This window comes from Pseudomonas sp. GW821-FHT01C01, assembly GCF_059422645.1.
This window is the reverse complement of the sequence record NZ_JBWKXF010000016.1, coordinates 1-100,868: the sequence shown is the minus strand read 5'-3', so window position 1 is coordinate 100,868 and position 100,868 is coordinate 1. Positions and strand designations below refer to the sequence as shown.

Genomic DNA, 100,868 nt, shown 5'->3' with positions numbered 1-100,868 from the left:
TGCCTGACGTACCGCAATGACCGATTTTACGACTGCTTCGCAGCCGAACGCAGCCTCGCGGGCTCGGCAGCTGCTACAAAGGGTGTCGCGGCTGAAATTGCTTAACTGACTGGCATTAGGCGGCGCGGTTCTCCAGGCAGCGCGCGCCATCATTCACGTCCTTCGCGGGCAAGCCCGCTCCTGCAGAGATGGCGCATAATAGCGTGCCATGGCGTTGTGTCAGGGGAATCGTCGGGAGATGCAGTATTTGTTGATCAGGTGGCGGAGCATTTTCTTTGTACTGTTCGGCATGTTGGCGGCCTGCGGCAACAGCGACACTCTCGAAACCTTCGGCGGCCCGACCATGGGCAGCACTTATTCGATCAAGTATGTGCGCCATTCCGGCCTTCCGGCGCCGGACGAAGTTCGTGTCCAGGTTGAGCAGATCCTCGCTGACGTCGATCGGCAAATGTCGACTTACCGCAGCGACTCGGACATCGAGCGTTTCAATGCATTGCCGGCCAACCGCTGTCAGGCAATGCCGGCGTCGATCCTCGAATTGGTCCGCGTGGGCGAACAGCTGTCAGTGCAAAGTGAGGGCTCCTACGATTTGACGGTGGAGCCGTTACTGAACCTCTGGGGATTTGGTCCGCAGGCCCGTGAGGAAAAAGTCCCGGTTGCCGAAGCGCTCGCCGAAGTCCGCCAGCGCGTCGGTCACCAGCACTTGCGCATTGATGGCGACCGGTTGTGCAAGGATGCCGCCGTCGAGGTCGACTTCAACAGCATCGCCGCCGGCTATGCTGTGGACACGATTGCCGCAAGACTCGAGGCGATGGGCGTTCGCGACTTTCTCGCCGAAGCCACGGGCGAGATCAAGGCGTCCGGCAAGAAGGCCGACGGTTCGCCATGGCGCATCGCACTGGAAGAGCCGCGGGATGATCAACAGGTGGCCGAGCGCGTCATTGTTGTCGACGGCTATGGCCTGTCCACCTCCGGCGACTACCGGAATTATTTCGAGCAGGGCGGACAACGTTTTTCCCACACCTTTGATGCGCGCACCGGTGCGCCGGTCTCACATGCCTTGGCGTCCGTCACGGTGATTCATCCTTCGGCGTTGATGGCCGATGGCTTATCGACGCTGCTGCTGATTCTCGGGCCGGAACGCGGTTGGGACTACGCAGAAAAACACGATATCGGTGCATTTTTTGTGATTCGCGCCGATACAGGTTTCGTCACACGCAGCAGTCACGCTTTTGAGCGCCTCAGTGGCCAAAAAACCGAGTGATTGCGGCAATTTGAGCATTGAAAACTGGCGTTGTAGCGCAGGCAAAAGTAGCCTACGACGCGACCAAGGGTTAATGTGCCCGGCGTTGACGCTTCTATAGACTGTGTCCGGGTTCTGCACTGGCCCCAAATTGTTCCTTCATGCCACATATTGGCGTGATTTAGCCGCAGGTGCCGAGGGTGCCGCGGCCTGTTCTGAGGAGTACGCATGGCTGTCTACAACTACGACGTGGTGGTGTTGGGTTCCGGCCCGGCGGGGGAAGGCGCGGCAATGAACGCCGCCAAGGCAGGGCGCAAGGTGGCGATGGTCGATAGTCGTCGCCAGGTCGGCGGCAACTGCACTCACTTGGGCACCATCCCGTCCAAGGCACTGCGTCACTCGGTGCGGCAGATCATGCAGTTCAACACCAACCCGATGTTCCGGGCCATCGGTGAGCCGCGCTGGTTCTCGTTCCCTGACGTGTTGAAAAGCGCCGAAAAAGTCATTTCCAAGCAAGTTGCTTCGCGTACCGGCTACTACGCCCGTAACCGCGTCGATGTGTTCTTCGGCACCGGCAGCTTCGCCGACGAGCAAACCATCGAAGTGGTCTGCGCCAACGGCGTGGTCGAAAAACTGGTGGCCAAGCACATCATCATTGCCACCGGATCGCGTCCTTATCGCCCGGCGGACATCGATTTCCACCACCCGCGTATCTACGATAGCGACACCATCCTCAGCCTCGGCCACACCCCGCGCAAACTCATCGTTTATGGCGCCGGCGTGATCGGTTGCGAATACGCCTCGATCTTCAGTGGTCTGGGTGTATTGGTTGAGCTGGTGGACAACCGTGGCCAACTGCTGAGCTTCCTCGACTCGGAAATTTCCCAGGCGTTGAGCTATCACTTCAGCAACAACAACATCACGGTTCGCCACAATGAAGACTTTGACCGCGTCGAAGGCGTGGACAATGGCGTGATCCTGCACCTCAAGTCCGGCAAGAAGATCAAGGCCGACGCCTTGCTCTGGTGCAACGGCCGTACCGGCAACACCGATCAGCTGGGCCTGGAAAACATCGGCGTGAAAGTCAACAGCCGTGGCCAGATCGAAGTCGACGAGGCGTACCGCACTTGCGTGCCGAATATCTATGGCGCCGGTGATGTGATCGGCTGGCCGAGCCTGGCCAGTGCCGCCCACGACCAGGGCCGTTCGGCCGCTGGCAGCATCGTGGATAACGGTAGCTGGCGTTTCGTGAATGACGTGCCGACCGGCATCTACACCATTCCGGAGATCAGCTCGATCGGCAAGAACGAGCAGGAACTGACCCAGGCCAAGGTGCCGTATGAAGTGGGCAAGGCGTTCTTCAAGAGCATGGCGCGGGCGCAGATCGCCGGTGAGCCGCAAGGCATGCTGAAGATCCTGTTCCACCGTGAAACCCTGGAAGTGCTGGGTGTTCACTGCTTCGGTTATCAGGCGTCGGAGATCGTGCACATCGGTCAGGCGATCATGAACCAGCCGGGCGAGCTGAACACGCTGAAGTACTTCGTTAACACCACGTTCAACTACCCGACCATGGCCGAAGCCTATCGGGTAGCGGCGTACGACGGCCTCAACCGGCTTTTTTGAGCGGCTCCGGCCGGTGGCCTGAGCCGGCCGGGGAGACCGATTTCAGCAATTCTCGAGCGTGGCGGTGGCCAAACCGGGAAAGTCTGTAATCAGGCTGTCAACGCCGAAGTCGGCGAGCCTGCGCATCAGCGCAGGCTCGTTGACGGTCCACACTGACACATGCAGCCCCTGACGCTGTGCCCTTTGCAGGCGTTCCGGCGTGCACAGGGTCCAGTTCAACGCCAGAATCTCACAGCCATAGCTGGCCGCGACCTTAAGCGGATCGAGCCAGGCATACTCGGCCACCAGTCCGCGGGACACATCCGGCACCAGTTCCAGCGCGGCCTTGAGCACTTCACGCGAGCTCGAGGTGATCGTCACCTTGTCCATCAGGCCATGACGCTGGACCATTTCGCGAATCGCCAGCACGGTGGTCGCAGCACGCATCCGTGATGCGCTTTTGACTTCCAGCTGCCAGTGATCGAAGTCGCACTTCTCGAACAGTTCTTCCAGCGTCGGAATCGGGCACGGCTTGATCCAGCCCGGGCCGCCCTTGCGTGCGTCATACGTCACAAGCTCAGCCGCCGTGTGTTCGACGACCTTGCCGCGACGGTCGGTGGTGCGTTTGAGGGTCGGGTCGTGGATGACCATCAGCTCGCCGTCCATGGACAGGTGCAAATCCAGTTCGCAGCGACGCACGCCGTGCTTGAGACATTCCTGGAAGCTGGTCAGGGTGTTTTCCGGTGCTTCGCCCTTGGCGCCGCGATGGCCGTAGATGAGGGTCACGGTTCTTCCTTAAATTAATTGCCTGATTCGAGTTGTTCGCGGGCCTGGCGTCGTTCCTGGGCCTGCTTTTGCAAGATGTGGCGGGCCAACAGTTGGCGCTGGGCGTCGGTCAGGTGTTCGAACTCGGTGCCGACGTCATACCCATCGCCCTTGCGGTCGCAATGGGTGACGCGAGCGCGCAACAGCAGGCCCAGGGCTTGCGGCATCAACACCAGCTTGACCGACAGGCGTGTGCCTGCGGCGACGGGCGACGGGTGCTGAAAGTCGATACCGCCTTCGGAGATGATCACCGGCTGCGGTGCGCCGATCTGCCCGAGCACGGTGATAGCGATCACCTGGCTCAGCAAATCGATGCGTTTGTTCTGGGATTTGAGGAACGCCGCGATGGTACGGTCGCGTTCGCTGATCTGGCGCAACAGGTGTTGCGACTCGAATTCGCTCAGGTGCAGTTCGCTGAGCAAGTTGAAGAGTGGGGAAGCATCCTGCAACACTTCCTGGCCTGCGGCTTCGGAAGCGGACAGGGGCCGAATTTCCAGTGCGATCGTGTCCTCGATACGGTAGTATTCGCGGCGATCTTCTTCATCTAATGTCGACATGGCGAACCCATGGTAGCGGCGGTGGTCTGAGTGTAAAGCTGGTTATCGACCCCCGCCACAAGGACGTTCCTTTTCCCTCCGAACAAGCCCCGACATGTTCAGACCTCTCTTCGTATTTATCGGCACGCGTTACACCCGTGCAAAGCGTCGCAATCATTTTGTGTCATTCATTTCCCTGACTTCGATGATCGGGCTCGCCCTTGGCGTGGTCGTGATGATCGTGGTGCTGTCGGTCATGAATGGCTTCGATCATGAGATGCGCACCCGCGTGCTGGGCATGGTGCCTCACGCGACCATTGAGTCCGGCGAGCCGATCAGCGATTGGCAAAGCCTGGCCAGCAAGGTCAAGCAGAACCCGCAAGTGACGGCCGTTGCGCCGTTTACGCAAATGCAGGGTTTGCTGACCAACAACGGCAAGGTCTCGAAAGTCCTGCTCAATGCCATCGACCCGGAGCAAGAGCGCCAGGTGTCGATCATTGATCACTTCATGACGCAGGGCAAACTCGACGATCTGGTCCCGGGTGAGTTCGGCATCGTCATCGGTGACAAGGCCGCGGCCAAGCTCGGTGCCGCGATTGGCGACAAGCTGACCTTCGTCGCCCCGGAAGTCACCGTGACCCCGGCCGGGATGTTCCCGCGCATGAAGCGCTTTACCGTGGTCGGGATTTTCCACGTCGGTGCCGGCGAGCTCGATGGCTACCTCGGCGTCACCAACCTTCAGGATCTGGCCCGGTTACATCGCTGGAAACCGGATCAGGTCCAGGGCTTGCGCCTCAAATTCGATGACTTGTTCCAGGCGCCGCGCATGGCGTGGAGCATCGCCCGCGACCTGGGCGAAGACCGCTACTACGCCCGCGACTGGACCCGCACCCATGGCAACCTGTACCAGGCGATCCGCATGGAAAAAGCCATGATCGGCCTGTTGCTGCTGCTGATCGTTGCCGTCGCGGCATTCAACATCATTTCCACACTGGTGATGGTGGTGAACGACAAGAAGGGCGACATCGCGATCCTGCGCACACTGGGCGCCACGCCGGGCACGATCATGCGCACGTTCATGGTGCAGGGTACGGTGATTGGTGTGGTCGGCACGGCCATTGGCGCCGTGGTCGGCATCTTCGCCGCATTGAACGTCAGTGCCGCGATCTCGGCCCTCGAAGGCCTGATCGGCCACAAATTCCTCAACGCCGACGTGTACTTCATCGATTACCTGCCGTCGCAAGTGCAGAGCCAGGACGTCGTCATGGTCTGCGCCGCCGCGTTGGTCCTGAGTTTCCTCGCCACCCTGTATCCAGCCTGGCGTGCCGCGCGCACCCAGCCGGCGGAGGCGCTACGTTATGAGTGAGTCGGGCATGAGTGATAAAGCAATCTTGAGCTGCCGCAACCTGGGCAAATCCTACGAGGAAGGTCCGGAGTCGGTAGAGGTCCTGGCCGGGCTGCAACTGGAAATGCATCCGGGCGAGCGTGTGGCGATCGTCGGCAAGTCGGGCTCGGGTAAAAGTACCTTGCTCAATCTGCTGGGCGGCCTCGATACACCAAGCAAGGGCAGTGTCTGGCTCGACGGCGAAGAGCTGTCGGCACTGAGCGAGAAGAAACGCGGCCTGCTGCGTAATCGCGCCCTCGGTTTCGTTTACCAGTTCCACCACCTGCTGCCGGAATTCACCGCCCTGGAAAACGTCTGCATGCCGCTGCTGATCGGCAAGACTGCGATCCCCGAGGCGCGCCAGCGTGCCACGGCGTTGCTGGAGCGGGTAGGACTGGGCCATCGCCTGGAACACAAACCGGCCGAATTGTCCGGTGGTGAGCGTCAGCGCGTGGCCATCGCCCGCGCCCTGGTGAACAAACCGGGCCTGGTGATGCTCGATGAGCCGACCGGCAACCTCGACTCTCACACTGCCCAGGGCATTCAGGACTTGATGCTGGAACTCAGCACCTCGATGCGCACGGCGTTCCTGGTGGTGACCCACGACATGAACCTGGCCCGCCAGATGGATCGCGTCCTGCACTTGCAGGAAGGTTGCCTGACTCCCATCTAACGGATTGAAACCCGACGTCTGAAAAGACGCCGGGTCTTTTATTTTTATACGGTGCCCCAGCGAATGTTCAGACCGTTATCGATCTTTATCGGCACGCGCTATACCCGCGCCAAGCGCCGCAATCGCTTTGTTTCCTTCATTTCGATGACCTCGATGATCGGCCTCGCCCTCGGCGTGCTGGCGATGATCGTGGTGCTGTCGGTGATGAACGGGTTTCAGCGCGAAATGAGCTCGCGCATCCTCGGCATGGTCCCGCACGCGACCATCGTCGGCGTCAACCCGATTGACGATTGGCAGCCCGTCGCAGCGGCCGCCATGAAAAACCCGGAAGTGACGGCGGCGGTGCCGTTCACCGAGATGGAAGGCATGCTGTCCTACAAGGGCACGATGCAGCCAATCCAGGTCAGCGGTGTCGATCCGGCGCTGGAAGGCCAGGTGTCGATCGTTGCCAAGCACATCGTTCAGGGGAGCCTCGAAGCCCTGAAGCCGGGCGAATTCGGCGTGGTGATCGGCGAGATCACCGCGCGTCGCTTCCGCTTGAACGTCGGCGACAAGATCACCCTGATCGTGCCGGAAGTCAGCAACGCGCCGGGCGGCATTACCCCGCGCATGCAACGGCTGAATGTGGTTGGCGTGTTCAAGGTCGGTGCGGAGCTGGACGGCACCATGGCGCTGATCCACATGGCCGATGCCGCGCAAATGCAGCACTGGGAACCGAATCAGGTGCAGAGCGTGCGCCTGGCGGTGAAGGACCTGTATGCCGCGCCGCAAGTGTCGAGCGACATCGCCACGGGGCTGGGCGCCGCCTACAAGGCTGACGACTGGACCCACACTCAGGGCAGCCTGTTCAGTGCGATGAAGATGGAAAAAACCATGATCGGCCTGCTGTTGCTGATGATCGTCGCGGTGGCGGCGTTCAACATCATCGCGACCCTGATCATGGTGGTGAACGACAAGGGTGCGGACATCGCGATCCTGCGTACCATCGGCGCCACGCCACGGCAGATCATGGCGATCTTCATCGTGCAGGGCACGGTGATCGGGATTGTCGGCACCTTGATTGGCGGTGTGTTGGGCGTGATCGCCGCGCTGAACGTCAGCGAGATGGTGGGCTGGATCGAGCGGGTCAGCGGGCAGCACATTTTCAGTTCCGACGTGTATTTCGTCAGCAACCTGCCGTCGGAGCTGCAAGGCGGGGATGTGGCGTTGATCTGCACGGCAGGCTTTGTCCTGAGCTTCCTGGCCACCGTTTACCCGGCATGGCGGGCGGCGAAGATCGAGCCCGCGCACGCACTGCGCTATTCGTAAGCCGTTACACCGCTTTCGCGAGCAAGCCCGCTCCCACATTTGGAATGCATTTCCCCTGTGGGAGCGGGCTTGCCCGCGAAGGGGCCGGTACTACTGGCCTCAATCTCGCCTAGGCAACTCAATCACAAACCGCGTCAATCCGTTCTCCGATTCGCAACGAATCTGCCCGCCATGGGCGCGGATGATCGACTGGGTGATCGCCAATCCCAATCCCGCATGTTCACTGCTGCCTTCGCGGCGAGCCGGGTCGGCCCGGTAAAAACGGTCAAACAAACGCGGCAGCAGTTGCGGATCAATGCCGTCTCCCGAGTTCTCCACTTGCAGGCTCAGGCCATTGGGTTGCTCATCAATCGTGACCTGCACCTTGCCCTCGGCCGGGGTGAAACGCAGCGCGTTGTCCAGCAGGTTGGATAGCGCCCGCCGCAACATGCTGCGGTCACCTTCCAGGCGGCCAGACCCTTCGCGGGTGAGCGTGACCCTGGCGTCTTCGGCCAGCGGCGCAAAAAACTCCAGTAACAGATCCGCTTCCCGTCCCAGTTCCAATGGTTCGCGTTTGGGGATCAACAATCCATGATCAGCCTTGGCCAAATAGAGCATGTCGTTGACCAGTTGTGCCATCCATTGCAGTTCTTCAAGGTTGCTGTGCAGGGCTTCACGGTAGTCCTCAATGGGGCGAGGGCGTGTGAGGGTGACCTGGGTGTGGGTCAGCAGATTCGACAATGGCGTGCGCAGTTCATGGGCGATGTCGGCGGAGAACGCGGACAGGCGCTGAAACGAGTCGTCGAGGCGTCCGAGCATGGCGTTGAAGTTGTGGGCCATTTCCGCCAGCTCCGGCGGCATGTTTTCTTCAGGCAACCGCGCGTTCAGCGATTGCGCGGAAACACCGCTGGCCACCGCACTGATCCGCCGCAACGGGCGCAAGCCGCTGCGTGCCGCCCAGGCGCCCAGTAGTGCGGTGGCCAGGGCTGACAGGCCGACGGTCAACCAGATCAAATGCTGCATGCGTTGCAGAAAGTGCTGGTGGTGGGTGATGTCCAGCAGCAAGGTCAATTGCGGTGAATCGGCTTTGTCCGCGAAAAGCGGCGTATTCAGCACGCGGTAATCCGTGCCTTCATGGCTCACCGTCGACAATCCGGGCTGACGCGGCAATGCCTGCGGAATGGTTGTCGAGCTGTCATACCAGCGCTGGCCGTCGCTGGTGGTGATGCGCAGGGACAGATCAGCCTGCCGGCTCAATTCCTCGGCCAGTTTCACTTCGCTGTCACTCGACTGAAAATCGTGCAGGGCCCGGCGCAAGCCAATCAGCTTGCCATCCAGCAGTTGCTGGTCGAGCTCAATGAAGTGCGCTTCGCTGGCGCGGCTGAACAGCACGCCGGCAAACAACGACACCACGGCGGTGCAGGCGGCAAACAGCAATGCCAGGCGGCTGCTCAAGGACAGCTGGCGCATCAGGCGGGACGCTCTTCAAGGACGTAACCCATGCCGCGCACGGTGTGGATCAGTTTGTTGGGGAATTCATCGTCGATCTTCAGGCGCAGACGACGGATCGCTACCTCGATGACATTAGTGTCGCTGTCGAAATTCATGTCCCAGACCTGGGACGCAATCAGCGACTTGGGCAGGACTTCGCCCTGACGGCGCAGGAGCATTTCCAGCAGGGCGAATTCCTTGGCGGTCAGGTCGATGCGCTGCCCGCCGCGTTCGACCCGGCGACGGATCAGGTCCAGGCGCAAATCGGCCAGTTGCAAACTGGTTTCCTGAGGCGTGGCACTGCCGCGACGCAACAGGCTGCGGACCCGGGCCAGCAGTTCGGAGAAAGCAAACGGTTTGACCAGATAGTCGTCGGCGCCAAGTTCGAGGCCGTGAACCCTGTCCTCCACGGCGTCACGCGCGGTCAGAAAAAGTACCGGTGTGTCCAGGCCAGCGCTGCGCACCGCTTGAAGAATTTGCCAGCCATCACGACCGGGCAGCATCACATCGAGAATCAGCAGGGCATATTCGCCGCTGAGGGCCAATTGCTGGCCGGCGCTACCGTCCGCCACCAGCTCCGCGTTGAACCCGGCCTCGGCCAGGCCTTGGCGCAGGTAGTGGCCGGTTTTCGGTTGGTCTTCGACGATCAGCAGTTTCATGGGCGACTCATGGCAAATGGAACGAACGCTTTATACCGTGGGGAGCATTCGCACAGGGCAACCTGACAAAGTTGTAATCTGGCTGTCAGGTTACGGGCAGTGGCAGCAGTTTAGAGTTTTCCGCACGTTGAGCCTTATCTTGTTGGAGTATGACGATGTTTTTACGCAAATCCGTGGCGCAAATCGTTTGTTTGCTGGCGCTGAGTTCACCGGTGTGGGCGGACGCCGGGCATACCTACGATTTCGGTCAACCGGCCCCGGCGGCCAAGGCGACCCGCAGCGTCGAGGTGGTCATGGGTGACATGTCCTTCACGCCGAAGGCCATCGACATCAAGGCCGGGGAAACCGTGCGCTTCGTGCTGGTCAATAAAGGCCAGTTGTTGCATGAATTCAATCTGGGTGATGCGGCGATGCACGCCAGACACCAGCAGGAAATGTTGCAGATGCAACAGAGCGGCATGCTGACGCCAACCGGCATGAAGACAATGGATCACGGCAACATGGCTGGCATGGATCACAGCAAAATGGACCAGGGCATGAAGCATGACGACCCGAACAGTGTGCTGGTGGAGCCGGGCAAGACTGCCGAGCTGACCTGGACCTTCAGCAAGGCCACTAATCTTGAGTTTGCCTGCAATATCCCCGGTCATTACCAGGCTGGCATGGTCGGCAAACTGACTGTCAGTCAGTAAGCACTCAAAGGCGGGAGCAAAGGCTGATAGAATCCGCTGATTCTTCAGTCAGGTTTCCGCCATGCATCCCGCAGCCGAACATTCGCCGCTGGGCAAGTCCAGCGAATACATCGCCACCTACACGCCGTCCTTGCTGTTCCCGATCCCGCGCACCGCTAAGTGGGCGGAACTGGGCCTGACGGCCGAAACCCTGCCGTATAAAGGCGTGGACTTCTGGAACTGCTTCGAACTGTCCTGGCTGCTTCCGTCGGGCAAGCCCGTGGTCGCGATCGGCGAATTCAGCATTCCGGCGGATTCGCCGAACATCATCGAATCGAAGTCGTTCAAGCTGTACCTCAACTCCCTGAACCAGACGCCGTTTGCCGATACCGCGAGCCTTGAGGCGACGCTGGCCAAGGACTTGTCGGCTGCTGCCGGCAAGCCGGTGGGCGTGCGCATCCGCAGTCTCAAGGATGTCGAGAGCGAAGGCGTCGTGGCGTTGCCGGGCGTGTGCATCGATGAGCTGGATATCCGCGTCAGCAACTACGAACATCCGCGTCCGGAACTGCTGCGTTGCGATGATTCGCGGATAGTGGAGGAGAGCGTGCACAGCCATTTGCTCAAGTCCAACTGCCCGGTCACCAGTCAGCCGGACTGGGGCAGCGTGGCGGTGGAGTACCGTGGTGCGGCGCTGGATCATGCGAGTCTGCTCGAGTACATCGTCAGCTTCCGTCAGCACTCGGATTTCCATGAGCAGTGTGTAGAGCGAATCTTCCTCGACCTGCAGCGGTTGTTGAAGCCGGAGAAACTGACGGTGTATGCGCGTTATGTGCGCCGTGGCGGGCTGGATATCAACCCGTATCGCAGCACTGAAAACGTACAACTGCCGAACTATCGCCTGGTCCGTCAGTAACATCAAACTGTAGGAGCTGGCTTGCCAGCGAAAGCGGCGGTTCAGTCGATCTATCAAGCGACTGGTAGATTGTCTTCGCTGGCAAGCCAGCTCCTACAGGGTTCAAGCGTTATTCCGGTCAAAAAAAGCCCTGCTATTGCTAGCAGGGCTTTTTTGCAACAGTTCAGATCCCCATGTTGGCCAAGGCCTGCCCGATGTTGCGCAGGGTGCCGGCAAGGGTAGGGTGTTCGAGCTCGAAGCGTTCCACGGCCAGGTTGACGCCATCGGCGAGGCTGGAATCCTGGGTTTTGGTTTCGAGCTCAAGCTTCAACTCGATCTGTTGCATCAGTTCGTGCAGCTCGGCGCGTTCGGCTTCGGACAGTGGAGGATTCTGTTCCAATTGCTCGCGCAGGGCATTGAGCTGTTCTTGCAGTTCGCGGGCAGGCATGGCGTTCTTCCTTCTATCGATAGGCACTGGCATAGACCACGGCAGCACGCCAAAGGTCGATGGCTGACCTTTAGATTAATCCACTCGCGCATAACGTGCATGATCTCTGTCAGGGCTTTTCGCCCTTGAGTCGACGCAGGCTGATATCGGCCAGACAGGTGTCGAGTTCACCGAGGTGGTCGATCACCGAATGCACGCCCAGGCCAAACAGTTGCATCGTGGCCTTGGCGCGTTTGATGTCGCGTTCCTGCTGGGTCAATGCTTGCCATTCCTGGGGCGTCAACCCGCACAGCGAGCCGCAGGACGCCAGGCCGATGGTCCACAACCCGGCATTGAGTCCCGATTGCAGCAAGCGGGGTTCGCCGCTCACCAGCACACAGCCGTCGAGTCGGTCGACGTTCAGGGTCATCAAGGCTTGCCAGCAGGCATTCGGGGCGGGCCATGGATTGTTTGTTGCTGGATGTTGCGTGGGTTTGATCCATTCCGGCAGCGCAGCGGCCAGGGATTGGCTGAGGGCTGGGGGAAGTTCATCGAGCCAGGCGCAAGGAATTTGCTGGCGCTGCAAGCTGCGCAGGCTATCCAGTGCGCCGGGTGTAGCCTCGGCGTGTTCGCTCGAGTGGCTACCGTGCCGGTGCGTGTGTGCGCCGAAATCCACCAGGCAGCCACTGAGCCCGAACAATACGGCGGTCAGGCTGGGTGCGGTTTGGGGCAAGGTTTCGACGAGTGGCATGTGGACGTCCCTGAAATAGCCTGAAGGCTAGCGGGCGACGGTGACAGTTGAGTGACATGGATGTGAATCGCTGACAATTGGCTCGATTCCTTCGGTTTGGATTTCGTGCAAAGTGCCTTAAATGGTGTTTACGTCTTATACTTGCCAACTTATTGCCTGGGCCAAGTGCCTGAGCCAGTACAAACCAAGGAGTTTTTTTCTATGCGCTGGAGCAATCATCTAGCCAGGATTTGTGTATGCGCCAGTGTGATGCTGGTTCCGTTCGTTGCTCAGGCAGCGACGGAAGAGGATCCTTGGGAAAGCGTCAACCGCCCGATCTACAAGTTCAACGATGTAATCGACACCTACGCGCTGAAACCTTTGGCCCAGGGCTATCAGTACGTGACGCCGCAGTTTGTCGAAGACGGCGTACACAATTTCTTCCGGAACATCGGTGATGTGCGCAACCTGGCCAACGATATCCTGCAGGCCAAACCTCGCGCCGCAGGCGTTGATACTGCGCGAATCATTTTCAACACCACCTTCGGTTTGCTGGGCGTGATTGATGTCGGCACCAAAATGGGCCTGCAACGCAATGACGAAGACTTCGGTCAGACACTGGGTTACTGGGGTGTCGGCAGCGGCCCATACGTGATGCTGCCGTTCCTGGGTCCAAGCACTTTGCGTGATGCACCGTCCAAGTACGTCGACAGCTACACTGGCGCTTATCGTTACGTAAACGACATTCCTGTGCGTAATTCGTTCTTCGCTCTGGACATCATCGATACCCGTGCCAACCTGCTGTCGAGCGAGAAACTGATCACCGGCGACAAGTACACCTTCATCCGCAATGCGTACTTGCAGAACCGTGAATTCAAAGTGAAAGACGGTCAGGTCGAAGACGATTTTTAACGTCGACCGGTAAATTGAGAAGGCGGCCAGCAAGGCCGCCTTTTTTATTTGCGAAGATCCGCATGCGGATGAAATCGCGCTTTTCACGGTAGTCCCGACCGGATTGACTCATGGGTTCGATCCTTCCATTGGGTTACGGATTTGCCTGTTCTTATAACTCTCGGTGATTTGACAAATAAAGACGTCAAGCGACCATCGGCGTGAGCTTGAAACGCCCGGCGGATGGGAGTACCGTCTGCGCCTTAGAAGGGCACCTCTGGTGTACATGTGTGTAGGGCAAATGCCCGAAAGCGGTGCGACAGAGAGGCTAGAAAGCGAATCCAGTAGTCAGCGCCGGGCCAAAACCCCCGCCTGCTACGCCAACCTAATTCTGGCGCCGTTTGCCCACATGCCAAAAACCAGTGCCACGCTGCTGATAATCGATGATGACGAAGTAGTGCGCGCGAGCCTCGCCGCCTATTTGGAAGACAGTGGTTTCAGCGTCTTGCAGGCCAGCAATGGTCAGCAGGGTCTTCAGGTATTCGAGCAAGACAAGCCCGACTTGGTCATCTGCGATCTGCGCATGCCGCAGATGGGCGGACTCGAACTCATCCGCCAGGTGACCGAGCTGTCGCCGCAAACGCCGGTGATTGTGGTTTCGGGTGCGGGCGTGATGAACGACGCGGTCGAAGCCCTGCGCCTGGGCGCTGCGGACTACCTGATCAAGCCTCTCGAAGATCTGGCCGTGCTCGAGCACTCTGTGCGCCGGGCCCTGGATCGCGCGCGCCTGCTGCTGGAGAACCAGCGCTACCGCGAGAAGCTGGAAAAGGCCAACCGCGAGCTTGCCGCCAGCCTGAACCTGCTCCAGGAGGACCAGAACGCCGGTCGCCAGGTGCAGATGAACATGCTGCCGGTCAGCCCCTGGACCATCGACGAGTTCAAATTTGCTCACCAGATCATCCCGTCGCTGTACCTGTCGGGTGATTTCGTCGACTACTTCCGGGTCGACGAGCGCCGGGTAGCGTTCTACCTGGCGGACGTTTCCGGTCATGGCGCCTCTTCAGCCTTCGTTACCGTGCTGTTGAAGTTCATGACCACGCGCTTGCTGTTCGAGTCCAAGCGCAGCGGCACCTTGCCGGAATTCAAGCCTTCAGAGGTCCTTGGTCATATCAACCGGGGCCTGATCAGTTGTAAGCTGGGTAAACACGTCACAATGGTCGGTGGAGTCATCGACGAGGAGACCGGTTTGTTGACCTATAGCATCGGCGGTCATTTGCCGTTGCCTGTGTTGTACACGCCAGACAGTGTTCGTTATCTGGATGGGCGTGGTCTGCCAGTGGGCCTCTTCAACGAAGCCACCTACGAAGATCACGTACTGGAACTGCCGCGGACGTTCAGCCTGACGCTGATGTCCGATGGCATTCTGGACCTTTTGCCAGAACCCACACTCAAAGAGAAAGAAGCAGCATTGCCTCAACGGGTCAAGGCTGCGGGCGGCACCCTGGATGGGTTGCGGCAGGTTTTTGGATTGGCCACGCTAGGGGAGATGCCGGATGATATCGCCCTGTTGGTGTTGAGCAGGAATCTTTAATGAGTACCGGTAGAATCCAGTTCGCCGAGCAGGACGGCACCTTCGTCCTGAAGTTCGTCGGGGAAGTTCGCCTGACCCTGTGTTCGGCGTTGGATGCGACTATTGAGCGGATCTTCAGCGCGTTGAATTTCAACACGATCGTGATCGATCTGACCGAAACCCGCAGCATCGACAGCACCACACTCGGCCTGCTGGCCAAGCTGTCGATCCTGTCGCGGCAGAAAGTCGGCCTGCTGCCGACCGTCGTCACCACCCACGAAGACATCACGCGTCTGCTGCAGTCCATGGGCTTCGAGCAGGTGTTCAATATCGTTGACCAGCCAGTGCCGTGCCCGGAATGCCTGGACGACCTGCCAGACCAGGATCAGTCCGAAGAAGTGGTGCGGATCAAAGTGCTTGAAGCGCACAAAATCCTCATGGGCCTGAACGACACCAATCGCGAAGCCTTTCATGACCTGGTGAATGCGCTCGAGCGCCACTGATTGAGATAAACCTGTGGCGAGGGAGCTTGCTCCCGCTGGGCTGCGAAGCGGCCCCAAGGCTATTCACCTCATCCAAGCTTTTCGGCTGCTGCGCATCCGGACGGGAGCAAGCTCCCTCGCCACAATTGATCATTAGCCACCAATGAATTGGCAAAAAAAGGGCGAACCTGTGAGGGTTCGCCCTTTTTGCGTTACAACCAACTCAGATCACAGCTTGGCTTGCAACAACGCCTCAAGCTTCTCCTGATCCCGTGCGAACTGACGAATGCCTTCAGCCAGCTTCTCGGTCGCCATTGCATCTTCGTTGGACTGCCAACGGAATTGCGACTCGTTGAGGCTCAGGCGCGCTTCACCGGCATGGCCCGGCACCAGTTTGCGCTCCAGCTTGCCAGTATCCGCGGCCAGCTTATCGATCAGATCCGGGCTGATGGTCAGGCGGTCACAGCCGGCCAGTTGCTCGATCTGGCCCAGATTGCGGAAGCTCGCCCCCATGACCACGGTCTTGTAGTCATTGGCCTTGTAGTAGTTGTAGATGCGCGTCACCGACTGCACGCCCGGATCATCCGCGCCGGTGTAGTCGTTGCCGTTGGCTTTCTTGTACCAGTCGTAGATACGGCCCACGAACGGCGAAATCAGGAACACCCCGGCGTCGGCACACGCGGCCGCCTGAGCGAAGGAGAACAGCAGGGTCAGGTTGGTCTGGATGCCTTCCTTTTCCAGGATCTCGGCAGCACGGATGCCTTCCCAGGTGGACGCGATCTTGATCAGCACGCGGTCGCGGCCGATACCGGCCTTGTCGTACAGCTCGATCAGACGATGCGCACGCTTCAACATGGCGTCAGTGTCGAACGACAGGCGTGCATCTACTTCGGTGGAAATACGGCCCGGGATCACTTTCAGGATTTCTTGCCCCACGGCCACGCCAAAACGGTCGCTGGCCAGGCCCACATCGCCCTTGCAGTCGTTGACGCTGGCGTTCAGCAACTCGGCATAAGCCGGAATGGCCGCGGCCTTGAGCAGCAGGGAAGGGTTGGTGGTAGCGTCCACGGGTTTAACGCGAGCGATAGCTTCGAAGTCGCCGGTGTCGGCAACCACGGTCGTCATTTGTTTGAGTTGTTCCAGCTTGGAAGTCATGGGCGTGCTCTGTCCTATGGATCTGTTGACATTACCCGAGCGCTGACAGCCACTCAAGGGCGTGTGCGTGTATCAATGCCCCCTGTGGCAACAACCCGAAAACGGGTGTTTGAAAGGTGGGGCGCGGTATCGATAAATAGGATGCCAAACGAGCTCACAGGTTCAATGCAATAGACGGTTAGCGCCTTGCAACCAAATCATTCAATGCCTGACTTCTCTGTTAATACTCGCGGCACCTTAGCTTAATACCGATATTGTTGAAGTCTATAGGGCTTGATAATTGTTATAAAAAGTCAATCAGCGCTTTGCGAGTCTGTGCATTAACAGATGTTATCTAACGAAGGTGTGATCGTTAGAATACGTCCAATACATATAAAGAATAAGGAGTAATGTAATAACCGCGAAAATGTGCTTGATGGGAATAACTTCACAAAGTGAAGAGGTATATGTTTTTGGATGCGTTTGATGATTTGATGCTTGGCTACGCACTAAAAAAGTTGACCGGCGTGTTTGAAGAAGTCATGGCGGTTTCGAACAACGCCTCTTCGGATGTGGCAACGGGCGTGCTGGATATCAGAAAAACCAAAACAGCAAAAAAAATCCCCATGTGGCTGGGACGCCTGAGAGTCAACACCCCTTATCAAGTCACGCATGTATTGATCGATCAGATGCACGCCGCTCGAAAGCTCAACCAGGACCAGCGCTTCGCGGCACAAGTAGCCTTGCTGGATGCATTGGTGGAGGACGGGTTGGCGATGCACGTTGCGAGTTACACAGTCGCTGTCGTAGAGAGTCGTCTGAAGTGTTTTTACTGAGCATGCGTTGAACACCGGGGTACAAGAAAACCGCAGGAAGGACTCCTGGCCCTTCATCGCAATGGCAGGACTCTTTTGAGGAAGTAGATTGGAGTCAAAACTGTACATCGCTGAGTACGCGGGCATCACCGTCATGCTTCCAGCGGCCATAGTCGTCGCTGGTTGGTTATGGTGCATGGCATCAAGAAAACTCGCCCTCTTATGGCTAGGCGTACTGTCCGTAGCCTATTTCGTCGTGGGTATTAGTAAAGTGCTTTTCAAGGGCTGGGGAATCGGCCTGGAAAGCCTGGATATCGCGGTCATCAGCGGCCACGCGATGAATGCCTGCCTGGTATCGACCGTTGTCCTGAGTTTGCTATTGCGCCAACTGGATCATCGCCTTCGATGGCTGGCACTGGGTGCGGGGCTGCTGTCGACCTGGTGGTTCAGCGTCCAGTATGTCGGGCAGACGATTCATCCTCTGCCGGAAGCCATTGCCGGGGCGATTGTGGGGACTGCGGCTGCATGTGTGTTTCTTTTCAGGCTAGAGAAAAAGCAAATCCGCAAAATTCCGCTGCCGGCCCTGGCGCTGGGGCTTGCAGTTATCACGTTGAGTACGGGGATTCCGAAGTACACCGCTGAGGGGGTCTTGAACTCGCTAGCAGTGACTCTGTCGGGGGCGGAAAAGGCGTTTATGCAGCCTCACTGGCGCACTTCTGGTGCGTCGTCACAGTTATAGTCCCGGTTTGATGGCGGGTTTTGGCCAGAAAACGAAGCTAGAACTCACTACTGTTTTTCTCGTCAATCCGAGCCAACAGTTCTGCAGTTTTCAACTGCATCAGGGCTACATCGCCACGACTCTCAACGGTTAGCAGGATTTCCGATTCAGTCTCCGAAAGGCGGATTTTGAAACGCCATTCAGCGAACGTCATGCTTAGGCCGTCGCTCTCGTCTGCGTCCAGCGCTTTACTGGCATACAACGACCGAAGATGCGCCAGTACAGCAGTCGGATTACGGACTGCACATCCAATTTCCCCGGAGGAGGGGAAGAGCCCAATGCGTTCCACCAGCAACCTGGGTTGAGTGGCGTTAGAGGAGGGTGCTCTTTCGTATGTCCGCAACCAGGCCATCAATCCACTGTTGCCCTCGGTGAGCTTCTGCCCCAAAACCATATTGCCAGGTGCAAAAGAGTCCAGCGATGTATAGGCAGAGTCGATCGGTGATCTGGAAGCGTTCATAGTGGTCTACCTTGCAAAAGGTTTATGGCCGCTCAAAATACGCGGCACCCAAGAGCTAAAAATTACCGTTTACAGGCCTTTCTTATACAAATTCTCATAACAGAAATTGGTCGCGTCGATATAACCTTCGGCGCCGCCGCAGTCAAAGCGGTGACCTTCGAACTTGTAAGCCAATACACATCCACTTTGTGCCTGCTTCATCAATGCATCTGTGATCTGGATTTCACCGCCCTTGCCAGGCTCGGTATCGGCAATCAAATCAAAGATATCGGCCGTCAGAATGTAGCGACCAATAATGGCCAGATTGGACGGAGCATCTTCCGGTTTAGGCTTTTCAACCATACTGTTGACCCGATAAATGCCTTCACGAATCTGCTCGCCCGCGATGACGCCGTACTTGTGCGTCTGGTCGTTGGGTACTTCCTGAATAGCCACGATCGAGCAGCGGAACTGCTTATAGAGCGCGATCATCTGCGACAGCACGCCGTCGCCCCCCAGGTTCAAACACAGGTCGTCAGCCAACACCACCGCAAACGGCTCGTCACCAATCAACGGCCGGCCAGAAAGAATGGCGTGCCCAAGCCCCTTCATCTCCACCTGACGGGTGTAAGAGAAGGTGCAAGTCTCCATCAGCTCACGAGTGCCCGAGAGGAACTTCTCCTTCTCGCTGCCGCGAATCTGATGTTCCAGCTCATAGCTGATATCGAAGTGATCTTCCAAAGCCCGCTTGCCACGACCGGTAACGATCGCCATGTGCTGAAGGCCAGCGTCCCGGGCTTCCTCTACGCCGTACTGGATCAGAGGCTTATTCACAACGGGCAGCATTTCTTTGGGCATGGCCTTTGTAGCAGGCAGAAAGCGAGTGCCATAGCCAGCTGCGGGGAATAGGCATTTACGGATCATATAGGCGTCCTGTTATATATATGATAGAAATGTTAATAACAAAAAAGCGAACTTGAACTGTTGTTAGAGTTGTCTTGCTGGTAGTCGTACTCCGTTAAATAACAACGGAATCATTCAGTGATTTTCTCAAAGTTCTTATAGAACGCATCTTTGTCGCGGCTATTAGTCATGGTGTACAGCGAATATTGGCGGTTAAGACGCGCACCACCATCCCGGGTCAGCGGAGCCCAGACCAGGTTGGCACGACGCATTGTGGAAACGCTCATCAACTCGTCGAAAGGGACCGAGATATAGATACCTTTGTCGAAGCTACCCTCGCCGAACTCCTCTGTCGAAGCCGTGGTGCGGGTGACCCAACCACCGAACTTCACGCCGTTACTGAACTCATGCGACAGATCGAACGTGGCACCCCAATCGCGCGCCAGGTAGCGTCCGACACTGACCGCCGCCTGCAAATCGAACGGCAGTTCGGTATAGGTGGTGATGTGACCGGTCACGGTCTTGTAATCGCGCAGACCAAAACCCTGGTCAAAGTCACGCTGGCGTACATAGTTCAAGTCTGCACCCACGGCCCAGCGCTCGCCCATGGGGCGGTACAGCAATTCACCGCCGACCCCGGCAAACATTGACTCCAGGTAACCGCCGTACACCATGCCAAACAAGTCTTGATCCAGTTGCTTGGCATGGTTGAGCTGAAATGTCGGCATTGTTACATCAGAGGTGATGACGTACTTGCGCAAATCGGTCCGCACTCGGGGCAGGTTGCTCGGCGCGTCGTACTTGAACTTATCAAAGTTGTTCAGCAGATTGGTGCTGATGACCCCGCTCGTCCACGTGCTGCGGGTAAAGCGGTATTCTGCGTCCACATCAGCAGTCAACTGGTACAACAAACCGTCAGGACCACCAATGTTTTGCTTGTAACCCAAGCCAATACCATAGGTGAAACGCTCGAGGGCCTGGGTGTACAGCGTGTTTTCAATGTGCGGCGTGGCCCGATTCAATTCGGTGGTGCGGTGCAGGTCTGTAAGGTCTTGTTGGTTGTTCACCACGGCTCGGAAGGTTTCGCGCGGCACACTGGTTTCTTCCACCGGCATGTCGTAACGCTTGTTCACCATCGTGAACCAGTCGATGTCGTCATTCGCGCTGTTGTCCAGAATCCGGCTGGCCCGGCCCACGCCTTTGGCGGAGTAGAAATAGCGCGACTGCTCGCCATACACAATCAGCTCGGAATCGCGCTGAGCAATACGTTCGACCTTATAACCTGCGTTGTTTTCCAGTCGTTTGGAAACCCCAGCCCAGTCGACCTGATCGAGCGGCGTGGTGGGTGCGTGTGCCGGCAGCGCTTCGACAGCGGGGTCGTAGCGCTTGGTCGGCGCCTTGCGGCTGGCGAAATTGGTATGAAAGGTGATGCCGAACAACGCGGTGTTGCCGCGCTCCCAACCGGCGGTCAAATCGACTGAGTCAGTTAGCTTGAAGACCGCCCCGATGTTTATGGGCGAGTCCTGCTTCAGGCTATTGTCCAGCGGCTCGTGCTTGTAGTCGTTACCGTCGAACTCGAGTTTCAAGCTCAAGGGCGACCAGGGCGTCTGATAGGCTACGCCGCCAAACAACGCGGGCGAGCCTCGAAAATATGAGTTGGTATTGACGTCACCCGCGGTCGAGTTTACCGGGCGTGTATCAAAGCGCTCATCGAGGTACCCCAGCGGGTTCTCGAAATCCCCGCGGTTACCGATGTAGCCCCAAGCAATGCCCAGGCTGAAATCCAGATCGTAGTAACGTTTGTTTGCCACAAAGTATTCGCTGGAAAACAGGCCGGTGCCCCCGACATCCCGAAAGCCGAGTGCGACCTCGGGCAACCAGTGGCTTTCTTGCCAGAGGCGGGCTTTGACATCGACCGCCTTGTCTTTATAGCTCTGGTCGCCGCTTAATGACTCGGGCCCGTATTTACGGTTGCTGATAGCGGTATAACGAAAACTGCCTTCCAGCCAATCAAGGGGCTGTATTGAAATGCTATAGCGAGAATAAGGGTCGGTCCGGTTGGCGTTCAGGCTGAATTCGCCGGCGGGTGCCATCCGTGCGGTGGGGGTTTGCAACAAACCCACGCCACCGAAATCATTCTGGGTAAAACGCGGCTCAGCATGAGCCAGGCTGTAGGGCAACAACACTACGGCGGCGAAACGTAACTTCAAGGGGCCACCTCGGGCAGCGGTTGGGTGGCGAGAAACTGGGCAAGCTGCTCGTTCAAGTCGGGGGTGGGCAAATCCGGATCATCGTTGCGCACGGGCACCAGAATTGTGCTGCCTGCGGCGGCAAACACCCCGTCTTCGCGGTTCCAGGCGGCGTTGCCGACTCGCTTGACCTGGCCATCGGGCTGAATCAACCACAAGTAATCGGCATCTGCGCCGGTCACCGGCAGACAACTTTTGAGATATTCATGGGCTTGTTGCGAGGCGCGATAAGGCAGCGTGCAGGACTTTTCCACTGCACCCAGGACGGTGACCGTAGTCGGGCGTCGGGGGTAGATCAGCCGGTCGCCGTCATTGAGCGAATAATTGAGGGCGAACGCGACCTCCAATGCCACGGGGTCGAGCACCGCGACTTTTCGGCCGGTAACGGGTAGTCGGCTGACCTCTTCAAGCAGGCGCGCAGCCAGAGTTGCAAGGCTGCTGTTCTCTTCCAGCAAGGCGCCCCGTTGAAGCAATTTCAGATCGAACAGTACGCCGGCTTTAAGGCGGGTTTGCTGCTCCATCAATGGCTGGTGCAGCCAGGCGGCGGCCAGCCAGTAACTTTCGGCGTTCGGGCGTCCCTGGCTGACGGCGTCGAGCAAGCGTGTGCCTGGCACGAACGCGAAAGATCCGGCGTTTAGTACGTCACCCGTGACCGTGACGGCGGCCTGAGTCATCGCAGAACTTGCCAGCAACAGGCAAGCCGACAGCGTTTTCGAATATCTCACCGAGCCGTCTCCCGGTCAGGGCGCAATTGCACAATCTTCAAGAAAAGTTCCGGCGTGAGATGTTGTTCGCTTTGCAGGATCAAACCATCGTCAGGCCTGACCCAAAAACGGTTGGTGGCCTTGAATCCCAACTCGGGTATGTCGATGCGTTCGTCTATGCGCTGCAACGCATAGTCCTTGTCCAGGATGGTGACGGTTTCGATGGCCTCTCGACTGAAACGACTGTTAACCGCCAGTCCGACCCGCGGACCCTGATAGGTATCTATCCAGCGGGTACTGTTGTAACCATCGGGCAATCGCTGCAAGCCAAGCTTGAACGGCGACTCACCGTCGAAGCGCGTGCCATCGAGATTGATGCCCAGGCCGACAGTGCGCACAACCAGACCATCGCGCATCAACAACACTTGCTTGCCGGAGGCGACCCAGAACTCCAGGTCGTCCTGCTGACGAAGCTTGGCCAACACACCTTCGCTGGCGTCCGTAGTGACCTTGATCTGCGCATAGGGCACGGCCTCCACTTGCGCCGCAGTCACTTCCAGCGGCTGGACGCCCAGTGTGGAGGCTTTAAAGGTATCCAGGGACGCCTGCATCAAGGGATTACAGCCACACAGCAGTAATCCCACCGCCAGGTATGAGCTGTTACGCAAAGTTTTCAAAGCGGCTCAAACCTTATCGACTGCTGGCTTCACTGAGATTGTTTTGAGCCGCTGCTCCGGTACCCAAGATAAGAGCCGAGGGCAGCAACTGGCTGATCAAGCGGTTCCAGCGGGTCACGCCTGCAGGGCCGACGTAGACAATGTCCTGGGGTTGCAGATCGAAGCGGCTGGCGAGAGCAAACGCGGTAGGCGATTCGGCGTCCAGCTGAAAGACTTTTGCCGGCTCGGTTTCAAGGTTTTCGGCACCTCGGATGACATACAGCGCATTGCCATTGGAGGTGGTCTGGTTCAGTCCACCGACCGTTCCGACCGCATCCGCCAGATTCATCCGATTGATTTTGTACGTGAGCGCCCGAGGCTGGTTGACCTCGCCCATGACGTAGATCTTTTTCCGGTCGTTGTAGGGCAGGTACAACTGATCGCCGTCTTTCAAATAGACGTTATGCAGTACCGAGCCTTTGCTGTTAAGCGAGTCCAGGTCGAGCGGATACTCACGTCCGTCCCGGGTCAGTGTCAGGCCGGCAAGGTCAGCATTCAATGGATCGACAGTAGCAGTGCCCATGGCTTCGACGACACTGAGCGGCGAAGTGGTAATGGGTTGTTGGCCGGCTTTTAAAATAGCACCGGAAATAACGACTTTTTGACTGGCAAACCGCAACACACTCAAGTCAACCTGGGGGCTGTCGACGAATTGAGTCAGGCGCTCGGCAATAAAACCGCGTAGCTCCTCGATGGTTTTGCCTTCGGCATGAATGTTGCCGATATAGGGGTAAAACATGGTGCCGTCCGGGCGTACCAGGCGACCGTTCGCATCAATTTGCTGTTGCGCACCCGATGGTGCAGTCAACTCAGGGTGGTCCCACACGGTGATGTACAACACATCATTGGCGCCAATCCGGTAAGCCCCCGGCTTGAACGCCAACAACTCGGCGGGCACCGAGGCTTGCACTTTTGTCGCCGCGTTCTGGGCAATCAGTTTGGGCGTTATCGGAATCAACTCGATCCGACTGCTTTCCGGTGAGCCATCACGGCCGGCCTGGCTGGTATCCAGGTGTTGACCGGGTGAGAACATACAGCCTTGCAGGGTAATACCTGCAAGCACAGCGAGCGACAAACTACGAATCATGATTGAGGACACTTGTGGAGGGAACACATCAGAACGGAACCACCCGGATTGCTCCGGGTGGTAGAAGGCTATCGACCTCGCGGTGCGCTTAGCGTGTACCGGTGGTGCCAGTGGTGCCGGTAGTGCCGCCGTCATTGTTGCTTCCGCCACCACTGGATGACAGCGCAGCGGCTCCGGCTATAACCGCTGCGCCGATGCCGAGAGCAGTCCCTGTGGTCAGGCTGCCCACGAGAGGGGTGTTCAGACTCAAAGGTGCGTTTGCTGCGGGTTTTGCAGGTGTGCCTGGAGCAGAAGACGCTGCGGGAGGATCAGCGGCCAAGGCAGAGATGCTGAAAGCAAGCATTAGTGCGGAAGCAAATAATTTGGTCATAGGAAATTCCTTTTGATAGATCGTCTGTATTGGCGGCACACTTGGGCGCGTAAGTGCATGGTTACGAACTTCGTGCATTCGGTATGCTTTAAGCATCGTGATGGCGTCGAGCGCGACGTACTTGACACTCCAGCCATCTCATTGCCTGCATTCAGCGTTGCACTATCACAGGTAGAGTACTGCGCAGGGCGCCTGATGTTTTCGACGTTTTTTAACGCTACCGGTTTCTAACGTCCTCACTGCCAGCTGTGATTATTGAGGGTGTAGTGAAGGTCTGATGACTCGCCTAAGCTTTATTAGGGTTTAGAGTGGCAATTGTAAAAGGCAAGGATTGGGTGCGAATGTTAGAAAGCGTCAGAATGGCTAGCATTAATTATATTTTGTCGGCTGCGGGTTGTAGTGCTGTCTTTAGTGTTTGTGTTACTAATGTTCACGGTGTTGTCGGGCCCTTACTCTAGGTCTTTAGAATGCAGTGTAGTAGATAAGAGGGATATGGCTACTTCACTACGAATACAAATCTGAACCCGTATGACAGTTGTGCGGAATGATCATAGCCTGGTAGCGCGCATGAAAAAATTTACTCGTGGTGCATCCGCCAGAGAATCAATGCTGATAAAGTTTTTTATCGTCCTATGTGTTCGATCACTCGGGGCGCTTTCGATCTTTGGGCTTAATTTTCTTGTCGTCAGGCAACTGGTTCCTGGAGAGGCAGGTGTATTTTTATGGATGTATTCCGCGCTAATGATTGGTGTGCAGTTTGCAATTATGGGGTTTCATGATGTTTCACTAAAATACATTGCGCAGAAAAGAGGCGTTGATGACTGGGCGAGTATTAACTGCATTTCTAGAAAAATTCTTCGCTGGGTATTTTTGCTGAGTGGCATCACCTCTTTGTTGTTCTATGGTGCTGCGGATCCCATGGCACAGTGGTTTTTTCCAGGGCAAGTGGGCGCAAAATCGGTGTTTCAAGCGATGTCGCCAAGCGTGCTGTTTCTTGGCTTGGCAACGGTACTTTCTTATCAACTGCAGGCCATACATCACCCCCTGAAGTCAGTATTTGTTCTGTCTATTGGCGCTCAGCTGTTTTTCTGTATTTTGTTTCTATCGATGGGTGTTACGTCTCCAGTAGAAGCGGGTTGGGTTTATACAGGAAGTTGTCTTTTGAACCTGAGCGTTGCTGTGCTTTGGTGGTTTAGGCAGGCGCCTCGAGCGGAGTACGCGAATTTTGAAAGCCGACAGTTGTGGCAAATGGCGATGCCGATGTGGGGGATTGCAATCATGTCAGTCACTGTTAATTGGGGAGGGCAATTTCTATCAGCGCTCTGGATCCCCGCGGACCAGGTTGCCAGTTACGCTGTGGCCTTGAGAATTGCCGCGCTGATCAATTTTCTGCTGATTGCCATGAATTTCATTGTGGCTCCCAAAATCGCTCAACTGCATGCCAATCAGCAGCAAGCGGAACTGCAACATTTGGTCACTCAGACCATGAGAACGCTTTATATTATGGCCACGCCTATCGTAATTGGCGTCGTTGTATTTGCAGGTGAGTTGATGTCCGTGTTCGGTAGCCAGTTTTCGTCGGGTAAGCAGATTCTGGTGATCTTGGCATTGGGACAGTTGATTAATGTGGCGACCGGCCCCGTCGGGTACTTGCTCACTATGACAGGACATGAAACAGCAATGCGAAATATGTATGTGTTGTCTGGGGTGGCTTGTATTTCTTTGGTCTGTGTGTTGACCCCGTTGTACGGCGTTGTCGGTGCTGCATGGGCAACAGCCATCAGTATGGGGCTGCAAAATATTGGTGCAGCTTTACTGACCGCATCAAAGCTTAAAATATCCGTCTCTCCCTTTGGGAAACACAATGCAATCGTGACATGACTTAAGCATTGTGTCACAACGGTTTGTTTCTAAGCAGCTATATAGGGAGGCTTCAGGATGGGTAAGGTAAGTAGAATTCTGTGGTTTGTTTCGACGCCTGAAGATCTCAGGTTTTTGAAGGTATTTGCAGCACATGCTAATGTGGCTATTGATATCTTTCATATTAATTTTATCACCCGGACTTTGGCGGCCGGTATGCCAGGGGAGCAATTGTTGCCACGCTTTACTCATCAGATCTCTCGATTGGGGTTGGAAAGTTGCTTCAATGTTATTTCCAAGCGCTTGAGTCTCGAAGCCGCGCAGAAAGCCTACTCGGCGACCTACGAAACAGTCGAGCGGTATGTTAAACGATCTTCTGAGTCGTTGCTCTTTGTCATCCCCAGTGGTCGCTTGGTGCATCATCTCGCGGTTGCCGATCTAAATGAAAAATATTCGGCTAAGAGTTTGTATATAAACTACTCAAACTTTCCCGGTTACACGTTTTTTGACAGAAAGGGCACAGACTGCCTTTCTGCTGTTTATGAAGACCCTCTGTTGTTAGAGAAGGTCGAAGGCTTCGTCGAATCGCCAGAAATTGTTAAGTCGACGTTTGCGCATTTCAGGAGGCTTAAAGCAGAGCAGGTAAAAATTCCTCAAAGTAAATCTGGAAAGATCACTACCTTCGTCAAAGAGTTGGCGTTCTTGGGTGATACCCTGGCCCAGTACATAATGAATGTGTACGGTGATCGGCGGGTTAAGTTCAGGGCTGTACGAAAATCAAAAAAAATCGAAGCTGTTTGTCCAATAGAGCAAGTAGGTTCATTCCCCGACAAGTTTGTGTTTTTTCCGTTACAAGTTTCCACCGATCAACAAGTGCTAGTAAATTATCACGGCCATTCCATATTCAAGGCATTGGATGAAGCCATTGCCTATGCTCAGGCGAAGTCTATTCCCTTAGTGACCAGGGAGCACCCGGCGGAATCGAGGGGTGAAGAGGTGCGCGCGTACATTGAACGCCGCCGGGCAGAGGGCAGTGATATCCAGATCAGCAATCGTCCGGTTTACGAGTTGATTCGTCTCGCTGAGGAAGTAGTTACGATCAATTCAACAGTTGGGCTAGAAGCGATTCTAAATGAGAAATCAGTGCATTTTTTAGGGGAATCTCTATATGCGAAATTGACTCATGCGCAACTGGCATCGTACTTAAATAACTACCTGATCAAAGTCGACTATCACTCTGGCGGTGGGATGACTCCCTATCTGGCTGCTCAGATTTTGGCCAGGGCTGAGCATGAAAATTCTCAATCATGAAAATGCCTAGCATCAAGTTTATTTCAAAATTCAACAAGTATGGTGGCCTTGGAGTTCTTGCGTTGCTGGTGTTGAGTATTCCTCAGATCCGCAGTGCATTGTTTGGTGAAAAAGCGAAAATCCTCGATATTTTTTCTGGAGAGGTGACCGACACCGGCGTAGTCATGAATACATTGGGTCAGTTGACATTACTGATTCCCTATTATAGTCAGAAATATATTTTCTCATATTTTGATGTGGGTGAGATAAACATACTGACCATGGTGTTGATGATTCCGTTGGTTTATCAGTATTTTTCAAATGCGCGGGGGGCCAGAAGTTTTTGTATTTTAGGCTTCTTTTTTTTACCGGCACCATTGTTGTTCTTGTCTACGTTCAACAAGGAAATCTTCCTTGTCTTATGTCTGTATTTTGTATATGTGAAATCGTTTCCTGTTACTTTTAAAAAGCAAGCTGTGTTCTTTTTTTATGCGGTGAGCATGAGGCCTTATCTTGCTTGGATTCCTTTTGTGATGGGCGTTAACAAGGTTCGACAGCTATATTTACGGGTATTGACGATATTAGGTTTGGCAATGATGACGTCAACCGGACGCGATATCCTGTACACGCTGTTTAATCGACGCTTGGCAGAGAAAGGTTATGACGCTAACTCAGAAATAAAACAGTCTACCTATGTGGCAAGCTTGCCGGATATTGCGAGTGTTATTGTAGAGGTAGTGCCTCAGATATTTTTTCCTGTATTTGTTTCGCCTTCAATTAAAAGTCTTTTCTTTCAATGCTATATCTGGGGTGTTTTGCTGGTGGCATTGAAGTCGCGTAATCGTTATGGAGGCGTGCTGCTGGTTGCAATGTTTTTGTACACCATGCTGGATCCTGACTTGGGTGCATTTCTTAGACATATTTCCACATTTTTTATCCTGGTACCTCTGGCCTTGAAGTACGACCGTCAAGCGCGTCAGGTTTATCGGACCCCGTTGGTGTTACGTCCTATTTCCCTGCGAGCGGGTTGAATCATGGCATTGAATAATCAAGTCCGTACTGAAGTTGCCGGAACTGCTGCGAGATTAGATCAGATACAAGCATTGCGTGGTATAGCTGCCATTCTTGTAGTGGCATCACATATTCACTTTTTTGGCAGAGGCGCGTTTGGTGTAGATATCTTTTTTTGCATCAGCGGCTTTATTATGATGCACGTCACTCGTAAGGATGCACGGTCATTTTTAGCGAAGCGGGTGATTCGTGTAGTTCCTCTGTACTGGCTGTTGACTCTGGTTTTATTTTGTATTGTTTCGGTAAAGCCACAGTTATTTAATAGTGCTGAGGCGAGTTATGAGTTTCTGGTCAAGTCGTTGTTGTTCATCCCGTTTGACCGTAACGGCTATGTTGAGCCACTACTGGGTCCTGGATGGACTTTAAATTATGAAATGTTCTTTTATGTGCTGTTCTATATCAGCTTCAGGATTTCTCACGAAAAAAGAATGTTGATTTGCACGCTGCTTATCACGTGGTTGGTAGTGATGGGGGTTGTTTATCAGCCCACTGAGACGCTATTGAAATTTTACACAAGTCCTATGTTGTTTGAATTCTGCTTTGGTATGCTGGCCTATCATATTTACAGCCGCTTGGAACACGTTTCCTGGTCAGGTGTCGAGCGAAGCTTGGCAGGCATTGCAATCGTTATGCTGGGGGGGTGGCTGTTTTATTCTAGCATTGAGGGGCGTCAGTACTACCGTTATTTGATATGGGGTGTGCCTTCGTTGTTAGTCTTTGTACTCACTGTCCTAGCGCTGCGAGATGTTCCTATCTGGCACGGGGTGAAGAAATTGGGTGACATTAGTTATTCCCTCTATTTGACTCATATTTTTATTGTGTTGGGGTTTGATCGTCTGGTGGTCAGTTTTAACGAATTTAATGTGTTGGCGCTGGGAGTGGCGGGCGTCGCGCTGTTAACTTGCCTGGTCGTGGCTTTCTTTACCTGGCGTCTGTTTGAAGTAAAACTTGGGCACTTGCTGAGTGCTCGATTTCTGCCGAGTTACTCAAATCATAAGGTTGCCGCCTGAAGTATTTTGCGATGCGCTAATTACGTTTCGCAATAGGCAGGATCAGCTAAGGATTGAGCTCTATCGTGTTGGTAGAGATTCAGTTCACGGGTCCTTGTTGCCAATGAAAATATATTTTTATTAAAGCATGGGTACGGGTCATGATTAAGGTTTTGCATATAACAGAGTCGTTTGGCGGCGGCGTTACATCGGCGATTAACTCTTATGTCAAACACTCTCAGCAGTTCGAGCACTTTCTTTTCGCCTGTACGCGTCCCGGGGATGCGACGGGCGAGGAGAACCAAGGATATTTCAAACAGATTAAATTGGTGCCGCGCACATTTTTCATCCCGTTGCAGTTGAAGCGTTATATTGACGAAATCAAGCCAGACGCTATCCATCTGCACAGCACCTACGCCGGTGCATTATGCCGGATGATGCCGTTTATCGATGCGCGAAAGGTCATTTATACCCCGCATGGTTTCGCATTCTTGCGTGATGATCATCCTATCGCGTTGAAGTTATATTACTTTCTTGAAAGCCTGTTGGCGCGGCGTACCGCAGTAATCGCCGGGTGCGGGCGCGATGAGCAACGCATCGCAGGGAAACTTATTAAACAATCGAAAACCGTAGAGTTAATCAATGTCTGCGACGATCTGCCGGAAGTGGCGGTTAATCGTAGCGAAGATACTCGACTGGTTGTTGGCATGGTGGGCCGTATCACCGCGCAAAAAGGCTTCGCCTATTTTCAAGAATTGGCGGCGCTGTGTGGCAACACTGTTAAATTCAAGTGGATTGGTGGGGGGGATCCCTTGGCGGTTGCGAGTTTAGAAGCTTTAGATGTAGAGGTTACGGGGTGGCTGACTCGCCCGGAAGTTATCTCGCACATGAAAGGCCTTGATCTCTATTTTCATTCGGCGGCGTGGGATGGATTTCCGATTTCGGTATTGGAGGCGAGTAAGCTGGATTTGCCGATATTGCTTCGTGAAATTGGCCCATTTTTCTCGGAAGGCCTCCACACAATTGCTTCTGTTGAAGAGGCCAGGGATGAGATTCTTGCGTTCTCCGACCGAGCGCATCCGGTACATAAACGTGCAAACGAAAATACAGTGAAGGTGCAGAAGTATCACTCGACACACAGGTTGCAGTCGGTACTTTCTCAACTGTACTCATCTTTCAGAAAGCACAATACCGCTGCCTGATAAATTTTTCCCAAAAAGGGCCTGTCCGTGCCCATCGTTTAACTGTAACAAGGAGTGTGCAAGTGCAGCAGAAAGTACTTGGTTATATAGGTAATGACTTGCCGTTTACCCTGTTCGGCGGGATCAATGTCCTAGAAGACCTGGACTCGACTTTGACGGCGTGCGAGCGTTATGTCGAGGTGACCCAGGCACTCGAAATCCCGTTTGTATTCAAAGCCTCTTTTGACAAGGCCAATCGCTCTTCGATGCACTCTTACCGGGGCGTCGGCCTGGAAGAGGGATTGCGTATTCTTGAAGCGGTGAAGAAGACATTTGGCGTACAGCTGATTACTGATGTACACGAAATTGATCAGGTTTCCGCCGTCGCCGAAGTCGTTGATATTTTGCAAATCCCAGCTTTTCTCGCTAGGCAAACAGATTTGGTGGTTGCTATTGCGCGCAGTGGGAGAGCGGTAAATATAAAGAAGCCACAGTTCATGAGTCCCTCCCAAGTTGGCAATATCGTCAACAAATGCCAGGAAGCCGGCAACAATCAAGTGATCTTGTGTGAGCGCGGCAGTTCATTTGGCTATGACAATCTGGTGGTCGATATGCTCGGTTTCAGCCAAATGAAGGATGTCAGTGGCGGGAGCCCTGTTATCTTCGATGTGACGCACAGCTTGCAATGCCGGGATCCATTGGGCAAGGCTTCTGGCGGCCGGCGCCGACAGGTGCTTGAGCTCGCTCGCGCCGGCATGGCTGTCGGTTTGGCTGGGCTCTTTTTGGAGGCTCATCCCGATCCTGATAACGCACGTTGCGATGGCCCAAGTGCGTTACCGCTGGACCTTCTTGAGCCATTCCTGACTCAGATCAAAATCATCGACGATGTGGTCAAGAACCTGCCGACACTGGAGGTTCGTTAATGTCCCAAGCCTATCGAGGCCCCGTGCGCCTCGTCATGTTCGACGTGGACGGTGTGCTCACCGATGGCTCGCTGCACATGGGTGCCGACGGAGAGGTTTATAAAACGTTCAGCGCAAGAGACGGCGTAGCGTTTGCCCTATTGCGTGCCCATGGCATGTTCAGTGCAATCATCTCTGGAAAGTCCAGCAAAGCGCTCGATTACCGTGGACAAGAGTTACGTATCGATCGTGTCGTCACGGGTTGCTGTGACAAATTGAAGGCTTACAACGAACTTAAGCGTGAACTGGACCTTGAAGATGAACAGGTTGTATTTGTTGGCGACGACGTGATTGATCTTCCGGTCATGCGTCTTGTCGGCAGCAGTTACGCGCCCAATGATGCCCACCCGTTAGCGTCACAAAGTGCAACTTATGTCACGCGGGCGTTCGGTGGAAGGGGAGTTGCTCGGGAAGTAGTTGAGCATGTCCTGTTGTTGGGTGGCATTGGCCTGGAGCAGGCACATCACCCGTTGCTGGCAGCAGAGGGGGCACTTCATGTCCAGCAATGAAGCCAACCGGCTAAGGGTGGTCATTCCTGCTCGGTACGGTTCAAGTCGTCTCCCTGCCAAACCGCTGCTTGACTTGGCGGGGCTGCCGATGATCGTCCATGTATTCAATCGTGTGCAATCTGCTCTCCCCGATACGGACGTAGTGGTCGCTACGGATCATCAACGAATTGTACAAGTCCTGAATGAACACTCAATTCCTTACGTATTGACTGCGGTTGATCACCCCAGTGGTACCGATCGAATTGCCGAAGTGGCACGACTTCAGGGTTGGTCTGATGAGGACATCATTATCAATGTGCAGGGTGATGAACCGTTGGTTCCCTTGGACCTGTTGCACGCTTTTTCGGCTTTGTGCCTCACGACGGACAATTTGCAGATGGCGAGCATCGTCGCGCCAGTGACCGCGCACGAGGAAATTATCAATCCCAACATCGTCAAAGTGGTGCTTGATCAGTTCGACCGAGCGATTTTCTTTTCCCGTTCGGCCATCCCGTTTTGTCGTGAATTGCCGAAAGACGAATGGCCTCTAGGGTCCTATCACCGGCACATCGGCATCTATGCGTATCGCTGTTCCGTACTCAAGTCGTTGACTGAAGCTGAGGTTTGCGACTTGGAAGAACAGGAGAAACTGGAGCAACTCAGGGCTATCTGGCTAGGCTTCTCCATTCGTATGTTGAAGTGGCCAGCCGCCGTTCCTCACGGTGTTGATACACCTGAGGATGCTGAAAGAGTGCGCCAGATCATTACAGGAGGTTGGGAATGAACGAGATGAACTATCTGGATATCGCCAGGCAGGTGTTCGATGTAGAAGCGCAGGCTATCCGGCATATGAGCGGCAAATTGGACGGTGCTTTCAGTCAAGCTGTTCAACAGGTGCTGATCTCCAAGGGGCGCGTTGTTATCTGCGGGATGGGCAAGTCGGGGATTATAGGTAAAAAAATTGCCGCCACTCTCGCGAGTACCGGAACCCCTAGCTTTTTCATGCATCCTGGCGAGGCCTATCACGGTGATCTGGGCATGGTCACTGCAGATGACGTGTTCGTCGCTATTTCCAATTCCGGTGAGACTGATGAGGTGATCAAGCTCATTCCGTTTCTCAAATGTAACGGAAACTATCTGATTGCGTTGACGGGCAACCCCAATTCGACACTCGGTAAAGCCGCACACAGCCATCTTGACGTCGGTGTCGTGGAAGAAGCCTGTCCCTTGCAGTTGGCGCCCACATCTTCAACCACGGCGAGTCTAGCCATGGGCGATGCCTTGGCGGTGACACTGATGCGGGCTAGAGGATTCCAGCCCGAAAATTTTGCGCGTTTTCACCCGGGCGGTTCGCTGGGCAGGCGTTTGCTGCGTCGTGTAGAAGACGAAATGATCAAAGACAACCTGCCCTGGATTGATGAGCACGCCAGTGTGCTTGATGTGATTGGCGCGATGAGCCGCGACAGCCTGGGTTTGGCCATTGTTCCTCGAGGTGACGGATGGGGAGTTGTGACGGACGGTGATATACGGCGTGCGATCAACCGCTACAGCGATGGCGTATTTGCCAAGTGTGCTGCTGATTTCATGACCCCCAATGCCAGTACCGTATCCATCGGCACACAGGTTGAAGAAGCATTGTTACTGATGGATAAGCGATGCATCACTTCGCTTTTGGTGACCGATGCAGGCGAAGTCGTTGGCATTTTCAAGAAGTAATTAATCAACAATAACGCGCCTACATTCTTTGTTATTTGGTGCTTCACTCGTTAGCGATGGATTGTTCAATGAACGTACTGGTTACAGGTGGAGCCGGCTATATCGGCTCGCACGCGACAGTGGCGCTACTTGACGCTGGTGTTGATGTCGTGGTGCTGGATAATTTCAGCAATAGCTCACGTGCCTCAATGAGTGCGGTGAGATCTATCTGTGGAAAGGCGCCGGTATTGATTGAGGGCGATATACGGGACCGACAAATGCTGGATGATATTTTCCAGCGTTACTCAATTGATGCGGTATTGCATTTTGCTGGTCTCAAGGCGGTGGGAGAAAGTGTCCAGAAACCACTGGATTATTACGAGTCGAATGTATCAGGCACGATCATTTTGTGTCAGGCGATGGTAGCTGCAGGGGTTTTTCGTCTGGTGTTCAGCTCGTCGGCAACGGTCTATGGTGCGCCTGAGCAAATGCCGATCAATGAAGACTCCCCAACGGGTACACCGACCAATCCTTATGGTCAGTCGAAGTTGATTATTGAGAATATTCTTCGAGATACCAGTTCGGCTGATCCACGTTGGAGTATTGCCTTGTTGCGCTATTTTAACCCAGTGGGTGCACACGCGAGCGGGAAAATGGGCGAGGATCCATTAGGCATTCCGAACAATCTGGTGCCTTACATCAGCCAGGTGGCAGTCGGTAGTCTTGCAGAACTGTCGGTGTACGGCGATGACTACCCGACGGTCGACGGCACTGGCGTGCGTGATTACATCCATGTGGTTGATCTGGCGGAAGGGCACTTGAAGGCGCTTCAGGCAATCGAAGGGGATACAGGCTTGAAGGTCTGGAACCTGGGTACCGGCGATGGCTATAGCGTGCTTGAGATCGTCAAGGCGTTTGAACTGGCTTCAGGTCGCTCCATTCCTTACCGTATCGTGCCGCGCCGTCCTGGGGACATTGCCCGTTGTTGGGCAGACCCTTCCAAAGCGATGAGGGATCTGGGCTGGCAAGCAACGCGAGGTTTGAATGAAATGATGTCGGATACCTGGCGTTGGCAATCGATGAATCCAAAGGGCTTCGTTAAGTAAGTAGGTGGGGAGTTAGGCGGCCGCAAAAACTGAGTGCAACACCTGACTTTTTCGGTGCGGTGTTGCCCTCATGTCCTATAACGAACTCAGCGTCGAAGTACGCGTCACCATCCAGCTCAGCTAAGACCTGCGCTTTAGTGGATCGCCCGTTTGATCAACCGAGCGCCCTCGACGGTAAGCCGAGAGTTGCGTCACAACCGAAAGGTCTGTGGCCGCTATTCGGTACTTACTGCCCAGCAATACATGCAGGCTCGCCACCCCAACTATCGGCCCAAATGCAAGCTGCTGCCGGGCAGCAAATGTTTCGAATTAGTGAATCATATGCTGTGTGAGCTTTTGTCTCCCAAGCAGATCGCTGGCACGCTGGGCAGAACATGAACATAACCCACCTCAAAGAAGCCTACGTCTGGCGCGAAACGCTCTACACCGTGATCTACGCGCTGCCGTCGGTAAGCTCCACCAGAGGTAGTCCGGCCCGTAGGCCTCTCTCTGGTGGAGTGGGTAGACGCGGCCAGATTCCCGAGATGGTCAGCACTCACGTGCGCTCGCCAGAGATTGAAGACCGGCTAATACCGGGAAATTGGGAAGGCAATTTAATCAAAGGTAAAGCCAATGCATCGTCTCTAGGCACCCTGGTGAAACGTACCAGTGGTTACTTGATGCTGGTGAAATGAATGATGCGACGGCAGACCATCTGCGATGGAGGGTTTCAGTGCGGCGCTCAATCGCATGCGGTGCGTAAAAGCATGACCTACGACCAGGGCCGGGAGATGGCGCGGCACGTCGAAATTACTCAGAGGAGCACTGTGGCTATCTACTTTTGTGACCCTCACAGCCCTGGCAGCACGGTAGCAATGAGATAATCAACGGGCTGATACGCCAAGTAATTGCCCAGAGGGATTGGCTTGTCAGTACACAGCCAGGAGGAGCTCTATGCCATAGCGCTGCAACTGAATATGCGCCCACGTAAGCGTTTCGATTTCAAATGTCCAATCGAAGTGATGGGCCAAGTGATGCAAGAGGCCATGGCTATGCGGCATGATGCCCTATCTTCAATTCAATTACTGTATTGCGCTCAGCTCCTGCATCCGATCCGCCCCAGAGAGTGGCTTGAATGATCAATGACTCTGCATCTGATGTTGCAGATGCAGAGAGTGCGGTGCTTAGGATGCTGTTAGTGGGCGTACGCGACTATCGTCAGGGCTGTGGTGTAGCTTAAACACTCTCTGACTTATATTCGTAGTTGTAATAACCATAATCGGCATAGCCATATTTGGCCGAGGCGCGCTTTTCAACGCCATTGAAAATGGCGCCCTTCAAATCAATGCCATTTTGTGCAAAGCGGCGCATGGTTAATTCAATTTCACGAACAGGGTTAAGTGCAAAGCGCGTCACAATCAAGCTGGTGCCCGCCTGGCGGCCGACAATCGCCGCATCCGTCACCGCCAGCAACGGTGGAGTATCCAGAATCACCAGGTCGTACTGGGCGCTGACTTGGTCCAGAAAGGCACTGAAGTTCGCGTGCATTAGCAGTTCTGAAGGGTTGGGCGGTATTTGTCCGCGGCCGATAACGTCAAGATGTTCGAGTTCAGTTTTATTGATCGCGGTTGCCAGGTCGCAGCGCTTGACCAGTAAATCAGAAAGCCCGTTTTCAGCGGGGACTCCGAATACTTTATGCAGATACCCTTTGCGCATATCCACGTCGATAAGCAATACACGCTGACCGGTCTGAGCGATCACTGCAGCGAGGTTGGCGGAAACGAAAGTTTTACCAACTTTTGGGCTCGGGCCGGAGATCATCAGGCGATTATTGCTGGCTTCGAGCATGGCGAAGTGCAGGCTGGTGCGCAGGCTGCGCAATCCTTCTATGGCCAGGTCGGTGGGGTGACTGCTGGCCAGTATGGGGGCGACCTTGTTGGCGCGGCCTCGGCTACTACGGAGGATTTTGCTTTCTTCACTTTTTTGCAGTGTGCTGAAAGGAATCGATGCGTACACCGGCAAGCCTAGCTGTTCAATTTGATCCGGATTTTCCACGCCACGGTTAAGGGCTTTGCGAAAAAGCACCAATGCAGTAGCCAGAAAAGCCCCGAACAGGGTGGCAATGAGTACGATCAGAATCTTCTTGGGTTTAACGGGCTTGCGCAGATCCACATCGGCGGTGTCGATCAAGCGCACGTTACCCACAGTGCCGGCACGCATTACATCCAGTTCCTGTGATTTATTCAGGAGCTGGGTATAAATTTCGGTGCTGACTTTTACATCGCGGGTGAGGCTAAGAAGTTCTTGCTGTGTTGAAGGCAGGCCCTCGACTTTTTTGGCCAAGCCATCCTGCTTGGCTGTCAGCTCGCCCAATTGGCTGAGCAAGGCCCGATAGGCGGGATGCTGACGGGTAAACTTGCGATCCATTTCCGCTTGCTGCAATTTCAATTCGGAGATGCTGGTATCAAGCGCCACGATCTGATCAAGAATGGCTTTGGCTTCCAGGCTGATATCGATGGATTTACTACGAATCTGATACTTGTTCAGGGCGTTTTCGGCTTTTTCCAGGTCTTTACGGACCTGAGGCAGTTGATCTTGTAGAAACTCCAGACTTTGAGCGGCTTCGGCCGACGTCCGCTCAACATTTTGCCGCACATAGAGCTTGGCGATTTCATTGAGGATTTGAATGGCTTCATCCGGTTCCGTGCTCTCAAGAGCAAGCCCGATCATGCCGGATTCTTTACCGCGTTCTGATACATCAAGTACCTTTTGGTACTTCAAAATACTGGTCAGGCGTGGGTCACGTACAATGCTGAACGTTGTACCGGGATTCGCCTGTAACACTTCAACTTGCAGTTTAATGCCGTCTTTGTCATAGGCTTGGCCCACTTGGCCTTCGACCAGGACATTGTCGTCTTCATCCAGCAAAGTGAAGTGGCCGCTTTCACCGCTGACGAAAGTTAGTTCCTCTCCCAGAAGCTCTTGTGGGAGTTCAAGCTGAAATATTTTCAGGGTTTCGCCACCCCAGGCAAAACTGTTCATGCCAAGCCATGGCGTCGCGACCGTATTAACATCGTCTGGTTTGAACCGACGAGCAATAAAGTCGCCGATCACCGGAAAACGATTCGGCTCGACAGTGATATCGAGCGATAGATTGTCGACAACCTTGCCGATGATGGCGCGCGATTTGATTAATTCAATTTCTGTGGCTGAAGGTGACTCTTTACCCAACATGCTGTTGATATCGGAGAAGCCGAGCATGTCATTTTTTTTGGCCTCCACCTGTATCAAGGCAGTTGCCTGGTAAACAGGATTGGCCAACACCGCATAGGCCGTACCAACGGCCATGGAGGCAACAGTGATCCCGGCAATCAACCATTTATGATCGACCAGTGTCCCGAGTAGGCCCATCAAGTCGATTTCATCATCATCGTCATGTGAGGTTAATGCTGGAGTTTGCTGCATATGTGGGTTCTTTTTTAACAGGTATTCGAGGAATGGTTTAGCGTGCGAGTCGCTTTGCCCAAGCGTTTACTGCTTCTTCAATCAACGCGTATGCGTGCACAAAAGCAGGTTTGCCTTGACGGTAGGGGTCGCTGATTTCGCGGTTGTTCTGCCACTTGCCCAGCAAGAAGACCTTTCCGCGCGCTTCAGGCGCGAGCTTGAGGACGCGGTCTATGTGCTGTTGCTCCATCACCAGGATCAGATCTGATTCGCTGATAGCGGCAGGGGTCAGTTGATTGGCTTTATGCTCTTTTGGCAGATGGCCATGCTCTTCCAGTACGATCCGGGCGGTGGGCTCGATCGGGTGGTCTTGTAGCGCACCAAGACCCGCGGAGCTGACTTCTATGTCGGACCGGACCAGTGCTTCTCGCAACAAATGTTCTGCAGTAGGGCTTCGGCAAATGTTGCCAATGCAAACGATTAGAATCTTGTTAAACAAGGCAACCTCCCTGGAAATTCCACACTTGTGGTGATGGTGCAATTGGAAAGACTGAAATTCTGTTTTTCTTCAATGGCACTTTTGTGACGGCTTGCAGCTATTGGGTGTGTGCCTCTTTCCGTGAGGAGTTACCGAGCTGGATGAAACTTTTCACTGCAAAGACTCTGGTCTGCTGGAATCTGGACTTGGAGCGTGCTTGACAGTTGCTATGCTAAAAATCATAACTGGCAACCCACGGCAACATCAACCATTAAATGCCACGCACTAATGAATGCCATGTAGTAAAAAAAATATCCAGATATAAAGCCAGATATTAAATAACGCGTTAAATAACATTTCTGGATGTTATCGGACGAATTATAACGTTTTGGCTTTTTTTGTGTTGTCCAGTGTTGGGCTGTGTTAAACACATGTGAAGTGTAGTTTGATGATAAGTGTAGGCGATTGCCTTGGGTAAAGCGTCCCCGGTATTCGTTTATTGCCAATAAGTTTCGCGTGTTTTTAAAGGGCTAAGTTTTGATGATCGGCCAACTCCGTTTTTCAGGTGCGCTTCCAGCCTTGGGAGAAATCCGTCGCAAGGTCGAGGAGAAAGCCACGGAGCTACTTGACCATACTGGCGCAGAAGGGGCTGATTGTGTCCATCCATAGTGCTTCGGCTGTTCAAACGACCTTGCCTGAGAGTCTCACTGCTAGCGCATGGTATTTGGTTCAATGCAAGGCGAGCCAGGACGAGCGTGCAGAGATCAATCTGGTTAACCAGGGATATACCTGTTTTCGCCCTACGCACCGGCGCGAGCGTGATTTGCAGGGGCGTAGGCGGATTATTCGCGAATCGCTATTTCCGGGTTATCTGTTTATCCAGCTCGGCTCAGGTGAGAGCTGGGCACCTTTGCGTTCTACCCGCGGTGTATTGCGAATTGTCAGTTTTGGAGGCAAGCCGCTGCCCGTAAGTGATGGCGTGATCGCACAACTCTATAACCACGATAGCGAAGCCCCCATGGAGGCTCTGTTTGCCTGTGGAGAGAGGGTGCGTATCAATGAGGGGCCTTTTGTCGATGTGGAAGCGATCTTCCTGGCGATGGAGGGAGAGCAGCGTGTGTTGCTCCTGATGACACTGCTGCAACGTGAGCAGAGAATTAGCGTCCCCTTGGTTAATATCAGTAAGCATTGACACGGCGCGTTGGTCCCGGCCCGCCAATCAACGAGCAGATACCATTCTGGCAACAAAATTAGTTGCTCTCGTCTTCGCTCCCCCTCAGTAGGCATTAAGCTTTTTTCGCAGCACCGGGAAGGTAGCGGTCTCAGTCAGGACCGCATCTTTATGGCGTAGCTGACGTTCCGGCTCGCGAACAGATTTATGCCGTCACGTGATTGCCCGATATCCACTTTTTTGCGGTCAACTACCGCCGTTGCGCTTGCCTGATGATAAGTCCGGGCATGCCGATATTGCCCTGAATCTGCTCAGCAGGCTGTACGGTATCGAGCGGAGATTTAAAAGAAGTTGGCGATGAACATCGCCAGGAAAGTCGACAGCAGAACAACCTGTCGCTGCAGTTGCAGGCGTGGCTGGTGAAAGATCCAGCCACGAGTGACGAGGCTAACGCAGTGCGCAAATGGCTTGCGTCTCTTGGTTAGCCTGCAGGTGCACCATCAATAAATGTCTTTCGACAACAAGGTGAACGGCGTCTTCACCAGGATTTTCACGTCCAGCCACAACGACCAGTTATTGATGTACTTAAGGTCGATCTCGACGCGCTTCTGCATCTTGTCGATGGTGTCGGTCTCGCCGCGGCAACCGTTGATTTGAGCCAGGCCGGTGATCCCCGGTTTGATCCGGTGGCGCGCCATGTAGGCGAGAATCTTGCCGGAGTAGTAGTTATTGTGCGCAACGGCATGAGGGCGTGGTCCGACCAGCGCCATATGACCCTGCAAGACGTTGAACAATTGCGGCAACTCATCGATGGAAGTGCGACGGATAAAGCGCCCGATCGGGGTAATCCGCGAGTCGTTACGACTGGCCTGTTTTACCTCGTGATCGTCGTGCACGCGCATCGAGCGAAACTTCCAGACCTTGATGACCTTCCCGTTCCACCCGTGACGGTCCTGTTTGAAAAATACCGGACCATGGGAGGTGAGTTTGACGGCCAGGCCAATGATCAACAGTAACGGGCTTAGAGCGATAATGGCCATCAGCGCCACGCTTTTATCGAACAGGCTTTTACTCAACGCGGCAGTGGGTTGGCTGGTCAGCGGGCATTCAATCAAATGGATTGCCGGCATGCCATCCACATCACTGACTGAGTGATTGAGCAGCGTCAGGCTGTTCAAGTCCGGCACCCAGACCACATCTACGTTGGCATCCAGCAAGTCGACATACATTTCTTCGATTTGTGCCGCTTCGCTCAAGGGTAGAGTGATGTACAGGCGTCGGATGTCATGAGTTTTGATCAGGTCTAGTAGTTCCTCTTGCGGGCCTACGACAGGTGGCGCACCTGTCTCCAGCAAAGGAGTGGTGTCGGAGCTTACCAGGCCGACCAATGGGAAGTGCTCGAGAGCACGAAGCTTGTTAGCCAGTCCCAGCGCCAGTTCGCCAGTACCAACAATCAGCGTTCTACGCTCAATTTGTAGCGCCCGTTGGTAGTACTTCGAAAAACCATGCAGCGGGACGTACAACAGCGCCTGCCCGATGTAGCTGAAGACAGCCCATATCAGAATGATCTGACGAGAAAACAGTTCATTGGCCTTGCAGAGAAAGGCGACAATAGCTAACGCTGCCAGTGTCATTGACCAACCCATCAGAAGTCTTACCAAACCCTCCAGGAAATTGTCCTTCTTTGCATAGACGCCACACCAGGAATAGGCTGGAACCGATGCAAGTACAGTAAGCGTTGCACATACTCGATAATAGAACTCAACCGTACCAGTCTGGTAATAAACCAATAGTAATAACAGGCCAACAACGAAGCCTTGGCCCACTGCCCACTGTCCCCAGAAGGTCAGTCCTTTGAGAGTGGTATTTCGATTGATACGAAGATTGTTAACCATGCGATATCCCCAAAATACGTTCCATTTCCGTGACGACAGACAAGAGCCAAAATTGATCTAGCAATTTTTATTATTGTTATAAGGAGGCGATGCCTGGACGACGTGAAACGCCAGAGGTCGGCGCTGTCGTCAGCAAATAGGTTAAGTTATTGGCTTGAGCGCTGTCTGACGACTTTTAACGGGTGATTAAGTCGTTGGCCCGATATATTGGGAGGAGGCAGGGTGTGTTAGAAATGGTCGACGATAAAAGCTGGCGGGTATTGATTTACAGAGGGGGAAAGGCAGGAATTAAATAAGTGGGTGTGCGTTTTTTATTGTTGTCGTGCACTACCAGTTCGGCCATTCATTAGCTCAGGTCAGGCTTTTCCCGCGTACGATTTTTTGTATCAGGCAGTACCCGCGATTCCTGACTGCACGAAAAAGGCGTTCGCCATTACTGGCATTTTTAAACTTTTCCTGTAACCGGCTTAGACACATTTCGAGGCCTCGATAATGTTCAGGTTCTCTGCCGATGCTGCGGATAAGGTCGTCCTTGCTGACCACTCGATCATCATGGTGCAGCATTTTTTTAAGCAACGTGGCCTCCAGGCCAGTCAAGACAATCTCCACGTCATCTTTGATCAACGCGTCGCTGCCATCGCTCAGTCGCCAGGTTTCAGTCAGTGGAGTGTGCGGTATGGCCGTCTGGGAGGCGTATTCCTTGGTGTAATCTCTGGAGTTGTCCGCAGTTGATGTGAAGTGCGTAAATTTCGTTACGGATTGGGCAGTTTGCCATTCGGACTTGAGCGTCGAAAGTATGCGCTGAGTATCATGCTTGATAACCGGCGGGACCATTCTGGCCACATGCGGGGAAATGAATTCCATAAGCTTGGGGGCAGAAGTGGGTGGGGCAACGCCTTCAAAAAACATCTTTGCCTGTGACGTACCGTAAGTGTTATATCGCTTGCTGGACAGAAATGCCTCAAGCTCTAGTTGTAGTGCGGGGTTGTGAGTAACCACGACAAAGTATTTTTTAGGGAGGGTTGTGCTGCTATCCATGGCTCTCTCCTGAGTTGCACGTCTGGGTATCGATTTAAAGGTTGTCGGCAGGGGAGTAATGACTCCCTTGGAAGTAATCAAAGGGCAGCGCGCGTGCCAGTATATGGCTAGCAGCATGCTCGACTCTGTCCGCTATAAAGGAGACTTTAGTGTTGTGACTGAGCATGGTCATGCGTTCGTGGAGACGATTGAACAACTCTGGGTTGCCACTGAGCTTGAGGCTCAAGTCTAGAGAGGAAATGGAAATCTTTATATAGTCGAATAGATTCATGGTTGTAAAGATTTCGATACGTTCATCGTCGATGTTGTAGTCGTCGAGCGCGATTTCTATGCCGTGATCTTTCAATAGATATACGTTGTGAAGGATTTTCTTTTTTTCTGCGAAACTGACCGCTGAGAGGGGTAGCTCATTGAGTGCGATAACCAGTGTCTGGCCCAATTCGCGCAGAGTGGCGCCGGCCTGTATCAACTCTTCCGTGAGCGCAGGGTTGGCGAGATCTGACTGTCCCACGCAAACAAATCTACGGCTTAAGTATTTGTTTCCGTTAGTGGTGTCGCGATCTTTTAGCGAGAAGGCAATGAGCCTGGTTTGCATCAGTACTTCACTGTAGATCCCACTCATCTGATACGCCTCTGGCGCGCAGGGCGCGGAAGCGGAGTCGTCAAAATGTATTCTGATCTCGCTGCCAAACGGGCAGTCATCCCGAGTGAGGATCAATTGTCGAGACAGGTAATGCTCAGCGTGATCATAAAGTGGCACGCTCCCTGTTGCGTTCATAATACAGAAACTCCCTTCTACATTAAGAATCAGGTTGTCGAGATCAGACCCCTGATTAAACGATATCCATGTCCACGGATGCTTTGAATGGCGTTGGTGCCATACATGCCTTTTATTTTGCCGCGAAGGCGGCTGATTGATTTTTCCAGGGCTCTTGGGTCATAAAAATTTATATTCAGCCCCATGATCCTGGCGATTTCATCGTGGCTCAAAATATGGTTTTTTGTTTGTGAAAAAGCCTCAAGAATTCTCATTTCCGCAAACGATACGTCAAGTCTTTTATAGTCCCCAATAAGGCACATGCGAGTGGGGTCTAAAAACAGGCTGTTTTTCTTCTGCCATTCCGGACTGTCAAAAAACTCGGAAAGTACCTCGGCATTTTCGTCGGGGGTACTGTTGAGGTTTATGCAGTAATCGGCTCCCGCAAGATAGTACTTCATCTTGTTGAAGGTGCCTGGGCCCATGATGGCTGCAGAAATTATTGACGCCAGATTGTCGGCGCGAAGACCTTCGATCAAGGTAAGGCTTTCAGCAAACGCTTGAGGGCTGTCGATAACGATAAAAATTGCACGGTATGAACTAGGACTCTTGTTCCTGTTGAATGAGTTGCTATAGCACATTGCATCAACGGCAATATCCTTGCCTACGTGGCTTGCGACTAATTCCCTAAAGCCCTCAGCTAGCGTATGGGTTCGCCCGATGGTGAGAACACCTGTCTCCTCCTTCACTTCGCTGTGGCCTGAAGTCGTTATTTTCCCTATAAGCATCATGCTTTGACTCGGATGGGTGCTGGCATTTGAATGTTAAAGCACCCATTCTCATTTGTGACTGACAATTGGTAACATTTCATCGGAATTTGAAGCGGTCGACACGTTTTTTCTAACATTGTTGATGAATCTGACGTGATCGCTTGCTCTTTCGCGGTAAGGGCGGGGGAATGATCCGGGACACTTCGTGCTTAGCAGGGCATAGCATTATGCCATCTTTTGCGTCGGCATCCCGATTTTTCGAACCCATAGGCTGTACATGTGGCTGAAGATTGTATCGCGTTTCGTTTCATATCCAGGGAGTTTCAACTCTTGAAAATTTCTTGTTTGCCAGATGCACTCAAGCTTTTTTTGTGAGGATATATCCATTAATAACTGATCTATAACTTTTTGCGGGCCAGTGCTGGTGGTGGACATTTGATAACGACCGGTTTAAATGTGCGGCTTAATGCGTTTTACTCTCGTGTTGCCCGAATGGGTTTCATCAGGGCTAACTAACGTCAGGCCTGATATTTTTCTTTTCTGGATGCGCATTGTTGCGATGAAATCCAAATGCTCGAACAGCAAACAGACCCTTCACACGAGCACTACAAGGGTCTAAACGGGGGATAAATGGATTTTTGGACAACCGTGACAGTGTTGATTTTAGGTATGGTCGAAGGGCTCACGGAGTTTCTGCCCATATCAAGTACCGGGCACCAGATCATTGTGGCGGACTTGCTCGACTTCGATGGTGAGCGGGCGATGGCCTTTAACATCATTATTCAACTGGGGGCGATTCTGGCAGTGGTCTGGGAGTTCCGACGCAAGATCCTCGAGATCGTCAGCGGTTTGCCAACCCAACGCAATGCACAGCGTTTTACCTTGAATCTATTGATTGGCTTTATACCGGCCGTTGTCCTGGGTGTCCTGTTCGCCGACAAGATTCACGAGTACCTGTTCAACCCGATCACCGTGGCAATGGCACTGGTTGTGGGCGGCATCATCATGTTGTGGGCCGAGCGACGTGAACATGTGGTTTACGTTGATCACGTCGACGATATGCGCTGGACGGACGCCCTCAAAGTCGGTTTCGCGCAATGCCTGGCGATGATTCCCGGCACTTCACGCTCGGGATCGACCATTATCGGGGGGCTGTTGTTTGGTTTGTCGCGTAAGGCAGCGACCGAATTTTCCTTCTTTCTGGCCATGCCGACCATGGTCGGCGCCGCGGTCTACTCGGGGTACAAGTACCGCGACCTGTTCCAGGCCAGCGACCTGCCGGTCTTTGCCCTGGGCTTCGTGACAGCGTTCGTGTTCGCCATGATTGCCGTACGGGGTCTGCTCAAGTTCATCGCCAGCCACAGTTACGCCGTGTTCGCCTGGTATCGCATTGCCTTCGGTTTACTGATCCTGGCGACCTGGGTATTCGGCTGGGTCAACTGGACTGAAGCGACGGCGCTCTGAACAACCGCACCAGGTTGCGTGGCTTGCAACCTGGTGTTTCATGCTGGCGCTTAACGTCCTTCCAGCAACTGCGCCGCCTGATCCAGCAAGGCCAACGGCTCCCTGGCCTTGTGGATATCCACCGACAACAACTGCCGAAACTTGCGCGCCCCCGGAAACCCGGTGCCCAGGCCCAGTACATGTCGGGTGATATGGTGCATCGAACCACCGGCATCGATATGCGCCGCGATATAAGGCCGCAACTGCGCCAGCGCCTCGGCGCGGCTGATCACCGGTGTCGTACTGCCGAACAGCTGCTGATCCACCTCGGCCATCACATAAGGGTTGTGATAAGCCTCACGGCCCAGCATCACGCCATCGAAAGTCTGCAAATGCTCGTGGCAGGCTTCCAGCGTCTTGATCCCGCCGTTCAGAATAATCTCCAGCTCCGGAAAATCGGTTTTCAACCGCGCGGCCACGTCATAGCGCAGTGGCGGAATATCCCGGTTCTCCTTCGGCGACAACCCCTCCAGAATCGCGATCCGCGCATGCACCGTAAAACTCGTGCACCCGGCATCCCGTACCGTGCCGACGAAATCACACAACTCTTCATAGCTGTCCCGCCCGTTGATCCCGATGCGGTGCTTGACCGTTACCGGAATCGACACCGCATCACGCATCGCCTTCACACAATCGGCCACCAACTGCGGATGCCCCATCAGGCACGCGCCGATCATATTGTTCTGCACCCGATCACTCGGGCAGCCGACATTCAGATTCACCTCGTCGTAACCATGCTCTTGCGCCATGCGCGCGCACGCAGCCAGGTCCAGAGGAACACTGCCGCCGAGTTGCAACGCCAGCGGGTGCTCGGCCTCGTTGTGACGCAGGAAGCGCTCGTGATCGCCGTTGAGCAGCGCGCCGGTGGTGACCATTTCGGTGTAGAGCAGGGCGTTTTTCGACAGTAGGCGCAGGAAAAAACGGCAGTGGCGGTCTGTCCAGTCCATCATAGGTGCAACGGAGAAACGGCGGGAGAGCGGGGCGGGTGTGGCGGTGGTTACGGACATGGGGAATCTGGAGTCGGTGAGGCTGGGAGGTGGGGAGTTTATCAGGATTAGGTAAATCAAGGCCAAACGGGAATGACGTTGCGTGACTGAGTTGCGCGATCGCCTTTCCGATGCCGGCGACCAAGGATTGATCGCCCAGGCGGCCTGTCCGGCACCTACCTGAAAAAGAGCAGTCGGGCTGGATGCATCAACATCCAGCCCGGGCGCCGTACGTACAGAACATCCCTGGCTGCATCCGAACCCAAAAATGCCATTGAATTAGGCTATGGATTCAACCGGTCGATGCAACAGATTGGCTAAATCTTTCAGCGGGCGTTTCGTAGTTTAGTTTTTCTTCTTGATTAGTTTGCTGATGTAGTACTTGAGGCTTAAGCGATCTTTGGGCCTTGGTTTGTAGTGGGTTTTGTTCCTTTGTGCGGGATCGATCGCCATGGTTCCTGCGGTGTAGTAATAAAGCGCTATAGATCTGCGCGTGATGTGCTCTGGGGTCGTTAATGGTTCGGGGTGCCCATGATTGCTGTCTTTGTCTGTGTTGAAAATGACACAGCGGTTGTAAATGGGCAGGACTTTTTTAAGACAGGTCTTCATGTCGACATCCCAAAGTTCCAGGTTGCCGCCGTATTCTTCTTTCCAGTCTTCATTCAAATAAATTATGACATTCAGTCTGCGCTCAACCTTAAGCTTTTTGTTGAGTCTGAAGTCCGAGTGCACCCCCAGGAAACCACCACTTTTCGTCTCATGCAGCCCGCCACCGGTAAAGTAGGGGTCGGGTATCAAGCCTTCGATGCCTGTAAGCTTTTCGAGAAACTGCAACATGGGGGCCGAGTTAAAGGCGTTGAAAATACTCTTCAAATAGGGAGTGCATTCGTTGGGGCTGATTTGACGTTTGAGTTGTCCTTTGTAGCCGCGTTCGTAGAGCATTTCGTTGTTGGTTTGCTCGACTGGGAAGTGCGAGCAGATACTCGAAATCAGGTCTTCGTGTAAGAAGTTATCGATGACTATGTGCGGAAATGGCGTAGCTTGAGTATAGCGACTGGCCATTGAGTGACCATAGGCGCTGGCGGCGTTCTGGTCGAAATCAAGCTCCGGGGAGAGAGTGATAGGTAAAGCTTGAGTGATGGTTGTCATTACCGTTCCAATAACTTGATTTAAAGACCTGTAGGTGACTTCAAGCAGACTCGGGCGCACGGCTCGTTGCGTGTCTTTGAGGCTTAGCTTTTGCTGTCGGTTTTGTTCAGGCGCTTAAGGATGTTGTTGTACATTTTGGTTCGTCTATGAGTATCTCCATAGCCACCAGCCGCTGCGACAGTACCGGCCTGGATGTGATCCAGATAACTGAAAATTTTACGCGGTGATAACATTTCAACGAAATAGCCAAGCTCGGTCATGCGGTCTTGGAGGGTATAGCCGGGAACGCGTTCATCCATCGAAAAGTGCAGATTGTGTTGCTTGATGAGTTTGCAGTTCCACAAAGTGCAGAAGCTTTTCAAGTAGACTTCTTTGTACGGCTTTGGCTCTCTGGAACGTAATCCCATGGAGATTTTCATGCGTCTGAAATGGTGTTTGAATAGTCGTGAGCTAAAGCGCCAGAGCGTTCTGGTAGTGCCACGATTTAATTGCTCTACACAACCGACGGCTACGATTTTTGGGTTGTTCAAGCATTTGTTCAGCATCATCGGAAAAACATTTTTATCGAAAACAAATGTATCGGTGTGCATTAGAAATAAATAATCAGTGTCAATACGTTCCAAAACCATGTCAAGTGCTTTGCCATGCGCGATATGGCCCGCTTCTGGTTCAGATACAGAGCGCTCGATTAAATTGATCCAGTCAAGCGATCGTAAGTACTCAGTGCTTTCATCGGCAGAGTAGTTGTCAACTACCCATATTGGGGTGCTGTTGGTGTCCAGGTGCTGGTGCAGTAACTCCAGGCATATCTTGGTGATTTCTGGTGTTTTGTAATTTACAATAACTATGCTGAAGTTTTTAGGGTTTTCAGCTGAAGAACCAGTGCTGTTCATCTTTAAGTTGCTCAAAATTGTTATATGTAAGTATGAAAATGATTGAGTAAATGTGCAGCTTTCATTTGTTTGTTTTCGCAAGGTGTTGGATGATTATAGTTCACAATTTTCTAAACTACTTTGTCATGCGCAGAACAACCATTGCTTACTCGGATCTAGTCGAGAGCAGTAAATTCGGACTTCATCGTATAAGGATCTGCTCTATAGGTAAACATCCGTGAATTAATTCGTTACATCAGATGCTGGTCAGGCGAGCTTCATGGGGGGGTGTGAACTGAGCTTGCATAAGGCAGGCAGGTACTTTGTTTCGTCATGCCGTTTGTCAGCGCCTGCAGAGCTTTCCCAGGCAGGGAGGTCACACACCGCGCACATGTGCCGATTGAGCGTGCGTGGATGCACACGGTTCATTGTTAGTGTACGACCACATTAGTCAGCCTCGCCTATAGTCACAGACAGGGTTGGCTCATGGCTGTGGACTCAACCGGTCGATGCAACACACTGGATTCTGTGTAGGCAGTTGGGGCGGAGATATTGCCAGGTGCGCACGGGGCCTGAACCAACGCTGTCGCTCCACAAAGTTTCATGATGTCTGGCACAGACGAGGCATAGGATGAACACCCAAGGTCATGTCCCGCGCCTCAACCCACAGGAATAGAAAAATGATCGCAAACCTCGTCAAAGTTTCGCTGATTGCCGGTGCTTTGTTGTTGAGCGCCTGTTCGGGGGTGAGCTCCCAACGCGATTATTCGACCGACTCGGTGCAGCCTGCCGGCTTTGGCCCGGGGCCCAGCAACAGCAACCCCAATAAGATGAATTTTCATGGTAGTGCGCTAGGCAATAGCTTCGGCGAATACAGTTCAGGTTTGCTACACGACGATTGAGTTCGCGAAAGGGCAACACCGTCCGGGGTTGCCGTTCCTGTCCTTTAAAGCTGTAAAGCCCGAACAGCGCCTCGCCCAACAACAGCGTCAAATCCGCCTGCATTACAAGCGGCAGAATGACGTTGGCCGGGGCGCTCATCGATCATTTCACTTTGAACGTGACGTTGCCGGTGATTGGGTGAGTGTCCGACGACACCGCGCGCCATTCGACTTTGTAGGTGCCGGCAGTCAAGGGTGTAGTCGGGGCGATGAGCATGGTTTTCGGATCAGTGCCGCCGCTGACCCTGGCCTTTACCGGCATCGGCGCGTGGGCCATGCCGGACATTTCGGTCATCAGCAGTTTTGCACCGGAAAACCGGGTGACGAGGTTTTCGGAAAAGTGCAGTTCGATCTTGTCGGGTGGCGCACCTTCTGCGCCTTCCGCCGGGGTGGAGGAGAGTAGTTTGGGGTGCGCTTGAACGAGCGTGCTCATGAGCAGGCCGGTGAACAGCGCGATAACGATTGCGGTGGGTTTGATCATGCGCATGCAAGGTCCTTTGCCGCTGGAAGCGGTTGTTGGTTTGAGGTGAGTCTGTTCAGAACCACATCCGGACACCGAGTACGAGGCGTGCTTCGCTGCGGTCCTCGCCTTTGTCGTTGGCGTAGTCGGCGGTGTTGCCGTAGGTACGGTTCCAGGTCACACCGAGGTAAGGCGCGAACTCCCGGCGGATTTCGTAGCGCAGGCGCAGACCGGCTTCGGTGTTGGACAATCCCGCGCCGATGCCCCGTCGCGGGTCGTTTTTGCCGTAGGCGTTGAGTTCGACAGTCGGTTGCAGGATTAGCCGATTGGTCAGCAGGATGTCGTAGTCGCCTTCCAGCCGCACGGCGCTCTGGCCGCCTTCGCCGATGAAGGCCGTGGCTTCGGCTTCGAAGTTGTACAGCGCCATGCCTTGCACGCCGAACGCGGCCCAGGTTTGCGGGGCGTCGGGTTTGAAGTCCTGGCGCACGCCGCTGACGACGTCCCACCACGGGGAAATGGCGTGGCCCCACAGGGCCTGGATTTCTGCGTCTTCGGTCACGCCATTGTTGCGTTCGCCTTCGGAGCGCAGCCACAGGCGATCAATGTCACCGCCGACCCAGCCCGACAAATCCCAGGCCAGGGTGCTGCCGTCGTCGGCATCCTGCCATTCGAGTTTGTCGGCGAGGAAAAATGAATTGAGCGTGCTGTCATGTACGCGGTGACCGGTGGGGGCGGCATACACGGCAGTGCGATCGGCATCGGTCAGCACCGGGATCGGCGTGCGACTTTCGCTGGGTGCGGCAGGCAGCATCTGACCCTCGTCCATGCTTTGCATCTGGCTGTGATCCATGCCTTGCATGTCATCGGCGGCGGCCATCGCCGTCGACGTCACGAGTGCGAAAAAAACCGGGGTGAATCGAATCATGGGATGCGCCTCATTCTTCCACGCGAACTTCACGGAACATGCCCATTTCCATGTGATACAGGAGATGGCAGTGATAGGCCCAGCGGCCGAGCGCATCGGCAGTGACCCGATAGCTGCGCCGGGAGCCCGGTGGCATGTCGATGGTGTGTTTGCGCACCAAGAATTGGCCGTTTTCGTCTTCGAGGTCGCTCCACAGGCCATGCAGGTGAATGGGGTGCATCATCATCGTGTCGTTGACCAGTACGATCCGCACGCGCTCGCCGTACTTGAGGCGCAGTGGTTCTGCATCAGAAAACTTCACGCCGTTGAACGACCAGGCGAATTTTTCCATGTGCCCGGTCAGGTGCAGTTCGAGGGTGCGGCCGGGCTCGCGGCCGTCCGGGTCTTCGAAGGTACTGCGCAGGTCGGAATAGCTGAGCACGCGGCGCCCGTTGTTGCGCAGGCCCATGCCGGGATCGTCGAGTTTCGGTGAGGTGGACATGGCTTGCATGTCCACTAGCGGGTTGTCGGTTTCCGAGGCTGGGTGGGATTGCATGCCGGGCATGTTGCTGTGATCCATTCCCGCCATGCTGCCGTGGTCCATGCCACCCATGCCCATGTCCTCCATGGTCACCAGAGGGCGCGGGTCCAGTGGCGGCAGCGACGCAACCCGTCCGGCCTTCACTGCGAGAGTGCCGCGTGCGTAACCGGTGCGATCCATCGCCTGGGCGAACAAGGTGTAGGCCGCTTCGGTCGGCTCGACGATAACGTCGAAGGTTTCCGCCACGGCAATGCGGAATTCGTCGACGCTCACCGGTTTGACGTGCAGGCCATCGGCGGCGACCACGGTCATTTTCAGGCCGGGGATGCGCACGTCAAAGTAGGTCATGGCCGAGCCGTTGATGAAACGCAGCCGCAGCTTTTCTCCCGGGCGGAACACCCCGGTCCAGTTCGTATCCGGCGCCTGACCGTTCAACAGGTAGGTGTATGTGGCGCCACCGACGTCCGCCAGATCGGTAGGGTTCATCTTCATTTCGGCCCACATCGTGCGATCGGCGACGGTGGATCCCCAGCCTTTTTCGCTGACGTCGTCGATGAAGTCGCCCACGGTGCGTTTGTTGAAGTTGTAGTAATCAGACTGTTTTTTCAGCGTCTTCATCAGGCTGACCGGGTCTTCGTCGGTCCAGTCGCTGAGCATCACCACGTAGTCGCGATCGTACTGGAACGGCTCCGGGTCTTTGGCGTCGATCACCAGTGGCCCGTAGACGCCGGATTGCTCCTGAAACCCCGAATGGCTGTGATACCAGTAGGTGCCGTTCTGCCGCACGGTGAACTGGTAGACGTACATGCCGCCCGGCTCGATGCCCTTGAAGCTCAGCCCCGGCACGCCGTCCATGTCGGCCGGCAGCAAGATGCCGTGCCAGTGAATGGAGGTGCTGTCCTTGAGTTTGTTGCGCACCCGCAGTGTCACCGTATCGCCTTCACGCCAGCGCAGCAGCGGACCGGGAATGCCGCCGTTGATGGTTAGTGCCGTGCGCGGGTTGCCGGTGAAGTTGACCGGGGACTCGCCGATGAACAGGTCGAAATCTTTACCGGCCAGCACCTGCGGTTCACCGGGACCGCTGATCGCCCAGACAGGCGTGCGCCATAACCCGAGGCCGCCGAACAGCCCGCCGATGGCCAGCCCTTTGACGAAGGTGCGTCTTGAAGTGTGGGAATGCATGCCGTGTGTTCCGCCCGTCAGCCCGTTGAACTTGTCGACGAGGCTAGCGGGCGGTGCCTTTCAGCAGGCTGAGGCGGGGATTACAGTTTTGACAGGTGGGGGCGTTGCTTACTGGCGTGACGTGGACTTTTCCCTTGAGGCTACAGTGCCGCTGCCGCAGTTGATGTAGGACGACGACTTCAACCAGCGCTGGTCTGGGTAGTAGGAAAACAACAACTGCCCGTCCTTCATCGAATCAATCAGCCGATGGGCAATCGCCGGTCTGACGGCCGGGCAACCCAGGCTGCGGCCGATCCGGCCATTGGCGCGGGCCAGCACCGGGCTGACATAGGGCGCGCCGTGAATGACGATGGCCCGGTCATAGGCGTTGTCGTTGAAACCGGGTTCCAGGCCTTCCATGCGCAACGAGTAACCGTTCTGGCCGAGGTAGCTTTCCTGGGTGCGGAACAGGCCGAGGCTGGTGGCGTGGCTTTCGTTCCGGTTGGAGAACAGCGTGGCCATGTTTTCACCGCTGTTGCGGCCATGGGCGACCAGTTCGTGAAACAGCAACTTGCGTCGTTTAAGGTCGAAGACCCACAGGCGTTGTTCGGTCGAGGGCAGGGAGTAATCGATCACCGCCAGTCTTTGGGCTGGGGCGATGCCTTGGGCGCGGCTGCATTGGGTGGCACGAACGGCCAGGGCAATCACTTTGGCGTCGGCGCCTGGTGCTGCTTTGACCAGCGCGTTTTCAAGCGAATCGGCGTAGGCTGACGTTACTGAAAGGCACGTCAGTAAAATGGCAAATAAAAGGCCAAAGCGGTTTAGCGCCATAGTCGGGTCTCATCATGATAATTTCGAGTCTAGCAGCGAGTGGGAAGCTAGCCGTTTGAAACGGGAGATTAAGGATTATCCATGGTGCAATTAACAAGGTCATTCGTCATAAGCCGCATATTTTTTATGGGCTTTCTGATCAGTGGTGTGGCATTTGCGCAAACTTCGCCGATTGAGCCGGTATCTGCGGCGAGTAGCGCAATCGATGCCGCAGCGCCCGACGACGTGGTTGGCCAGGCGATTCAGGCGACGCTGGAGCCGCTGCGATCGGCGTTTCCGCCGTTGCTCACCTCCAGGCGTCATCAGCGTGTGGATGTCAGCCGGGTGGTGCTGGATTTCTATATGCATCGCAACTATCGCGCCGCGTGGACGGATGATCGTGATGTGGCCCAGTTATTCAAGAGCCTCGAAGACACCCGGATCGACGGCCTGAATCCGGCGGATTTTCGCATCACCGAACTGGCGCAGGCCCATGAGTCGCTAGTGGCCGCCATGCCTTCCCCGGCGCAACGGGCAATGTTCGACATGGCGGCGACCCGCACGTTCATCACCGCGTTGCTGCAACTGCGACGGGGTAAAGTCGATCCTTCGCGGCTGGACATTCACTGGAATTTCGATCCTGCCGGCGGCAATGCCCGCGAGAACATGAACAACCTGTTCGCCGCCCTTGATGCCCATGACGTGGCGCGTGCATTCGCCGATGCGCCTCCTCAAGAAGAGATTTATCGCCATTTGCGTGAAGGCCTGGCCCGGTTGCGCCAGGTCCGTGATGCGGGCGGCTGGCCGAAAGTCACCGAAGGGCAATCGCTCAAGCCCGGCATGGATGGGGTGGCGGTCGCACAATTGCGTGCGCGTCTGGTGGCGGGCGGTTACCTGGACCCGCGCCTGTCGAAAAAAGCCGGTTACGACGACAAGGTCATTGCCGCGGTGAAGAAGTATCAGGCCGAGCAATACCTGGGGGCCGATGGCGTGGCGGGGGCGGCGACGCTGGCGGCGCTGAACGTGCCTGTCGAGGCGCGGATCGATCAGGTGCGGGTCAACATGGAGCGCGCCCGCTGGCTGTTGTACAAACTTCAGGGCACGTTCGTGATCGTCGATATCGCCGGATACAAGGTGGCGATGTACCGTGACGGCCTGCCGATCTGGCGTTCGCGGGTGCAAGTTGGTAAGCCGGTGCGCAGTACGCCGGTGTTCCAGGCCGAAATCACCTACATCACGTTCAACCCGACCTGGACCGTGCCGCCGACCATCCTCAAGCAGGATGTGATTCCAAAAGTCCAGAACGATCCTGGCTATCTGGAGGCCAACCGGATTCGCGTGCTGGATCGCGAAGGCAATGTGCTCGATCCGTCCAGCGTTGACTGGAGCAACCCGCGTGGCATCCACCTGCGTCAGGATGCCGGCCCCGACAGTTCGCTGGGGCAGGTGGTGATCCGCTTCCCCAACGACTATGCGATTTACCTGCACGACACGCCGCACCGCGAGCTGTTTGCCAAAACGGTTCGGGCCACCAGTTCAGGCTGCATCCGCGTGGAAAACCCATTGCAACTGGTCGAGCTGTTGTTCAACGACCCGGTGCGCTGGAACAGCGACGGCATTCAGAAGCAATTGGCCAATGGCAGGACCGAGAACATCCTGCTGCCGGTGAAAGTGCCGGTGTTGTTGGCCTATTGGACCGTGGACCTGAGCAATGATGGGCGGGTGACGTTCAAGCCCGACATTTATGATTACGATGCCAGGGTGCTGCAAGGCTTGAGTCAGCCTGTGAAGTTGCCGGCTCTGGACTTGCGTCGTGCAGAGATACCGCTGGTGGTGACGGGGCAGAACCAACAGTAACCAAAGACTGAAAAGGCGCCTCGGGAACGCCATTTTTTTGGGGTTTCCGCTGGTTTGGAGGCCACTTCATTTTCAGCGTGGGCACGGTCCCCTGTAGGAGCTGGCTTGCCAGCGATGGTCGTGAACGATAACGCGTGTGAACCGGATAAACGCGGTGCACTTGAGTCCATCGCCAGCAAGCTGGCTCCTACAGGGATTGCGTTATCCGTTTTTCCCGAGATTGAGCCCTTTGGCAACCGTCCTAAAGCCCCAATCCTTGTTGCACCACAACAAGCAGATCGCTTTCTGTCAGCGCCACCGCATCCAGTTGTGTTGTGGCTTGCTCGATCGTTTGTAGCCACCAGTGTGTTTCGCCGTGTTCGTCCACGGTGCGCAACAGGGCGAACTCGTTGCCCGGGGAGTGAATCTCTACGCGCCCCTCGCCATCTGCCGTGAAGCGCGCAACCGGATCAAGGGTGAGGCTGCGTTCATTGCCGGCGATCACCAACTGGTCGATAGCGTAATTGTATGAATCACCATTGGGGTGACTCTCGAACACGTGGGTGGGGTTGCGCCTCAGGACCAGGCCTGCTTCGGTCAAGGGCAGCAGCCAGGTCTCTATCCGTTGATACAGTTCGTAGACCTGGCCCGGCCAGCCATCGATCGCCTGATCCGTGCCGGTATGCCGTGTTTGTTTCAGTTTTGCGGCGAGCTCGTCTGCCTTGCTCATGTCGATTCCCTGTATTGAGGTCAGACTAATCGTAGCTCGTTGACGCGGATGCCGCGGTTGTCCTGGGTCATGTTTGCAGCACAAGCACGGGGCAGATGTTGTGCCCGGGCAGCACCACCGGGCGAGTGCAAGACCGCTGGGCAAGTGGTTGCCCATTTGTCGTGGATAACCCCTAAACTACGGCCCACAAAAAAGAGGGCTTTGGGTCGTTACCCATGCCTGCCCCCGACAGGATGAACCTTTGCCCACACGCTTTAACGACCTGGACCACACCCCTGGCGTCGCATTGAAACGCATACCGCTGCGCAAGGCAGCGGTATTGTTCATTGCCACGGTGTGTCTGTGCCTGTGCGGTTTGCTTTACCTGCAGCTGGAACAGTCCCGTCGCCATGACCTGAGCCTGGCGCAAGTGGCGTCTTCGAACCTGACGCGGGCCATGGCGCAACAAGCCGAAGACACCTTCATGAAGGCCGACCTGGTGCTGACCAGTCTGGTGGACTGGATTCAGGCCGACGGTTTCGGCCCGGATCAACGACCACGCTTGCAGCAGACCTTCGCCCGGCGGGTGCTGGCGCTGGATCAATTGCACGGCATCCTGCTGTTTGACCAGAAGGGCCGGTGGGTGGTGACCTCGTTTGAAAACCTGCCCCGGGGTGCCGGGGTGGCGGATCGTGAGTACTTCAAGTATCACCAGCAGAACGTGTCGTCGGTGGCACACATCGGCGCGGCCATCCGCAGCCGGGAAAACGGCGAGTGGATCATTCCGATTTCCAAGCGGGTCAACGACAAGAACGGCCATTTCCAGGGTGTGTTGCTGGCCGGCATCAAGATGTCGTACTTCGACCAGTTCTTCAAAAGCTTCAGCCTCGACGACAACGGCACGATGTTTCTCGGCCTGACCGATGGCACGTTGTTGGCGCGTCGACCTTTTGTCGAGGCGCAGATCGGCGCGTCGCTGGCCCAAAGCGAGATTTTCCAGAAGTCCCTGCCACTGGCCACCTCCGGCAATGTAATGTTCACGTCCATCATCGACGGTGTGACGCGCATGTACGGTTACCGTCAGCTGGAGGCGTATCCACTGGTGGTCGCCGCGGCGGCGTCCACGGAATCCATTCTCGCGGGCTGGTACGACACGGCGTTTCGTTCCAGCCTCATCGTTGCCCTGGTGTTGCTGGGCGTAGGGTTGTTCGGTTGGGTGTTCATTCATCAGGTGCGTGTTGGCGAGCGGGTCGAGGCGGATTTGCGCAGGGCCCAGGAAGCGCTGGAGCTGATTGCCACCCACGACAGCCTGACCGGGCTGGCCAACCGCCGGTTGTTCGAGCGGGCGCTGGACATCGAGTTCGGGCGCGGTTCCCGGCAGGCGAGCCCCTTGAGCCTGATCATGCTCGATATCGATTACTTCAAGCGTTACAACGACACCTACGGCCATGTGGTGGGGGACCATTGCCTGGCCGAAGTGGCTCGGGCGTTGAAGAGTTGCTGCCACCGCAAGGCCGATCTGGCGGTGCGTTACGGCGGTGAAGAGTTTGCGGTGCTGCTGCCGGACACCGACATCCACGGCGCCATGACGATTGCCGAACACATCCGCCGCAGTGTCATCGACAAGAACATCAGTCACACCGGTTCGCCCAATGGTTACGTGACGGTCAGTCTGGGTTGCTATTCGTTTGTGCCGTCGGGACGTGACAGCATGGACGTGTTCATCGAACGGGCGGATGCGGCGCTCTATCAGGCCAAGCATTCGGGGCGAAATCGCGTGGCAACGTTGTCGATGGCCGGTGGTGTCGAGGCGTTGATGCGTTCCGATCGTTGAGGCGCTTTTCCTTCCGGTGGTCCGTCTCCGGGACCAGGCTGAATTGATCGTCTAGAGTTCCGTAAGCTCTGCCGACTCCGGCAGGCTCCCCTTCGCACGGACGATCGCCAACATGTTGATACCTCCAACGTTGACAGCCGTTGCCCTGACCGTTGCAGCCATTGCCGTTTTCCCGCTGACCAGCCAGGCACAATCGGAAATCACTGCCGAAGAAGCTCAAGCGATCGGCGTGGATGCCTATATCTATTTTTACCCGCTGCTGAGCATGGACCTCACTCGCAAGCAATTCACCAACGTCGAACCGGGCAAGGAATTCGGCAAAGGCCCGATGAACATGTTTGTGAGTGTGCCGCAGTACCCGCCTGCCAGTTTCAAAGGGGGGGTGCGCTCCAATTTCGACACGCTGTATTCGATTGCCTGGCTTGATTTGACCAAGGAGCCGATGGTGATCGCCGCGCCGGATGCCGAGGGGCGTTTCGACCTGTTACCGATGCTCGATATGTGGACTGACGTGTTCGTTTCGCCGGGCTGGCGCACCACGGACACCGAGGCCGGACAATTCCTGGTGACGCCACCGGGATGGACCGGCACGGTGCCCGCCGGGATGAGTCACCTGCCAGCGCCAACCCCCTTTGTCTGGGTCATCGGCCGTACCAAGACCGACGGCGCGGCGGATTACGCGGCGGTGCACAAGATTCAGGCCGGTTACACGGTGACGCCGTTGTCCCGGTTGGGCAAGGAACCTGAAGCCGTCACCGTGAAAGTCGACCCGGCGGTGGACATGAAAACGCCGCCGAGGATTCAGATCGATTCCATGTCGGCTGCCAACTACTTCACTTACGCTGCCGAACTGCTGAGGGTGAACCCGCCGCACAGCACCGACCAGCCAATGCTGGCGCAGATCAAACGGATCGGAATCGAAGCCGGCAAGCCGTTCAACATGGACGCGCTGGACCCGCAAATCCAGGCCGCGCTGCAAGCGGTGCCTCGGGATGCGCAGGCCTTGATGAAATGGAAAATGCCGACCCTCTCGCGGGAGGTCAATGGCTGGACGATGAACACCGACACCATGGGCGTCTACGGCAACTACTACCTCAAGCGAGCCATCGTTACGCAGGTGGGGATGGGTGCCAACCTGCCCGAGGACACGATTTATCCGTTGAACATCGGTGATAGCAACGGCAAGCCGCTCGATGGTGCGCACTAATACGTGCTGCATTTCAGCAAGGGCGAGACGCCGCCGGTGAGCGCCTTCTGGTCGATCACCCGGTATGACCCGGAAGGTTTCCAGGTCGCTAACTCACTCAATCGTTTTGCGGTCAGTAGCTGGATGCCAGCTGGATGCCAGCTGGCTGCCGGCGCCCAAAGGCCCGTTCAACCTGACCCTGCGTTATATGGCCCGAAAGCCGAGGTGCTGAATGGCAAATGGAACCCGCCGGCGGTCAGGCCGATGTAAGCCCCGGGCGACAAAAAGCAGCGAATGACTGCACGTCATCGGCTGCTTTTACCTGTCCAGCTGCCCGTCCCGCCGCCAGCACCCCCGGTTCCACCTCCGGGGGCGCCGGTCCCACCACCCGCGCCACTGCCCGGACCATTGACGCCGGTGCTGCCGATTGACGAGCTGGGGCCACGACCGCGGCCGTTGTCGCCCGAGGGGGCGCTGGGCCTGTTGTTGTCGGGCAGCACGGTTGAGTGGCGAGTTGCACCCGATGTCGAACCGGTCGCGTCAGCGCCATCGCCGGACACCGCAAACGTGACCAGGGGCATCGCCGACAACAATCCCGCCAAGAGCAACGAAGTCATTCTGATGTTCATCATGGTCGTCTCCTGGGATGAGTCGTCACCTGATGTTGGTGTGAAGGGGCGCGCAGTGGGTGCCGGACGATTGAAAAGTGGCACGGATTTGACCGTGACCGGCACTGGGCCGCAGAGGATCACCGATCCATGGTCAATCGAGAACCCTGTGGGAGCAACTGTTTTCACCGTGCCACTCGTCACCGCCACTCGTTGCCATCGCGCAACATGGCATTCAGCCTGATCAGTAGGGCCCGCACGGGGGCGATTGGCGAAATCAATTGTCGACCGTAGCGGTTAATCCCTTATACATAACGCCCATCGGCGGAGTGATCCGCAGCGAACGTGCAAAAGGATTGAACGATGAGCGAGCCATGCCTGACTGACCGTGCTTTGTACCTGCAACGCCTGGGCTTCAATGCACCTCCGGCGCCGACCCTGGAAACCCTGCGCCAACTGCAACTGCGCCACACCGGCGTTTTCCCGTTTGAAAACCTCACCACGTTATCCGGCGAGCCGGTGTTGATCGATTTGCCATCCATCGAGCAGAAAGTCTTGCACGAGGGTCGCGGCGGTTACTGCTACGAACTCAACAACCTGTTTCTGGCCCTGCTTCAAGAGTTGGGTTTCGACGCCCGTGCCATCAGCGGCCGGGTGGTGATGGGCCAACCGGAGGGCGCCTGGACTGCCCGGACCCATCGCCTGAGCCTGGTCATCATCGATGACGTGCGCTACATCACCGATGTCGGCTTCGGCGGCATGGTGCCGACCGCGCCACTGTTGCTCGATTTCCGCGCCGAACAACTCACCCCGCACGAGCTGTATCGCATCGACCTGCACGTCGACGGCTTTACCTTGCGCGCCAGCGTTGCGGGCGAGTGGCGAGCGATGTACATCTTCGACCTGCAACGCCAGGAAGATATCGATTTTGCTGTGGGTAACTGGTACGTCTCGACCCATCCCGAGTCGTCTTTCGCCAAGCAATTGATGGTGGCGCGCACCGGGGAGGGGTGGCGTCGTACGCTCAACAACGGCAGCTTCGCGATTCACCGGATTGGCCACGACAGCGAGCGGCGGCAGGTGTCGGATGTCCGGGAATTGATTGGCTTGCTGGGCAGTGAGTTCGGCATTCGCGTACCGGAGCATGCGCAATTGGCGCGGACTCTGGAACGATTGATTGCAGCGCCGCAATAGCTGGCGGATCGAAAACATCACAAAGGGCCGGTCTGTTTGATCAGCCCTTTGTGTTTCATGGCCGAACACCCGGCTCCATTACCCGTTGGATTTCGCGCAAGGCCTCTGTCAGTTTCTGCTCCAGGCCCTTGAGTTCGGCGGGGGTGAGTGTTTGTTTCAGTTGTGCGCTCTTGCCTTCGTTGAGCAGGGCTCGGCGCAACGTATTGTTGATCGCTGTCTGGTAGCCGTACCCCTCGCTTTCTGCCAGTGCACGAGCGGCTTCGATGACGGCGTCATCGAGCATGATGGTGATGCGGGTCTTGCCTTTGGCGGGTGCCACGGCCCCGCGCCTGGCGTTACTGAAATCGTATTCGTCTTTCATCGGTCATGCCTCCAGATACTGATGGCGTTCGCTTTTGGTTGCGATGCGCGCGGAAATGATTCGAACGAAATTCGGATCGCGGTGGGTGTACACGACGACCAGCAATCGGCCTTTGCCATCCAGCCCCAAGGTGACCCAGCGTTGTTCATCATGGTGGTTGTCCTCGATGGTCAGCGCTCGTTCGTCATGAAACACCGGTTCGGTCTCTGCGAGGCTGATGCCTTGGTGCTTGAGTTTGTTGGCTGCGTTCTTTGCCTTGTGGAACTGAATTTCGAATGGCTTCATTATGCATACTTTATATGTATATAAAAGAGGCTGACCGTACCGATGGTCGCCAGGAATTCAAAAGACTAGTCAGCACCAGGGGGTGGGCAGGGACGGATGTATTTCAAGGTTTTTGGTGGGGCCAGGAGGGTGAGTTGCGGGCGGAAATGGACAGGTATCCATTTTTTGACTGATAAGTTGTATACAACTCTATAGACATTTGTCCCGAGTCTTGAATACAGTGTGCGCATAACAAAAACCAGGGAACCCCCTAACATGAAAACGCCCCATGTTTCACACCAACGGCCCGAGGACGAAAACCTAGGGATCGGCGCGAATATGGCTTATGGCCTGCAACATGTTCTGACCATGTATGGCGGTATCGTCGCGGTACCATTGATCATCGGCCAGGCGGCCGGGCTCTCGCCGGCGGACATCGGTTTGTTGATTGCTGCTTCATTGTTTGCGGGGGGGCTGGCAACGCTGCTGCAAACCCTGGGTCTACCGTTTTTTGGTTGTCAATTGCCGCTGGTGCAGGGCGTGTCCTTCTCCGGCGTCGCGACCATGGTGGCGATTGTCAGCAGTGGCGGGGAGGGCGGGTTTCAGTCGGTGCTGGGCGCGGTCATAGCCGCGTCCCTGATCGGTCTGCTGATAACCCCGGTGTTCTCGCGTATCACCAGGTTCTTCCCGCCGCTGGTGACCGGCATCGTGATTACCACCATCGGCCTGACGCTGATGCCGGTAGCCGCGCGCTGGGCCATGGGCGGCAACAGCCATGCGCCGGACTTCGGCAGCATGGCGAACATCGGTCTGGCGGCGGTGACGCTGGTACTGGTTTTACTGCTGAGTAAAATCGGCAGTGCGACCATCTCCCGCCTGTCGATTCTGCTGGCCATGGTCATCGGTACGATCATTGCCGTGTTCCTCGGCATGGCGGATTTTTCGTCCGTCACCCAGGGCCCGATGTTCGGCTTCCCGACGCCGTTCCACTTCGGCATGCCTACCTTCCACTTCGCTGCGATCCTGTCGATGTGCATCGTGGTGATGGTGACGCTGGTGGAGACTTCGGCGGACATTCTTGCCGTCGGTGAGATCATCGGCACCAAGGTTGACTCCAAGCGCCTGGGCAACGGTCTGCGTGCCGACATGCTGTCGAGCATGTTCGCGCCGATCTTCGGTTCCTTCACCCAAAGCGCCTTCGCCCAGAACGTCGGGCTGGTGGCGGTCACCGGCATCAAGAGCCGCTACGTGGTGGCCACTGGCGGTCTGTTCCTGGTGATCCTCGGCCTGCTGCCATTCATGGGCCGGGTCATCGCCGCCGTGCCGACCTCGGTGCTCGGCGGGGCCGGCATTGTGCTGTTCGGCACCGTCGCGGCCAGCGGCATTCGTACCTTGTCCAAGGTCGACTACCGCAACAACGTCAATCTGATCATCGTTGCCACCTCGATTGGCTTCGGCATGATCCCGATCGCTGCGCCGAACTTCTATGACCACTTCCCAAGCTGGTTCGCGACCATTTTCCATTCGGGCATCAGTTCTTCGGCGATCATGGCCATCGTGCTGAACCTGACCTTCAACCATCTCACCGCCGGTAACTCCGATCAGCAATCAGTCTTTGCGGCCGGTACCGAGCGGGTGCTGCGTTATCAGGATCTGGCGGCGTTGCGCGAAGGGGACTATTTCAGCGACGGTAAACTGCATGATTGCGACGGCAAGGAGATTCCGGTACTGGAATCGGAACATGGCACGGTGGACCCGCGGCCGGTGCTGGCCAAGAGCAGCGAGCATGTCTGATTAGTAAAGGCATCCTTCGGGATACTGTAGGAGCGAGCTTGCTCGCGATGGACTTAAGAACGCCGCGTTTACCAAGTAGTACGCGCTTTCGTTAACGATCATCGCGAGCAAGCTCGCTCCTACATTCCGGCCACAAAAAAAGCCCCTGAATCTTTCGATTCAGGGGCTTTTCGATGTTGCTGTCTGGCTCCACGACCTGGACTCGAACCAGGGACCCAGTGATTAACAGTCACTTGCTCTACCAACTGAGCTATCGCGGAATGGCGCGTATCATACTGATTAAAAAGGGGAAGTCAAGCATCGAATAACAATTGGAGCGAATCATCGGGACGGGTGGTGGTTTAGCGGCGATTGGCGGTTACCAGGATCGTCCCAGAGGTCTACCATGGCCGCCCGGAAGTGGTGACACGCGCTGCCGGCCATTCGCCGAAAAGGTACGCGCCATGAATCATTTGATCCTCCCACCTCGACACCACGGGGTGCGCCCATGAGCATCTCTCAGATCAGCCTGCCCAAGGGTGTCGGCCCCCATGCCGAAAAGTTGTTCGACGCCATCACTCAGGCCGGCACCGCTGAAGCTTTGAACCGCGCGGGTGGCAAGGCGGAAGGTTTTGTCCTGGGGCTGGAAAGTGCCAAGGCGATCAAGAGTCAGATCGCCGAATCACTGTATGTCGCCTACGACGACGCTGCCAGCCAGCGTGCGACCGAACTGGCTTAACCGCCGAAGGTAATCGTGGCAACCATCAGTTTGGCGTAGAGCGCTGTGGCACCCAATTGCACCAGCCACAGGGCCAGGCCGCCGAGGAATACACCCGCAGCAACTTGCATTACCAGGTTGTTGCCGCGTTTGGCCGGGGCGCGGTGGATGAAGTGATCCAGGTCATCCAGGTCATCGCGGTCGGCGCGCAGGTCATCGTTTTTCATGTGGGATCTCGTAGGTCATTCAGGTGTACGCAAACCTGTGGGAGCGGGTTTGCTCGCGAATGCGATCTGTCTGAGACATTGGTGTTGGAGCTGCTGGCCCTTTCGCGAGCAAGCCCGCTCCCACACTTTGATCTGATTCAGTCTAGGGGAATATCGATGGTCCATAAAAAACGGGAAGCCACAGGCTTCCCGTTTTTCATTTCAAGGCTGAATCAGATGACTTGGACAATCGCGTCCGTCACAACCTTGATGTTGCTCTGGTTCAGCGCGGCTACGCAGATGCGGCCAGTGTCCAGGGCGTAGATGCCGAACTCGTTGCGCAGGCGATGAACTTGCTCAACGCTCAAGCCGGAGTAGGAGAACATGCCGCACTGACGACCGACGAAGCTGAAATCGCGCTGAGGCGCTTTTTGTGCCAGCAGGTCGACCATCTGGGTACGCATGCCACGAATGCGCAGACGCATTTCGGCCAGTTCGGCTTCCCACTGGGCGCGCAGTTCCGGGCTGTTCAGCACCGCAGCGACAACGCTGGCACCGTGGGTCGGCGGGTTGGAGTAGTTGGTGCGGATCACGCGTTTGACTTGCGACAACACGCGCGCGCTTTCTTCTTTCGATTCGCTGACGATCGACAGGGCACCAACGCGCTCGCCGTACAGCGAGAACGACTTGGAGAACGAGCTGGAAGCGAAGAACGTCAGGCCCGACTCAGCAAACAGGCGTACGGCAGCAGCGTCTTCGTCGATGCCATCGCCAAAGCCCTGGTAGGCCATGTCGAGGAACGGCACGTGACCTTTGGCTTTAACGACTTCCAGTACGTTTTTCCAGTCCGCCGGGCTCAGGTCCACGCCAGTCGGGTTGTGGCAGCAGGCGTGCAGCACAATGATCGAGCCGTTCGGCAGCGCGTTCAGGTCTTCCAGCATGCCGGTACGGTTCACGTCGTGGGTCGCGGCATCGTAGTAACGGTAGTTCTGCACCGGGAAGCCGGCGGTTTCGAACAGGGCGCGGTGGTTTTCCCAGCTCGGGTCGCTGATTGCCACAACGGCATTCGGCAGCAGTTGCTTGAGGAAGTCAGCACCGATTTTCAGTGCGCCAGTACCGCCGACAGCCTGGGTGGTGATGACGCGGCCAGCGGCGAGCAGTGGCGAATCGTTGCCGAACAGCAATTTCTGCACAGCCTGGTCGTAGGCGGCGATACCGTCGATTGGCAAGTAGCCACGGGAAAGGTGTTGAGCGGCGCGAATGGTTTCGGCTTCGACAACGGCGCGCAGGAGTGGAATTCGCCCCTCCTCGTTGCAGTAAACACCGACCCCCAGGTTGACCTTGTTGGTACGGGTATCGGCGTTGAATGCTTCGTTGAGGCCCAGGATTGGATCGCGTGGTGCCATTTCGACAGCGGAGAACAGGCTCATTATTGCGGCGGCTCTGAATGGAGAGTGGAGGGACGTGTCGCGCTCCAGCCGAATGCACTAGAGCGGTGCACAAACGGGGAGCTAGTATAGAGGCCATCGGCGATTGCTGGCGACAGGCGAATCAGCATTTCGGGCAAGTTTTTCCGATTATTTCTCGACCGGTAGTCAAATGGCGTCGGCAATGGTATTGCGCGATGTAGGACGTTTGCCTTGAAAGCGCTGGCAATCGGCTCCACATTGAGCACAATCCAGTTTTTTCCTCGGGCGACATCGGTCGTTTGCGGTCTTTCTCGTTCGTGTCGGTTTTTCCGGCAAGAGTGATCCAGAGGTATTTCATGTCTGAATTCCAGCTAGTCACCCGTTTCGAGCCCGCCGGCGATCAGCCGGAAGCCATCCGCCTGATGGTCGAGGGTATCGAGGCCGGGCTGGCGCACCAGACGCTGCTTGGTGTGACCGGCTCGGGCAAGACGTTCAGCATCGCCAACGTGATCGCCCAGGTGCAGCGCCCGACGCTGGTGCTGGCACCGAACAAGACCCTGGCGGCGCAGTTGTATGGCGAGTTCAAGGCGTTCTTCCCGAACAACGCAGTGGAGTATTTCGTTTCCTACTACGACTACTACCAGCCTGAAGCCTACGTGCCGTCCTCGGACACCTTCATCGAGAAAGACGCCTCGATCAACGATCACATCGAACAGATGCGTTTGTCGGCAACCAAGGCGTTGCTCGAGCGCAAGGACGCGATCATCGTCACCACCGTGTCGTGCATCTACGGTCTGGGCAGCCCGGAAACCTATTTGAAGATGGTGTTGCACGTGGATCGCGGCGACCGGCTCGATCAGCGTGAGTTGCTGCGACGCCTGGCCGACCTGCAATACACCCGCAACGACATGGACTTTGCCCGGGCGACCTTCCGCGTGCGTGGCGATGTGATCGATATCCACCCCGCGGAATCCGATTTTGAAGCGATCCGCATCGAGCTCTTCGACGATGAAGTGGAAAGCCTGTCGGCGTTCGATCCGCTGACCGGCGAAGTCATTCGCAAACTGCCGCGCTTCACCTTCTACCCGAAGAGCCACTACGTGACGCCACGGGAAACCCTGATGGGCGCGGTCGAAGGCATCAAGGTCGAGTTGCAGGAACGCCTGGAGTATCTGCGCTCCAACAACAAACTGGTGGAAGCCCAGCGTCTTGAGCAGCGCACCCGTTTCGACCTGGAGATGATCCTCGAACTGGGTTACTGCAACGGCATCGAAAACTACTCGCGCTATCTGTCCGGTCGCGAAGCCGGCGCGCCGCCGCCAACGCTTTATGACTATCTGCCGCCGGATGCCTTGCTGGTGATCGATGAGTCCCACGTCAGCGTTCCGCAGGTTGGCGCCATGTACAAGGGCGACCGCTCGCGTAAGGAGACGCTGGTCGAGTATGGCTTCCGCCTGCCATCGGCCCTGGACAACCGGCCGATGCGTTTCGATGAATGGGAAAGCATCAGTCCGCAGACGATTTTCGTCTCGGCGACGCCGGGCAACTATGAAGCCGAGCACGCCGGGCGCGTGATTGACATGGTGGTGCGCCCGACCGGGCTGGTGGACCCGCAAATCGAGATCCGCCCGGCACTGACCCAGGTCGACGACTTGCTGTCGGAAATCACCAAGCGCGTCGCTCTGGAAGAGCGAGTGTTGGTCACCACGTTGACCAAGCGCATGGCCGAAGACTTGACTGACTATTTGGCCGATCACGGCGTGCGCGTGCGTTATCTGCATTCGGACATCGACACCGTGGAGCGGGTCGAAATCATCCGCGACCTGCGCCTCGGCACCTTCGATGTGCTGGTGGGGATCAACCTGTTGCGTGAAGGTCTGGACATGCCGGAGGTTTCGCTGGTAGCGATCCTCGATGCCGACAAGGAAGGCTTCCTGCGTTCCGAGCGCTCGCTGATCCAGACCATCGGCCGCGCGGCACGTAACCTCAATGGCCGGGCGATTCTGTACGCCGACCGGATCACAGGCTCCATGGAACGCGCGATCGGCGAAACCGAGCGTCGTCGTGACAAGCAAATCGCGTTCAACCTGGCCAATGGCATCACGCCCAAAGGCGTATTCAAGGATGTTGCCGACATCATGGAAGGCGCCACGGTGCCCGGTTCGCGCAGCAAGAAGCGCAAAGGCATGGCCAAGGCCGCCGAAGAGAACGCCAAATACGAAGCGGAATTGCGCTCGCCGGGCGAGATCGCCAAGCGTATCAAGGCCCTGGAAGAGAAGATGTATGCGTTGGCGCGTGATCTGGAGTTTGAAGCAGCGGCGCAGATGCGCGATGAGATTGGCAAGTTGCGCGAGCGGTTGATCACTGTTTGAGATTTGCGGTGAGTGTGCGGGCCTCTTCGCGAGCAAGCCCGCTCCCACAGTTAATCGGGTTGTCCTGACGGGCGCGGTCCGATGTGGGAGCGGGCTTGCTCGCGAAGGGGCCGGTCTTGGCGCCACAATACTTAACTAGTGTGCTTCCCCAGCCTTCAACCCCGCCGGCAACTTTTTGGTTAGCAATACCGCCAGCATGCTGATCCCCAGCGCAATCCCGACAAAATGAAACGCATCGTTGTAGGCCATGATCGACGCCTGTTGATGGGCGATCTCACTGAGTTTGCCCAGTGCCGCCGTTTCGTTGCCCAGCCGATCGGTCAGCGAGGCAATCCGTTCGGCCACCTGCGGATTACTCGGCACGATGGATTCGCGCAAGTAATCAAAATAAACCTTGGTCCGCGCATCCAGCAGCGTGGCGAGCAGGGCGATGCCGATCGCGCCACCGAGGTTGCGCAGGATGTTGAACAAGCTTGATGCCGATCCCGCATCCTGGGGCAGGATATAAGCGGTAGCGATCAGCGAGATGGTCACCATGATCAGCGGTTGTCCCAGGGCGCGGATGATCTGGATCTGATTGAACTGCGGCCCGGCAAAGTCCGGGTTCAGCACGCCCGAAGAGAAACTCGCCAACCCGAACAACCCAAAGCCCAGCGTACACAGCCATTTCGGCGAGACGAACTTCATCAGCTTGGGCACTAGCGGAATCAGAAACAGCTGCGGCACGCCCATCCACATGATCACTTCGCCAATCTGCAAGGCGTTGTAGTTCTGGATCTGTGCCAGGTACAGCGGCAACAAGTAGATCGAGCCGTACAACCCGACCCCCATCCCGACACTGGAAATGCTCGATAAACCGAAGTTGCGGTTGCCGAGGATGCCGAGATTGATCAGTGGATTGGGTTTGGAGAACTGCACGATCACAAAGGTGATCAGGCTGACCAGCGCGATGCTGCCAAGGGTCACAATCAGATTCGACTCCAGCCAGTCCTTGCGATGGCCTTCCTCCAGAAACACCTGCAAACAACCGAGCCCGACGCCGAGGGTGAGAATGCCGGCGTAGTCAGTGCTTTTCAGCAACTCCCAGTGAGCTTCCTTCTTCTCCAGGCCGTACATCAGGCCAGCAATCATGATCAGGCCGGGTGGGATGTTGATGTAGAAAATGTATTCCCAGCCCCAGTTTTCCGTCAGCCAGCCGCCTAGGGTGGGGCCGATGGAGGGCGCGAAGGTGGCGGTCATGGCGAACATGGCCATGCCTTTGGCACGGTGGTGTTCCGGGAGTTTGATCAGGGTCAGTGTGAACGCCAGCGGAATCAGCGCGCCGCCGGTAAAACCCTGCAAGGCGCGGAACACGATCATGCTTTCCAGGCTCCAGGCCATGGAGCAGAGCAGGGACGCGAACAGGAATCCGAGGGACACCCACACCGCCAGGCGCCGGGCTGACAACAACTGCACGAGCCAGGCGGTGAGCGGAATCATGATGATTTCCGCCACCAGGTAGGAGGTGGAAATCCACGAACCTTCTTCCAGCGTGGCTGACAGCGCGCCTTGAATGTCCTTGAGCGATGAGTTGGTAATCTGGATGTCCAGCACCGCCATGAAAGCGCCGAGCATCACGCTCATCACTGCAATCCAGTCCCGCCGGGTCGGTTCGCCGTTCGGGCGGATCAGTTGATCACCGGCCATCGTCAGGGGTGTCTTTGTTGCTCACTTTGGGGGTGACATCTTCAGGGGCGTCCTTGATGTTCACCTTGGCGGTGACTGACATGCCCGGACGAATCTTGCCGCGCAACGGGTTGTCCGCAGCGAAAGTCAGTTTTACCGGAATCCGTTGTACGACTTTGGTGAAGTTGCCCGTGGCATTGTCCGGCGGTAACAGACTGAACTGCGCGCCCGAGGCCGCAAACAGGCTGTCGACCCGGGCCTTGATCGGGGTGTCGCTGTAGGCGTCGAAGGTCAGTTCGGCTTCCTGGCCGGGCTGCATGTGGCCGATCTGGGTTTCCTTGAAATTGGCCTGAATCCAGATGTCTTCGTCCGGCACGATCGACAACAGGTAAGCGCCGGCCTGCACGTATTGGCCTTCGCGGGCGGCACGCTGGCCGATCAGGCCGCTGATGGGCGCGTGGATTTCGCTGCGGGTCAGGTTCAGTTCGGCCTGGGCGAGGTCGGTTTTCGCGTTGGCGATCTGCGCGTCGAGGCGTTTGATCTCCGCCGTCAGCGCATTGACCTGCTGGCGCTGACCCTGCGCGTCGGCCTGGGCCTTGGCCACTTGCGAGCGGGCAATGTGGTTGTCGGCGGAAAGGGTGGTCACTCGTTCTTCCGACACGTAACCGGGTTTGCGCAAGGTCTCGGCGCGGGTCAAATCAATTTGCGAACGGCCCAGGCTCGCCTGGCTGGACGCGACCTGTGCCTCGCTGGCGGCAATCAGACTGGCTTGCTGGGTCAGTTTGCTCTGGGCTTGCAGGCGCTCGGCCTGACGGGTGGCCAGGACCGCGTTGGCGCGGTCGACAGCGAGGCGGAAGTCGTTGCCTTCGAGTTTGATCAGCAACTGGCCTTTCTCGACATGCTGGTTGTCCTGCACCAACACCTGATCGATGCGCGCGCCCAACTGGCTCGACACGCGGGTGATCTCGCCCTGGACATAAGCGTTGTCGGTGCTTTCATAAAAGCGCCCCTTGAAGAACCAATGGGCAAGCAAGCCCCCGGCAATCAACAGGACAACCAGCAGGAACGTGAAGAGGCGACGCTTGAGTTGGGCAGGCATGAGGCAAACTGTAGTCGAGAAATTGTAAGGGAAGTTATCAGCAGGCAAATCTGGCATACAGCCGATAAACGGTAAATGCCATCGGCTGATATTCGGCCATTCGCCGCACCATACGGGCGTTACAGACGCAACCTTGGCTTAAATGCCCTGTTCACTGGAGCCGGGCGGGTGTCGCCTGTTACCATTCGCGCCTAGTTTGAACTTCGCTTTTTTTTCTTTTCGAGACATGCCATGACCACCGTCCGCACTCGCATCGCGCCATCGCCTACCGGGGATCCCCACGTAGGTACCGCCTACATCGCCTTGTTCAACTACTGCTTTGCCAAGCAACACGGCGGTGAGTTCATCCTGCGGATCGAAGACACCGATCAACTGCGTTCGACCCGCGAGTCCGAACAGCAGATTTTCGACGCCTTGCGCTGGCTGGGGATCGACTGGAGCGAAGGCCCGGACGTCGGCGGCCCGCACGGTCCGTATCGTCAGAGCGAGCGCGGCGATATTTATCAGAAGTACTGCCAGCAACTGGTCGACATGGGCCATGCCTTCCCGTGCTTCTGCACCGCCGAAGAGCTGGACCAGATGCGCGCCGAGCAAATGGCTCGTGGCGAAACCCCGCGCTACGACGGCCGTGCGCTGCTGCTGTCGAAGGAAGAGGTTGCCCGCCGCCTGGCGGCCGGCGAGCCACATGTTATCCGCATGAAAGTACCGAGCGAAGGCGTCTGCGTGGTGCCGGACATGCTGCGTGGCGACGTTGAAATCCCGTGGGACCGCATGGACATGCAAGTCCTGATGAAGACTGACGGCCTGCCGACATACTTCCTGGCCAACGTGGTCGACGATCACCTGATGGGTATCACCCACGTGCTGCGTGGCGAAGAATGGCTGCCGTCGGCACCGAAATTGATCCTGTTGTACGAGTATTTCGGCTGGGAACAACCGGAACTGTGCTACATGCCGCTGCTGCGTAACCCGGACAAGAGCAAGCTGTCCAAGCGCAAGAACCCGACTTCGGTGACGTTCTACGAGCGCATGGGCTTCATGCCGGAAGCGATGCTCAACTACCTGGGGCGCATGGGCTGGTCGATGCCGGACGAGCGCGAGAAGTTCTCGCTGCAGGAAATGGTCGACAACTTCGACCTGAAGCGCGTGTCCCTCGGCGGGCCGATCTTCGACATCGAGAAACTGTCGTGGCTCAACGGCCAATGGCTGCGTGACCTGCCGGTGGAAGAGTTCGCCGCGCGCGTGCAGAAGTGGGCGTTCAATTCCGAATACATGATGAAGATCGCTCCGCACGTGCAGGGCAGGGTCGAGACCTTCAGCCAGGTTGCACCGCTGGCCGGGTTCTTCTTTGCCGGTGGCGTCAACCCGGATGCCAAGTTGTTCGAATCCAAGAAGCTCTCGGGCGATCAGGTCCGCCAACTGATGCAGTTGATCCTGTGGAAACTCGAAAGCCTGCGTCAGTGGGAAAAGGACAGCATCACCGCGACTATCCAGGCGGTGGTGGAATCCCTGGAATTGAAGCTGCGTGATGCCATGCCGCTGATGTTCGCCGCGATCACTGGTCAGGCCAGCTCGGTGTCGGTGCTCGATGCGATGGAAATTCTCGGTCCGGACCTGACCCGTTTCCGTCTGCGCCAGGCCATCGACCTGCTGGGCGGTGTGTCGAAGAAAGAAAACAAAGAGTGGGAAAAGCTGTTGGGCGCTATCGCCTGATCAGCCACGCCTGACAATGTAGGAGCCGGCTTGCCGGCGAAGGCGACCTTGAGCGTAGGTCGACCTTGCGAGCGCCTTCGCTGGCAAGCCAGCTCCTACAGACCGGGAAACCCCGGGATTTCCGGGGGGAGGGCGGTAAGTGATTGTTATGCCGACAAAAAAGTTTAAATTTTTTTAAAAATAAGTTTGACAGGCTTTCGATACGCCCTTAAGATTCGCCCCGTCCTCAGCGATGACATCAACGATGAGGGGCTATAGCTCAGCTGGGAGAGCGCTTGCATGGCATGCAAGAGGTCGACGGTTCGATCCCGTCTAGCTCCACCAATTTACACTTCAAGGCCTGGCCACACCGGCCTTGAAGCGATCAACACTCAGCGTTGATCAGTTGTATAGAAGGGTTTGCGTCCCCTTCGTCTAGTGGCCTAGGACACCGCCCTTTCACGGCGGTAACAGGGGTTCGAGTCCCCTAGGGGACGCCAGTTTTACAGAAGCGATGTTGCAAGATGTCGCTCCGCCGAGAGGCGAAAAATCCGGGGCTATAGCTCAGCTGGGAGAGCGCCTGCATGGCATGCAGGAGGTCAGCGGTTCGATCCCGCTTAGCTCCACCAATTTTACAGTTCAAGGTCTGGCCACACCGGCCTTGAATCGATCAGATCTCAGCACTGATCAGTTGTATAGAAGGGTTTGTGTCCCCTTCGTCTAGTGGCCTAGGACACCGCCCTTTCACGGCGGTAACAGGGGTTCGAGTCCCCTAGGGGACGCCACGATTACCCGCTCTGCGGGATTTATAAGGGTCATTCAATTATTGAATGGCCCTTTTGTTTGTCTGGCGTTTGGCCAAATCCCTCCATTTCCACAAAAATTGTTCTTCAGACCAGCGGTCACACTCATGACTTGCTAAAATTTATTATGAGAATAATATTTCAATCGTAATATTCGGAGGCAACGATGAACGATAAAAAAGCTCAAACCCGTGAACGCATCCTCAAGGCTGCCAGCGCAGCGCTGATTCAGCGCGGCCCGGCCGAACCAAGTGTGGGCGAAGTGATGGGGGCTGCGGGCCTGACGGTCGGCGGCTTCTACGCACACTTCGAAAGCAAGGACGCGATGATGCTGGAGGCGTTCAAGCAATTGCTCGGTCACCGCCGCGACCTGATTGCCGACATGGATGCGGAATTGACCGGTGAAGAGCGCCGCGCGTTGGTGGCAGCGTTTTACCTGTCGCGCAAGCATCGTGACTCCTCCGAATCGGCCTGTCCGATCCCGGCATCGGTCGGCGAACTGGGGCGGCTGCCGGAAGCGTTTCGTGTCGCCCTGAATGAGCATGTGGAAATGATGGTCGCGCAGTTGGCGGCCAGTCCTGAAGAAACCGAAAAAGCCCTGGCCGATATGGCCTTGATGGTGGGTGGACTGGCTCTGGCGCGGGCGCTGGGTCCGGGAGAGTTGTCCGATCGATTACTGCGCGCCGCCAAATCGGCAGTGCGTTGACCTGAAGGCTGCGGCCTGAGGAGAATGCGATGAGCGCGTTAAAGTGGGTTCGTGGCGTTAATGGCACCTTGGGCTGGTTTGCCCCGAAACTGGTCGCTAGCAAAATGCGACTGGCCTTCATGACACCACGGGATCTGCCGCCCCGTGACTGGGAGCTGCCGCTGTTGGCGAGATCCGAGCGGATCACCTTGCGTTTCGGCCTCTCGGCGTTGCGTTGGGGGCAGGGCCCGGCGGTGTTGCTGATGCACGGTTGGGAGGGGCGGCCAACGCAGTTTGCCAGCCTGATCACCGCGCTGGTCGAAGCCGGTTACTCCGTGGTCGCCCTGGATGGGCCGGCTCACGGTCGCTCGCCGGGCAGCGAGGCGAATGTGGTGCTCTTTGCTCGGGCCATGCTCGAAGCCGCCGCCGAATTGCCGCCACTTCAAGCGGTCATCGGTCACTCCATGGGGGGTGCCAGCGCCATGCTTGCGGTGCAGTTGGGCTTGCGCACGGAAACCCTGGTCACCATTGCCGCCCCTGCGCGGATTCTTGGTGTGTTGCGTGGATTCGCGCGTTATGTCGGGCTGCCACCGAAAGCCCGTTCAGCGTTCATTCGTCAGGTCGAGAATGACGTCGGCATGCGCGCATCGACGTTGGATGTCGCTCACTATCAGCTCGATATGCCTGGCCTGATCGTCCACGCCGAAGATGACAACATGGTCTCGGTCAAAGAGTCTCAGCTGATCCACGAGGCATGGTTCGACAGCCGCTTGTTGCGCCTGAAGGACGGCGGTCATCAGCGAGTGCTGGCTGACCCTCGGATGATTGATGGCGTGTTATCACTGCTGGCCGGGCGCAGTCTGCAATCACGCCAATCCGCCTGAGCTTCCGTTACACTGCCCCGGTCGAAATTATCTGACCGGGGAGTCGGGCATGGGCTGGGATCGGGAAACGCCATTTATCATTGATCTGCACGTGGGCGCCGAGGACATTGACGGGCTGGGTCACGCGAACAACGCAGTCTACGTGACCTGGCTCGAACGCTGCGCCTGGCGCCACTCCCAGCGTCTTGGCCTGGACCTGGTCGAGTATCGGCGGCTGGACCGGGCGATGGCGGTGGTACGCCATGAGATCGATTACCTGGCCGCAGCCTATGAGGATGATGAGTTGCAATTGGCGACCTGGATCGTTGATTGGGACCAGCGCCTGAAAATGACCCGGCACTTCCAGTTGATCCGCCCCAGCGACAATGCAACGTTGCTGCGTGCGCAAACCACGTTCGTCTGCATTGAGCTGTCCACCGGCAAGCCCAAGCGCATGCCGGCGGAGTTCATCGAGGGCTATGGCCCGGCGATCCAGGTGCAGGAGTTGGTGCAACCCTGATTCCATGTGGGAGCGGGCTTGCTCGCGAAAGCGTCGTGTCAGCCAACATTTAATTTGCTGACGCAATGCATTCGCGAGCAAGCCCGCTCCCACAATGGATTTGCGATGTTCTGCAGATTTTCCCTGAAACCCAGTAAACTGCCGCACGTTTTTCCTTGAGTGTGTTTTTCATGCAAATTGCTTTGGCGCCCATGGAGGGGTTGGTCGACGACATCCTGCGCGATGTGCTGACCCGCGTGGGTGGTATTGACTGGTGCGTGACCGAGTTCATTCGGGTCAACGACCAGCTGCTGACACCTGCCTATTTCCACAAGTTCGGCCCGGAGTTGCTCAACGGTGCCCGGACTGCCTCCGGTGTGCCGCTGCGTGTGCAACTGCTCGGTTCCGATCCGGTGTGCCTGGCAGAAAATGCCGCGCTGGCTTGCGAGCTGGGTTCTGAAGTGATCGACCTGAACTTCGGCTGTCCGGCCAAGACCGTCAACAAGTCCCGTGGTGGCGCGGTACTGCTCAAGGAGCCCGAACTGCTCAACCAGATCGTCGAGCACGTCCGTCGTGCCGTCCCCGCACACATTCCGGTCACCGCCAAGATGCGCCTGGGCTTCGACAGCCCGGACGGTTCGCTGGTGTGTGCCACGGCCCTGGCCGAAGGCGGTGCGGAACATATCGTGGTGCACGCGCGGACCAAGGTTGACGGCTACAAGCCTCCGGCGCACTGGGAGTGGATCCCGCGCGTGCAGGACGTGGTCAAGGTGCCGGTGTTCGCCAATGGTGATATCTGGAGCGTCGAAGACTGGCGTCGTTGCCGCGAGATCAGCGGCGTGGAAGACATCATGCTCGGTCGTGGCCTGGTTTCGCGTCCGGATCTCGCCCGTCAGATCGCCGCGGCGCGGGCCGGTGAAGAGGTGGTCGAGATGTCCTGGGCCGAGTTGTTGCCGCTGATCCAGGACTTCTGGCTGCAAGCCAAGGCACAGATGACACCTCGTCAATCGCCGGGTCGCCTGAAGCAATGGTTGGCGATGCTGACTCGCAATTATCCCGAGGCGGTAGAGCTGTTTACCGTTTTGCGTCGTGAGACCGAACTGGATAACGTCTCGCGCTTGTTGGGGCTGCCGGTGGCGGAAGCGGCCTGATAAAAATCTGAAAAAAGTCTCTTGAAATGCAATCAACGGTCCCTATCTAAGGGTTACGCGATGCCGAATTCGGGTCGCGGAGACAAAAACCTTGCTGATTGTTTTCAGGAGATTTGAACCATGAGTACTGCATTTTCCCTGGCGCCACTGTTCCGTTCCTCGGTAGGTTTCGACCGTTTCAACGACCTGTTCGAAACCGCCCTGCGTAATGAGCCAGGCAGCACCTACCCACCCTACAACGTGGAAAAACACGGTGACGATCAATACCGCATCGTCGTAGCCGCCGCCGGTTTCCAGGAAGATGACCTGGAGCTGCAAGTCGAGAAGGGTGTGCTGACCATCAGTGGTGGCAAACGTGACGCCAACGAGGGCGTGACCTTCTTGCACCAGGGCATTGCCCAGCGTGCGTTCAAGCTGTCCTTCCGTCTGGCGGATCACATCGAGATCAAGGCTGCCGGCCTGAGCAACGGTCTTTTGAGCATCGACCTGTTGCGAGTGATTCCAGAGGAGGCGAAAGCCAAGCGCATCCCGATCAACGGGACGCAAAAACCGGCTCTGCAGCACTAAGCCAGAGCAACGAAAAGGGCGCCCTTGTGGCGCCCTTTTTTGTACCTGCAATCTCGAACTTTACCCATGCCCTGTAGCAGCTGGCGAAGCCTGCGTTCGGCTGCGAAGCAGTCGTAAAACTTGTGTGCCAAATGCTCCTGAAACACCGCGGAGTCTGGCTTGACGACTGCTTCGCAGCCGAACGCAGGCTTCGCCAGCTGCTACGGGGGTGGGTTATTTCAGGAGTTTTTGAAACTCTTCCACCGGCAGCGGCGGACTGTGCAGATAGCCCTGATAGAAGTGGCACTCCAACCCCTGCAAGAACTCCAGTTGCTCCGCTGTTTCCACCCCTTCGGCAATCACCTTCAAGTCCAGGCTGCGGGCCATGGCGACGATGGCGCGGATGATTTCGGCGTCGTTCGGGTCGCTGGTGGCGTCGCGGATGAACGACTGGTCGATTTTCAGGGTATCGACCGGCAAGCGCTTGAGGTAGGTCAGCGAAGAGTAGCCGGTGCCGAAGTCGTCCATGGCAAAGCTCACACCGAGTTTTTTCAGGCGGCGCATTTTGCTGATGGTGTCTTCCAGGTTCTGGATGACGATGCCTTCGGTGATTTCCAGCTTCAACAGGGAGCAGGGCAGGCCATAGCTGGTCAGGCTGTTTTCGACGCGCTCGACGAAGTCGTTCTGGCGGAACTGGCGCGGGCTGATGTTCACGCACAGGCTGAATTTGTACGGGTTCACCAGGCCTCGATCGATCAATTGCTTGAAGGCCTGACAGGCTTCATCGAGGATCCAGGTGCCGACTTCCAAAATCAATCCGCTGTCTTCCAGGACCTTGATGAACTCGGTGGGGGACTGCGCACCGAGTTCCGGATGATTCCAGCGCACCAGGGCCTCGGCACCGACGATGCGATCGCCCCGGGCGTCGACCTGGGGTTGGTAATGCACGCGAAACTCGCCCCGGGAAAGGGCCAGGCGCAAGTCGGTTTCCATGCGCAAGCGTTCGCTCGCGGCCTTCTGCATGGTGTTGTGGTACATCTGCGCGGTATTGCGCCCCGAGTCCTTGGCGCGATAGAGCGCGATGTCGGCGCGCTTGAGCAGATCGGTCGGGGTCGAGCCGTGATCGGGGATCAGCGCAATGCCGATGCTTGGTGTCACTTGCAGGCGTTGGCCGTCGAGGAACATCGGTTCGGACAGCAGCTCGCGGATGGTGTCGGCCAATTCACGCACCTGATCGCTGACTTCGCTGCGTGAACCTTCGAGGCCGCTGAGCAGCACCACGAATTCGTCGCCGCCCAGGCGCGCGACTGTGTCCTCCATGCGCACGCTGGCCTCCAGGCGCGCGGTGATGATTTTCAGCACGGTATCGCCCACCGGGTGCCCGAGGGAGTCGTTGATGTGCTTGAAGTGGTCGAGGTCGAGGAACATCAGCGCGCCGCGCAGGTTATGCCGTTTGAGCAGGGCGATTTGCTGGCTCAGGCGGTCCATCAGCAGGGCGCGGTTGGGCAGGTTGGTCAGCGGGTCGTGGTACGCCAGGTGGCGGATCTGCGCTTCGGCGTTTTTCAACAGGCTGACGTCTCGCGCGGTCAGCAGCAGGCAGGCGGTTTCGTTAAGGGTGATCGGCTCCACCGAGACTTCGACGGTGAGCAGTTCGCCGCGCTTGTTGCGCCCGAGCATTTCCTGGTGATGAACCCGACCCTTGATCTGCAATTCGGCGAGCAGCGCCGAGCGTTGTTTTTCTTCAGCCCATATCCCGACCTGATACACCGTGCGGCCTACCACTTCCTCGGCGCGATAACCGGTCAGGCGGCAGAAACCGTCGTTGACCTCCAGATAACGTCCGGTATCGCGCTCGGTGATGGTGATGGCGTCGGGGCTGGAGTGGAAGGCCTTGGCGAATTTTTCTTCACTGGCCTTGAGTGCCGCTTCCGAGCGCTGTTGCTGGGTGATATCGCGTAGCGTGGTGACGATGCAGGGTTGGTCACCGACGCTGATCTGGCGGCTGGAAATCACGCAAGTCAGGACCTGTCCGTCCTTGTGCTGGACGAGAATCGCCACGTTGTTCAGGCCTTGTTCACGGATAACTTGTTCGATCCGTCGCAGGCTTTTCGCCGAAGCATCCCACAGGCCGATTTCGTCGGCGCTGCGGCCGATCACATCGACGGTGCTCCAGCCGAAGGTCTGGGTGAAGCTGGAGTTGATTTCAATGAACTGGCCGCTGTCCTGGTGGGTGACGCAGATCGGATCGGGGCTGACCTGGAACAGCGTGGCGAATTTTTCTTCGGAGGCCACCAGTTGTTGTTCGCGCTCCACCTGGTCAGTGATGTCGAGCAGGGTGCCGGCCATGCGCACCGGCACGCCGTTTTCATCGCGGTAGAGGCGGGCGCGGCTTTCCAGGTAACGCGAGCTGCCGTCGGGCAATTGCACGCGGTAGGTCAATTGATAGTTGCCGGCCGGGCCTTCACGCAGACTGCGGTAAGCGTCGCGCATGGTGTCGCGTTCTTCGCCGGGCACGCCTTCGAAAAACTCATCGAAGGACTCGTGAAAGGGTTTGGCTTCCAGGCCATGCAATTGGGCGGCCCGTGCCGACCCGTAGAGCATGCCGCTGGGAATGTGCCAGTCCCAGGTGCCAAGTTGCGCCGAGTCCAGGGCCAGGTCGAGGCGTTCCTGACTGTCCTTGAGGGCATGTTCGGCGGCTTTGCGCTCGGTGGTGTCAAGGAACGTGCTCAATAGATAGGGCTGGCCTTCGAGCTCGACTTTTTGCGCACTGAGGATGCCGTCGTGGATCTGGCCATTGCTGGCGCGAAACTGCACTTCCATACTGACCAGTTCGCCTTTGGCTTTGGTGGCCTTGACCAGGTCGGCCCGTTGCTCGGGGTGCACCCACAGGCCCAGTTCCAGGGTGGTGCGGCCGATCGCGTTTTGCACCGGCCAGCCGAACAGGCTTTCGAAATACTGGTTGGCTTCGGTAATCAGGCCGTCTTCCTGGCGGGTCAGCAGGACCATGTTCGGGCACAGGTGAAACAGCGTGGCAAAGCGTTTTTCCGAGCTGCTCAATGCCTGTTCGCGCTGACGCTGGAGGGTAATTTCGCGGATTACGCCGATCATCCGTGGCCTGCCGTGCTTGTCCGGCAACAGGCTGCCGCTGATTTCCAGCCAGTGCAGGCTGCCATCGGGCCAGCGGATACGGTGATGCATCGCTTGCTCCAGTGGCGCACCAGCGATCACCGCGTGGAATGCGCGAACGGTTTTCGCGCGATCTTCCGGGGGCAGCAGGTCGAGGTATTCCAGATCCGATGGCAACGGCTTCCGGGGATCGAAGCCGAACAGCGCCTGCGTGCCCCGGGACCAACTGATCTGCCCGCGCTCGATGTCCCAATACCAGGCACCCAGGCGCGCGCCGTTGAGCGCGGCCAACAATTGCGAGGCACTTTCCCAGCTCTGTTCGGAGCTTTTCGGGTCAAGAGCCTGTATGCGCGGCATTGGCGGAATACGGTCAACAGATTTGGGCATTGGCAAGCCTTAGGCTGAATGGGCGTTTGGTACAGGAATTCGCGGCTCTATATGAGTAGCACAAGTTAGCCTCGATTCCCTGGCAGATCGAGTTGAGCATCCAGCAAGGCCATGAAGGCCCGCGCAGCATTCGACAGCGTCCTTTCCGTGTGCAGGATATAGCCTAGCTGGCGAGTGAGTTGTATGCCCGGCAAAGGTATACGCGCCACTTGGTCATCGAGCATGGTGCGCGGCAAAACGCTCCAGGCCAGGCCGATCGAGACCATCATCTTGATGGTTTCCAGGTAGTTGGTGCTCATGGCGATGTTTGGCGTCAGGCCCTGGGCTTCGAACAGCCGCTGCACGATGTGGTGGGTAAAAGTGTTGCCGCCGGGGAATACCGCCGGGTGTCGGGCGATGTCCGACAGGCTGACTTTGCCGTTGTTGAGCAGTGAATGTTCCGGGGCGACCACGAAATCCAGCGGGTCGTCCCACACCGGGGTGGCCTTGACCAGTGCATGGGGTTCCGGCGCGAGGGTGATGACCGCCAGTTCGGCGCGGCCATGGAGAATTTCCTCGTAGGCCACTTCCGAATCGAGGAACTGAATATCCAGTGCAACTTGCGGGTAACGTCGGGTGAACTCCCTTAATAGGGGTGGCAAACGGTGCAGGCCGATGTGGTGACTGGTCGCCAGGGTCAGGCGGCCGGACACTTCGCCGGTGAGGTTGGTCAGGGCGCGGCGCGTATCATCCAGCACATTCAGAATCTGATAGGCCCGCGGCAGCAGGGCGCGGCCAGCCTCGGTCAGGCCGACCTCCCGGCCCAGGCGATCAAACAACCGCACCTTCAATTGCTGCTCCAGCCCGGCGATGCGCTTGCTGATGGCCGGTTGTGTCAGGTGCAGTCGTTCACCTGCACCAGAGAAGCTTCCTGTCTCGGCAATGGCAATAAAAGCATTGAGGTTGGCGAGATCCATGGTTGTATTCCAGTTGGTTATCCAAAGCATAAAAAATATGAATTTGAGTTATTTAATGTAACCCCATAGGATCGACCTCACAAGCCAAGGGGTTATTGAATCGCTCAAGACCCAGGGCATAGAAACAAGCTGATGAGGAAACCGTCTGATGGCCGGCAAAACGCTCTACGACAAGCTCTGGGATTCGCATTTGGTCAAGCAGCGCGACGATGGCTCTGCGCTGATCTACATCGATCGTCACATCATCCACGAAGTGACCTCGCCGCAAGCCTTCGAAGGCCTGCGTCTGGCCGGGCGCAAGCCATGGCGCATTGATGCCAACATCGCGACCCCGGACCACAACGTACCGACCACGCCGGAGCGCAAGGGCGGCATCGAAGCCATCGTTGACCAGGTCTCGCGACTGCAAGTCCAGACCCTCGATGACAACTGCGATGAATACGGCATCGTCGAGTTCAAGATGAACGACGTTCGCCAGGGCATCGTCCACGTTATCGGCCCGGAGCAGGGCGCCACCTTGCCGGGCATGACTGTGGTCTGCGGCGACTCCCACACCTCGACCCACGGCGCATTCGGTGCTTTGGCTCACGGTATCGGCACTTCCGAGGTCGAGCATGTGCTCGCCACCCAGTGCCTGGTCGCCAAGAAAATGAAAAACATGCTGGTACGCGTCGAAGGCCAATTGCCGTTCGGCGTGACCGCCAAGGACATCGTCCTCGCCGTGATTGGCAAGATCGGCACCGCCGGCGGTAACGGCCACGCCATTGAATTCGCCGGCAGTGCGATTCGCGACCTGTCCGTCGAAGGCCGCATGACCATCTGCAACATGTCCATCGAAGCCGGCGCTCGCGTAGGCCTGGTGGCGGCGGACGAAAAGACCGTGGCTTACGTCAAGGGCCGTCCATTCGCTCCGAAAGGCGCGGAATGGGATCTGGCTGTCGAAGCCTGGAAAGACCTGGTGTCCGACGCCGATGCAGTGTTCGACACGGTTGTCGAGCTGGACGCGACCCAGATCAAGCCGCAAGTCAGCTGGGGCACCTCGCCGGAAATGGTGTTGGCGGTAGATCAGAACGTGCCGGATCCTGCGAAGGAAATGGATCTGGTCAAGCGTGATTCCATCGTCCGGGCCTTGAAGTACATGGGTTTGACCGCCAATCAGGCGATCACCGACATTCAGCTCGACCGCGTGTTTATTGGTTCCTGCACCAACTCGCGGATCGAAGACCTGCGTGCTGCGGCCGTGATCGCCAAGGGCCGCAAAGTGGCCTCGACCATCAAGCAGGCCATCGTGGTGCCGGGTTCAGGTCTGGTTAAAGCCCAGGCCGAATCGGAAGGCCTGGACAAGATTTTCCTCGAAGCCGGTTTCGAATGGCGTGAGCCGGGTTGCTCGATGTGCCTGGCGATGAACCCGGACCGTTTGGAATCCGGCGAGCATTGCGCATCGACCTCCAACCGTAACTTCGAAGGCCGTCAGGGCGCCGGTGGTCGTACACACCTCGTCAGCCCGGCCATGGCGGCGGCCGCTGCTGTAAACGGTCGTTTCGTCGACGTCCGTGAAATGATCCAGGGAGCGCAGTAATCATGAGAGCATTTACCCAGCACACTGGACTTGTCGCGCCTTTGGATCGTGCCAACGTCGACACCGACCAGATCATTCCCAAGCAATTTCTGAAGTCGATCAAACGCACGGGTTTCGGCCCGAACCTGTTCGATGAATGGCGTTACCTGGATGTGGGGCAACCTTATCAGGATAACTCCAAGCGTCCGCTGAACAAGGACTTCGTCCTCAACGCCGAACGTTACCAAGGTGCCAGCGTTTTGCTGGCCCGCGAAAACTTCGGTTGCGGCTCCAGTCGCGAGCACGCGCCGTGGGCGCTGGAAGAATACGGTTTCCGCAGCATCATCGCGCCGAGCTACGCCGACATCTTCTTCAACAACAGCTTCAAGAATGGCTTGCTGCCGATCATCTTGAGCGATGCCGAAGTCGATGAGCTGTTCCAGCAGGTCGAGGCCAATCCGGGCTACCAGTTGCAGGTTGATCTGCAAGCCCAGACCGTGACCCGCCCTGACGGCAAGGTTTTGAGCTTCGAAATCGATGCCTTCCGTAAGCACTGCCTGCTTAACGGCCTGGACGATATCGGCCTGACCTTGCAGGACGGCGATGCGATTGCGACGTTTGAAGCCAAGCATCGTGCGAGCCAGCCCTGGTTGTTTCGCGACGCATGATTTTGCGTAAGGTGGACTGACGCCTTCGCTGGCAAGCCAGCTCCTACAGTTGAAGCGCATTCCCCTGTAGGAGCTGGCTTGCCAGCGAAGAGGCCCGCATAAACCCCACAAGACTTAACCCTGAAAAAGGAAGTCCCCATGACCAGCACCGCCCGACACACCCAGGTAGTCCAGAAGCAATTCGGTGAACAGGCTTCGGCCTACCTGAGCAGCGCCGTACACGCTCAAGGTACCGAATTCGCACTGCTACAAGCTGAACTGGCGGGGCAGGGCGAGGCGCGGGTTCTGGATCTGGGTTGCGGCGCCGGCCACGTGAGCTTTCATGTGGCGTCCCTGGTGAAAGAAGTGGTGGCCTACGACCTGTCGCAGCAGATGCTTGACGTGGTGGCCGCCGCTGCTGCCGAGCGTGGTTTGGCTAATGTGTCCACGGTCAATGGTGCCGCTGAGCGCCTGCCGTTCGCCGATGGCGAGTTTGATTTCGTCTTCAGCCGCTATTCGGCGCACCATTGGAGCGATCTCGGCGTGGCCCTGCGGGAAGTGCGCCGGGTACTGAAGCCGGGCGGTGTGGCGGCGTTCATCGACGTGTTGTCACCGGGCAGCCCGTTGTTCGACACTTATCTGCAAAGCGTCGAAGTGCTGCGCGACACCAGCCATGTGCGCGATTATTCCGCCGGCGAGTGGTTGCGCCAGGTCAGCGAGGCGGGGCTGCACACCCGCAGTACCACCCGGCAGCGTTTGCGCCTGGAGTACAACAGCTGGGTCGAACGCATGCGCACACCTGAAGTGATGCGCGCGGCGATCCGCGAGTTGCAGCAGTCGATGGGCAACGAAGTACGCGAATATTTTGAGATTGAGGCCGATGGTTCGTTCAGCACCGATGTGCTGGTACTGATGGCTGAACGATAGAATTTTTCCGGGTGCGCCCAAGGGCGCACCGACTGATGACATGAGGAAAGCATGAGCAAGCAGATTCTGATTCTCCCAGGTGACGGTATTGGCCCGGAAATCATGGCCGAAGCGGTCAAGGTTCTGGAATTGGCCAGCGACAAGTTCGCCCTGGGCTTCGAACTGAGCCACGACGTGATCGGCGGCGCTGCCATTGACAAGCACGGCGTGCCGCTGGCCGACGAGACCCTGGAACGTGCCCGTGCGGCCGACGCCGTACTGCTGGGCGCCGTTGGCGGCCCGAAATGGGATGCCATCGAGCGTGATATCCGCCCTGAGCGCGGCCTGCTGAAGATCCGTGCGCAACTGGGCCTGTTCGGCAACCTGCGTCCGGCGATCCTGTACCCGCAACTGGCCGAGGCTTCCAGCCTGAAGCCGGAAATCGTTGCCGGCCTGGACATCCTGATCGTTCGCGAACTGACCGGCGGCATCTACTTCGGCGCACCACGCGGTACCCGTACCCTGGAAAACGGCGAGCGTCAGTCCTACGACACCCTGCCGTACAGCGAAAGTGAAATCCGCCGCATTGCCCGCGTCGGCTTCGACATGGCCATGGTGCGCGGCAAGAAGCTGTGCTCGGTGGACAAAGCCAACGTATTGGCTTCCAGCCAACTGTGGCGCGAAGTGGTCGAGCAGGTGGCCAAGGATTATCCTGAAGTCGAACTGAGCCACATGTACGTCGATAACGCCGCCATGCAGCTGGTGCGTGCACCGAAGCAGTTCGACGTGATCGTCACCGACAACATGTTCGGCGACATCCTGTCCGACCAGGCCTCGATGCTCACCGGTTCCATCGGCATGCTGCCGTCGGCGTCCCTGGACACCAACAACAAGGGCATGTACGAGCCGTGCCACGGTTCGGCGCCGGACATCGCGGGCAAAGGCATTGCCAACCCGTTGGCGACCATTTTGTCGGTGTCGATGATGCTGCGTTACAGCTTCAACCAGCAGGCCGCGGCCGATGCCATCGAGAAAGCCGTCAGCCTGGTGCTGGATCAGGGCTTGCGTACCGGTGACATCTGGTCGGCCGGTTGCACTAAAGTCGGTACGCAGGAAATGGGTGACGCAGTAGTCGCCGCGCTGCGGAATCTGTAATCTCTCGGGCCCGCTGCCAAATTCAAGACAAGGCAGCGGCCCACATTTCAAGAAGGTGTAGTTGCGATGAAACGTGTAGGTCTGATCGGTTGGCGCGGTATGGTCGGTTCCGTGCTCATGCAGCGGATGCTGGAAGAGCAGGATTTCGATCTCATCGAGCCGGTGTTTTTCACCACTTCCAATGTCGGTGGCCAAGGCCCGTCCGTGGGCAAGGACATTGCTCCGCTCAAGGACGCTTACAGCATTGAAGAGCTGAAAACCCTCGACGTGATTCTGACCTGCCAGGGTGGCGACTACACCAGCGAAGTCTTCCCCAAGCTGCGCGAAGCCGGCTGGCAGGGTTACTGGATCGACGCCGCATCCAGCCTGCGCATGCAGGATGACGCGGTGATCGTTCTGGACCCGGTGAACCGCAAGGTCATCGACCAGCAACTGGATGCAGGCACCAAGAACTACATCGGCGGTAATTGCACCGTCAGCCTGATGCTGATGGGCCTCGGTGGCCTGTTCGAAGCCGGCCTGGTGGAGTGGATGAGCGCCATGACCTATCAGGCGGCGTCCGGTGCCGGTGCGCAGAACATGCGTGAACTGATCAAACAGATGGGTGCGACCCACGCCGCTGTCGCCGATCAACTGGCTGATCCGGCCAGCGCGATCCTCGACATCGACCGTCGTGTTGCCGAAGCCATGCGCAGCGACGCGTACCCGACCGAAAACTTCGGCGTACCACTGGCCGGCAGCCTGATCCCGTGGATCGACAAGGAACTGCCGAACGGTCAGAGCCGCGAAGAGTGGAAAGCCCAGGCCGAGACCAACAAGATCCTCGGTCGCTTCAAGAGCCCGATCCCGGTCGATGGCATCTGCGTGCGCATCGGTGCCATGCGCTGCCACAGCCAGGCGCTGACCATCAAGCTGAACAAAGACGTGCCGATCGCCGACATCGAAGGGCTGATCAGCCAGCACAACCCTTGGGTCAAGCTGGTACCGAACAGCCGTGAGACCAGCATTCAGGAGCTGAGCCCGAACAAGGTCACCGGCACCCTGAATATCCCGGTTGGCCGTCTGCGCAAGCTGAACATGGGTTCGCAGTTCGTCGGCGCGTTTACTGTCGGCGACCAGCTGCTGTGGGGCGCGGCCGAACCGCTGCGTCGCATGCTGCGGATCTTGCTTGAGCGTTGATCGTCTGAAGCAATGAAAGAGCCCGCGCCTTGAAAGAGGTGCGGGTTTTTTTATGCGCGTCGATAATTTCTGTAGCAGCTGGCGAAGCCTGCGTTCGGCTGCGCAGCAGCCGCATTTCCTGAATACGTGGTCTTCCCGAATGATAGGGGATCCCCCAAGGCGAGGACTTCGTCCTCGAACGCAGCCTTCGGCAGCTGCTACAAGGTTTCGCCGATCAATTGCCTCACCATGAACCACCCGGTAAAGTGCCGCTCCCCCCGTTTCGCCAGAGGTAAAACCATGAGCCAGACCATTGATATTGCCGTGATCGGCGCCACCGGTACTGTCGGCGAAACACTTGTGCAGATTCTCGAAGAGCGCGATTTCCCGATTGGCACCCTTCATCTGTTGGCCAGCAGCGAATCGGCCGGCAGTTCAGTACCATTTCGCGGCAAGAACGTGCGGGTGCGGGAAGTCGATGAGTTCGACTTCAGCAAGGTGCAGCTTGGGTTCTTCGCGGCCGGTCCGGCGGTTTCATTGAGTTTTGCTTCCCGTGCGACCGATGCCGGATGCTCGGTGATCGATCTCTCTGGCGCCTTGCCGGCCGAAAAGGCGCCGCAGGTCGTGCCTGAGGCCAACGCACAGGTGTTGGCCGGCTTGAAAAAACCGTTTCAGGTCAGCAGTCCAAGTCCGTCGGCCACCACGCTGGCGGTGGTGCTCGCGCCGCTGATGGAGTTGCTCGATTTGCAGCGTATCAGCCTGACCGCCAGCCTGGCAGTATCGGCCCAAGGGCGCGAAGCCGTGAGCGAGCTCGCCCGGCAAACCGCCGAACTGCTGAATGTGCGGCCGCTGGAGCCGAAATTCTTTGACCGGCAGATGGCCTTCAACCTGTTGGCTCAGGTCGGCAAACCGGATGAGCAAGGTCATACGCTGCTGGAAAAGCGCCTGGTGCGTGAGCTGCGTCAGGTCATGGCGCTGCCTTCATTGAAGATTTCCGTCACTTGCATTCAAGCCCCGGTGTTTTTTGGCGATAGCTTTAGCGTGACCCTGCAGTCCGCAAGTGAAATTGACCTGGCGAAAATCAATGCAGCCCTGGAAGACGCACCCGGTATCGAGCTGGTGGAAGCCGGCGATTACCCGACCCCGGTGGGCGATGCGGTAGGGCAGGATGTGGTCTACGTTGGTCGGGTTCGTCATGGTATCGACGACCTGTCTGAACTTAATTTGTGGTTAACGTCAGATAACGTACGCAAAGGCGCCGCGCTCAACGCTGTGCAGCTGGCCGAGTTGTTGATAAAAGACCTGCTGTAAAAGATACTTTGCAACAATTTGTCGAATGATTCCGGGCGAGCCTATGCTTGCCGGAGTGCTGAAGGCGAGCCACTCTGCGGGGCTTTCCGGGGCATCAACGAAATGACCGCGCGCGACGACCCTCGCCGTTGCGCGCAATGCCTTACGGCAGCGACTATCAATACCTTCTCGCTGGCCGAGGAATGTTCAAACTAAGGATGAGCTAATGGTTCAAGTTCGCAAACTGGTGTTAGCAATAGCGGCCGCCTCGGCGCTGTCCTCCGGTATGGCGCATGCCCTCGGGCTCGGGGAGCTGACCCTGAAATCGACGCTCAACCAGCCATTGGTAGCGGAAATCGAGCTGCTCGATGTCAAGGATCTCACCGCCGCCGAAGTGGTGCCGAGCCTGGCCTCACCAGACGATTTCGCCAAGGCCGGTGTCGACCGCCAGGCGTTTCTCAATGACTTGACCTTCACGCCGGTGCTGAACGCCAGCGGCAAAAGCATCCTGCGCGTGACCTCCAGCAAGCCACTCTCCGAGCCGATGGTGAAATTCCTGGTTCAGGTCATGTGGCCGAACGGCCGTTTGCTGCGCGACTACAGTGTGCTGCTCGATCCATCGAAATTTTCCCCGCAAACCGCCGAGGCGGCTGCGCAGCCTGTACCGACTCAAGCCGTCGCCGCGCCGGTTACCGGTGCGACCAAACCGTCGCAATACACCACCACGCCGCGCGATACCCTGTGGGAAATCGCCGCGAAGGCGCGTAATGGCGGTTCGATCCAGCAAACCATGCTGGCCATCCAGGCGCTGAACCCGGATGCCTTCATCGACGGCAACATCAACCGCTTGAAAACCGGCCAGGTGCTGCGTATGCCGGACCCGGCGCAGAGCACCAGCCTGCCGCAGCCCAAGGCCATTGCTGAAGTGGCCGCACAGAACACGGCCTGGCGCCAGGGTCGTCGTTATGTGGCGAAACCCGGGGCAGGGCAGCAGCAACTCGACGCCACCAAGCGTCCGCGGGCTGAAGGGGTGCCGACGCAAGCTGCGACCGACAAGCTGAGCCTGGTTTCTGCCGAGTCCGGCAAGAACCGTGGCAAAGGGGCTGCCGGAGATGCCAAGGCCCTCAGCAACAAGCTGGCGGTGACCCAGGAAAGCCTCGACACCAGTCGTCGTGATAACGCCGAACTGCAAAGCCGCATGGCCGATCTGCAAAGCCAGGTGGACAAGCTGCAGCGCCTGATCGAGCTGAAGAACAATCAACTGGCCAAGTTGCAGGCCGAGGGCGGTGCGGGTGCGCCAGCGGCTGCGACGGCTCCGGCGATGTCGGCCGAGCTGGCTCCCAACCCGGCGGCGGCACCTGCTCCGGCAGACACTGCTGCGCCAGCTCCCGAGGCAACTCCGGCGCCGACCGAGAAGCCCGCCGAGGCGACAACGGCGGCAGCCGACGATCAGAAATTCAATGAGTTGCTGACCAACCCGGTGCTGCTGGGCCTGGTGGGCGGCGGTGCGGTGGTGCTGCTGCTTCTGCTGCTGTTGCTGGCACGCCGACGCAAGGCCCAGCAAGAAGCCGAGAAGCATGTGCGCATGGCGCGTGCCTTGGCCGAAGAACAGCAGTTCTCAGTCGATCTGGACCTGCCGGAAAGCAGCTTCGAAGGTCTGGAAATTCCGTCGCCGAGCGTGAAGCTGGCAACTGCGCCTGCTCCTGCGCCAGCGCCGGTAGTTGCTCCGGTCGTGATGACCACGCCGATCGCTGCACCATTGGTGGCTCCGGCTGCCGAGCGTTCCGACGACGTGCTGGGCCAGGCTCAGTCGCACATCAATGCCGGTCGTCTGAACCAGGCTGCCGCGTTGCTGGAGGACGGTGTCAAGCAGGAGCCTCAGCGCAGCGACTTGCGCTTGAAGCTGATGGAAGTCTACGGCCAGCAAGGCGACCGCGATGCGTTCGTCGCTCAAGAGCGTCAGTTGGTGGCCAATGGCGACAACTTCGCCAAGGTTGAAAACCTCAAAAGCCGCTTCCCGGCGATGGCGCTGGTCGCTGCCGGTGGCATCGCCGCAGCCGCCGTTGCTGCCGAACTGGACGCGCAATACGTCAAGGATCTGTTGCTCGATGAGCCGCAAGCGCCGGCGCCAGAGCCTGCACCGTTCGAGGATGACCTCGACAGCGCCTTCGACCTGAGCCTGGATGATCTGGACGCGATTACGCCTGTGGCGCCTGCACCAGCGCCGGAGCCCGAAGTGGCGGCGCTGGCAGATCTGGGCGAGTTCCCGCTGGACGACGATCTGAGTTTTGAGTCGGTGTTGCAGCAGCAGACTGAAATCAAGGAAAGCCTCGACGACCTGTCGGACTTCGACCTGGACCTGGATCTGGATCTGGATCTCGGCGCGCAACCGTCGCCGGCGATGCTTGCTGAAGACGATTTCCTGCTGGACCTGGACGAAGGCGTGAAGGATTTTCCGGTCGCCGAAACCCCGGCTGTTCCTGAAGTCGCGCTGGACGATCTGGAATTGCCAGCCGATTTCGATCTGTCGCTGGCCGACGAAATGGACGTGCCGGATGCGTTCGCGGCAGAGCTGGATGATGTCAATGCCGAGCTGGAGAGCTTGTCCAGCAGCATTGGCGAGCCGACGTTTACCGAAGCTGATGCGGCACTGGGTGGCGATGATGACTTCGATTTCCTCTCGGGTACTGACGAAGCCGCTACCAAGCTCGATCTGGCTCAGGCCTATATCGACATGGGAGACAGCGACGGCGCCCGCGACATCCTCAATGAGGTGGTAAGCGAAGGCAGTGCCGAGCAGAAGAGCGAAGCCAGGGAAATGCTTTCGCGTCTGGCTTGAGTGTTCGCTACGTTGCAAGCAGAACGGCAGCCCATTGAGGCTGCCGTTTTTGTTTGGTCGATGAATTGATGTCGTTTGCTGAGGCCTCTTCGCGAGCAAGCCCGCTCCCACAGGATCACACTGTACCTGTGGGAGCGGGCTTGCCCGCGAAGAGGCCATTACATTCACTACAGCATCATCGGTTGTACTGGCATCCCCTCCAGTCGGCCTTATAATGCCCGCCTTTGCGTACATCAGCAGGCTGTCCCTCCTTGGCAAATATAGATAACCCGGCCGCCGAAATGGCGGCCGACGGCTTTTTCCGGATCGCGCTGGGCGTTGAATACAAAGGCTCGCGCTACCGCGGCTGGCAGCGCCAGGCGTCCGGGGTGCTCACCGTGCAGGAAACCCTCGAAAACGCCTTGTCCAAAGTCGCCGACTCACCCGTTTCGCTGATGTGCGCCGGGCGTACCGACGCCGGCGTGCATGCCTGCGGACAAGTGGTGCATTTCGACACCCAGGTCGAGCGTTCGATGAAGGCCTGGACCATGGGCGCCAACATCAACTTGCCCCACGACGTCAGTGTCAGTTGGGCCAAGGTCATGCCGGCGCATTTCCATGCGCGGTTCAAGGCCATTGCCCGGCGTTATCGCTACGTGATCTACAACGATCAGATCCGCCCGGCGCACCTGAACGAAGAAGTGACCTGGAACCACCGTCCGCTGGACGTCGAACGCATGGCCGAGGCCGCTCAATATCTGCTGGGTACCCATGATTTCAGTGCTTTTCGCGCCGGTCAGTGCCAGGCCAAGTCGCCGATCAAGGAGCTGCATCACCTGCGCGTCACCCGGCACGGCAAGATGATCGTGCTGGATATTCGCGCCAGCGCTTTCCTGCATCACATGGTGCGCAATATTGCCGGCGTGCTGATGACCATTGGCGCCGGTGAGCGTCCGGTGGAGTGGATGAAAGAGGTGCTGGAGAGCCGGATTCGGCGTTCCGGTGGTGTGACGGCGCATCCATTCGGTTTGTATCTGGTGCAGGTCGAGTACCGTGACGAGTTCGAATTGCCTGAACGCTTTATTGGTCCGCACTTCCTGACCGGCTTCTCGGAACTTGGCGGCTGACGCCCTCGAACGCTTTTGTTACCATCCGGGACTTTCCCGGATTTGTCTTGGAGTTGTATCGACATGTCAGCCGTTCGCAGCAAGATCTGTGGGATTACCCGCATAGAGGATGCGTTGGCAGCCGTCGAGGCCGGGGCTGATGCCATCGGATTCGTGTTCTACGCCAAAAGCCCCCGTGCGGTGACGTTCCAGCAGGCGCGCTCGATCATCCAGGCGCTGCCGCCGTTTGTGACCACCGTGGGTTTGTTCGTCAATGCGAGCCGTTGCGAATTGGGTGAGCTTCTCGATGCGGTGCCCCTGGACTTGTTGCAATTTCACGGTGATGAAAGCGCAGCGGATTGCGAGGGTTGGCACCGTCCGTACATCAAGGCGCTGCGGGTCAAGGCGGGCGATGACATTGCCGCCGCCTGTGATGCTTATGCAAGTGCCAGCGGAATCTTGCTCGATACCTATGTCGAAGGCGTTCCCGGAGGAACCGGTGAGGCGTTTGACTGGTCACTGATACCTCAAGGCTTGAGCAAGCCGATCATTCTGGCGGGCGGTCTGACGCCCGACAATGTCGCCGAAGCGATTGCGCGTGTTCGGCCCTATGCCGTGGATGTCAGCGGTGGGGTAGAGGCGAGCAAGGGCATCAAGGATCACGCAAAGATTCAGGCATTTATCAAAGCAGTACGCGGTAGCACCTGTTGATGTGACGGCTGGCAGACTGCCGCCGTCCACTGCACTGTACAAAACGGCTGAGGGTTATGGGGTGGTACGCAGGTCACGTTTCGCTGACCCGGCCATTCACTGATCATCGCCGCACACATGAATTTAGCGCTAGGGCATACACGGGGCTGCGAACCAGAGCGTTCGAGCCGCCGGTACTGGAGAAAGAAAGCATGAGCAACTGGTTAGTAGACAAACTGATCCCTTCGATCATGCGTTCCGAGGTCAAGAAGAGCTCGGTGCCTGAAGGTCTTTGGCACAAATGCCCGTCTTGCGAGGCTGTGCTGTATCGTCCGGAGCTGGAAAAGACTCTGGACGTTTGCCCCAAGTGCAACCATCACATGCGTATCGGCGCCCGCGCCCGTATCGACATCTTCCTTGACGTTGAAGGCCGTACCGAGCTGGGTGCAGACCTGGAGCCGGTTGACCGTCTGAAATTCCGCGACGGCAAGAAGTACAAGGACCGCCTGACTGCTGCACAAAAGCAGACCGGTGAAAAAGACGCGCTGGTTTCCATGAGCGGTACTTTGCTGGGCATGCCGATTGTGGTCTCGGCGTTCGAGTTTTCCTTCATGGGTGGCTCGATGGGCGCCATCGTCGGCGAGCGTTTTGTTCGTGCCGCCAACTACGCCCTGGAAAAACGTTGCCCGATGGTCTGCTTCGCGGCTTCCGGCGGTGCGCGGATGCAGGAAGCGCTGATTTCCCTGATGCAGATGGCCAAGACCTCCGCGGTACTGGCACGCCTGCGTGAAGAAGGTATCCCGTTCATCTCGGTGTTGACCGATCCGGTCTACGGCGGTGTTTCCGCCAGTCTGGCGATGCTGGGCGACGTGATTGTCGGCGAGCCGAAGGCGTTGATCGGTTTTGCCGGTCCGCGTGTGATTGAGCAAACCGTGCGTGAAAAACTGCCGGAAGGCTTCCAGCGTAGCGAGTTCCTGCTGGAGCACGGTGCCATCGACATGATCATCGACCGTCAGGAGCTGCGTCCGCGTCTGGGCAATTTGCTGGCGCAAATGATGGGCCTGCCGACGCCGAAGTTCGTGGCTGCACCCATCGAGCCGATCGTGGTTCCGCCGGTGCCAGCCAGCCTATGATCGAACGTACCCTTGGCGAATGGCTCGCCTACCTTGAGCAGTTGCACCCTTCAGCCATCGATATGGGGTTGGAGCGGTCGCAGCAGGTAGCGTCCCGCATGGGACTGGGCAAGCCGGCGCCTCGGGTGATTACGGTCACCGGGACCAACGGCAAGGGTTCCACCTGTGCGTTTGTGGCGTCCTTGCTGCGGGCCCAGGGCTTGAAGGTGGGGGTTTACAACTCCCCGCACCTGCTGCGTTATAACGAGCGGGTACAGGTCAATGGCGTCGAAGCCACGGATGCCGAGCTGTGCGAGGCCTTTGCTGCGGTAGAGGCCGGGCGCGGCGACACTTCCCTGACTTACTTCGAAATGGGCACTCTGGCGGCATTCTGGCTGTTCCAGCGCTCCGGACTCGATGCGGTGGTGCTGGAAGTCGGTCTGGGCGGTCGTCTGGACACGGTCAACGTGGTGGACGCCGACGTGGCGCTGGTCACCAGCATTGGCGTCGATCATGCGGATTACCTCGGTGATACCCGAGAGTCCGTGGCCTTCGAAAAGGCCGGTATTTTCCGTCAGGGCGCGCCTGCGCTCTGCGGCGATCTGAATCCTCCACAACCTCTGCTGGACAAGGCGCGCGAGCTCAATTGCCCGTTTTTCCTGCGTGGGCGCGATTTTGACCTCGGTGTGACCGATCACCACTGGCAATGGCGCGGTGTCGATGCGCAAGGGCGCGCGGTTGAGCTGCGCGACCTGCCGTTGCTCGATCTGCCGATGGAAAACGCTGCGCTGGCGTTGCAGGCTTACTTGCTGCTCGGCTTGCCTTGGGTGGATGCGCAGATTATCGAAGCGCTGCGGGCAACGAAGGTGGTCGGTCGTCTGGATCGCCGCGAGTTCGAGTGGCAAGGCAAGCGCTTGAATCTATTGCTGGATGTGGGGCATAACCCTCATGCGGCGGAGTATCTGGCTCGTCGTCTGGCCAGTCGCCCGCCGGTCGGCAGGCGTCTGGCGGTATTCGGGCTGCTGGCGGACAAAGACCTGGGTGGTGTTGTCGGCGAATTGAATGCTAGTGTCCAGCACTGGGCTGTCGCACCTCTGGATTCGCCTCGGGCGCGTTCGGTGGCGGATTTGCACGACGCGTTGCAGGGGCTTGGTGCCTCGGTTACGTCATACGGAAGTGTGGCGGCCGCCCTGGAAGGGCAATGCGCGCAGGCCACGAGCGACGACGAAATCCTGTTGTTCGGTTCATTTTATTGTGTCGCCGAGGCCCTTGAATGGCTGGCCCGGCGCTCCACGGAGGACGCGGCAAATGGCATTGCTGGATAAGGCATACAAACAGCGCATGGTTGGCGCCCTGGTGTTGGTCGCGCTGGCGGTGATTTTTCTGCCAATGCTGTTTTCCCGCCAGGACGAACAGCGCCAGGTGACGGTTGAAGCGCCTGCGGCCCCGCAGGCGCCTGCGATGGCTCAGGTGCAGGTCGAGCCAGTGGTGGTGCCTGAGCCGCAAGCCTTGCCTCAAGAGCCGGTGCCGAGCGATGACGAAATCGCCCAGCAGGAATCGGCGGTGCCAACTGCGCCGGTGGCTCCAGCGCCTGCTGCCAAACCGGCTGCACCCGCGCCGGTCCCGGCTCTGGCCGCTAAACCGGCGACGGCGCCTGCCCAGCCCATCACGGCGGCACCCGGCAAGCCGGACACCACGCAAAGCCGCGTCGATGCCAATGGTTTGTCGGTCAGCTGGTCGGTGCAACTGGCCAGCCTGTCGAATCGTGAAAGCGCAGAAAAACTTCAGAAAACCCTGCGCAGCCAGGGTTACAACGCCTACATCCGTACCGCCGACGGCAAAAACCGGGTGTTTGTCGGGCCGCTGATCGAGCGCGCAGAAGCCGACCGGCTGCGGGATTTGCTGAACCGCCAGCAGAACCTCAAGGGGTTTGTCGTGCGCTTTCAGCCGGAACGTGGCTAAAACTATCGCCCCGATATGAAATGCACTGACAATCGCAGCTTACCGATAAGCATGGGCTCTGCTAAAATGCGCCGCCTTATCCGTCTGTAGGCTGCACTGTGCCATTTACCTGGGTTGACTGGGCGATCGTAGCAATCGTCGCCATCTCCGCATTGATCAGTCTGAGCCGCGGCTTCGTCAAAGAAGCACTGTCGCTGCTGACCTGGATCATCGCAGGAGTCGTAGCCTGGATGTTCGGTGGCTCACTGTCCGAGTACCTCGGCGGGTACATTCAAACGCCGTCGGCCCGTATAATCACAGGCTGTGCCATCATGTTTGTCGCCACTTTAATCGTAGGCGCAATGATCAATTATCTTATCGGCGAACTGGTTCGCGTCACCGGGCTCTCCGGGACCGACCGATTCCTCGGCATGGCCTTCGGCGCCGCGCGTGGCGGGTTGCTGGTGGTCATCGCCGTCGGGCTGTTGAGCCTGGGGCCGGTACAGCAGGACGGGTGGTGGAAAGAGTCACAGCTCGTGCCAAAATTTCTATTGGTTGCAGACTGGTCCAAAAACCTGATCCTTGGGTGGAGCAGTCAGTGGCTTGCCAGCGGAATCAGCGTACCCGCTGATATTCCGTTCAAGGAGCAACTCTTGCCGATGGCCAAAACGCCTCAGTGAGTAGTGCTCAGTTCAGATCCATTAAGTAGGGGTTGCGTCGCATGTGTGGCATCGTCGGTATCGTCGGTAAGTCGAACGTCAATCAGGCGCTGTATGACGCGCTAACCGTCCTCCAGCACCGCGGCCAGGACGCTGCCGGTATCGTGACCAGCCATGATGGCCGGTTATTCCTGCGCAAGGACAACGGTCTGGTGCGTGACGTGTTCCAGCAGCGTCACATGCAGCGTCTGGTCGGTCACATGGGCATTGGCCATGTGCGTTATCCAACCGCGGGCAGCTCGACATCGGCCGAAGCTCAACCGTTTTACGTCAACTCGCCTTACGGCATTACCCTGGCGCATAACGGTAACCTGACCAACGTTGAACAACTGGCCAAGGAGATTTACGAATCTGACCTGCGCCACGTCAACACCAGTTCCGACTCGGAAGTGCTGCTCAACGTGTTCGCGCACGAACTGGCCCAGCGCGGAAAGTTGCAGCCGACCGAAGAAGACGTTTTCGCCGCCGTCACTGACGTGCACAACCGTTGCGTCGGTGGTTATGCCGTCGTGGCGATGATCACCGGCTACGGCATCGTCGGTTTCCGCGACCCGCACGGCATCCGTCCGATCGTTTTCGGCCAGCGTCACACCGACGAAGGCGTCGAGTACATGATCGCCTCGGAAAGCGTTTCCCTGGACGTGCTCGGCTTCACCCTGATTCGCGACCTGGCGCCAGGCGAAGCGGTCTACATCACTGAAGAGGGCAAGCTGTACACCCGTCAGTGCGCGACCAACCCGTCCCTGACCCCGTGCATCTTCGAACACGTCTACCTGGCGCGTCCGGATTCGATCATCGACGGCGTGTCGGTCTACAAGGCCCGTCTGCGCATGGGGGAGAAACTCGCCGAGAAGATCCTGCGCGAGCGTCCGGATCACGACATCGACGTGGTCATCCCGATTCCGGACACCAGCCGCACCGCAGCGCTGGAACTGGCGAACCACCTGGGCGTGAAGTTCCGCGAAGGCTTCGTGAAGAACCGCTACATCGGCCGGACCTTCATCATGCCGGGCCAGGCTGCGCGGAAAAAATCCGTACGCCAGAAACTCAACGCCATCGAACTGGAATTCCGCGGCAAGAACGTGATGCTGGTGGATGACTCCATCGTTCGCGGCACCACTTGCAAGCAGATCATCCAGATGGCCCGTGAAGCCGGCGCCAAGAACGTCTACTTCTGCTCTGCGGCGCCAGCGGTTCGTTACCCGAACGTCTACGGCATCGACATGCCGAGCGCTCATGAACTGATCGCCCACAACCGTTCGACCCAGGACGTGGCTGACCTGATCGGCGCCGACTGGCTGATCTATCAGGACCTGCCTGACTTGATCGAAGCGGTCGGTGGCGGCAAGATCAAGATCGACAAGTTCGATTGCGCGGTGTTCGATGGCCAGTACGTCACCGGCGACGTCGACGAGGCTTACCTGAACAAGATCGAGCAGGCACGTAACGATGCCTCCAAGGTCAAGACGCAGGCAGTCAGTGCGATCATCGATCTGTACAACAACTGAGTTTCTACCGGCCTGTAGGAGCTGGCTTGCCAGCGAAGGGCTCGTCACATTCAACATCATTGTTGCCTGTGATGCCGCCATCGCTGGCAAGCCAGCTCCTACATAGGTGTTCCTCCTCAAGGCCGGTTTCGTATCTACTACCGAATATGGCAAGGAGTGACAGCATGAGTCAGGAATGGGATGCCGGTCGGCTGGACAGCGACCTCGAAGGTGTAGCGTTCGATACCCTGGCCGTACGCGCCGGTCAGCACCGCACGCCGGAAGGCGAACACGGTGACCCGATGTTCTTCACCTCCAGTTATGTGTTCCGTACGGCCGCTGATGCGGCAGCACGATTTGCCGGGGAAGTGCCGGGCAACGTCTACTCGCGCTACACCAACCCGACTGTTCGGGCCTTTGAAGAGCGTATCGCTGCGCTGGAAGGTGCCGAGCAGGCCGTGGCCACTGCCACTGGCATGGCGGCCATCATGGCCGTGGTGATGAGCCTGTGCAGTGCCGGCGATCACGTGCTGGTGTCGCGCAGCGTATTCGGCTCGACCATCAGCCTGTTCGAAAAGTACTTCAAGCGTTTCGGCATCGAAGTCGACTACGTGGCGCTGGCGGACTTGTCCGGCTGGGATGCTGCGATCAAGGCCAACACCAAGCTGCTGTTCGTTGAGTCGCCTTCCAATCCGTTGGCCGAATTGGTGGATATTGCGGCCCTGTCGGAAATTGCGCACGTCAAAGGCGCGATGCTGGTCGTCGACAACTGCTTCTGCACTCCTGCATTGCAGCAGCCGCTGAAAATGGGCGCGGACATCGTCGTGCACTCGGCCACCAAGTTCATCGACGGCCAGGGCCGTTGCATGGGCGGTGTGGTCGCCGGTCGCAGCGAGCAGATGAAAGAAGTGGTGGGTTTCCTGCGTACCGCCGGCCCAACCCTGAGCCCGTTCAACGCCTGGATCTTCCTCAAGGGCCTGGAGACCCTGAACCTGCGCATGAAGGCGCATTGCGCCAACGCCCAGCAACTGGCCGAATGGCTGGAGCAGCAGGAGGGCATCGAGAAAGTCCATTACGCCGGTCTCAAGAGCCATCCGCAGCACCAACTGGCGCTGCGCCAGCAGAAGGGTTTCGGTGCTGTCGTCAGTTTTGAAGTGAAGGGTGGTAAAGAGGGCGCATGGCGCTTTATCGATGCCACGCGCCTGATTTCGATCACCGCCAACCTGGGCGACAGCAAAACTACCATCACGCATCCGAGCACCACGTCCCATGGTCGTTTGGCGCCGCAAGAGCGTGAAGCAGCGGGCATTCGTGACAGCCTGATCCGCATTGCGGTGGGTCTGGAAGACGTTGCAGACCTGCAAGCCGATCTGGCGCGTGGCCTGGCTGCGTTGTGATCGAGTTGTCTACATCGTCCGCCGGGACCAATGGTCGTGTAGCACTGGTGACCGGTGCTGCGCGAGGCATTGGTCTGGGGATCTCGGCCTGGCTGATCAGCGAAGGCTGGCAAGTCGTGCTGACGGACCTGGACCGGGAGCGCGGTTCGAAAGTGGCGAAAGTACTGGGCGACAACGCCTGGTTTATTGCCATGGATGTCTCGAATGAGAGTCAGGTTGCGTTGGGGGTGGCCGAGGTGCTCGGCCGGTTCGGGCGCCTGGATGCGCTGGTATGCAATGCGGCGGTTGCCGATCCGCACAACATCACCCTTGAAAGTCTCGATCTGGCTTACTGGAATCGGGTGTTGGCGGTGAACCTCAGTGGGCCTATGTTGCTGGCCAAGCACTGTGCGCCATACCTGCGCGTTCACAGCGGTGCCATCGTCAATCTGGCCTCGACCCGCGCTGCGCAGTCGGAACCTGACACAGAGGCTTATGCGGCGAGCAAGGGCGGATTGTTGGCACTGACTCATGCGTTGGCCATCAGTCTTGGTCCGGAAATCCGGGTCAATGCCGTCAGCCCCGGCTGGATCGATGCGCGCGACCCATCGGCGCGTCGTGCCGAACCATTGACCGAGGCCGATCATGCCCAACATCCGGCGGGCAGGGTGGGGACGGTTGAGGATGTTGCGGCGATGGTGGCCTGGCTGCTGTCGAGGAATGCCGGGTTTGTCACTGGTCAGGAATTCGTGGTCGATGGCGGCATGACCAAGAAGATGATTTACAGCGAGTAAGCTCCGGGATTGATGTTGGATGTGCTGCCGCTTTCGCGAGCAAGCCCGCTCCCACATTTGGAATGCATTCCCCTGTGGGAGCGGGCTTGCTCGCGAAAGCGGTCTTACTG

General features: G+C 57.1%; 90 protein-coding genes, 5 tRNA genes and 2 pseudogenes. 59 read left to right on the top strand and 38 right to left on the bottom strand.

Annotated features, from left to right (window positions below):
- The first annotated feature begins 289 nt into the window (after nt 1–289).
- Nucleotides 290–1,264 carry an FAD:protein FMN transferase gene (locus tag AC07XF_RS13145; protein WP_495026823.1) on the top strand — a complete coding sequence of 325 codons (975 nt, stop codon included), beginning with the start codon at nt 290–292 and terminating at the stop codon, nt 1,262–1,264.
- A 207-nt stretch (nt 1,265–1,471) separates the two neighbouring features.
- A complete protein-coding gene (gene sthA, locus AC07XF_RS13140) occupies nt 1,472–2,866 on the top strand; it encodes a Si-specific NAD(P)(+) transhydrogenase (protein ID WP_495026819.1) in 1,395 nt (464 codons plus the stop codon).
- A gap of 42 nt (nt 2,867–2,908) precedes the next feature.
- On the opposite strand, the gene AC07XF_RS13135 is transcribed toward sthA, so the two are convergent.
- Nucleotides 2,909–3,631 carry a glycerophosphodiester phosphodiesterase gene (locus AC07XF_RS13135; RefSeq protein WP_007984279.1) on the bottom strand — a complete coding sequence of 241 codons (723 nt, stop codon included), beginning with the start codon at nt 3,629–3,631 and terminating at the stop codon, nt 2,909–2,911.
- Between the two features lie 14 nt (nt 3,632–3,645).
- Complete coding sequence (locus AC07XF_RS13130; protein WP_495026818.1) at nt 3,646–4,227, bottom strand: PilZ domain-containing protein; 582 nt, start codon at nt 4,225–4,227, stop codon at nt 3,646–3,648.
- 94 nt (nt 4,228–4,321) lie between these two features.
- On the opposite strand from AC07XF_RS13130, the gene AC07XF_RS13125 reads away from it, so the two are divergent.
- The 3 genes from AC07XF_RS13125 to AC07XF_RS13115 all read left to right on the top strand — a co-directional run bounded on the left by AC07XF_RS13125 (nt 4,322) and on the right by AC07XF_RS13115 (nt 7,571).
- Entirely contained in the window at nt 4,322–5,572 is a 1,251-nt protein-coding gene (locus AC07XF_RS13125) for a lipoprotein-releasing ABC transporter permease subunit (protein ID WP_495026817.1), read from the top strand.
- 7 nt (nt 5,573–5,579) lie between these two features.
- Nucleotides 5,580–6,263 (top strand): lipoprotein-releasing ABC transporter ATP-binding protein LolD, encoded by a 684-nt coding sequence (lolD, locus tag AC07XF_RS13120; RefSeq protein WP_495026816.1) that lies wholly within the window; start codon nt 5,580–5,582, stop codon nt 6,261–6,263.
- Between the two features lie 63 nt (nt 6,264–6,326).
- Nucleotides 6,327–7,571, top strand: coding sequence for a lipoprotein-releasing ABC transporter permease subunit (locus AC07XF_RS13115; protein ID WP_495026815.1), 1,245 nt, complete (start codon nt 6,327–6,329; stop codon nt 7,569–7,571).
- 99 nt (nt 7,572–7,670) lie between these two features.
- Here the strand turns inward: AC07XF_RS13115 and AC07XF_RS13110 are convergent, their stop codons facing one another.
- Both AC07XF_RS13110 and AC07XF_RS13105 read right to left on the bottom strand, forming a co-directional pair.
- Nucleotides 7,671–9,020 carry a heavy metal sensor histidine kinase gene (locus AC07XF_RS13110; RefSeq protein WP_495026814.1) on the bottom strand — a complete coding sequence of 450 codons (1,350 nt, stop codon included), beginning with the start codon at nt 9,018–9,020 and terminating at the stop codon, nt 7,671–7,673.
- A complete protein-coding gene (locus AC07XF_RS13105) occupies nt 9,020–9,700 on the bottom strand; it encodes a heavy metal response regulator transcription factor (protein ID WP_495026813.1) in 681 nt (226 codons plus the stop codon). Before AC07XF_RS13105 ends, AC07XF_RS13110 begins: the two co-directional genes overlap by 1 nt.
- Before the next feature lie 155 nt (nt 9,701–9,855).
- Here AC07XF_RS13105 and copI point away from each other — a divergent pair, with 155 nt between their 5' ends.
- Together copI and queF are read left to right on the top strand one after the other, a co-directional pair.
- On the top strand, nt 9,856–10,392 hold the full coding sequence (copI, locus tag AC07XF_RS13100) for a copper-resistant cuproprotein CopI (protein ID WP_495026812.1): 537 nt from the start codon (nt 9,856–9,858) through the stop codon (nt 10,390–10,392).
- A gap of 61 nt (nt 10,393–10,453) precedes the next feature.
- The gene (gene queF, locus AC07XF_RS13095; protein WP_495026811.1) at nt 10,454–11,284 is read left to right on the top strand and encodes an NADPH-dependent 7-cyano-7-deazaguanine reductase QueF; all 831 of its coding nucleotides are present in this window, start codon (nt 10,454–10,456) and stop codon (nt 11,282–11,284) included.
- A 163-nt stretch (nt 11,285–11,447) separates the two neighbouring features.
- On the opposite strand, the gene AC07XF_RS13090 is transcribed toward queF, so the two are convergent.
- Both AC07XF_RS13090 and pcrP read right to left on the bottom strand, forming a co-directional pair.
- A complete protein-coding gene (locus AC07XF_RS13090) occupies nt 11,448–11,711 on the bottom strand; it encodes a DUF4404 family protein (RefSeq protein WP_008053327.1) in 264 nt (87 codons plus the stop codon).
- A gap of 109 nt (nt 11,712–11,820) precedes the next feature.
- Nucleotides 11,821–12,441, bottom strand: a complete 621-nt coding sequence (pcrP, locus tag AC07XF_RS13085) for an HAD superfamily inactivated hydrolase PcrP (RefSeq protein ID WP_495026810.1) — start codon at nt 12,439–12,441, stop codon at nt 11,821–11,823.
- Between the two features lie 201 nt (nt 12,442–12,642).
- Between pcrP and AC07XF_RS13080 the strand changes: the two genes are divergently transcribed.
- From AC07XF_RS13080 to rssC, 3 genes are all read left to right on the top strand, one after another.
- Complete coding sequence (locus AC07XF_RS13080) at nt 12,643–13,332, top strand: MlaA family lipoprotein (protein WP_495026809.1); 690 nt, start codon at nt 12,643–12,645, stop codon at nt 13,330–13,332.
- A gap of 388 nt (nt 13,333–13,720) precedes the next feature.
- Nucleotides 13,721–14,902 carry a two-component system response regulator RssB gene (gene rssB, locus AC07XF_RS13075; protein WP_495026808.1) on the top strand — a complete coding sequence of 394 codons (1,182 nt, stop codon included), beginning with the start codon at nt 13,721–13,723 and terminating at the stop codon, nt 14,900–14,902.
- Nucleotides 14,902–15,384: an anti-sigma factor antagonist RssC gene (rssC, locus tag AC07XF_RS13070; protein ID WP_008003418.1), complete on the top strand. Its 483-nt coding sequence runs from the start codon at nt 14,902–14,904 to the stop codon at nt 15,382–15,384. Before rssB ends, rssC begins: the two co-directional genes overlap by 1 nt.
- 207 nt (nt 15,385–15,591) lie before the next feature.
- Here the strand turns inward: rssC and tal are convergent, their stop codons facing one another.
- Nucleotides 15,592–16,518 carry a transaldolase gene (gene tal, locus AC07XF_RS13065; protein WP_495026807.1) on the bottom strand — a complete coding sequence of 309 codons (927 nt, stop codon included), beginning with the start codon at nt 16,516–16,518 and terminating at the stop codon, nt 15,592–15,594.
- Between the two features lie 452 nt (nt 16,519–16,970).
- Between tal and AC07XF_RS13060 the strand changes: the two genes are divergently transcribed.
- Together AC07XF_RS13060 and AC07XF_RS13055 are read left to right on the top strand one after the other, a co-directional pair.
- The gene (locus tag AC07XF_RS13060; RefSeq protein WP_495026806.1) at nt 16,971–17,333 is read left to right on the top strand and encodes a hypothetical protein; all 363 of its coding nucleotides are present in this window, start codon (nt 16,971–16,973) and stop codon (nt 17,331–17,333) included.
- An 88-nt stretch (nt 17,334–17,421) separates the two neighbouring features.
- Nucleotides 17,422–18,051: a hypothetical protein gene (locus tag AC07XF_RS13055; RefSeq protein ID WP_495026805.1), complete on the top strand. Its 630-nt coding sequence runs from the start codon at nt 17,422–17,424 to the stop codon at nt 18,049–18,051.
- Nucleotides 18,052–18,088: 37 nt separating this feature from the next.
- On the opposite strand, the gene AC07XF_RS13050 is transcribed toward AC07XF_RS13055, so the two are convergent.
- The 7 genes from AC07XF_RS13050 to AC07XF_RS13020 all read right to left on the bottom strand — a co-directional run bounded on the left by AC07XF_RS13050 (nt 18,089) and on the right by AC07XF_RS13020 (nt 24,558).
- Entirely contained in the window at nt 18,089–18,550 is a 462-nt protein-coding gene (locus AC07XF_RS13050) for a mannose-1-phosphate guanylyltransferase (RefSeq protein ID WP_495026804.1), read from the bottom strand.
- Between the two features lie 69 nt (nt 18,551–18,619).
- Nucleotides 18,620–19,453, bottom strand: a complete 834-nt coding sequence (gene galU / locus AC07XF_RS13045; protein WP_495026803.1) for a UTP--glucose-1-phosphate uridylyltransferase GalU — start codon at nt 19,451–19,453, stop codon at nt 18,620–18,622.
- A gap of 110 nt (nt 19,454–19,563) precedes the next feature.
- The gene (locus AC07XF_RS13040; protein WP_495026802.1) at nt 19,564–21,642 is read right to left on the bottom strand and encodes a YjbH domain-containing protein; all 2,079 of its coding nucleotides are present in this window, start codon (nt 21,640–21,642) and stop codon (nt 19,564–19,566) included.
- Nucleotides 21,639–22,406 (bottom strand): capsule biosynthesis GfcC family protein, encoded by a 768-nt coding sequence (locus AC07XF_RS13035; protein ID WP_495026801.1) that lies wholly within the window; start codon nt 22,404–22,406, stop codon nt 21,639–21,641. Before AC07XF_RS13035 ends, AC07XF_RS13040 begins: the two co-directional genes overlap by 4 nt.
- The gene (locus tag AC07XF_RS13030) at nt 22,403–23,062 is read right to left on the bottom strand and encodes a YjbF family lipoprotein (RefSeq protein WP_495026800.1); all 660 of its coding nucleotides are present in this window, start codon (nt 23,060–23,062) and stop codon (nt 22,403–22,405) included. Before AC07XF_RS13030 ends, AC07XF_RS13035 begins: the two co-directional genes overlap by 4 nt.
- Before the next feature lie 13 nt (nt 23,063–23,075).
- The gene (locus AC07XF_RS13025; RefSeq protein WP_495026799.1) at nt 23,076–24,188 is read right to left on the bottom strand and encodes a polysaccharide biosynthesis/export family protein; all 1,113 of its coding nucleotides are present in this window, start codon (nt 24,186–24,188) and stop codon (nt 23,076–23,078) included.
- A gap of 88 nt (nt 24,189–24,276) precedes the next feature.
- On the bottom strand, nt 24,277–24,558 hold the full coding sequence (locus tag AC07XF_RS13020) for a hypothetical protein (RefSeq protein WP_495026798.1): 282 nt from the start codon (nt 24,556–24,558) through the stop codon (nt 24,277–24,279).
- 567 nt (nt 24,559–25,125) lie between these two features.
- Here AC07XF_RS13020 and AC07XF_RS13015 point away from each other — a divergent pair.
- The 11 genes and pseudogenes from AC07XF_RS13015 (at nt 25,126) to AC07XF_RS12965 (ending at nt 36,318) form a co-directional block, all read left to right on the top strand.
- Nucleotides 25,126–26,439 (top strand): MATE family efflux transporter, encoded by a 1,314-nt coding sequence (locus AC07XF_RS13015; RefSeq protein ID WP_495026797.1) that lies wholly within the window; start codon nt 25,126–25,128, stop codon nt 26,437–26,439.
- A 57-nt stretch (nt 26,440–26,496) separates the two neighbouring features.
- Entirely contained in the window at nt 26,497–27,729 is a 1,233-nt protein-coding gene (locus tag AC07XF_RS13010) for a capsular polysaccharide export protein, LipB/KpsS family (protein ID WP_495026796.1), read from the top strand.
- Complete coding sequence (locus AC07XF_RS13005; RefSeq protein ID WP_495026795.1) at nt 27,726–28,739, top strand: hypothetical protein; 1,014 nt, start codon at nt 27,726–27,728, stop codon at nt 28,737–28,739. The genes AC07XF_RS13010 and AC07XF_RS13005 overlap by 4 nt, the downstream gene beginning before the upstream one ends.
- Before the next feature lie 3 nt (nt 28,740–28,742).
- Nucleotides 28,743–29,789, top strand: a complete 1,047-nt coding sequence (locus AC07XF_RS13000; RefSeq protein WP_495026794.1) for an acyltransferase family protein — start codon at nt 28,743–28,745, stop codon at nt 29,787–29,789.
- A 140-nt stretch (nt 29,790–29,929) separates the two neighbouring features.
- The gene (locus tag AC07XF_RS12995) at nt 29,930–30,970 is read left to right on the top strand and encodes a glycosyltransferase (RefSeq protein WP_495026793.1); all 1,041 of its coding nucleotides are present in this window, start codon (nt 29,930–29,932) and stop codon (nt 30,968–30,970) included.
- A gap of 62 nt (nt 30,971–31,032) precedes the next feature.
- Nucleotides 31,033–31,872, top strand: coding sequence for a 3-deoxy-8-phosphooctulonate synthase (kdsA, locus tag AC07XF_RS12990; protein WP_495026792.1), 840 nt, complete (start codon nt 31,033–31,035; stop codon nt 31,870–31,872).
- Complete coding sequence (locus AC07XF_RS12985) at nt 31,872–32,420, top strand: KdsC family phosphatase (protein WP_495026791.1); 549 nt, start codon at nt 31,872–31,874, stop codon at nt 32,418–32,420. Before kdsA ends, AC07XF_RS12985 begins: the two co-directional genes overlap by 1 nt.
- Nucleotides 32,407–33,183: a 3-deoxy-manno-octulosonate cytidylyltransferase gene (kdsB, locus tag AC07XF_RS12980; protein ID WP_495026790.1), complete on the top strand. Its 777-nt coding sequence runs from the start codon at nt 32,407–32,409 to the stop codon at nt 33,181–33,183. Before AC07XF_RS12985 ends, kdsB begins: the two co-directional genes overlap by 14 nt.
- Nucleotides 33,184–33,188: 5 nt before the next feature.
- Nucleotides 33,189–34,115 carry a KpsF/GutQ family sugar-phosphate isomerase gene (locus AC07XF_RS12975; protein ID WP_495026822.1) on the top strand — a complete coding sequence of 309 codons (927 nt, stop codon included), beginning with the start codon at nt 33,189–33,191 and terminating at the stop codon, nt 34,113–34,115.
- A 68-nt stretch (nt 34,116–34,183) separates the two neighbouring features.
- Nucleotides 34,184–35,200 carry a UDP-glucose 4-epimerase GalE gene (gene galE, locus AC07XF_RS12970; protein ID WP_495026789.1) on the top strand — a complete coding sequence of 339 codons (1,017 nt, stop codon included), beginning with the start codon at nt 34,184–34,186 and terminating at the stop codon, nt 35,198–35,200.
- A 70-nt stretch (nt 35,201–35,270) separates the two neighbouring features.
- Nucleotides 35,271–36,318 (top strand): annotated as a pseudogene (locus AC07XF_RS12965) (IS30 family transposase).
- Between the two features lie 97 nt (nt 36,319–36,415).
- On the opposite strand, the gene AC07XF_RS12960 reads toward AC07XF_RS12965, so the two are convergent.
- Together AC07XF_RS12960 and AC07XF_RS12955 are read right to left on the bottom strand one after the other, a co-directional pair.
- Complete coding sequence (locus tag AC07XF_RS12960) at nt 36,416–38,644, bottom strand: polysaccharide biosynthesis tyrosine autokinase (RefSeq protein WP_495026788.1); 2,229 nt, start codon at nt 38,642–38,644, stop codon at nt 36,416–36,418.
- A gap of 37 nt (nt 38,645–38,681) precedes the next feature.
- A complete protein-coding gene (locus AC07XF_RS12955) occupies nt 38,682–39,122 on the bottom strand; it encodes a low molecular weight protein-tyrosine-phosphatase (RefSeq protein WP_495026787.1) in 441 nt (146 codons plus the stop codon).
- Nucleotides 39,123–39,762: 640 nt separating this feature from the next.
- Between AC07XF_RS12955 and rfaH the strand changes: the two genes are divergently transcribed.
- Complete coding sequence (gene rfaH, locus AC07XF_RS12950) at nt 39,763–40,293, top strand: transcription/translation regulatory transformer protein RfaH (RefSeq protein WP_495026821.1); 531 nt, start codon at nt 39,763–39,765, stop codon at nt 40,291–40,293.
- Between the two features lie 479 nt (nt 40,294–40,772).
- On the opposite strand, the gene AC07XF_RS12945 is transcribed toward rfaH, so the two are convergent.
- The 4 genes from AC07XF_RS12945 to AC07XF_RS12930 all read right to left on the bottom strand — a co-directional run bounded on the left by AC07XF_RS12945 (nt 40,773) and on the right by AC07XF_RS12930 (nt 44,753).
- Nucleotides 40,773–42,167: an undecaprenyl-phosphate glucose phosphotransferase gene (locus tag AC07XF_RS12945; RefSeq protein ID WP_495026786.1), complete on the bottom strand. Its 1,395-nt coding sequence runs from the start codon at nt 42,165–42,167 to the stop codon at nt 40,773–40,775.
- A gap of 351 nt (nt 42,168–42,518) precedes the next feature.
- The gene (locus tag AC07XF_RS12940) at nt 42,519–43,205 is read right to left on the bottom strand and encodes a winged helix-turn-helix domain-containing protein (RefSeq protein ID WP_495026785.1); all 687 of its coding nucleotides are present in this window, start codon (nt 43,203–43,205) and stop codon (nt 42,519–42,521) included.
- A 34-nt stretch (nt 43,206–43,239) separates the two neighbouring features.
- The gene (locus AC07XF_RS12935; protein ID WP_495026784.1) at nt 43,240–43,983 is read right to left on the bottom strand and encodes an EAL domain-containing protein; all 744 of its coding nucleotides are present in this window, start codon (nt 43,981–43,983) and stop codon (nt 43,240–43,242) included.
- A gap of 29 nt (nt 43,984–44,012) precedes the next feature.
- The gene (locus AC07XF_RS12930) at nt 44,013–44,753 is read right to left on the bottom strand and encodes a winged helix-turn-helix domain-containing protein (protein ID WP_495026783.1); all 741 of its coding nucleotides are present in this window, start codon (nt 44,751–44,753) and stop codon (nt 44,013–44,015) included.
- 609 nt (nt 44,754–45,362) lie between these two features.
- Here AC07XF_RS12930 and AC07XF_RS12925 point away from each other — a divergent pair.
- On the top strand, nt 45,363–46,196 hold the full coding sequence (locus tag AC07XF_RS12925) for an undecaprenyl-diphosphate phosphatase (RefSeq protein WP_495026782.1): 834 nt from the start codon (nt 45,363–45,365) through the stop codon (nt 46,194–46,196).
- 50 nt (nt 46,197–46,246) lie between these two features.
- On the opposite strand, the gene dusA is transcribed toward AC07XF_RS12925, so the two are convergent.
- The 3 genes from dusA to AC07XF_RS12910 form a co-directional block, all read right to left on the bottom strand.
- Complete coding sequence (dusA, locus tag AC07XF_RS12920; RefSeq protein ID WP_495026781.1) at nt 46,247–47,242, bottom strand: tRNA dihydrouridine(20/20a) synthase DusA; 996 nt, start codon at nt 47,240–47,242, stop codon at nt 46,247–46,249.
- 324 nt (nt 47,243–47,566) lie between these two features.
- The gene (locus tag AC07XF_RS12915; protein WP_495026780.1) at nt 47,567–48,370 is read right to left on the bottom strand and encodes a 2OG-Fe(II) oxygenase; all 804 of its coding nucleotides are present in this window, start codon (nt 48,368–48,370) and stop codon (nt 47,567–47,569) included.
- A gap of 83 nt (nt 48,371–48,453) precedes the next feature.
- The gene (locus AC07XF_RS12910) at nt 48,454–49,263 is read right to left on the bottom strand and encodes a glycosyltransferase (protein WP_495026779.1); all 810 of its coding nucleotides are present in this window, start codon (nt 49,261–49,263) and stop codon (nt 48,454–48,456) included.
- 659 nt (nt 49,264–49,922) lie between these two features.
- Between AC07XF_RS12910 and AC07XF_RS12905 the strand changes: the two genes are divergently transcribed.
- A complete protein-coding gene (locus AC07XF_RS12905) occupies nt 49,923–50,144 on the top strand; it encodes a hypothetical protein (protein ID WP_495026778.1) in 222 nt (73 codons plus the stop codon).
- A gap of 142 nt (nt 50,145–50,286) precedes the next feature.
- Here AC07XF_RS12905 and copC read toward each other — a convergent pair whose 3' ends face one another.
- The 4 genes from copC to AC07XF_RS12885 form a co-directional block, all read right to left on the bottom strand.
- Nucleotides 50,287–50,670 (bottom strand): copper homeostasis periplasmic binding protein CopC, encoded by a 384-nt coding sequence (gene copC / locus AC07XF_RS12900; RefSeq protein WP_495026777.1) that lies wholly within the window; start codon nt 50,668–50,670, stop codon nt 50,287–50,289.
- Nucleotides 50,671–50,719: 49 nt separating this feature from the next.
- Entirely contained in the window at nt 50,720–51,568 is an 849-nt protein-coding gene (locus AC07XF_RS12895; RefSeq protein ID WP_495026776.1) for a copper resistance protein B, read from the bottom strand.
- Nucleotides 51,569–51,578: 10 nt separating this feature from the next.
- Nucleotides 51,579–53,270 carry a copper resistance system multicopper oxidase gene (locus AC07XF_RS12890; protein WP_495026775.1) on the bottom strand — a complete coding sequence of 564 codons (1,692 nt, stop codon included), beginning with the start codon at nt 53,268–53,270 and terminating at the stop codon, nt 51,579–51,581.
- Nucleotides 53,271–53,378: 108 nt separating this feature from the next.
- On the bottom strand, nt 53,379–54,080 hold the full coding sequence (locus AC07XF_RS12885; protein ID WP_495026774.1) for a murein L,D-transpeptidase catalytic domain family protein: 702 nt from the start codon (nt 54,078–54,080) through the stop codon (nt 53,379–53,381).
- An 81-nt stretch (nt 54,081–54,161) separates the two neighbouring features.
- Here AC07XF_RS12885 and AC07XF_RS12880 point away from each other — a divergent pair, with 81 nt between their 5' ends.
- Entirely contained in the window at nt 54,162–55,916 is a 1,755-nt protein-coding gene (locus AC07XF_RS12880) for a L,D-transpeptidase family protein (RefSeq protein WP_495026773.1), read from the top strand.
- 241 nt (nt 55,917–56,157) lie between these two features.
- Here AC07XF_RS12880 and AC07XF_RS12875 read toward each other — a convergent pair whose 3' ends face one another.
- Nucleotides 56,158–56,625, bottom strand: a complete 468-nt coding sequence (locus AC07XF_RS12875) for a hypothetical protein (protein WP_495026772.1) — start codon at nt 56,623–56,625, stop codon at nt 56,158–56,160.
- Nucleotides 56,626–56,866: 241 nt separating this feature from the next.
- On the opposite strand from AC07XF_RS12875, the gene AC07XF_RS12870 reads away from it, so the two are divergent.
- Nucleotides 56,867–58,438, top strand: coding sequence for a sensor domain-containing diguanylate cyclase (locus AC07XF_RS12870; RefSeq protein ID WP_495026771.1), 1,572 nt, complete (start codon nt 56,867–56,869; stop codon nt 58,436–58,438).
- 112 nt (nt 58,439–58,550) lie between these two features.
- Nucleotides 58,551–59,894 (top strand): annotated as a pseudogene (locus AC07XF_RS12865) (DUF1254 domain-containing protein).
- Nucleotides 59,895–59,929: 35 nt separating this feature from the next.
- On the opposite strand, the gene AC07XF_RS12860 reads toward AC07XF_RS12865, so the two are convergent.
- A complete protein-coding gene (locus tag AC07XF_RS12860) occupies nt 59,930–60,256 on the bottom strand; it encodes a hypothetical protein (protein WP_495026770.1) in 327 nt (108 codons plus the stop codon).
- A gap of 339 nt (nt 60,257–60,595) precedes the next feature.
- Here AC07XF_RS12860 and AC07XF_RS12855 point away from each other — a divergent pair, with 339 nt between their 5' ends.
- A complete protein-coding gene (locus AC07XF_RS12855; RefSeq protein ID WP_495026769.1) occupies nt 60,596–61,426 on the top strand; it encodes an arylamine N-acetyltransferase family protein in 831 nt (276 codons plus the stop codon).
- 55 nt (nt 61,427–61,481) lie between these two features.
- Here the strand turns inward: AC07XF_RS12855 and AC07XF_RS12850 are convergent, their stop codons facing one another.
- Nucleotides 61,482–61,787 (bottom strand): BrnA antitoxin family protein, encoded by a 306-nt coding sequence (locus AC07XF_RS12850; RefSeq protein ID WP_495026768.1) that lies wholly within the window; start codon nt 61,785–61,787, stop codon nt 61,482–61,484.
- A 3-nt stretch (nt 61,788–61,790) separates the two neighbouring features.
- On the bottom strand, nt 61,791–62,072 hold the full coding sequence (locus tag AC07XF_RS12845) for a BrnT family toxin (RefSeq protein WP_495026767.1): 282 nt from the start codon (nt 62,070–62,072) through the stop codon (nt 61,791–61,793).
- A gap of 255 nt (nt 62,073–62,327) precedes the next feature.
- On the opposite strand from AC07XF_RS12845, the gene AC07XF_RS12840 reads away from it, so the two are divergent.
- A complete protein-coding gene (locus AC07XF_RS12840) occupies nt 62,328–63,845 on the top strand; it encodes a nucleobase:cation symporter-2 family protein (RefSeq protein WP_495026766.1) in 1,518 nt (505 codons plus the stop codon).
- Between the two features lie 184 nt (nt 63,846–64,029).
- On the opposite strand, the gene AC07XF_RS12835 is transcribed toward AC07XF_RS12840, so the two are convergent.
- A tRNA-Asn gene (locus tag AC07XF_RS12835) sits at nt 64,030–64,105 on the bottom strand.
- Nucleotides 64,106–64,332: 227 nt separating this feature from the next.
- Here AC07XF_RS12835 and AC07XF_RS12830 point away from each other — a divergent pair.
- Entirely contained in the window at nt 64,333–64,563 is a 231-nt protein-coding gene (locus AC07XF_RS12830) for a hypothetical protein (protein ID WP_217837735.1), read from the top strand.
- Here AC07XF_RS12830 and AC07XF_RS12825 read toward each other — a convergent pair.
- Both AC07XF_RS12825 and AC07XF_RS12820 read right to left on the bottom strand, forming a co-directional pair.
- Nucleotides 64,560–64,769 carry a hypothetical protein gene (locus AC07XF_RS12825; protein WP_495026765.1) on the bottom strand — a complete coding sequence of 70 codons (210 nt, stop codon included), beginning with the start codon at nt 64,767–64,769 and terminating at the stop codon, nt 64,560–64,562. The genes AC07XF_RS12830 and AC07XF_RS12825 overlap by 4 nt on opposite strands.
- 212 nt (nt 64,770–64,981) lie before the next feature.
- Nucleotides 64,982–66,178 carry an amino acid aminotransferase gene (locus tag AC07XF_RS12820; RefSeq protein WP_495026764.1) on the bottom strand — a complete coding sequence of 399 codons (1,197 nt, stop codon included), beginning with the start codon at nt 66,176–66,178 and terminating at the stop codon, nt 64,982–64,984.
- A gap of 335 nt (nt 66,179–66,513) precedes the next feature.
- On the opposite strand from AC07XF_RS12820, the gene uvrB reads away from it, so the two are divergent.
- Nucleotides 66,514–68,529 carry an excinuclease ABC subunit UvrB gene (uvrB, locus tag AC07XF_RS12815; protein ID WP_429366653.1) on the top strand — a complete coding sequence of 672 codons (2,016 nt, stop codon included), beginning with the start codon at nt 66,514–66,516 and terminating at the stop codon, nt 68,527–68,529.
- A 135-nt stretch (nt 68,530–68,664) separates the two neighbouring features.
- On the opposite strand, the gene AC07XF_RS12810 is transcribed toward uvrB, so the two are convergent.
- Together AC07XF_RS12810 and AC07XF_RS12805 are read right to left on the bottom strand one after the other, a co-directional pair.
- Complete coding sequence (locus AC07XF_RS12810) at nt 68,665–70,215, bottom strand: MDR family MFS transporter (RefSeq protein ID WP_495026763.1); 1,551 nt, start codon at nt 70,213–70,215, stop codon at nt 68,665–68,667.
- Complete coding sequence (locus AC07XF_RS12805; RefSeq protein WP_495026762.1) at nt 70,205–71,293, bottom strand: HlyD family secretion protein; 1,089 nt, start codon at nt 71,291–71,293, stop codon at nt 70,205–70,207. The genes AC07XF_RS12810 and AC07XF_RS12805 overlap by 11 nt, the downstream gene beginning before the upstream one ends.
- Before the next feature lie 231 nt (nt 71,294–71,524).
- Between AC07XF_RS12805 and gltX the strand changes: the two genes are divergently transcribed.
- The 10 genes from gltX (at nt 71,525) to AC07XF_RS12755 (ending at nt 77,553) form a co-directional block, all read left to right on the top strand.
- Nucleotides 71,525–73,006: a glutamate--tRNA ligase gene (gene gltX / locus AC07XF_RS12800; protein ID WP_007956429.1), complete on the top strand. Its 1,482-nt coding sequence runs from the start codon at nt 71,525–71,527 to the stop codon at nt 73,004–73,006.
- Between the two features lie 248 nt (nt 73,007–73,254).
- Nucleotides 73,255–73,330, top strand: a tRNA-Ala gene (locus tag AC07XF_RS12795).
- 79 nt (nt 73,331–73,409) lie between these two features.
- Nucleotides 73,410–73,485, top strand: a tRNA-Glu gene (locus tag AC07XF_RS12790).
- 53 nt (nt 73,486–73,538) lie between these two features.
- A tRNA-Ala gene (locus tag AC07XF_RS12785) sits at nt 73,539–73,614 on the top strand.
- Between the two features lie 80 nt (nt 73,615–73,694).
- Nucleotides 73,695–73,770: transfer RNA gene (locus tag AC07XF_RS12780), tRNA-Glu, on the top strand.
- Between the two features lie 184 nt (nt 73,771–73,954).
- Nucleotides 73,955–74,494, top strand: a complete 540-nt coding sequence (locus AC07XF_RS12775) for a TetR/AcrR family transcriptional regulator (protein WP_111282154.1) — start codon at nt 73,955–73,957, stop codon at nt 74,492–74,494.
- Nucleotides 74,495–74,523: 29 nt separating this feature from the next.
- Nucleotides 74,524–75,357 carry an alpha/beta fold hydrolase gene (locus AC07XF_RS12770; RefSeq protein WP_495026761.1) on the top strand — a complete coding sequence of 278 codons (834 nt, stop codon included), beginning with the start codon at nt 74,524–74,526 and terminating at the stop codon, nt 75,355–75,357.
- Nucleotides 75,358–75,406: 49 nt separating this feature from the next.
- Nucleotides 75,407–75,856 carry an acyl-CoA thioesterase gene (locus AC07XF_RS12765; RefSeq protein ID WP_495026760.1) on the top strand — a complete coding sequence of 150 codons (450 nt, stop codon included), beginning with the start codon at nt 75,407–75,409 and terminating at the stop codon, nt 75,854–75,856.
- Between the two features lie 170 nt (nt 75,857–76,026).
- Nucleotides 76,027–76,986 (top strand): tRNA dihydrouridine synthase, encoded by a 960-nt coding sequence (locus tag AC07XF_RS12760; protein WP_495026759.1) that lies wholly within the window; start codon nt 76,027–76,029, stop codon nt 76,984–76,986.
- A 120-nt stretch (nt 76,987–77,106) separates the two neighbouring features.
- Nucleotides 77,107–77,553 (top strand): Hsp20 family protein, encoded by a 447-nt coding sequence (locus AC07XF_RS12755; protein WP_353742520.1) that lies wholly within the window; start codon nt 77,107–77,109, stop codon nt 77,551–77,553.
- A gap of 213 nt (nt 77,554–77,766) precedes the next feature.
- Here AC07XF_RS12755 and AC07XF_RS12750 read toward each other — a convergent pair whose 3' ends face one another.
- Nucleotides 77,767–81,045 carry a PAS domain S-box protein gene (locus tag AC07XF_RS12750; RefSeq protein WP_495026758.1) on the bottom strand — a complete coding sequence of 1,093 codons (3,279 nt, stop codon included), beginning with the start codon at nt 81,043–81,045 and terminating at the stop codon, nt 77,767–77,769.
- Nucleotides 81,046–81,110: 65 nt separating this feature from the next.
- Complete coding sequence (locus AC07XF_RS12745) at nt 81,111–82,001, bottom strand: LysR family transcriptional regulator (RefSeq protein ID WP_495026757.1); 891 nt, start codon at nt 81,999–82,001, stop codon at nt 81,111–81,113.
- A gap of 148 nt (nt 82,002–82,149) precedes the next feature.
- On the opposite strand from AC07XF_RS12745, the gene leuC reads away from it, so the two are divergent.
- The 16 genes from leuC (at nt 82,150) to AC07XF_RS12665 (ending at nt 100,758) form a co-directional block, all read left to right on the top strand.
- Nucleotides 82,150–83,580, top strand: a complete 1,431-nt coding sequence (gene leuC, locus AC07XF_RS12740) for a 3-isopropylmalate dehydratase large subunit (protein WP_495026756.1) — start codon at nt 82,150–82,152, stop codon at nt 83,578–83,580.
- 2 nt (nt 83,581–83,582) lie between these two features.
- On the top strand, nt 83,583–84,227 hold the full coding sequence (gene leuD / locus AC07XF_RS12735) for a 3-isopropylmalate dehydratase small subunit (protein ID WP_095943682.1): 645 nt from the start codon (nt 83,583–83,585) through the stop codon (nt 84,225–84,227).
- A gap of 138 nt (nt 84,228–84,365) precedes the next feature.
- Complete coding sequence (locus AC07XF_RS12730) at nt 84,366–85,133, top strand: class I SAM-dependent methyltransferase (RefSeq protein WP_495026755.1); 768 nt, start codon at nt 84,366–84,368, stop codon at nt 85,131–85,133.
- A gap of 51 nt (nt 85,134–85,184) precedes the next feature.
- Nucleotides 85,185–86,267: a 3-isopropylmalate dehydrogenase gene (leuB, locus tag AC07XF_RS12725; protein WP_007997553.1), complete on the top strand. Its 1,083-nt coding sequence runs from the start codon at nt 85,185–85,187 to the stop codon at nt 86,265–86,267.
- 66 nt (nt 86,268–86,333) lie between these two features.
- Nucleotides 86,334–87,446 carry an aspartate-semialdehyde dehydrogenase gene (gene asd / locus AC07XF_RS12720; RefSeq protein ID WP_007975660.1) on the top strand — a complete coding sequence of 371 codons (1,113 nt, stop codon included), beginning with the start codon at nt 86,334–86,336 and terminating at the stop codon, nt 87,444–87,446.
- Nucleotides 87,447–87,725: 279 nt separating this feature from the next.
- Nucleotides 87,726–88,736: an aspartate-semialdehyde dehydrogenase gene (locus tag AC07XF_RS12715; RefSeq protein ID WP_495026754.1), complete on the top strand. Its 1,011-nt coding sequence runs from the start codon at nt 87,726–87,728 to the stop codon at nt 88,734–88,736.
- A gap of 205 nt (nt 88,737–88,941) precedes the next feature.
- On the top strand, nt 88,942–91,554 hold the full coding sequence (locus tag AC07XF_RS12710; RefSeq protein WP_495026753.1) for a FimV/HubP family polar landmark protein: 2,613 nt from the start codon (nt 88,942–88,944) through the stop codon (nt 91,552–91,554).
- A 281-nt stretch (nt 91,555–91,835) separates the two neighbouring features.
- The gene (gene truA / locus AC07XF_RS12705; protein ID WP_495026820.1) at nt 91,836–92,660 is read left to right on the top strand and encodes a tRNA pseudouridine(38-40) synthase TruA; all 825 of its coding nucleotides are present in this window, start codon (nt 91,836–91,838) and stop codon (nt 92,658–92,660) included.
- Nucleotides 92,661–92,723: 63 nt separating this feature from the next.
- Nucleotides 92,724–93,350, top strand: a complete 627-nt coding sequence (locus AC07XF_RS12700; RefSeq protein WP_495026752.1) for a phosphoribosylanthranilate isomerase — start codon at nt 92,724–92,726, stop codon at nt 93,348–93,350.
- 191 nt (nt 93,351–93,541) lie between these two features.
- Nucleotides 93,542–94,462 (top strand): acetyl-CoA carboxylase, carboxyltransferase subunit beta, encoded by a 921-nt coding sequence (gene accD / locus AC07XF_RS12695; protein ID WP_429366667.1) that lies wholly within the window; start codon nt 93,542–93,544, stop codon nt 94,460–94,462.
- Entirely contained in the window at nt 94,459–95,766 is a 1,308-nt protein-coding gene (gene folC, locus AC07XF_RS12690) for a bifunctional tetrahydrofolate synthase/dihydrofolate synthase (protein ID WP_495026751.1), read from the top strand. The genes accD and folC overlap by 4 nt, the downstream gene beginning before the upstream one ends.
- The gene (locus tag AC07XF_RS12685; protein WP_495026750.1) at nt 95,750–96,403 is read left to right on the top strand and encodes an SPOR domain-containing protein; all 654 of its coding nucleotides are present in this window, start codon (nt 95,750–95,752) and stop codon (nt 96,401–96,403) included. The genes folC and AC07XF_RS12685 overlap by 17 nt, the downstream gene beginning before the upstream one ends.
- Before the next feature lie 98 nt (nt 96,404–96,501).
- Nucleotides 96,502–97,062 (top strand): CvpA family protein, encoded by a 561-nt coding sequence (locus AC07XF_RS12680; RefSeq protein WP_007975669.1) that lies wholly within the window; start codon nt 96,502–96,504, stop codon nt 97,060–97,062.
- A gap of 41 nt (nt 97,063–97,103) precedes the next feature.
- Nucleotides 97,104–98,609: an amidophosphoribosyltransferase gene (purF, locus tag AC07XF_RS12675; protein ID WP_007975670.1), complete on the top strand. Its 1,506-nt coding sequence runs from the start codon at nt 97,104–97,106 to the stop codon at nt 98,607–98,609.
- Nucleotides 98,610–98,773: 164 nt separating this feature from the next.
- Nucleotides 98,774–99,985, top strand: coding sequence for an O-succinylhomoserine sulfhydrylase (locus tag AC07XF_RS12670; protein ID WP_495026749.1), 1,212 nt, complete (start codon nt 98,774–98,776; stop codon nt 99,983–99,985).
- The gene (locus tag AC07XF_RS12665; protein ID WP_495026748.1) at nt 99,982–100,758 is read left to right on the top strand and encodes an SDR family oxidoreductase; all 777 of its coding nucleotides are present in this window, start codon (nt 99,982–99,984) and stop codon (nt 100,756–100,758) included. Before AC07XF_RS12670 ends, AC07XF_RS12665 begins: the two co-directional genes overlap by 4 nt.
- The last annotated feature ends 110 nt before the right edge of the window (nt 100,759–100,868 follow it).

What these genes read in the sequence shown, in the direction of transcription:
- AC07XF_RS12840 (WP_495026766.1), top strand. Translation starts at nt 62,328, where the DNA reads ATGAAAACGCCCCATGTTTCACACCAACGGCCCGAGGACGAAAACCTA.
- AC07XF_RS12770 (WP_495026761.1), top strand. Translation starts at nt 74,524, where the DNA reads ATGAGCGCGTTAAAGTGGGTTCGTGGCGTTAATGGCACCTTGGGCTGG.
- AC07XF_RS12890 (WP_495026775.1), bottom strand. Translation starts at nt 53,270, where the DNA reads ATGCATTCCCACACTTCAAGACGCACCTTCGTCAAAGGGCTGGCCATC.
- AC07XF_RS13000 (WP_495026794.1), top strand. Translation starts at nt 28,743, where the DNA reads ATGGCATTGAATAATCAAGTCCGTACTGAAGTTGCCGGAACTGCTGCG.
- AC07XF_RS12810 (WP_495026763.1), bottom strand. Translation starts at nt 70,215, where the DNA reads ATGGCCGGTGATCAACTGATCCGCCCGAACGGCGAACCGACCCGGCGG.
- rssB (WP_495026808.1), top strand. Translation starts at nt 13,721, where the DNA reads ATGCCAAAAACCAGTGCCACGCTGCTGATAATCGATGATGACGAAGTA.
- galE (WP_495026789.1), top strand. Translation starts at nt 34,184, where the DNA reads ATGAACGTACTGGTTACAGGTGGAGCCGGCTATATCGGCTCGCACGCG.
- AC07XF_RS12875 (WP_495026772.1), bottom strand. Translation starts at nt 56,625, where the DNA reads ATGAGCAAGGCAGACGAGCTCGCCGCAAAACTGAAACAAACACGGCAT.
- AC07XF_RS12925 (WP_495026782.1), top strand. Translation starts at nt 45,363, where the DNA reads ATGGATTTTTGGACAACCGTGACAGTGTTGATTTTAGGTATGGTCGAA.
- AC07XF_RS12895 (WP_495026776.1), bottom strand. Translation starts at nt 51,568, where the DNA reads ATGATTCGATTCACCCCGGTTTTTTTCGCACTCGTGACGTCGACGGCG.
- AC07XF_RS12745 (WP_495026757.1), bottom strand. Translation starts at nt 82,001, where the DNA reads ATGGATCTCGCCAACCTCAATGCTTTTATTGCCATTGCCGAGACAGGA.
- AC07XF_RS12860 (WP_495026770.1), bottom strand. Translation starts at nt 60,256, where the DNA reads ATGATGAACATCAGAATGACTTCGTTGCTCTTGGCGGGATTGTTGTCG.
- leuD (WP_095943682.1), top strand. Translation starts at nt 83,583, where the DNA reads ATGAGAGCATTTACCCAGCACACTGGACTTGTCGCGCCTTTGGATCGT.
- AC07XF_RS13125 (WP_495026817.1), top strand. Translation starts at nt 4,322, where the DNA reads ATGTTCAGACCTCTCTTCGTATTTATCGGCACGCGTTACACCCGTGCA.
- queF (WP_495026811.1), top strand. Translation starts at nt 10,454, where the DNA reads ATGCATCCCGCAGCCGAACATTCGCCGCTGGGCAAGTCCAGCGAATAC.
- AC07XF_RS13025 (WP_495026799.1), bottom strand. Translation starts at nt 24,188, where the DNA reads ATGATTCGTAGTTTGTCGCTCGCTGTGCTTGCAGGTATTACCCTGCAA.
- dusA (WP_495026781.1), bottom strand. Translation starts at nt 47,242, where the DNA reads ATGTCCGTAACCACCGCCACACCCGCCCCGCTCTCCCGCCGTTTCTCC.
- AC07XF_RS12750 (WP_495026758.1), bottom strand. Translation starts at nt 81,045, where the DNA reads ATGCCCAAATCTGTTGACCGTATTCCGCCAATGCCGCGCATACAGGCT.
- AC07XF_RS12820 (WP_495026764.1), bottom strand. Translation starts at nt 66,178, where the DNA reads ATGAGCCTGTTCTCCGCTGTCGAAATGGCACCACGCGATCCAATCCTG.
- copC (WP_495026777.1), bottom strand. Translation starts at nt 50,670, where the DNA reads ATGCGCATGATCAAACCCACCGCAATCGTTATCGCGCTGTTCACCGGC.
- AC07XF_RS12975 (WP_495026822.1), top strand. Translation starts at nt 33,189, where the DNA reads ATGAACTATCTGGATATCGCCAGGCAGGTGTTCGATGTAGAAGCGCAG.
- AC07XF_RS12830 (WP_217837735.1), top strand. Translation starts at nt 64,333, where the DNA reads ATGAGCATCTCTCAGATCAGCCTGCCCAAGGGTGTCGGCCCCCATGCC.
- AC07XF_RS12755 (WP_353742520.1), top strand. Translation starts at nt 77,107, where the DNA reads ATGAGTACTGCATTTTCCCTGGCGCCACTGTTCCGTTCCTCGGTAGGT.
- AC07XF_RS12685 (WP_495026750.1), top strand. Translation starts at nt 95,750, where the DNA reads ATGGCATTGCTGGATAAGGCATACAAACAGCGCATGGTTGGCGCCCTG.
- AC07XF_RS12880 (WP_495026773.1), top strand. Translation starts at nt 54,162, where the DNA reads ATGGTGCAATTAACAAGGTCATTCGTCATAAGCCGCATATTTTTTATG.
- AC07XF_RS12855 (WP_495026769.1), top strand. Translation starts at nt 60,596, where the DNA reads ATGAGCGAGCCATGCCTGACTGACCGTGCTTTGTACCTGCAACGCCTG.
- AC07XF_RS13080 (WP_495026809.1), top strand. Translation starts at nt 12,643, where the DNA reads ATGCGCTGGAGCAATCATCTAGCCAGGATTTGTGTATGCGCCAGTGTG.
- AC07XF_RS13130 (WP_495026818.1), bottom strand. Translation starts at nt 4,227, where the DNA reads ATGTCGACATTAGATGAAGAAGATCGCCGCGAATACTACCGTATCGAG.
- AC07XF_RS12775 (WP_111282154.1), top strand. Translation starts at nt 73,955, where the DNA reads ATGAACGATAAAAAAGCTCAAACCCGTGAACGCATCCTCAAGGCTGCC.
- AC07XF_RS12825 (WP_495026765.1), bottom strand. Translation starts at nt 64,769, where the DNA reads ATGAAAAACGATGACCTGCGCGCCGACCGCGATGACCTGGATGACCTG.
- AC07XF_RS13090 (WP_008053327.1), bottom strand. Translation starts at nt 11,711, where the DNA reads ATGCCTGCCCGCGAACTGCAAGAACAGCTCAATGCCCTGCGCGAGCAA.
- galU (WP_495026803.1), bottom strand. Translation starts at nt 19,453, where the DNA reads ATGATCCGTAAATGCCTATTCCCCGCAGCTGGCTATGGCACTCGCTTT.
- AC07XF_RS12850 (WP_495026768.1), bottom strand. Translation starts at nt 61,787, where the DNA reads ATGAAAGACGAATACGATTTCAGTAACGCCAGGCGCGGGGCCGTGGCA.
- AC07XF_RS12715 (WP_495026754.1), top strand. Translation starts at nt 87,726, where the DNA reads ATGAGCCAGACCATTGATATTGCCGTGATCGGCGCCACCGGTACTGTC.
- AC07XF_RS13105 (WP_495026813.1), bottom strand. Translation starts at nt 9,700, where the DNA reads ATGAAACTGCTGATCGTCGAAGACCAACCGAAAACCGGCCACTACCTG.
- kdsB (WP_495026790.1), top strand. Translation starts at nt 32,407, where the DNA reads ATGTCCAGCAATGAAGCCAACCGGCTAAGGGTGGTCATTCCTGCTCGG.
- AC07XF_RS13005 (WP_495026795.1), top strand. Translation starts at nt 27,726, where the DNA reads ATGAAAATGCCTAGCATCAAGTTTATTTCAAAATTCAACAAGTATGGT.
- uvrB (WP_429366653.1), top strand. Translation starts at nt 66,514, where the DNA reads ATGTCTGAATTCCAGCTAGTCACCCGTTTCGAGCCCGCCGGCGATCAG.
- leuB (WP_007997553.1), top strand. Translation starts at nt 85,185, where the DNA reads ATGAGCAAGCAGATTCTGATTCTCCCAGGTGACGGTATTGGCCCGGAA.
- pcrP (WP_495026810.1), bottom strand. Translation starts at nt 12,441, where the DNA reads ATGCCACTCGTCGAAACCTTGCCCCAAACCGCACCCAGCCTGACCGCC.
- AC07XF_RS12760 (WP_495026759.1), top strand. Translation starts at nt 76,027, where the DNA reads ATGCAAATTGCTTTGGCGCCCATGGAGGGGTTGGTCGACGACATCCTG.
- AC07XF_RS12910 (WP_495026779.1), bottom strand. Translation starts at nt 49,263, where the DNA reads ATGAACAGCACTGGTTCTTCAGCTGAAAACCCTAAAAACTTCAGCATA.
- AC07XF_RS13010 (WP_495026796.1), top strand. Translation starts at nt 26,497, where the DNA reads ATGGGTAAGGTAAGTAGAATTCTGTGGTTTGTTTCGACGCCTGAAGAT.
- sthA (WP_495026819.1), top strand. Translation starts at nt 1,472, where the DNA reads ATGGCTGTCTACAACTACGACGTGGTGGTGTTGGGTTCCGGCCCGGCG.
- AC07XF_RS12700 (WP_495026752.1), top strand. Translation starts at nt 92,724, where the DNA reads ATGTCAGCCGTTCGCAGCAAGATCTGTGGGATTACCCGCATAGAGGAT.
- gltX (WP_007956429.1), top strand. Translation starts at nt 71,525, where the DNA reads ATGACCACCGTCCGCACTCGCATCGCGCCATCGCCTACCGGGGATCCC.
- copI (WP_495026812.1), top strand. Translation starts at nt 9,856, where the DNA reads ATGTTTTTACGCAAATCCGTGGCGCAAATCGTTTGTTTGCTGGCGCTG.
- AC07XF_RS12915 (WP_495026780.1), bottom strand. Translation starts at nt 48,370, where the DNA reads ATGACAACCATCACTCAAGCTTTACCTATCACTCTCTCCCCGGAGCTT.
- AC07XF_RS13015 (WP_495026797.1), top strand. Translation starts at nt 25,126, where the DNA reads ATGAAAAAATTTACTCGTGGTGCATCCGCCAGAGAATCAATGCTGATA.
- rssC (WP_008003418.1), top strand. Translation starts at nt 14,902, where the DNA reads ATGAGTACCGGTAGAATCCAGTTCGCCGAGCAGGACGGCACCTTCGTC.
- lolD (WP_495026816.1), top strand. Translation starts at nt 5,580, where the DNA reads ATGAGTGATAAAGCAATCTTGAGCTGCCGCAACCTGGGCAAATCCTAC.
- AC07XF_RS13145 (WP_495026823.1), top strand. Translation starts at nt 290, where the DNA reads ATGTTGGCGGCCTGCGGCAACAGCGACACTCTCGAAACCTTCGGCGGC.
- tal (WP_495026807.1), bottom strand. Translation starts at nt 16,518, where the DNA reads ATGACTTCCAAGCTGGAACAACTCAAACAAATGACGACCGTGGTTGCC.
- AC07XF_RS12845 (WP_495026767.1), bottom strand. Translation starts at nt 62,072, where the DNA reads ATGAAGCCATTCGAAATTCAGTTCCACAAGGCAAAGAACGCAGCCAAC.
- AC07XF_RS12905 (WP_495026778.1), top strand. Translation starts at nt 49,923, where the DNA reads ATGATCGCAAACCTCGTCAAAGTTTCGCTGATTGCCGGTGCTTTGTTG.
- accD (WP_429366667.1), top strand. Translation starts at nt 93,542, where the DNA reads ATGAGCAACTGGTTAGTAGACAAACTGATCCCTTCGATCATGCGTTCC.
- AC07XF_RS13050 (WP_495026804.1), bottom strand. Translation starts at nt 18,550, where the DNA reads ATGAACGCTTCCAGATCACCGATCGACTCTGCCTATACATCGCTGGAC.
- AC07XF_RS12670 (WP_495026749.1), top strand. Translation starts at nt 98,774, where the DNA reads ATGAGTCAGGAATGGGATGCCGGTCGGCTGGACAGCGACCTCGAAGGT.
- purF (WP_007975670.1), top strand. Translation starts at nt 97,104, where the DNA reads ATGTGTGGCATCGTCGGTATCGTCGGTAAGTCGAACGTCAATCAGGCG.
- AC07XF_RS12805 (WP_495026762.1), bottom strand. Translation starts at nt 71,293, where the DNA reads ATGCCTGCCCAACTCAAGCGTCGCCTCTTCACGTTCCTGCTGGTTGTC.
- AC07XF_RS12730 (WP_495026755.1), top strand. Translation starts at nt 84,366, where the DNA reads ATGACCAGCACCGCCCGACACACCCAGGTAGTCCAGAAGCAATTCGGT.
- AC07XF_RS13115 (WP_495026815.1), top strand. Translation starts at nt 6,327, where the DNA reads ATGTTCAGACCGTTATCGATCTTTATCGGCACGCGCTATACCCGCGCC.
- AC07XF_RS12985 (WP_495026791.1), top strand. Translation starts at nt 31,872, where the DNA reads ATGTCCCAAGCCTATCGAGGCCCCGTGCGCCTCGTCATGTTCGACGTG.
- AC07XF_RS13110 (WP_495026814.1), bottom strand. Translation starts at nt 9,020, where the DNA reads ATGCGCCAGCTGTCCTTGAGCAGCCGCCTGGCATTGCTGTTTGCCGCC.
- truA (WP_495026820.1), top strand. Translation starts at nt 91,836, where the DNA reads ATGGCGGCCGACGGCTTTTTCCGGATCGCGCTGGGCGTTGAATACAAA.
- AC07XF_RS12935 (WP_495026784.1), bottom strand. Translation starts at nt 43,983, where the DNA reads ATGAACGCAACAGGGAGCGTGCCACTTTATGATCACGCTGAGCATTAC.
- AC07XF_RS12995 (WP_495026793.1), top strand. Translation starts at nt 29,930, where the DNA reads ATGATTAAGGTTTTGCATATAACAGAGTCGTTTGGCGGCGGCGTTACA.
- folC (WP_495026751.1), top strand. Translation starts at nt 94,459, where the DNA reads ATGATCGAACGTACCCTTGGCGAATGGCTCGCCTACCTTGAGCAGTTG.
- asd (WP_007975660.1), top strand. Translation starts at nt 86,334, where the DNA reads ATGAAACGTGTAGGTCTGATCGGTTGGCGCGGTATGGTCGGTTCCGTG.
- AC07XF_RS12885 (WP_495026774.1), bottom strand. Translation starts at nt 54,080, where the DNA reads ATGGCGCTAAACCGCTTTGGCCTTTTATTTGCCATTTTACTGACGTGC.
- AC07XF_RS12960 (WP_495026788.1), bottom strand. Translation starts at nt 38,644, where the DNA reads ATGCAGCAAACTCCAGCATTAACCTCACATGACGATGATGATGAAATC.
- leuC (WP_495026756.1), top strand. Translation starts at nt 82,150, where the DNA reads ATGGCCGGCAAAACGCTCTACGACAAGCTCTGGGATTCGCATTTGGTC.
- AC07XF_RS12710 (WP_495026753.1), top strand. Translation starts at nt 88,942, where the DNA reads ATGGTTCAAGTTCGCAAACTGGTGTTAGCAATAGCGGCCGCCTCGGCG.
- AC07XF_RS12930 (WP_495026783.1), bottom strand. Translation starts at nt 44,753, where the DNA reads ATGATGCTTATAGGGAAAATAACGACTTCAGGCCACAGCGAAGTGAAG.
- AC07XF_RS12765 (WP_495026760.1), top strand. Translation starts at nt 75,407, where the DNA reads ATGGGCTGGGATCGGGAAACGCCATTTATCATTGATCTGCACGTGGGC.
- AC07XF_RS13020 (WP_495026798.1), bottom strand. Translation starts at nt 24,558, where the DNA reads ATGACCAAATTATTTGCTTCCGCACTAATGCTTGCTTTCAGCATCTCT.
- AC07XF_RS12940 (WP_495026785.1), bottom strand. Translation starts at nt 43,205, where the DNA reads ATGGATAGCAGCACAACCCTCCCTAAAAAATACTTTGTCGTGGTTACT.
- AC07XF_RS12945 (WP_495026786.1), bottom strand. Translation starts at nt 42,167, where the DNA reads ATGGTTAACAATCTTCGTATCAATCGAAATACCACTCTCAAAGGACTG.